The organism is Aliiroseovarius subalbicans (genome assembly GCF_022678625.1).
Lineage (GTDB): Bacteria > Pseudomonadota > Alphaproteobacteria > Rhodobacterales > Rhodobacteraceae > Aliiroseovarius_A > Aliiroseovarius_A subalbicans.
In genome coordinates, this window is sequence record NZ_JALBYQ010000001.1 from 167,511 (window position 1) to 280,217 (window position 112,707).

Annotated in this window: 111 protein-coding genes (2 of these 111 running past the window's edge); 72 read left to right on the forward strand and 39 right to left on the reverse strand. The window is 62.6% G+C overall.

The genetic code is table 11. The features are described from left to right. Positions 1-495, forward strand: partial view of a Do family serine endopeptidase gene (locus MN188_RS00835; RefSeq protein WP_242104897.1) — the 3' portion only. The gene continues 966 nt to the left of window position 1, outside the view; the window shows 495 of its 1,461 coding nt (coding positions 967-1,461); the start codon falls outside the window, past its left edge; it ends in the stop codon at positions 493-495. 84 nt (positions 496-579) lie between these two features. Here MN188_RS00835 and MN188_RS00840 read toward each other — a convergent pair whose 3' ends face one another. Beyond that, entirely contained in the window at positions 580-780 is a 201-nt protein-coding gene (locus tag MN188_RS00840; protein WP_242104898.1) for a DUF1127 domain-containing protein, read from the reverse strand. Between the two features lie 305 nt (positions 781-1,085). Between MN188_RS00840 and ruvC the strand changes: the two genes are divergently transcribed. From ruvC to ybgC, 6 genes are all read left to right on the forward strand, one after another. Beyond that, positions 1,086-1,592: a crossover junction endodeoxyribonuclease RuvC gene (ruvC, locus tag MN188_RS00845; RefSeq protein WP_242104899.1), complete on the forward strand. Its 507-nt coding sequence runs from the start codon at positions 1,086-1,088 to the stop codon at positions 1,590-1,592. Then, positions 1,589-2,257, forward strand: a complete 669-nt coding sequence (gene ruvA / locus MN188_RS00850; RefSeq protein ID WP_242104900.1) for a Holliday junction branch migration protein RuvA — start codon at positions 1,589-1,591, stop codon at positions 2,255-2,257. Before ruvC ends, ruvA begins: the two co-directional genes overlap by 4 nt. 4 nt (positions 2,258-2,261) lie before the next feature. Beyond that, the gene (gene ruvB, locus MN188_RS00855; protein ID WP_242104901.1) at positions 2,262-3,302 is read left to right on the forward strand and encodes a Holliday junction branch migration DNA helicase RuvB; all 1,041 of its coding nucleotides are present in this window, start codon (positions 2,262-2,264) and stop codon (positions 3,300-3,302) included. Between the two features lie 81 nt (positions 3,303-3,383). Continuing rightward, positions 3,384-4,010, forward strand: coding sequence for a hypothetical protein (locus MN188_RS00860; protein ID WP_242104902.1), 627 nt, complete (start codon positions 3,384-3,386; stop codon positions 4,008-4,010). Next, a complete protein-coding gene (gene thpR / locus MN188_RS00865) occupies positions 4,010-4,546 on the forward strand; it encodes an RNA 2',3'-cyclic phosphodiesterase (protein ID WP_242104903.1) in 537 nt (178 codons plus the stop codon). The genes MN188_RS00860 and thpR overlap by 1 nt, the downstream gene beginning before the upstream one ends. 25 nt (positions 4,547-4,571) lie before the next feature. Beyond that, positions 4,572-4,955 (forward strand): tol-pal system-associated acyl-CoA thioesterase, encoded by a 384-nt coding sequence (gene ybgC / locus MN188_RS00870; protein ID WP_242104904.1) that lies wholly within the window; start codon positions 4,572-4,574, stop codon positions 4,953-4,955. A 25-nt stretch (positions 4,956-4,980) separates the two neighbouring features. Here the strand turns inward: ybgC and MN188_RS00875 are convergent, their stop codons facing one another. Then, complete coding sequence (locus MN188_RS00875) at positions 4,981-5,148, reverse strand: hypothetical protein (RefSeq protein ID WP_242104905.1); 168 nt, start codon at positions 5,146-5,148, stop codon at positions 4,981-4,983. Between MN188_RS00875 and tolQ the strand changes: the two genes are divergently transcribed. The 12 genes from tolQ to folD all read left to right on the forward strand — a co-directional run bounded on the left by tolQ (position 5,147) and on the right by folD (position 18,066). After that, positions 5,147-5,842, forward strand: a complete 696-nt coding sequence (gene tolQ / locus MN188_RS00880; protein WP_242104906.1) for a protein TolQ — start codon at positions 5,147-5,149, stop codon at positions 5,840-5,842. The two genes, MN188_RS00875 and tolQ, sit on opposite strands and share 2 nt — an antisense overlap. Before the next feature lies 1 nt (position 5,843). Beyond that, positions 5,844-6,332 (forward strand): protein TolR, encoded by a 489-nt coding sequence (gene tolR, locus MN188_RS00885; protein ID WP_242104907.1) that lies wholly within the window; start codon positions 5,844-5,846, stop codon positions 6,330-6,332. A 6-nt stretch (positions 6,333-6,338) separates the two neighbouring features. Continuing rightward, positions 6,339-7,328: a hypothetical protein gene (locus MN188_RS00890; protein ID WP_242104908.1), complete on the forward strand. Its 990-nt coding sequence runs from the start codon at positions 6,339-6,341 to the stop codon at positions 7,326-7,328. 106 nt (positions 7,329-7,434) lie between these two features. After that, positions 7,435-8,760: a Tol-Pal system beta propeller repeat protein TolB gene (gene tolB / locus MN188_RS00895; protein ID WP_242104909.1), complete on the forward strand. Its 1,326-nt coding sequence runs from the start codon at positions 7,435-7,437 to the stop codon at positions 8,758-8,760. Between the two features lie 71 nt (positions 8,761-8,831). Further along, the gene (pal, locus tag MN188_RS00900) at positions 8,832-9,347 is read left to right on the forward strand and encodes a peptidoglycan-associated lipoprotein Pal (RefSeq protein WP_242104910.1); all 516 of its coding nucleotides are present in this window, start codon (positions 8,832-8,834) and stop codon (positions 9,345-9,347) included. 13 nt (positions 9,348-9,360) lie between these two features. Further along, on the forward strand, positions 9,361-10,182 hold the full coding sequence (gene ybgF, locus MN188_RS00905; protein ID WP_242104911.1) for a tol-pal system protein YbgF: 822 nt from the start codon (positions 9,361-9,363) through the stop codon (positions 10,180-10,182). Beyond that, on the forward strand, positions 10,182-11,432 hold the full coding sequence (tilS, locus tag MN188_RS00910) for a tRNA lysidine(34) synthetase TilS (RefSeq protein WP_242104912.1): 1,251 nt from the start codon (positions 10,182-10,184) through the stop codon (positions 11,430-11,432). The genes ybgF and tilS overlap by 1 nt, the downstream gene beginning before the upstream one ends. 78 nt (positions 11,433-11,510) lie before the next feature. After that, positions 11,511-13,430: an ATP-dependent zinc metalloprotease FtsH gene (ftsH, locus tag MN188_RS00915; RefSeq protein ID WP_242104913.1), complete on the forward strand. Its 1,920-nt coding sequence runs from the start codon at positions 11,511-11,513 to the stop codon at positions 13,428-13,430. A gap of 123 nt (positions 13,431-13,553) precedes the next feature. Next, positions 13,554-14,132: an MOSC domain-containing protein gene (locus MN188_RS00920; protein WP_242104914.1), complete on the forward strand. Its 579-nt coding sequence runs from the start codon at positions 13,554-13,556 to the stop codon at positions 14,130-14,132. After that, complete coding sequence (locus MN188_RS00925; RefSeq protein ID WP_242104915.1) at positions 14,132-15,280, forward strand: DNA alkylation repair protein; 1,149 nt, start codon at positions 14,132-14,134, stop codon at positions 15,278-15,280. Before MN188_RS00920 ends, MN188_RS00925 begins: the two co-directional genes overlap by 1 nt. A gap of 118 nt (positions 15,281-15,398) precedes the next feature. After that, positions 15,399-17,075, forward strand: a complete 1,677-nt coding sequence (locus MN188_RS00930) for a formate--tetrahydrofolate ligase (RefSeq protein ID WP_242104916.1) — start codon at positions 15,399-15,401, stop codon at positions 17,073-17,075. Between the two features lie 88 nt (positions 17,076-17,163). Further along, positions 17,164-18,066 (forward strand): bifunctional methylenetetrahydrofolate dehydrogenase/methenyltetrahydrofolate cyclohydrolase FolD, encoded by a 903-nt coding sequence (folD, locus tag MN188_RS00935; RefSeq protein ID WP_242104917.1) that lies wholly within the window; start codon positions 17,164-17,166, stop codon positions 18,064-18,066. Positions 18,067-18,094: 28 nt separating this feature from the next. Here folD and MN188_RS00940 read toward each other — a convergent pair whose 3' ends face one another. Both MN188_RS00940 and MN188_RS00945 read right to left on the reverse strand, forming a co-directional pair. Continuing rightward, a complete protein-coding gene (locus tag MN188_RS00940) occupies positions 18,095-18,886 on the reverse strand; it encodes a crotonase/enoyl-CoA hydratase family protein (protein WP_242104918.1) in 792 nt (263 codons plus the stop codon). Positions 18,887-18,954: 68 nt separating this feature from the next. Continuing rightward, positions 18,955-19,380, reverse strand: coding sequence for a PaaI family thioesterase (locus tag MN188_RS00945; RefSeq protein ID WP_242104919.1), 426 nt, complete (start codon positions 19,378-19,380; stop codon positions 18,955-18,957). Positions 19,381-19,494: 114 nt separating this feature from the next. Here MN188_RS00945 and MN188_RS00950 point away from each other — a divergent pair, with 114 nt between their 5' ends. Beyond that, complete coding sequence (locus tag MN188_RS00950) at positions 19,495-20,265, forward strand: LytTR family DNA-binding domain-containing protein (RefSeq protein WP_242104920.1); 771 nt, start codon at positions 19,495-19,497, stop codon at positions 20,263-20,265. Here the strand turns inward: MN188_RS00950 and pdeM are convergent. The 3 genes from pdeM to MN188_RS00965 all read right to left on the reverse strand — a co-directional run bounded on the left by pdeM (position 20,262) and on the right by MN188_RS00965 (position 24,736). Continuing rightward, entirely contained in the window at positions 20,262-20,927 is a 666-nt protein-coding gene (pdeM, locus tag MN188_RS00955) for a ligase-associated DNA damage response endonuclease PdeM (protein WP_242104921.1), read from the reverse strand. The two genes, MN188_RS00950 and pdeM, sit on opposite strands and share 4 nt — an antisense overlap. A 61-nt stretch (positions 20,928-20,988) precedes the next feature. Then, positions 20,989-23,391: a ligase-associated DNA damage response DEXH box helicase gene (locus MN188_RS00960; protein WP_242104922.1), complete on the reverse strand. Its 2,403-nt coding sequence runs from the start codon at positions 23,389-23,391 to the stop codon at positions 20,989-20,991. A gap of 31 nt (positions 23,392-23,422) precedes the next feature. Then, complete coding sequence (locus tag MN188_RS00965) at positions 23,423-24,736, reverse strand: ATPase (protein ID WP_242104923.1); 1,314 nt, start codon at positions 24,734-24,736, stop codon at positions 23,423-23,425. 142 nt (positions 24,737-24,878) lie between these two features. Between MN188_RS00965 and MN188_RS00970 the strand changes: the two genes are divergently transcribed. After that, positions 24,879-26,492, forward strand: a complete 1,614-nt coding sequence (locus MN188_RS00970) for a hypothetical protein (protein ID WP_242104924.1) — start codon at positions 24,879-24,881, stop codon at positions 26,490-26,492. 37 nt (positions 26,493-26,529) lie between these two features. On the opposite strand, the gene MN188_RS00975 is transcribed toward MN188_RS00970, so the two are convergent. The 12 genes from MN188_RS00975 to MN188_RS01030 all read right to left on the reverse strand — a co-directional run bounded on the left by MN188_RS00975 (position 26,530) and on the right by MN188_RS01030 (position 37,390). After that, positions 26,530-27,030, reverse strand: a complete 501-nt coding sequence (locus MN188_RS00975; protein ID WP_242104925.1) for a prepilin peptidase — start codon at positions 27,028-27,030, stop codon at positions 26,530-26,532. A 7-nt stretch (positions 27,031-27,037) separates the two neighbouring features. After that, complete coding sequence (locus MN188_RS00980; RefSeq protein WP_242104926.1) at positions 27,038-27,898, reverse strand: tetratricopeptide repeat protein; 861 nt, start codon at positions 27,896-27,898, stop codon at positions 27,038-27,040. 28 nt (positions 27,899-27,926) lie between these two features. Beyond that, positions 27,927-28,511, reverse strand: a complete 585-nt coding sequence (locus MN188_RS00985) for a tetratricopeptide repeat protein (RefSeq protein WP_242104927.1) — start codon at positions 28,509-28,511, stop codon at positions 27,927-27,929. A 103-nt stretch (positions 28,512-28,614) separates the two neighbouring features. Next, positions 28,615-29,592 carry a type II secretion system F family protein gene (locus tag MN188_RS00990; protein WP_242104928.1) on the reverse strand — a complete coding sequence of 326 codons (978 nt, stop codon included), beginning with the start codon at positions 29,590-29,592 and terminating at the stop codon, positions 28,615-28,617. A 10-nt stretch (positions 29,593-29,602) separates the two neighbouring features. After that, positions 29,603-30,571, reverse strand: a complete 969-nt coding sequence (locus MN188_RS00995) for a type II secretion system F family protein (protein ID WP_242104929.1) — start codon at positions 30,569-30,571, stop codon at positions 29,603-29,605. A gap of 5 nt (positions 30,572-30,576) precedes the next feature. Next, complete coding sequence (locus MN188_RS01000) at positions 30,577-32,034, reverse strand: TadA family conjugal transfer-associated ATPase (protein WP_242104930.1); 1,458 nt, start codon at positions 32,032-32,034, stop codon at positions 30,577-30,579. Positions 32,035-32,048: 14 nt separating this feature from the next. Continuing rightward, a complete protein-coding gene (locus MN188_RS01005) occupies positions 32,049-33,299 on the reverse strand; it encodes a CpaE/TadZ family protein (RefSeq protein ID WP_242104931.1) in 1,251 nt (416 codons plus the stop codon). 286 nt (positions 33,300-33,585) lie between these two features. Continuing rightward, the gene (locus tag MN188_RS01010) at positions 33,586-34,251 is read right to left on the reverse strand and encodes an OmpA family protein (protein WP_242104932.1); all 666 of its coding nucleotides are present in this window, start codon (positions 34,249-34,251) and stop codon (positions 33,586-33,588) included. 15 nt (positions 34,252-34,266) lie between these two features. Continuing rightward, positions 34,267-35,679 carry a type II and III secretion system protein family protein gene (locus MN188_RS01015; protein WP_242104933.1) on the reverse strand — a complete coding sequence of 471 codons (1,413 nt, stop codon included), beginning with the start codon at positions 35,677-35,679 and terminating at the stop codon, positions 34,267-34,269. Between the two features lie 200 nt (positions 35,680-35,879). Then, positions 35,880-36,728: a Flp pilus assembly protein CpaB gene (cpaB, locus tag MN188_RS01020; RefSeq protein WP_242104934.1), complete on the reverse strand. Its 849-nt coding sequence runs from the start codon at positions 36,726-36,728 to the stop codon at positions 35,880-35,882. Between the two features lie 232 nt (positions 36,729-36,960). Continuing rightward, positions 36,961-37,143, reverse strand: coding sequence for a Flp family type IVb pilin (locus tag MN188_RS01025; RefSeq protein ID WP_242104935.1), 183 nt, complete (start codon positions 37,141-37,143; stop codon positions 36,961-36,963). Positions 37,144-37,207: 64 nt separating this feature from the next. After that, entirely contained in the window at positions 37,208-37,390 is a 183-nt protein-coding gene (locus tag MN188_RS01030) for a Flp family type IVb pilin (protein ID WP_242104935.1), read from the reverse strand. Positions 37,391-37,743: 353 nt separating this feature from the next. On the opposite strand from MN188_RS01030, the gene MN188_RS01035 reads away from it, so the two are divergent. Further along, positions 37,744-38,571, forward strand: a complete 828-nt coding sequence (locus tag MN188_RS01035) for a lytic transglycosylase domain-containing protein (RefSeq protein WP_242104936.1) — start codon at positions 37,744-37,746, stop codon at positions 38,569-38,571. Beyond that, positions 38,564-39,997, forward strand: a complete 1,434-nt coding sequence (locus tag MN188_RS01040) for a UbiA family prenyltransferase (protein ID WP_242104937.1) — start codon at positions 38,564-38,566, stop codon at positions 39,995-39,997. Before MN188_RS01035 ends, MN188_RS01040 begins: the two co-directional genes overlap by 8 nt. A gap of 17 nt (positions 39,998-40,014) precedes the next feature. Here MN188_RS01040 and MN188_RS01045 read toward each other — a convergent pair whose 3' ends face one another. From MN188_RS01045 to MN188_RS01055, 3 genes are all read right to left on the reverse strand, one after another. Then, entirely contained in the window at positions 40,015-40,749 is a 735-nt protein-coding gene (locus MN188_RS01045; protein ID WP_242104938.1) for an SDR family oxidoreductase, read from the reverse strand. Then, the gene (locus MN188_RS01050) at positions 40,746-42,059 is read right to left on the reverse strand and encodes an FAD-binding oxidoreductase (protein WP_242104939.1); all 1,314 of its coding nucleotides are present in this window, start codon (positions 42,057-42,059) and stop codon (positions 40,746-40,748) included. Before MN188_RS01050 ends, MN188_RS01045 begins: the two co-directional genes overlap by 4 nt. Positions 42,060-42,177: 118 nt before the next feature. After that, positions 42,178-42,807: a hypothetical protein gene (locus MN188_RS01055; protein ID WP_242104940.1), complete on the reverse strand. Its 630-nt coding sequence runs from the start codon at positions 42,805-42,807 to the stop codon at positions 42,178-42,180. A 79-nt stretch (positions 42,808-42,886) separates the two neighbouring features. On the opposite strand from MN188_RS01055, the gene MN188_RS01060 reads away from it, so the two are divergent. After that, the gene (locus MN188_RS01060) at positions 42,887-43,216 is read left to right on the forward strand and encodes an ArsR/SmtB family transcription factor (protein WP_242104941.1); all 330 of its coding nucleotides are present in this window, start codon (positions 42,887-42,889) and stop codon (positions 43,214-43,216) included. A 68-nt stretch (positions 43,217-43,284) separates the two neighbouring features. Here MN188_RS01060 and MN188_RS01065 read toward each other — a convergent pair whose 3' ends face one another. From MN188_RS01065 to topA, 4 genes are all read right to left on the reverse strand, one after another. Then, positions 43,285-43,911 (reverse strand): CoA transferase subunit B, encoded by a 627-nt coding sequence (locus MN188_RS01065; RefSeq protein ID WP_242104942.1) that lies wholly within the window; start codon positions 43,909-43,911, stop codon positions 43,285-43,287. Position 43,912: 1 nt separating this feature from the next. Continuing rightward, positions 43,913-44,167 (reverse strand): hypothetical protein, encoded by a 255-nt coding sequence (locus MN188_RS01070; RefSeq protein WP_242104943.1) that lies wholly within the window; start codon positions 44,165-44,167, stop codon positions 43,913-43,915. Continuing rightward, on the reverse strand, positions 44,164-44,859 hold the full coding sequence (locus MN188_RS01075) for a CoA transferase subunit A (protein ID WP_242104944.1): 696 nt from the start codon (positions 44,857-44,859) through the stop codon (positions 44,164-44,166). The genes MN188_RS01070 and MN188_RS01075 overlap by 4 nt, the downstream gene beginning before the upstream one ends. Positions 44,860-44,976: 117 nt before the next feature. Then, positions 44,977-47,550 carry a type I DNA topoisomerase gene (gene topA / locus MN188_RS01080; protein ID WP_242104945.1) on the reverse strand — a complete coding sequence of 858 codons (2,574 nt, stop codon included), beginning with the start codon at positions 47,548-47,550 and terminating at the stop codon, positions 44,977-44,979. Positions 47,551-47,718: 168 nt separating this feature from the next. Between topA and MN188_RS01085 the strand changes: the two genes are divergently transcribed. Both MN188_RS01085 and MN188_RS01090 read left to right on the forward strand, forming a co-directional pair. Further along, the gene (locus tag MN188_RS01085; RefSeq protein ID WP_242104946.1) at positions 47,719-50,079 is read left to right on the forward strand and encodes an ATP-dependent helicase; all 2,361 of its coding nucleotides are present in this window, start codon (positions 47,719-47,721) and stop codon (positions 50,077-50,079) included. Between the two features lie 94 nt (positions 50,080-50,173). Further along, positions 50,174-51,205, forward strand: a complete 1,032-nt coding sequence (locus MN188_RS01090; protein ID WP_242104947.1) for a Hint domain-containing protein — start codon at positions 50,174-50,176, stop codon at positions 51,203-51,205. A 389-nt stretch (positions 51,206-51,594) separates the two neighbouring features. Here the strand turns inward: MN188_RS01090 and MN188_RS01095 are convergent, their stop codons facing one another. Continuing rightward, complete coding sequence (locus MN188_RS01095) at positions 51,595-51,810, reverse strand: DUF1127 domain-containing protein (RefSeq protein ID WP_242104948.1); 216 nt, start codon at positions 51,808-51,810, stop codon at positions 51,595-51,597. Positions 51,811-52,071: 261 nt separating this feature from the next. Between MN188_RS01095 and MN188_RS01100 the strand changes: the two genes are divergently transcribed. From MN188_RS01100 to MN188_RS01145, 10 genes are all read left to right on the forward strand, one after another. Further along, positions 52,072-53,145, forward strand: a complete 1,074-nt coding sequence (locus tag MN188_RS01100; protein WP_242104949.1) for an Mrp/NBP35 family ATP-binding protein — start codon at positions 52,072-52,074, stop codon at positions 53,143-53,145. Positions 53,146-53,769: 624 nt separating this feature from the next. Continuing rightward, positions 53,770-54,270, forward strand: coding sequence for a division/cell wall cluster transcriptional repressor MraZ (gene mraZ / locus MN188_RS01105; RefSeq protein ID WP_242104950.1), 501 nt, complete (start codon positions 53,770-53,772; stop codon positions 54,268-54,270). Between the two features lies 1 nt (position 54,271). Then, positions 54,272-55,264 carry a 16S rRNA (cytosine(1402)-N(4))-methyltransferase RsmH gene (gene rsmH, locus MN188_RS01110; RefSeq protein ID WP_242104951.1) on the forward strand — a complete coding sequence of 331 codons (993 nt, stop codon included), beginning with the start codon at positions 54,272-54,274 and terminating at the stop codon, positions 55,262-55,264. A gap of 4 nt (positions 55,265-55,268) precedes the next feature. Next, positions 55,269-55,610, forward strand: a complete 342-nt coding sequence (gene ftsL / locus MN188_RS01115; RefSeq protein ID WP_242104952.1) for a cell division protein FtsL — start codon at positions 55,269-55,271, stop codon at positions 55,608-55,610. After that, on the forward strand, positions 55,607-57,388 hold the full coding sequence (locus MN188_RS01120) for a peptidoglycan D,D-transpeptidase FtsI family protein (RefSeq protein WP_242104953.1): 1,782 nt from the start codon (positions 55,607-55,609) through the stop codon (positions 57,386-57,388). The genes ftsL and MN188_RS01120 overlap by 4 nt, the downstream gene beginning before the upstream one ends. 14 nt (positions 57,389-57,402) lie before the next feature. Continuing rightward, positions 57,403-58,890, forward strand: a complete 1,488-nt coding sequence (locus MN188_RS01125; RefSeq protein WP_242104954.1) for a UDP-N-acetylmuramoyl-L-alanyl-D-glutamate--2,6-diaminopimelate ligase — start codon at positions 57,403-57,405, stop codon at positions 58,888-58,890. Next, positions 58,887-60,323, forward strand: coding sequence for a UDP-N-acetylmuramoyl-tripeptide--D-alanyl-D-alanine ligase (locus tag MN188_RS01130; RefSeq protein WP_242104955.1), 1,437 nt, complete (start codon positions 58,887-58,889; stop codon positions 60,321-60,323). Before MN188_RS01125 ends, MN188_RS01130 begins: the two co-directional genes overlap by 4 nt. Next, positions 60,324-61,409: a phospho-N-acetylmuramoyl-pentapeptide-transferase gene (gene mraY, locus MN188_RS01135; protein ID WP_242104956.1), complete on the forward strand. Its 1,086-nt coding sequence runs from the start codon at positions 60,324-60,326 to the stop codon at positions 61,407-61,409. Positions 61,410-61,430: 21 nt separating this feature from the next. After that, on the forward strand, positions 61,431-62,828 hold the full coding sequence (gene murD / locus MN188_RS01140; RefSeq protein WP_242104957.1) for a UDP-N-acetylmuramoyl-L-alanine--D-glutamate ligase: 1,398 nt from the start codon (positions 61,431-61,433) through the stop codon (positions 62,826-62,828). A gap of 90 nt (positions 62,829-62,918) precedes the next feature. Next, a complete protein-coding gene (locus MN188_RS01145; protein WP_242104958.1) occupies positions 62,919-64,199 on the forward strand; it encodes a DUF3422 family protein in 1,281 nt (426 codons plus the stop codon). A gap of 3 nt (positions 64,200-64,202) precedes the next feature. On the opposite strand, the gene MN188_RS01150 is transcribed toward MN188_RS01145, so the two are convergent. The 5 genes from MN188_RS01150 to MN188_RS01170 form a co-directional block, all read right to left on the reverse strand. After that, a complete protein-coding gene (locus MN188_RS01150; RefSeq protein ID WP_242104959.1) occupies positions 64,203-65,117 on the reverse strand; it encodes an ABC transporter permease in 915 nt (304 codons plus the stop codon). Further along, entirely contained in the window at positions 65,110-66,138 is a 1,029-nt protein-coding gene (locus tag MN188_RS01155) for an ABC transporter permease (RefSeq protein ID WP_242104960.1), read from the reverse strand. Before MN188_RS01155 ends, MN188_RS01150 begins: the two co-directional genes overlap by 8 nt. An 87-nt stretch (positions 66,139-66,225) precedes the next feature. Beyond that, a complete protein-coding gene (locus tag MN188_RS01160; protein ID WP_242104961.1) occupies positions 66,226-67,929 on the reverse strand; it encodes a peptide ABC transporter substrate-binding protein in 1,704 nt (567 codons plus the stop codon). Beyond that, positions 67,926-68,972, reverse strand: a complete 1,047-nt coding sequence (locus MN188_RS01165; RefSeq protein WP_242104962.1) for an ABC transporter ATP-binding protein — start codon at positions 68,970-68,972, stop codon at positions 67,926-67,928. The genes MN188_RS01160 and MN188_RS01165 overlap by 4 nt, the downstream gene beginning before the upstream one ends. After that, positions 68,965-69,969: an ABC transporter ATP-binding protein gene (locus MN188_RS01170; RefSeq protein WP_242104963.1), complete on the reverse strand. Its 1,005-nt coding sequence runs from the start codon at positions 69,967-69,969 to the stop codon at positions 68,965-68,967. Before MN188_RS01170 ends, MN188_RS01165 begins: the two co-directional genes overlap by 8 nt. Before the next feature lie 199 nt (positions 69,970-70,168). Here MN188_RS01170 and argE point away from each other — a divergent pair, with 199 nt between their 5' ends. The 3 genes from argE to MN188_RS01185 are packed head-to-tail and all read left to right on the forward strand — an operon-like array spanning position 70,169 to position 73,862. After that, the gene (gene argE, locus MN188_RS01175) at positions 70,169-71,332 is read left to right on the forward strand and encodes an acetylornithine deacetylase (protein ID WP_242104964.1); all 1,164 of its coding nucleotides are present in this window, start codon (positions 70,169-70,171) and stop codon (positions 71,330-71,332) included. Continuing rightward, positions 71,329-72,675: an NAD(P)/FAD-dependent oxidoreductase gene (locus tag MN188_RS01180; protein WP_242104965.1), complete on the forward strand. Its 1,347-nt coding sequence runs from the start codon at positions 71,329-71,331 to the stop codon at positions 72,673-72,675. The genes argE and MN188_RS01180 overlap by 4 nt, the downstream gene beginning before the upstream one ends. Positions 72,676-72,695: 20 nt before the next feature. Continuing rightward, entirely contained in the window at positions 72,696-73,862 is a 1,167-nt protein-coding gene (locus MN188_RS01185) for a M20 aminoacylase family protein (RefSeq protein ID WP_242104966.1), read from the forward strand. A gap of 165 nt (positions 73,863-74,027) precedes the next feature. Here MN188_RS01185 and moaA read toward each other — a convergent pair whose 3' ends face one another. After that, positions 74,028-75,035: a GTP 3',8-cyclase MoaA gene (moaA, locus tag MN188_RS01190; RefSeq protein ID WP_242104967.1), complete on the reverse strand. Its 1,008-nt coding sequence runs from the start codon at positions 75,033-75,035 to the stop codon at positions 74,028-74,030. Positions 75,036-75,108: 73 nt separating this feature from the next. Between moaA and MN188_RS01195 the strand changes: the two genes are divergently transcribed. After that, positions 75,109-75,591 (forward strand): D-galactarate dehydratase, encoded by a 483-nt coding sequence (locus MN188_RS01195; RefSeq protein ID WP_242104968.1) that lies wholly within the window; start codon positions 75,109-75,111, stop codon positions 75,589-75,591. Here MN188_RS01195 and MN188_RS01200 read toward each other — a convergent pair. The 4 genes from MN188_RS01200 to glmU are packed head-to-tail and all read right to left on the reverse strand — an operon-like array spanning position 75,581 to position 79,995. Next, on the reverse strand, positions 75,581-76,282 hold the full coding sequence (locus tag MN188_RS01200; protein ID WP_242104969.1) for a DNA alkylation repair protein: 702 nt from the start codon (positions 76,280-76,282) through the stop codon (positions 75,581-75,583). The two genes, MN188_RS01195 and MN188_RS01200, sit on opposite strands and share 11 nt — an antisense overlap. Next, a complete protein-coding gene (locus MN188_RS01205; protein ID WP_242104970.1) occupies positions 76,279-76,827 on the reverse strand; it encodes a pyridoxamine 5'-phosphate oxidase family protein in 549 nt (182 codons plus the stop codon). Before MN188_RS01205 ends, MN188_RS01200 begins: the two co-directional genes overlap by 4 nt. Further along, positions 76,827-78,647 carry a glutamine--fructose-6-phosphate transaminase (isomerizing) gene (glmS, locus tag MN188_RS01210; RefSeq protein WP_242104971.1) on the reverse strand — a complete coding sequence of 607 codons (1,821 nt, stop codon included), beginning with the start codon at positions 78,645-78,647 and terminating at the stop codon, positions 76,827-76,829. The genes MN188_RS01205 and glmS overlap by 1 nt, the downstream gene beginning before the upstream one ends. Position 78,648: 1 nt before the next feature. Continuing rightward, positions 78,649-79,995 carry a bifunctional UDP-N-acetylglucosamine diphosphorylase/glucosamine-1-phosphate N-acetyltransferase GlmU gene (gene glmU, locus MN188_RS01215; RefSeq protein ID WP_242104972.1) on the reverse strand — a complete coding sequence of 449 codons (1,347 nt, stop codon included), beginning with the start codon at positions 79,993-79,995 and terminating at the stop codon, positions 78,649-78,651. Between the two features lie 124 nt (positions 79,996-80,119). Between glmU and MN188_RS01220 the strand changes: the two genes are divergently transcribed. Further along, positions 80,120-80,782 (forward strand): HAD-IA family hydrolase, encoded by a 663-nt coding sequence (locus MN188_RS01220; protein WP_242104973.1) that lies wholly within the window; start codon positions 80,120-80,122, stop codon positions 80,780-80,782. Here the strand turns inward: MN188_RS01220 and MN188_RS01225 are convergent. Continuing rightward, positions 80,764-82,074 carry an MmgE/PrpD family protein gene (locus tag MN188_RS01225; protein WP_242104974.1) on the reverse strand — a complete coding sequence of 437 codons (1,311 nt, stop codon included), beginning with the start codon at positions 82,072-82,074 and terminating at the stop codon, positions 80,764-80,766. The two genes, MN188_RS01220 and MN188_RS01225, sit on opposite strands and share 19 nt — an antisense overlap. A 116-nt stretch (positions 82,075-82,190) precedes the next feature. On the opposite strand from MN188_RS01225, the gene MN188_RS01230 reads away from it, so the two are divergent. After that, positions 82,191-83,387, forward strand: coding sequence for a DegT/DnrJ/EryC1/StrS family aminotransferase (locus MN188_RS01230; protein WP_242104975.1), 1,197 nt, complete (start codon positions 82,191-82,193; stop codon positions 83,385-83,387). A gap of 3 nt (positions 83,388-83,390) precedes the next feature. Here MN188_RS01230 and MN188_RS01235 read toward each other — a convergent pair whose 3' ends face one another. Then, positions 83,391-83,930 (reverse strand): flavodoxin domain-containing protein, encoded by a 540-nt coding sequence (locus tag MN188_RS01235; protein ID WP_242104976.1) that lies wholly within the window; start codon positions 83,928-83,930, stop codon positions 83,391-83,393. A gap of 168 nt (positions 83,931-84,098) precedes the next feature. Here MN188_RS01235 and MN188_RS01240 point away from each other — a divergent pair, with 168 nt between their 5' ends. The 30 genes from MN188_RS01240 to MN188_RS01385 all read left to right on the forward strand — a co-directional run. Next, positions 84,099-85,262 (forward strand): isovaleryl-CoA dehydrogenase, encoded by a 1,164-nt coding sequence (locus tag MN188_RS01240; protein ID WP_242104977.1) that lies wholly within the window; start codon positions 84,099-84,101, stop codon positions 85,260-85,262. Beyond that, on the forward strand, positions 85,259-86,863 hold the full coding sequence (locus MN188_RS01245; RefSeq protein ID WP_242104978.1) for a carboxyl transferase domain-containing protein: 1,605 nt from the start codon (positions 85,259-85,261) through the stop codon (positions 86,861-86,863). Before MN188_RS01240 ends, MN188_RS01245 begins: the two co-directional genes overlap by 4 nt. Then, positions 86,863-87,300, forward strand: coding sequence for a thermonuclease family protein (locus MN188_RS01250; RefSeq protein ID WP_242104979.1), 438 nt, complete (start codon positions 86,863-86,865; stop codon positions 87,298-87,300). Before MN188_RS01245 ends, MN188_RS01250 begins: the two co-directional genes overlap by 1 nt. After that, on the forward strand, positions 87,297-87,860 hold the full coding sequence (locus tag MN188_RS01255; RefSeq protein ID WP_242104980.1) for a class I SAM-dependent methyltransferase: 564 nt from the start codon (positions 87,297-87,299) through the stop codon (positions 87,858-87,860). Before MN188_RS01250 ends, MN188_RS01255 begins: the two co-directional genes overlap by 4 nt. Continuing rightward, the gene (locus MN188_RS01260; RefSeq protein ID WP_242104981.1) at positions 87,861-89,801 is read left to right on the forward strand and encodes an acetyl-CoA carboxylase biotin carboxylase subunit; all 1,941 of its coding nucleotides are present in this window, start codon (positions 87,861-87,863) and stop codon (positions 89,799-89,801) included. Continuing rightward, positions 89,798-90,457: a glutathione S-transferase family protein gene (locus MN188_RS01265; RefSeq protein ID WP_242104982.1), complete on the forward strand. Its 660-nt coding sequence runs from the start codon at positions 89,798-89,800 to the stop codon at positions 90,455-90,457. Before MN188_RS01260 ends, MN188_RS01265 begins: the two co-directional genes overlap by 4 nt. Further along, on the forward strand, positions 90,450-91,307 hold the full coding sequence (locus MN188_RS01270) for a hydroxymethylglutaryl-CoA lyase (protein ID WP_242104983.1): 858 nt from the start codon (positions 90,450-90,452) through the stop codon (positions 91,305-91,307). The genes MN188_RS01265 and MN188_RS01270 overlap by 8 nt, the downstream gene beginning before the upstream one ends. A gap of 1 nt (position 91,308) precedes the next feature. After that, a complete protein-coding gene (locus MN188_RS01275; protein ID WP_242104984.1) occupies positions 91,309-92,091 on the forward strand; it encodes a crotonase/enoyl-CoA hydratase family protein in 783 nt (260 codons plus the stop codon). 288 nt (positions 92,092-92,379) lie between these two features. Further along, positions 92,380-92,745 (forward strand): NADH-quinone oxidoreductase subunit A, encoded by a 366-nt coding sequence (locus tag MN188_RS01280; protein ID WP_242104985.1) that lies wholly within the window; start codon positions 92,380-92,382, stop codon positions 92,743-92,745. Continuing rightward, entirely contained in the window at positions 92,745-93,269 is a 525-nt protein-coding gene (locus MN188_RS01285; RefSeq protein ID WP_242104986.1) for a NuoB/complex I 20 kDa subunit family protein, read from the forward strand. Before MN188_RS01280 ends, MN188_RS01285 begins: the two co-directional genes overlap by 1 nt. 4 nt (positions 93,270-93,273) lie before the next feature. Next, positions 93,274-93,882 carry an NADH-quinone oxidoreductase subunit C gene (locus MN188_RS01290; protein WP_242104987.1) on the forward strand — a complete coding sequence of 203 codons (609 nt, stop codon included), beginning with the start codon at positions 93,274-93,276 and terminating at the stop codon, positions 93,880-93,882. Continuing rightward, on the forward strand, positions 93,882-95,096 hold the full coding sequence (locus MN188_RS01295) for an NADH-quinone oxidoreductase subunit D (RefSeq protein WP_242107316.1): 1,215 nt from the start codon (positions 93,882-93,884) through the stop codon (positions 95,094-95,096). The genes MN188_RS01290 and MN188_RS01295 overlap by 1 nt, the downstream gene beginning before the upstream one ends. Beyond that, the gene (gene nuoE / locus MN188_RS01300) at positions 95,096-96,184 is read left to right on the forward strand and encodes an NADH-quinone oxidoreductase subunit NuoE (RefSeq protein WP_242104988.1); all 1,089 of its coding nucleotides are present in this window, start codon (positions 95,096-95,098) and stop codon (positions 96,182-96,184) included. The genes MN188_RS01295 and nuoE overlap by 1 nt, the downstream gene beginning before the upstream one ends. 117 nt (positions 96,185-96,301) lie before the next feature. Beyond that, positions 96,302-97,006 (forward strand): NADH:quinone oxidoreductase, encoded by a 705-nt coding sequence (locus tag MN188_RS01305; protein ID WP_242104989.1) that lies wholly within the window; start codon positions 96,302-96,304, stop codon positions 97,004-97,006. Between the two features lie 3 nt (positions 97,007-97,009). Further along, positions 97,010-97,243 carry a DUF5337 domain-containing protein gene (locus MN188_RS01310; RefSeq protein WP_242104990.1) on the forward strand — a complete coding sequence of 78 codons (234 nt, stop codon included), beginning with the start codon at positions 97,010-97,012 and terminating at the stop codon, positions 97,241-97,243. A 5-nt stretch (positions 97,244-97,248) separates the two neighbouring features. Further along, entirely contained in the window at positions 97,249-98,544 is a 1,296-nt protein-coding gene (gene nuoF, locus MN188_RS01315; RefSeq protein ID WP_242104991.1) for an NADH-quinone oxidoreductase subunit NuoF, read from the forward strand. A gap of 135 nt (positions 98,545-98,679) precedes the next feature. Then, positions 98,680-99,096 (forward strand): DUF5333 domain-containing protein, encoded by a 417-nt coding sequence (locus MN188_RS01320; protein ID WP_242104992.1) that lies wholly within the window; start codon positions 98,680-98,682, stop codon positions 99,094-99,096. A gap of 57 nt (positions 99,097-99,153) precedes the next feature. Beyond that, entirely contained in the window at positions 99,154-101,172 is a 2,019-nt protein-coding gene (gene nuoG / locus MN188_RS01325; RefSeq protein WP_242104993.1) for an NADH-quinone oxidoreductase subunit NuoG, read from the forward strand. Position 101,173: 1 nt separating this feature from the next. Next, on the forward strand, positions 101,174-101,581 hold the full coding sequence (locus MN188_RS01330; protein WP_242104994.1) for a hypothetical protein: 408 nt from the start codon (positions 101,174-101,176) through the stop codon (positions 101,579-101,581). A gap of 14 nt (positions 101,582-101,595) precedes the next feature. Further along, entirely contained in the window at positions 101,596-102,633 is a 1,038-nt protein-coding gene (nuoH, locus tag MN188_RS01335) for an NADH-quinone oxidoreductase subunit NuoH (protein ID WP_242104995.1), read from the forward strand. Positions 102,634-102,636: 3 nt separating this feature from the next. Further along, on the forward strand, positions 102,637-103,128 hold the full coding sequence (gene nuoI / locus MN188_RS01340; protein ID WP_242104996.1) for an NADH-quinone oxidoreductase subunit NuoI: 492 nt from the start codon (positions 102,637-102,639) through the stop codon (positions 103,126-103,128). Then, a complete protein-coding gene (locus MN188_RS01345; RefSeq protein ID WP_242104997.1) occupies positions 103,125-103,535 on the forward strand; it encodes a carboxymuconolactone decarboxylase family protein in 411 nt (136 codons plus the stop codon). The genes nuoI and MN188_RS01345 overlap by 4 nt, the downstream gene beginning before the upstream one ends. After that, positions 103,532-104,146, forward strand: a complete 615-nt coding sequence (locus MN188_RS01350) for an NADH-quinone oxidoreductase subunit J (RefSeq protein ID WP_242104998.1) — start codon at positions 103,532-103,534, stop codon at positions 104,144-104,146. The genes MN188_RS01345 and MN188_RS01350 overlap by 4 nt, the downstream gene beginning before the upstream one ends. A 57-nt stretch (positions 104,147-104,203) precedes the next feature. Further along, the gene (nuoK, locus tag MN188_RS01355; RefSeq protein WP_242104999.1) at positions 104,204-104,509 is read left to right on the forward strand and encodes an NADH-quinone oxidoreductase subunit NuoK; all 306 of its coding nucleotides are present in this window, start codon (positions 104,204-104,206) and stop codon (positions 104,507-104,509) included. Between the two features lie 5 nt (positions 104,510-104,514). Further along, a complete protein-coding gene (nuoL, locus tag MN188_RS01360) occupies positions 104,515-106,656 on the forward strand; it encodes an NADH-quinone oxidoreductase subunit L (RefSeq protein WP_242105000.1) in 2,142 nt (713 codons plus the stop codon). Then, the gene (locus MN188_RS01365) at positions 106,656-108,191 is read left to right on the forward strand and encodes an NADH-quinone oxidoreductase subunit M (protein ID WP_242105001.1); all 1,536 of its coding nucleotides are present in this window, start codon (positions 106,656-106,658) and stop codon (positions 108,189-108,191) included. Before nuoL ends, MN188_RS01365 begins: the two co-directional genes overlap by 1 nt. A gap of 13 nt (positions 108,192-108,204) precedes the next feature. Beyond that, positions 108,205-109,638, forward strand: coding sequence for an NADH-quinone oxidoreductase subunit NuoN (gene nuoN / locus MN188_RS01370; protein WP_242105002.1), 1,434 nt, complete (start codon positions 108,205-108,207; stop codon positions 109,636-109,638). Between the two features lie 25 nt (positions 109,639-109,663). After that, complete coding sequence (locus tag MN188_RS01375) at positions 109,664-110,380, forward strand: biotin--[acetyl-CoA-carboxylase] ligase (protein WP_242105003.1); 717 nt, start codon at positions 109,664-109,666, stop codon at positions 110,378-110,380. An 11-nt stretch (positions 110,381-110,391) separates the two neighbouring features. Beyond that, complete coding sequence (locus MN188_RS01380; RefSeq protein WP_242105004.1) at positions 110,392-111,171, forward strand: type III pantothenate kinase; 780 nt, start codon at positions 110,392-110,394, stop codon at positions 111,169-111,171. Beyond that, positions 111,168-112,707, forward strand: partial view of a ribonuclease J gene (locus MN188_RS01385; RefSeq protein ID WP_242105005.1) — the 5' portion only. It continues 125 nt past the right edge of the window; the window shows 1,540 of its 1,665 coding nt (coding positions 1-1,540); it begins with the start codon at positions 111,168-111,170; the stop codon falls past the right edge of the window. Before MN188_RS01380 ends, MN188_RS01385 begins: the two co-directional genes overlap by 4 nt.

A 112,707-nucleotide genomic window follows, 5' to 3' on the forward strand; every position in this document is an offset into this window, starting at 1 on the left:
TCCTTTGACGGTGTCGACGTGATCGACACCCGCGATCTGGTGCGTCAGGTCGGGAATGCACCGGTTGGCAAGGCCGTGCGCCTGGTCGTGCTGCGCGACGGGCAGACTCAGACCCTCAAGGTCACCTTGGGCCGCCGCGAAGACGCCGTGGCAGCCACGGGTGGTGACGTGCCGCAGGAACAACCTGAGGCGCCGATGCAAAAGACGCTTCTGGGCATGGACCTTGTCGAACTGGACGATGCCTTGCGCAGTGAACTTGGGCTGCCCCCCGGCACCGAAGGTCTGGTCGTGCGCGAACTGGCCGAGGACACCGAGGCGTTCGAGAAGGGCCTGCGCGCCGGCGACGTGATCACCGAGGCGGGGCAGGAGGCCGTGACCTCGATCGCCGATCTGGAACGTCGCATTCAAGCCGCCCGTGACGGGGGCCGCAAGTCGATCCTGCTTCTGGTGCGCCGCGCCGGAGAGCCGCGCTTCGTCGCGCTGACTTTGCAGTAAGGCAAAAGAAAACCCCGCCGGATTGGCGGGGTTTTTGAAGAACCAAGGGGTCGCCTGTGACAGGCGGCCCTTTTTTCTTGCAGCTTACATCATCGCCTCGATGTCGGCGCGGGTCAGGCCGATGTCGTCCAGCTCACGGTCGGTCAGCTTCGACAGCGCGTTGCGGGTCACGCGGGCGTCGTTCCAGGCAGCCAGGGTGCCGAACAGGGTGTGGGCGATGTTGGACAGGCGTTCCCCGAAGGAAATGCCGTGAGCCAGGGGGCGGGTCGTTTCAAAAACAGCCATTGCAGTATCCTTCACTTGGTGGCCTGAGCATCATTGCTTCGGGGCATTTAGAACCCAAAAATTGCATGCACAAGCGCCGCAATTGCATGTCACATATGCAGTTTTTGCATTGGTCGTTTTTGCGCCATCACCTTGTCGGAATTGAGATATTTCGCGCGGGGAAAATGTCGTTTTCGACCCGACCCGACCTGAAAACGACACAAATGAACCAGGGGGGCACTTGTGTTGCATTTGTCTTAAGTTCTGGCGGATGTTCGCGTTTCGTGCTAACTGTGCTGCAAAAGCAACAAGAGCAGGGCTGTTTCATGCGCGTATTGGGCATTGATCCGGGGTTGAGGAACCTTGGCTGGGGGGTGATCGACACTGATGGTGCGCGGATTTCCCATGTTGCCAACGGGGTCTGCCATTCGCTGGGCAGTGATCTGTCGCTGCGGCTCTTGTCCCTTTACGACCAATTGTCCGAGATCGTGACCCGCTTTGCCCCTGATACGGCGGCGGTGGAAAAGACCTTCGTGAACAAGGACGGCGCTGGCACGCTGAAGCTGGGCCAGGCGCGGGGCATCGCGCTATTGGTGCCGGCAAAGGCGGGGCTGGAGGTCGGCGAATACGCCCCCAACTCGGTCAAGAAAACCGTGGTGGGCGTGGGCCACGCGGATAAGCGCCAGGTCGAACATATGGTGCGGCTGCAATTGCCAGGGGTCGATCTGGCCGGGCCGGATGCCTCGGACGCACTGGCGATCGCGTTGTGCCACGCGCATCACACGCGGTCCTCCGGGCGGCTTGAGGATGCTCTCAGGAGGGCCAGCGCATGATCGGGCGGATCGCGGGACGGATTGACTATCGCGCCGAAGATCACGTGCTGATCGACGTGCGCGGCGTGGGCTACCTTGTCTATGTCTCGGACCGCACGATGGCCGCGCTGCCGGGGCAGGGCGAGGCGGTGGCGCTGTACACCGACCTGTTGGTGCAGGAAACCAACCTGCAATTGTTCGGCTTCCTGTCGCTGGTGGAAAAGGAATGGCACCGGCTGTTGATGAGCGTGCAAGGGATCGGCGCAAAGGCGTCGATGGCCATTCTGGGCACGCTGGGCGCCGATGGCGTCAGCCGCGCAATCGCACTGGGCGACATCAACGCGATCAAGGCGGCCCGGGGCATCGGCCCCAAGACCGCACAGCGCGTGGTGATCGAACTGAAAGACAAGGCGCATGGGGTGATGGCGATGGCCGGCACCGGCGCGGGGGTTGCAACCCCGACCTTGGACGACGACGCGGTGATCGAACCACCCACGGCAACGTCCACCGCCGCCCCCGCCCCGAACATGGCCGCCCAAAGCGAGGCGCTGTCGGCCCTGTCCAACCTGGGATACGGCCCCGGCGAGGCCGCACCGGCGGTCGCCCAAGCCCTGAGCGACGCCCCCGACGCCGACACCGCCACCCTGATCCGCACCGCTTTGAAGCTTCTGGCGCCGAAGGGGTGAGCCGATGACCGAACCCGATCCCACCCTGCGCCCCGAACCGCGCCCCGAGGATGCCGACCGTGCCTTGCGGCCGCAGCTATTGTCCGATTTCATCGGCCAGGCCGAGGCGCGGGCGAACCTGCGGGTGTTCATCGAAAGCGCCAAGCAGCGGGGCGAGGCGATGGACCATGCGCTGTTTCACGGCCCCCCCGGGTTGGGTAAGACGACGCTGGCGCAGATCATGGCGCGCGAGTTGGGGGTGAACTTTCGCATGACCTCTGGCCCGGTGTTGGCAAAGGCGGGCGACCTGGCCGCGATCCTGACCAACCTGGAACGCAATGACGTGCTGTTCATCGACGAAATCCATCGGTTGAACCCGGTGGTCGAAGAAGTGCTGTATCCGGCGCTTGAGGATTTCGAGCTGGACCTGGTGATCGGCGAAGGCCCGGCGGCCCGCACCGTGCGGATCGAGCTTCAGCCCTTCACGCTGGTGGGCGCCACGACCCGTCTGGGCCTGTTGACCACGCCGCTGCGCGACCGCTTCGGCATTCCCACCCGCTTGCAATTCTATTCGGTCGAGGAGCTGCACCAGATCGTCACCAAGAACGCGATCAAACTGGGGGCCCCCGCCGACGACGAAGGCGCGCGCGAGATTGCGAAACGCGCCCGTGGCACGCCGCGCATTGCGGGGCGGCTTTTGCGCCGGGTGCTGGATTTCGCCGTGGTCGAGGGCGACGGCAAGATCACCCGCGAGCTGGCAGACAATGCGCTGACCCGCCTTGGGGTGGATCACCTGGGGCTGGACGGGGCCGACCGGCGCTATATGCAGTTGATGGCGGACCATTATGGCGGCGGGCCGGTGGGTATCGAAACCCTGGCCGCGGCCCTGTCGGAAAGCCGCGATGCGCTGGAAGAGGTGATCGAACCGTACCTGTTGCAACAGGGCTTGATCCAACGCACGCCGCGTGGGCGGATGCTGGGGCAGAAGGCCTGGCGCCACCTGGGGCTTGAGGCCCCGCGCCCGCCTGAGAAAGGCGCGGGGCAGTCGGAGTTGTTCGACGGCTGACGCCACGCCCGGTTGCAGGCGGCGCGCAGAGGTTTTATGCCTCCGGCGGGGATATTTAGGGCAAGAAAAAACGAGGCCGCCATGACACCTGACGAGATTGAAGCCCATTTCACCCGCGCCGATGGCAGCTATGCTTTTGCGCGCTGGGGCCGGCCGGTGTCGCCGGTGGTGTTCGGGGTTGATGAGGCGACGCTACAGGTCGTGAAGGGCGCGATCGAGGCGGTGGTGGGTCTGGCAGGGCACCAGATGGCCGAAACGGACCCCGAGTTGGGGTCAAACCTGATGGTGTTCTTTTTCCGCGAGTGGGACGAGCTGCTAGCGGTGCCCAAGCTGGGCGAGATGATCCTGGGGCTTGACCCGCTGGTGGCGCGCTTGACCGCGGCGGATGCGAGCCAGTATCGCGCGTTCCGGTTCGACGATACCGGCGCGATCCAGGCCTGTTTCACCTTTGTGCGCATGACACCCGAAATGGCCGAGCAACCCGCCGAGACCCTGGCGCTGACCCAGGCGGTGCAGGCGGTGCTGCTGTGGTCCGACGTGGCCTTTGCCACGCAAAGCCCGCTGGCGGTTCTGCCGGACACCGGCGCCACGATCCTGCGCCCAGACGTGGCGGACCTTATCCGGGCGGCTTATGACAAGCTGATGCCAGTCGCGGCGAATGATCCCAGCCACGCGCTGCGCCTGTTCGCGCGCCTTCAGGCGGGGTGATGCGCGCCTTTCTGGCTTGTCCCTTGCCAGAGGCGCTTTTGGCGCCAGTTACGCATTTACAGGGCAATCTTCCGGTTGGGCGCGTGGTTGCCGAAGAGAACCTGCACCTGACCCTGTGCTTTCTGGGCGAGGCGGAGGAAGTCGACCTGATTGCCCTGCATGAGCAGCTGCAAGAGTTGCACGCGCCGCCCGTGACGCTGACCCTGTCCGGTCTTGCGGTCTATGGCGGCAAACATCCCACGGTTCTGGCCATCGAAGGGCAGGGGCCGGAGGCATTGCAGCGAAAGCTGGTTGGTCTGTGCCACAGTGCCGGGATAGCGCTGGAGCGGCGACGCTTTCGCCCCCACGTCACCCTGGCGCGGTTTGCGCGCAACATGGGCGCAGGCGACCGCGCGCGGCTGGACGTGTTCATCGGGGCCCATGCCGCGATCCGGCTTGAACCGACCCGTCTGGACAACATCGCGCTGTACCGGTCCGATTTGCACCCGGATGGCGCGCGATATGAGGTCTTGGCGGAATACGCCTTGCGCGGATAGGCTGCGGACAAACCACGAGGGCCAAATGCACACATTCCCCATCCGCGTCTATTACGAAGACACCGACATGGCGGGCATCGTCTATTACGCCAATTACCTGCGCTATATCGAGCGGGCGCGGTCCGATTGGGTGCGCGAGATTGGCGTGGACCAGAACGCGATGCGGGACGCGGGGCTGGTGTTCGCGGTGCGCCGGGTCGAGGCGGATTACCTGGCGCCCGCACGGTTTGACGACGTGCTGACGGTTGAGACCACGACGCTTCAGGTCACCGGCGCAAGGTTGGTGCTGGACCAGGTGGTGAAGCGCGGCGAAGAGCGGCTGTTTGAGGCACAGGTGACGATCGTCTGCCTGGGCGAAGGCGGCCAGCCCACGCGTCTGCCGGGTGGTTTGCGTCGGTCGGTGCATTGACGCTGCGACCAGGTGACCAGTCAGCTTACGTCGTTCGCAGCATCTCGAATGGCAATGTTTCGCCCATCAAGGCGCCGAAACCGGGGGCGATCACGCCGATGACGCGCTTTTGTTGGCTTTCCCCGTGAAGATGCGCTAGATTCTGCTTCAATAAGGCGGCCCAAAAGAGGCGGCGGTATAGAGGCAGAGACATGGAAACGGAAACGCTTGCAGCGGCGGCGGAGATCGATTTCTCCTTCCTGGCGCTTTTTCTTCGTGCAACCCTGATGGTGAAACTGGTGATGATCCTTCTGATCGTCGCCTCGTTCTGGTCCTGGGCCATCATCGTCACCAAGCTTATCGCCTTCCGCAAGGCGCGCGGCGAGGCCGAGGTGTTCGACCGCGCCTTCTGGTCCGGGGACCCGCTGGATGAGCTGTTTGACCAGATCGGCCCGGCGCCGGATGGATCGGCCCAGAAAGTGTTTTCCGCCGGCATGCTGGAATGGCGCCGCAGCCACCGGGAAGATGGCGGGCTGATTGCCAACGCGCAGGCGCGGATCGACCGCACGATGGACGTGGCGATCGCCAAGGAAGGCGAGAGCCTGAACAACGGTTTGTCCTTTCTGGCCACGGTCGCCGCCACTGCGCCCTTCGTGGGCCTGTTTGGCACCGTCTGGGGCATCATGAACGCCTTCATCGAGATTGCGCAGCAGCAAAACACCAACCTGGCCGTTGTCGCGCCGGGCATTGCCGAGGCGTTGATGGCGACCGGCCTGGGCCTGTTGGCCGCGATCCCGGCGTTGATCTTTTACAACAAGCTGACCTCGGACAGTGACAACATACTGGCGGGCTATGAGGCCTTTGCTGACGAGTTCGCCACCATCCTCAGCCGCCAGTTGGACAGCTGAGATGGGCGGGGCCGTTCAGCAGGGCGGGGGCGAACGTCGCGGACGCCGTGGCCGCCGCCGGGGCAAGCATCGCCGTGTGATGGGTGAGATCAACATCACACCGTTCGTCGATGTGATGCTGGTGCTTTTGATCATCTTTATGGTGGCCGCGCCGCTGATGACGGTCGGCGTGCCGGTCGAGCTTCCGAAAACCGCCGCGACCTCGCTGCCGGCGGTCGAGGAGGAACCCCTGACCGTGACCATCACCGCCGAAGGGCAGGTGATGGTGATGAAAACCGCCATCCCCCGTGACGATCTGGTGCCAAAACTGCGCGCCATTGCCGCCGAGCGGGAGGACAACAAGGTGTTCCTGCGGGCCGACGGCGCAGTACCGTATGCGCAGGTGGCACAGGTCATGGGCGCGCTGAATGCGGGCGGGTTCAACAACATTGGCCTTGTCACCGACATGGGTGGGCCGCGCCTGGATGGCAGCGGCGGGCAGGGCAACTGACACGCCATGAAGATGGGTCTCTATATCTCGGGTATCGCGCATGGGGCGCTGATCCTGTGGCTTCTGTTCGGAAGCCTGTTCGCCTGGGACCGGGACGATGACCCGATCCGCGTGACCGAGGTGTCGATCCTGTCGGAAGAAGAATTTGCCGCCCTGTCCGCGCCCGAGGCACCCAGCGTGGCCCCGGCAACATCGCCTACACCACCGCGCCGGCCGACGCCGCCGGTCCCAGACCCCGAACCGGAGCCCGAGCCGACGCCGGAACCGCCAGCGCCTACACCAACTCCGCCGCCCGCACCCGAGGCTGCACCCGAGGCCGAACCAACCCCACAGGAGGCGCCGCGCGTGGCACCCGAAGCCGCACCCGCCCCGCCGCCCGAGGCCGAAGTGGCCCCCGAGGTGGTCGAAGCGGTTACGCCCGAGCCTGCCGATGAGGTTGCGCCCGCGTCCGAAGAGGTCACCCCGACCGCGCCTGAGGAAGCCACGACCGAGATTGTGACCGAAGCAGAGCAGCCCTCGTCCGCGCCAAATACCTCCGCCCGGCCGCAACGTCGCCCGAACCGTCCACAACCGACCCAGACGGCGACCGCTGATGCGGTTGAGGATGCGGTCGCCGACGCGGTGGCAGACGCCGTGGCCGCCACAGTGGCACAGCCTGCCGTTCCCACAGGCCCGCCGATGACGCGGGGCGAAAAGGACGCGCTGCGCGTGTCGGTCGGCAATTGCTGGAACGTGGGCTCGCTGTCCACCGACGCGCTGGGCACCACGGTGGTGGTCGGCGTGACGATGAGCGAGGACGCAAAACCTGACGCCGGTTCGATCCGCATGGTGTCGTTCTCGGGCGGCTCCGAGGCCGCTGCGCGCCAGGCCTATGAGACCGCACGCCGCGCGATCATCCGCTGTGGCGCAACCGGCTTCAACCTGCCAGCCGAGAAATACGGCCAGTGGCGCGAGATTGAGATGACCTTCAACCCGGAAAGCATGAGGATCAAATGAGACTTGCTTGCAAACTGGGCCTGCAAACTGGCCGAAACCTGCCGAAATCCCGTTGCCGCGCCACCGGCGCGATTGCATTGTTTTCCCATGTGGATAAGAGGATCGCATGAGACTTTTGAAATCCCTTACGATTGCCCTGGCCCTGACGGGCCTTGTGACCACCGCCAGCGCCCAGACCGGGCCGCTCAGGATCGAGATCACCGAAGGGGTGATCGAACCGCTTCCGTTCGCCGCGCCTGATTTTCAGGCTGAGGACAGCGCGGCCAGCGAATTTGCCACCAACATTGCCCGCGTGGTTGCCTCCGATCTGGCCGGCACCGGGCTGTTTCGCGAAATCCCGGCCTCGGCTTTCATTTCGAACGTGACGAATTTTGCCAGCCCGATCCAATACGCGGATTGGAAGGCGATCAACGCCCAGGCGCTGATCACCGGCGCGGTGTCCACTGGTGCGAACGGCAAGCTGAACGTAAAGTTCCGCGTGTTTGACGTGTTTTCCGGTGCGCCGTTGGGCGAGGGGCTTCAGTTCGGCGGTTCGACCGCCAGCTGGCGCCGCATGGCGCACAAGGTGGCGGATGTCGTCTATTCCCGGATCACCGGCGAAAGCGGCTATTTCGACAGCCGGGTGGTGTTCGTGTCTGAAAGTGGCCCGAAGAATGCGCGCCGCAAGCGGTTGGCGATCATGGATTACGATGGCGCCAACGTGCAGTATTTGACCGACAGCAACGACCTTGTGTTGGCACCGCGCTTTTCGCCCACCGGCGACCGGGTGCTTTACACAAGTTATGAAAGCGGCTTTCCGCGGATCTATGTGCTTGACGTGGCCAGCGTCGGGCGCCGGGTGCTTGATGATCAGGTCGGCACGATGACCTTCGCGCCGCGCTTTTCACCCAATGGCAACACCGTTGTGTTTTCGCTGGAAAGCGGCGGCAATACAGACCTTTATCGCATGGATATCAACGGCGCGAACCGGCAGCGGCTGACATCGTCCCCGTCGATCGAAACCGCGCCCAGCTTTTCACCTGACAGCAGCCAGATCGTGTTTGAAAGCGACCGCTCGGGCACGCAGCAGCTGTATGTCATGCCCGCAGGGGGCGGTGAGGCCAAGCGCATCAGCTTTGGTCCCGGTCGCTATGGCACCCCCGTGTGGTCGCCGCGCGGCGATCTGGTTGCCTTCACCAAGCAAAACGCAGGTCGGTTCCACATCGGCGTGATGCGCACGGACGGCAGCGAAGAGCGTCTGCTGACCGCGTCCTTCCTGGACGAAGGCCCGACCTGGTCGCCCAATGGCCGCGTGATCATGTTCATGCGCGAAAGCCAGGGCGCAAACGGTGCGCCGGCGCTGTATTCGGTCGACATTACCGGGCGCAACTTGCGTCGGGTGTCCACACCTGGGGCGGCCTCCGACCCGGCGTGGTCACCTTTGCAGAAATAGGCTGCGTTCCCAAACAAGCGCCTGGGTGCTACACTGGGGCCAACGAGCAAAAAAACAGACAGGACAGAGCGATGAAACACCTTACAAAAGCTATTCTTCTGGTCAGTGCGCTGGCCGTGACCGCCTGTACCAACCCGGATCGGTTCGACAATGCGGGCGCGGGGGGCGGCGCGGCTGGTGCCGGCGCGATCGTGCCCGGCTCGGCCTCGGACCCGGCAAGTGCGGCCTATTTCCAGCAAACCGTGGGTGACCGCGTTCTGTTTGCGGTGGATCAATCCTCCCTGTCGGGCGAAGGCATCGACGTGCTGACCAAACAGGCCGCCTGGTTGATGGAAAACCCGCTGTATACGGCTATCATCGAGGGGCACGCGGATGAACAGGGCACACGGGAATACAACCTGGCGCTGGGCGCACGGCGCGCAAGTGCGGTGCAGAATTTCCTGATCGAGCGCGGCGTTGCCCCCAACCGTTTGAAGACGGTCAGCTATGGCAAGGAGCGCCCGCTTGAGGTCTGCTCGGACGAGACATGCTATGCCAAGAACCGCCGCGCCGTGACCGTGCTGGCGGCTGGCGGCGCGACCAGCTGAAGGACGTGATGTGATGCGGACGATTTTTGGGGCCGTTCTGGCCGTCGCTATCGGACTGGCTGTTCCGGGACTGGCGCAGGACCGGGGGCAGACTCTGGCCGACATCCGGCAGGAGCTTTCCGTGCTCTATGTCGAGATCCAGACCCTCAAGACCGAGCTGTCGACCACCGGTGCGGCCGGGGGCGTGGTGGCAGGCGGCAATACGACCGACCGGCTGAACGCGATTGAGGGCGAGCTGTCTCGGCTGATCGGCGCCACAGAGAAGCTGGAGTTCCGCATCAATTCGATCGTCAAGGATGGCACCAACCGGATCGGCGACCTTGAGTTCCGCCTGTGCGAGCTTGAAGAAGGTTGCGACATCTCGGCAGCCGGGCAGGGCGGTACACTGGGCGGTGGCGCGGCCCCGACCGGGCCGGTGGCAGCCCCGTCCACGGACACAAGCGGCCAGATGGCGATGGGCGAACAAGTCGATTTCGATGCGGCGATGGCGGCGCTGGAAAGCGGCGCGTTCGAAGACGCCGCCGCGCGGTTCGCCAGTTTTACCGAGACCTATACTGGTGGACCATTGACCGGTGAGGCGCATTATCGCCGCGGTGAGGCTTTGGAAGGGCTGGGCCGGACGTCCGATGCGGCGCGGTCCTATCTGACCTCGTTCTCCGGCAGCCCGAACGGCGCGCGCGCGCCGGATGCGCTCTACAAGCTCGGCACCTCGCTGGGCACGCTGGGGCAGACCTCCGAGGCCTGCGTGACGCTTGCCGAAGTTGGCGTACGCTTCCCGTCTTCGCCCGTGGTGGCCGAGGCCGAAGCGGCGCGTCAGGGGCTTGCCTGCCAGTGATGCCGACACAGACGCCAGATCAGGCCTTGCGGGATTTCATCGGGGGTGCGCACAGTCGCGCCCCTTTCGCGTCGTTGGGGGTCGCGGTGTCGGGCGGCGGTGACAGCATGGCGCTGTTGCACCTGGTCCGGGACTGGGCCACGGCGCAGGACGTGGCCGTGCACGCGGTCACGGTGGACCACGGCTTGCGCGACGGATCGGGGGATGAGGCGGCGATGGTCGCCGAAACCTGCGCCGCGCTGAACGTGCCCCATGCCACGCTGCGCTGGGGCGGTTGGGACAAGCGCGGCAACCTTCAGGATGCCGCCCGGCAGGCGCGATATGCCCTGATCACCGATTGGGCGCGGGGCCGGGTCGATGCGGTGGCCTTGGGCCACACCCAGGACGATCAGGCCGAGACCTTCCTGATGCGCCTTGCGCGTGGATCGGGCGTGGATGGGCTGTCGGCGATGCGGGCCGATTGGCAAGCGGATGGGTTGCGCTGGCTGCGCCCGCTGTTGACCACCCGACGTGCGGCCTTGCGCGATGTCCTTGAGGGGCGTGGCGTGATCTGGGCCGAGGATCCGTCCAACGATGACACACGGTTTGACCGGGTGAAAGCGCGTCGCGCGCTGGAAGGTCTGGCGGATCTGGGGCTGGATGCGCCGCGTTTGGCACAAACGGCCACCCGCATGACCCATGCGCGGGATGCGCTGGAACGTCACGCGCAGGTGGCTGCAAAAAAAATCTGCACGGTTCTGGCGGGGGATGTGGTCTTTGACCTCGACACCCTGACGGCGCAGCCATTCGAGACACAAACCCGGCTTCTGGCTCATGCGCTGATGTGGGTGACCGCGTCGCCTTACCGCCCACGTCAGGAGGCGCTTTATGAAACGCTGGCGATGGTGGCCGGTGGGGACCGGCGCACGTTGCATGGCTGTTTGATCGAAGGCGACCTGGATCAGATCAGAATTTCTCGAGAATACAACGCAGTACGCGACAAGGTGATTGCGCCGGGCGGGCTGTGGGACAGCCGCTGGACGCTGATTGGCCCTGACCAGGACGTGGATATTCGTGCGCTTGGCGATGCGGTATCGGACTGCCCGGACTGGCGCGACACCGGGTTGACGCGTCGGTCTCTTATGGCCACCCCCGCAGTGTGGCGCGGGGCCAATCTTGTTGCCGCCCCCCTCGCGGGGTTGGAGAACGGCTGGTCGGCGAAAATCGCCCATCCACCCGGTCATTTTTTCACAAGTATTTTATCGCATTGAACATATGGCCGTGATCCCTATTTTAAGGGGGTGGCGCGGGCATCGGCTCGTCGTCAACGATTTTCAAAGGAGATACCCTTGGGCAACGCGAGAAATTTCGCCTTCTGGATCGTGCTTTTTCTGCTGATCCTGGCCTTGTTCAACCTGTTTTCGAACGGCCAGGGCGTGACAACGTCCAGCCAGGTCGGATACTCGGAATTCGTCCAGGCGGTCGAAGGCGGCGATGTCGCCACCGTCGAGCTGGACGGCGAGACCGTGCGCTTTCAGGGCGCAGACGGCAAGATCTATACCACGATCGCGCCGGCAGACGCCGAAATCACCGCGCTGCTGATCGAAAAAGGCGTGGCCATGAGGGCCGAGCCGCAGCAGCAATCGGGCTTCTTCTCGCTCCTGTCGCTTCTGTTGCCGGTCATCATCCTGATCGGGTTCTGGTTCTTCATGATGAACCGGATGCAGGGCGGCGGCAAAGGCGGTGCGATGGGCTTTGGCAAATCCAAGGCCAAGATGCTGACCGAACGCGAAGGTCGCGTGACCTTCGACGATGTGGCCGGCATTGATGAGGCCAAGGAAGAGCTGGAAGAGATCGTCGAGTTCCTGCGCAATCCGCAGAAGTTCAGCCGCCTTGGCGGGCAGATCCCCAAAGGCGCGCTGCTGGTTGGCCCTCCGGGCACCGGTAAGACGCTGCTTGCGCGCGCAATTGCCGGTGAGGCGGGCGTGCCCTTCTTCACCATTTCGGGTTCGGATTTCGTCGAGATGTTCGTGGGCGTGGGCGCAAGCCGCGTGCGCGACATGTTCGAACAGGCGAAAAAGAACGCGCCTTGCATCGTGTTCATTGACGAGATCGATGCGGTGGGCCGGTCGCGTGGCGCAGGCTATGGCGGCGGCAATGACGAACGTGAACAGACGCTGAACCAGCTTCTGGTCGAAATGGACGGGTTCGAGGCCAACGAAGGCGTGATCATCCTGGCCGCGACCAACCGGCGCGACGTGCTGGACCCGGCGCTGCTGCGCCCCGGTCGTTTCGACCGCCAGGTCACTGTGCCCAACCCCGACATCAAGGGCCGCGAAAAGATCCTGGGCGTGCATGCCCGCAAGGTGCCGCTGGGCCCCGACGCCGACATGCGCATCATAGCGCGCGGCACGCCGGGCTTTTCCGGTGCCGATCTGGCCAACCTGGTGAACGAGGCCGCCTTGATGGCCGCCCGCATTGGGCGCCGCTTCGTCACGATGGAGGATTTCGAGAACGCCAAGGACAAGGTCATGATGGGGGCTGAACGGCGCTCCATGGTCCTGACCGATGAGCAGAAGGAAAAGACCGCGTATCATGAGGCTGGCCATGCAGTGGTCGGCCTGGCGTTGCCGCAGTGTGATCCGGTCTACAAGGCCACGATCATCCCGCGCGGTGGCGCGTTGGGCATGGTGGTCAGTCTGCCGGAAATCGACCGGCTGAACTGGCACAAATCCGAATGCGAGGAAAAGCTCGCGATGACGATGGCGGGCAAAGCCGCCGAGATCATCAAGTATGGCGAAGAAAACGTGTCAAACGGCCCGGCGGGCGACATCCAGCAGGCGTCAGGTTTGGCGCGGGCGATGGTGATGCGCTGGGGCATGTCTGACAAGGTCGGCAACATTGACTATGCCGAAGCGGCCGAAGGATACTCGGGCAACACCGCGGGCTTCTCGGTCTCGGCGCATACAAAAGAGTTGATCGAGGATGAGGTGAAGACCTTCATCCAGGACGGTTACGACACCGCGTTCAAGATCCTGACCGACAAGCAGGAAGAATGGGAGCGTCTGGCGCAGGGCCTGTTGGAATACGAAACCCTGACGGGCGACGAGATCAAACGTGTGATGGCCGGCGAACCGCCGCACAAGGGTGACGACGAAGATGACGCGCCGGAAGACAGCGGCACCGCGTCTGTGACCGCGATCCCGAAGACCAAACCACGCGCCAAGCCGTCCGGTGATGGCGGGATGGAGCCAGAACCCACGGCGTAAAGCACACTCAAAGGCCGGGCCACGCGCCCGGCCTTTTTGTTTGTGGTGACATTCTGTGTCAGGAAACGGGTTGCCCGGTCGCGCGGGCTTGGGCAAGGTTCCTCCAGCTGTTCGGAGGATCCCTTGCCTGCACTTTTACCTACAAACCATGTCGGTCGCATCACTTGGCTGGGGTTCAACCCCGACCGAGATGCATCTCTGCGAAACCAGTCCGAGGACGCGCAGGAAGTGACGTTTTCGGGGTTCCCCTGGGAAAGCCGCAGCGGGTTGACGCGCCCGTCCTGCAGCCGGGTGCGCGACCAATACGCCCCCGGCACGCCCATTCGCAACACGCGGCAGTTCAGCATCGTTTCGGGTGAGGAGCTGGCGCAGATTGCCGCCGAAATGGGCGTGGCGGTGGTCGGCCCGGCCTGGATCGGCGCCAGTATCGTGGTCGAGGGCATCGCTGATTTCAGCCATGTTCCACCGTCCTCGAGGCTGCAAACGCCGTCCGGCACAACCTTGACCGTGGACATGGAAAACCGCCCGTGCCACCTGCCGGCGCGGGTAATCGACGAAGACCTGCCGGGCAAGGGGCGGGTCTTCAAGGCCGCCGCCAAGGGGCGGCGCGGTGTCACGGCCTGGGTCGAGCGGGAAGGCACGTTGCGGGTGGGGGATGAACTGCGGCTGCACATTCCCGACCAACCTGCCTGGGCGCCGTAGTGGAGCCGTTCAAGAACGTCTTCAACGCCGAACTTGTTGCCAGCATGGCGCGGCACTTGTCCGGGGCGGGACCCTTTGAGGCGGACCGATTTCAGACGCTTGCAATGGACGGGTTGGAGGCGCTGGAACTGAAGGCCCGCAGCCGTCACATCGCGGATGCGCTGGAGGCCTGTCTGCCAAGTGATTTCGTGGCGGCCTGTGCGCAGATGGTGGCTGCGCTGCACGACAACGAGACCAGCAAAGGCTGGGAGGCCCAGGGGTCAGACCACGGCATTCGCGGTTGGGCAATGTTGCCGATGGGGGAATATGTGGCGCGCCACGGCCAAGACCATTTTGACCTGTCATTGCAGACGTTGGCCGCCTTCACATCCGGGTTTTCCTCGGAATTTGACGTGCGTCCGTTTCTGGACGCGGATCTGCCGCGCGCGATGGGCCATGTGACCCGCTGGGCGCAGGACGAAAACGAACATCTGCGTCGGTTGGCCAGCGAAGGCACGCGGCCACGCCTGCCCTGGGGGATGCAACTGAAGGGGCTGATTGCCGATCCTGCGCCGATCCTGCCGGTGCTGGATGCCTTGCGGGATGATCCGTCGGAGTATGTGCGCCGCTCGGTCGCCAACAACCTCAATGACATTGCCAAGGATCATCCGGATCTTGTGGCGCGGATCGCGGCCGATTGGCTTGTGGATGCGTCGCCTGCGCGGGTGAAGCTGGTGCGCCACGCCTGCCGCACGTTGATCAAGGTGGGCCATCCCGGGGCGCTTGCCGCCTTCGGTTATCACCCGCCCAAGCTGCGCGCCTCGCTTGCCGTCACGCCCGCCACTGCGCGGATGGGCGATGACCTGTGCTTGGATCTGACCCTGGCCGGCACCAACGCGGCCCCGCAGGCGCTGGTTGTCGATTATGTGCTGCATTATGTGCGCGCACGCGGCAAGACCGGGCCGAAAGTGTTCAAATGGACCCAGCTTGAATTGGCCCCCGACGCGCCGCGAACCCTGACCCGGGTGCACAAGCTGCGCGAGGTGACGACACGGCGCCACTACCCCGGCCTGCACCGGATCGAGGCGCAGGTGAACGGTCAGGTCGTGGCCGAGGCCGCCTTCACCCTGTTGCCAGAGACGGGCACCGGTTTCCCATCTGAAACCTGACAGGCCCCGCGCGACGATTTAGGCGTGGGAAATGTCGGATTCCCGCCTGGGAATCCCAAAACCGCCCTGTATACGCGAAAGGGACAGAAGGTCGCACCCAACCAAACAGGGACCAGCCATGAGCTATAAATCCGACATCGAAATCGCCCGCGAAGCCAAGAAACACCCGATCATGGAGATCGGCGACAAGCTTGGTATTCCGTCCGAACATCTGCTGCCCTATGGCCATGACAAGGCCAAGGTCGGGCAGGACTTCATCAATTCGCTGAAGGACCGCGAAGACGGCAAGCTGATCCTGGTGACCGCGATCAACCCGACGCCCGCGGGCGAAGGCAAGACGACCACCACGGTGGGTCTGGGCGATGGCCTGAACCGGATCGGTAAGAACGCGATGATCTGCATTCGCGAGGCCTCATTGGGCCCGAACTTCGGCATGAAGGGTGGCGCCGCGGGCGGGGGTTACGCCCAGGTCGTGCCGATGGAGGAGATGAACCTTCACTTCACCGGCGATTTCCACGCCATCACAAGCGCACACAGCCTGTTGTCGGCGATGATCGACAACCACATCTATTGGGGCAATGAATTGGAGATCGACGAGCGCCGCGTGGCTTGGCGCCGGGTCGTCGACATGAACGACCGTGCGCTGCGCGACGTCGTGGTCAGCCTGGGCGGCGTGTCCAACGGCTTCCCGCGTCAGACGGGCTATGACATCACTGTGGCCTCCGAAGTTATGGCGATCCTGTGCCTGTCCAACGATCTGCAAGACCTGCAAAAGCGCCTTGGTGACATCATCGTCGCCTATACCCGCGCCCGCACGCCGATCTATTGCCGTGACATTGGCGCCGATGGCGCGATGACGGTGCTGCTCAAGGACGCGATGCAGCCCAACCTGGTGCAGACGCTGGAAAACAACCCGGCTTTCGTGCATGGCGGTCCCTTCGCCAACATTGCGCATGGCTGCAACTCGGTCATCGCGACGCAGACCGCGCTGAAGCTGACCGATTATGTGGTGACCGAGGCGGGCTTTGGCGCCGATCTGGGTGCCGAGAAGTTCATGAACATCAAGTGCCGCAAGGCGGGGCTCGCCCCCTCCGTCGTGGTGCTGGTCGCCACGGTGCGCGCGATGAAGATGAACGGCGGGGTCGCCAAGGCCGACCTTGGGCCAGAGAATGTCGAGGCCGTGCAGAACGGCTGTGACAATCTGGGCCGCCACATCGAGAACCTGAAAAGCTTCGGCGTGCCGGTGGTGGTTGCGATCAACCACTTCGTCACCGACACCGATGCCGAAGTGCAGGCGGTGAAGGAATATGTCGACAGCCACGGGGCCGAGGCGATCCTGTCGCGTCATTGGGAGCTGGGCTCGGAAGGGTCCGAAGACCTGGCGCGTCGGGTGGCCGAGATTGCCGATGCGGACGTCGCGGCCTTTGCGCCGATCTATCCCGACGACATGCCGCTGTTTGAAAAAATCGAAACCATCGCCAAGCGCATCTACCGCGCCGACGAGGTTCTGGCCGACAACAAGGTGCGCAATCAACTGCGCGATTGGGAAGAGGCCGGCTATGGCCACCTGCCGGTCTGTATGGCGAAAACGCAGTATTCGTTCTCGACCGACCCGACCCTGCGCGGTGCACCCACCGGCCATTCGGTGCCGGTGCGTGAGGTGCGTCTGTCGGCGGGCGCGGGCTTCATCGTCGTTGTCTGCGGTGAGATCATGACCATGCCGGGCCTGCCGCGCAAACCGGCCGCGTTGTCCATTGGCATCAATGATGATGGCGAGGTCGAAGGCCTGTTCTAAGCGAAAAAGGGGTGTGCACATCCGGTGCGCATCCCCTAAACATCCTGTGCATGCATTTGTGCACACAGACGTCTGAGGAGAGGGTCCCATGAGCGCCAAGATCATCGACGGCAAAGCTTTCGCCGCCACCGTCCGCGAAAAAGTCGCGACCCATGTCACCCGTCTGAAGGATGAAAACGGCATCACCCCCGGCCTGGCCGTGGTTCTGGTGGGTGAAGATCCGGCCAGCCAGGTCTATGTGCGCTCAAAGGGCAAGATGACGGTCGAAGTCGGCATGAACAGCTTTGAACACAAGCTGGACGTGAACACCGCCGAGTCCGATCTGCTGGCGCTGATCGACCAGCTGAACAAGGATCCGGCGGTGCATGGCATCCTGGTGCAGCTTCCGCTTCCTGGTCATCTGAACGAAGACCTGGTGATCAATTCGATTGACCCGGCCAAGGATGTGGACGGGTTCCACATCTCGAACGTGGGGCTTTTGGGCACCGGGCAGAAATCCATGGTGCCTTGCACGCCGCTGGGCTGCCTGATGATGCTGCGCGACCATCACGGGTCGCTGTCCGGTCTGGACGCGGTGGTGATTGGCCGCTCGAACATCGTCGGCAAGCCGATGGCGCAGCTTTTGCTGGGCGACAGCTGCACCGTGACCATCGCGCACAGCCGCACCAAGGACCTGCCGGACGTGGTGCGCCGCGCCGATATCGTCGTGGCCGCCGTGGGGCGCCCCGAAATGGTGCCGGGCGACTGGATCAAGCCGGGTGCCACGGTGATCGACGTGGGCATCAACCGCATCGACGCACCAGAGAAGGGCGAAGGGAAAACCCGCCTTGTGGGCGACGTGGCCTATGACAGTGCCGCCGCCGTTGCGGGTGCGATCACCCCGGTGCCGGGCGGCGTCGGCCCGATGACCATCGCCTGCCTGCTGGCCAACACGGTCACCGCCTGCTGCCGCGCCAATGGCCTGGCCGAGCCCGAGGGGCTGACGGCCTAAGCTATTGCAATAAGTTGAGAAACGCGCGTCAGTCCTTGAAGACTGGCGCGCGTTTTTGCATGCCAGCCATGATTGCTTCCATCTGGTTGGGCTGGCCGACAAGAGCCTCCTGCGCCACGCTTTCGGCGATCAGGGTCTCTTCGATCCCCATCAATTCCGTGTCCGTGATCAGGGCCTTGGCCGCGCGCACCGCGTCGGGGCTTTTCGCCGCGATCTCGTGGGCCAGCGCGGTGGCGCGGGCCAGAGGATCGTCGGCCAGCTCGGTGACAAAGCCGTAGTCACGCGCGGCCTCGGCGTCGAATTGTTCCGCCGTATAGGTCAGCTTGCGGATCACGTCCGCGCGCGCCAGCCGGCGCATCAGGACCATGCCCCCCATGTCCGGCACCAGGCCCCAGCGGCCTTCCATGATGGAGAACCGCGTGCCGGGGGCGGCGATGCGGACGTCAGCGCCCAGCATGATCTGGAACCCGCCCCCGAAGGAAAAGCCGTGCACGGCGGCAATCACCGGTTGCGGCAGTTCGGCCCAAACCATCGCCGTAGCCTGAAACAGGTTCGACCGGTTGTGGGTTCGGGTAGCAAAGCCCACGTCCTTGGCGGCCTTCGCCAAAAGCGGCATCGCAGCCACGTCCAGCCCGGCGCAGAAGGCTTCGCCCGCGCCGGTCAGAACCACCGCGCGAATATCGCGCCGTTTGGCCAGTGCCTCTCCGGCGGCAACGATCCCATCGATCATCGCCAGGTCCAGCGCGTTGCGTTTTTCCGGGCGGGACAGGGTGACAATGGCCACGGGGCCGTCTTCGGTAATGGTGACGCGGTCGCTCATGGGGTTCTCCTTTGATGGTGCCAGTGTGGGCCGGGGGCGGGGAAAACCCAAGTGTGTCGTTGCGGCACTCAGGCGATAGGCACTGGCACCATCGTGCCCAGCAACACGGCGACATGGCTGCGTGTGGCCCCGTCCAACGCCCAGACATTCGCCTCGACCGTCATGATCCGGCGCCCGGGGCGGATCACCCGGCCTTCCGCCACCAGCCCGTCGCCCCGGGCCGGCGCCATCAGGTTGATTTTGATCTCGGCGGTCACGACCTCCTGATCCGGTGCCATCATCGTCAAGGCGGCATAGCCCGCCGCGCTATCGCCGATCGAGAAGGTCAGCCCCGCATGGCCGACGCCATGTTGTTGTAGCGCGCCGGGCGGGATGTCGGACAGGATGCGACAAAACCCGTCATCCAGCGCGTCCAGCCGTGCGGTCAGGGTCTGCATCATCGATTGCCGGGCGAAGCTTTCCCGAACCCGGTCGCGGCCCTCTTGCGTGATCATACTATGTGTCCTTCAGTCAACAAATCTCTATCCCTTTGGTTTAGCAGCCATTTTGGATTGAACCAATTTCCAAATCACTCTACTCTCGGTTCTGGTTCGGGGTGAAGAGGTACCATGTCTCGCTTTTTTCAAGCGTTCAAGGCGGCGTTGCTGCATCCGATGCGGTGGACCTTGTGGGTTGTGCTAAGCACCCTTGTCGGCCTGGCCGGACCGTTCGGAACCTTCGATGTTTTCAGCGCGCCCGAGCGCATCCTGTATTGGGCCATCACGATCGGCGTTGCCATTGTCATTGTCGTGGCCGCGCGCCTGGCACTGCGACAGCTGTTTCCCCAGCTGGCCCAGATATGGATCAGCTTGGCCATTGCGTTAATTCTGGCCGGGCTTCTGACCCCGGTGATTGTCTTCGTTCTTCAAACGGTCGTCGAGCGCCATATGGATGTGAACGAACCACCCTGGATGGTCTACGCCATGGTTGCCGGGGCCGGGTTGTATATCGAAATCCTGCGCATTACGGCCCTGCGCTGGCGCCAGGCGCATACGCCACCGGTTGAGCCGCCGGCCAATCCGTCCCCCCGCCTTGCCCGGCGCCTTCCCGACGGCATGGGCGGTGAGATATTGCATCTGAACGCACGCAATCACCTGGTGGATGTGCACACCAGCACCGGCTTGATGACCCTGCGCCTGCGTTTGAGCGACGCGATCAATGAGATGGAAGGCGTGCCCGGCCTTTGCACACATCGGTCACATTGGGTGGCGCTTTCGGCGGTCGTCTCCTCCGAATGTGAAGGGAACCGCCCGGTGCTGGTGTTGCGAAATGGCAGCCGTGTGCCGGTCAGCCGAAAATATGAGCCGGATGTCGTGGCGCAGGGCCTGCTGACGCGCTAGCGACGCGGCATCGGGATTGCCCGGGGAACGCCCCCAACCAGAACCGCCACCGCCTCAGCCCGCATCAGGCGTGCCAGCGCGGCGTCGTCCGCACGCAGCCCCCCGGTATAAGTGCCATAGGCGGGTAGGATCACCCGGTCGCTGTCATGCAGAAGACAGGGGCGCGACAGCCTGCGGCCTCGCAGGCTCACCCGCGCCTTGGGGTGATAATGCCCTGAAATCTCGCCCGCTGCGCCAGGCCGCGCGATGTGGCGAAACGTCAACGGCGGGGCATGCAGCTCGGCCAGGTGGGTGCCGCCAAACTCGACCGGGCCGGGGTCGTGGTTGCCCTCGATCCAGACCCAACGCCGCCCGGCCATCAGCCGCGACAGCAACAGCGCGTCGGCGTCGTCCAGGTTTTCCGAGGCTTCCAGGTCGTCGAAACTATCACCCAGACAGATCACCGTGGCCGCAGCACAGCGTTCTATATCCAGCGCCAACCGGGCCAGTGTGTCGTGGGTTTCATAAGGTGGCAGCATGGTGCCACCACGCCTTGCGATGCGCTCGGATTTGCCCAGATGCAGGTCGGATACACACAGGGTGCGTGCTTGTCCCCACCACAATGCGCCCGAAGGCAGCATGGTCAATTCCGTGCCGGCAAAGATGAAATCATACCCGTTCATCCTTTGTTCCAAGCGTATTTTACGTAAAAAAGCAAGGGGCAAGACCGGATCCCCCCGGGGGTCAGGCCAATCCGGCCTCGGCCATCAACCGATCCGCCTCGGCCGCCAGCAGCGCCTCGGCCCCCGCGCCGTCGACCGGGACCTTGCCAACCTCAAGGAACAGCGGTGCGGCAAAGGGAGTTACCTGGTCCAGATGCACATGGTCGATCCGCCCGCGCGTACGCGCCAGCATGTCCTCGATCCGGGCAAAGCCGATCAACCCTTGCATCGCTTCATCGCGGGTGATTTGCAGCATCAAATGATCGGGATCATACTTGCGCAGCGTGTCATACAGGATGTCCGAGCTGAACGTGGCCTGACGTCCCGTGGTGCGTTTGCCCGGCAGGTTGCGTTCGATCAGCCCCGCGATGGTGGCGGTGTTCTTGAAGGTGCGCTTCATCAGCGCGTTTTCGGCCAGCCACCCCTCCAACCCGTCGCGCAGACCGGTGGGGTCCAGCATCGCGACGGGGTCGGCGATCGGCTCCAGGCTCCAGATCAGCGTGGCATAATCGGTGGCGACAAAGCCCAGTGGGCCGTGGCCGGCCTCCTCCATCCGTCGCGTGACCAGAAGACCCAGCGTCTGCATCGCGTTCTTGCCGGCAAAGCCATAGATGCAGCTGTGCGCGCGGCCTTCGTGGGGGAAGCTTTCGAGCAGGATGCGCCCGACCCGGGGCAACTGAGACACGGATTTCTGCAAATGAATCCAGTCTCTTGTGTGGTCAGGAAGGGGGGGGAGTGGGTTGCGATGCAAAAGCTCCAGAATGCGGGCGGATAGCTGCGTGGAGGTCGAGAACTTGGTGCCCATGAACACCGCGACTTTGGGTTTGCGGCCCCGGTCAAGGCTCACCTGCACTTCCATCTCGCGCAGGCTCTCGAAGCGCACGATCTTGCCGCCCATCAGGAAAGTGTCGCCTTGGGTCAGGGACGCCGCAAAGCTTTCTTCGACCTCGCCCAGCGGTTTGCGCCCGGCGCCGCGCATGCGGACCTTCAGCGTGTCCGTGTCGATGATCGTGCCCATATTCATGCGGATACGTTGCGCCTGGCGCGGGTCGCGCAACTGCCACAAGCCATCGGTGCGCTGCATCAAGCGTTGCCAGCGGTCATACGCCTTCAGCGCATAGCCCCCAGTGGCAGCGAACGCCAAACAGGCGTCAAAATCCGCGCGGGTCAGGGCGGCATAGGCGCCGGCGCCGGTGACCTGGCTGAACAGCGCGTCCGCGTTGAACGGGCCGGAACAGGCAGTGGCCAGAATGTGTTGGCACAGCACATCGCGCGGCCCCGGCCCGCGTGGATCACCGTCCAGATCATGCGCCAGTGCAGCCTCGATCGCCGCGTGGCATTCGATGATCTCCCAACGGTTCGCGGGCAATAACAACGCCTTTGAGGGCGCGTTGTAGCGGTGATTGGCGCGGCCGATCCGCTGCACCAGGCGTTTCACGTTCTTCGGCGCGCCGACTTGGATGACCAGATCCACGTCGCCCCAGTCAAGTCCCAAATCAAGGCTACCCGTGCAGACAATTGCCTTCAGCCGTCCCTCGACCATCGCCTGTTCAACCCGCGCGCGGGCCTCGCGTGACAGCGATCCGTGGTGAATGCCGATCGGCAGCGCGTCTTCGTTGGCCAGCCACAGGTTGTGAAAGAAGATTTCGGCCTGAGCGCGGGTGTTGTGAAAGATCAGGGTGGTCTTGTGCGCGCGCACCTGGTCCAGCACCTCCGGGATCGCATAGGCGGCCCCACCGCCGGACCAGGGCGGGGGGGTGTCCGTGGTCAACATCGCGATGTCCGGATCCGGGCCGGGGTCGGCGGTCAGGATGGCGCATGGCGACGGATGCGGCGCGAAATACTGCGCCAATGCGGGCGGGTCCTCGACCGTGGCCGACAGGCCCACGCGGGCCAGGCCCGGGCACAGAGCGGTCAGCCGTGTGAGGCACAGCATCAGCTGATCGCCGCGCTTGCTCTCTGCCAAGGCGTGTAATTCGTCCACAACCACGCGTTTCAACCCCGCGAATATGCGTGGCGCGTCCTCATAGGATAGAAGCAAGGCCAAACTTTCGGGCGTGGTCAGCAGGATATGTGGTGGATCGGCACGCTGCGCCTTCTTGCGGGTCTGGGTCGTGTCGCCGGAGCGGTCCTCGACCCGGATATCCAGCCCCATGTCGGCAATCGGCGTCATCAGGTTGCGCTTCATGTCCGCCGCAAGTGCCTTTAGGGGCGAAATGTATAAAGTGTGCAAGCCTACGCCGGGATTCTCCGCCAAATCGACCAGAGAAGGTAGGAATCCTGCAAGTGTTTTCCCGCCGCCGGTCGGCGCAATCAGCATCAAGGCGGGCTCGGACGCCCGCGAAAGCATGCCCAGCTGGTGCGGATGGGGCTGCCATCCGCGCGCGGCGAACCAGTCGTGAAAAAGTGCAGGCAGAATGGTCATGCTGGCAGGATAATCCCGCCAGCAGGTAAAGTCAGTGCACGATTTCCTCTTCCCGCACGAACATGTTGGCCCAGGCGCGATCCAGAAGTGCCGGCGTCATCTGATACGGGATGCCTTCGAATTCGCAGATCGAGATCATCTGGTCGATCAGGAACACCGGCTGATAGTTCGCATAGATGTTGTCGATGGTCGGGTATTTCTTCTTGAGAAGATGAACCAGCGTCGCTTCGTCCAACGGCATCTTTTTCTTGCGCGCGACCATGGCGAAGATTTTCAGGAAATCCTCCTGCGTCGGCCCATCAATCTTGATCTTGTAGAAAATCCGGCGCAGGGCCGCTTTGTCGAAGATCTCGTTCGGGTGGAAGTTGGTCGAGAAGATCACCAGGGTGTCGAACGGCACTTCGAATTTCTCACCCGATTGCAGCGCCAGGATGTCCTTGTTTTCCTCAAGCGGCACAATCCAGCGGTTGATCAGCGCCTGCGGCGGCTCGGCCTGACGGCCAAGGTCGTCGACGATGAAGACGCCGCCGGTGGATTTCAACTGCAGCGGCGCCTGATAGGTGCGCGAGGTCGCATTATAGACAAGGTCCAGCATATCAAGGGACAATTCACCGCCGGTAATCACAGTGGGTCGTTCGCACAGCACATAGCGGCGGTCGTATTTGTTCGAGGTGCGACGCAGGGTGTTCGGGTCGTCGACCTGTTCTTCGGCCGAGGAATGCACGATCGGGTCGAAAACGGTGATGACCTGACCGGAATACTCGATCGCGCGTGGCACATAGATCTTGTCGCCCAGGGCGTCCCGGATGCCGTTCGAAATCGACGATTTGCCGTTGCCCGGCGGGCCATACATCAGGATCGAACGACCCGAACCGACCGCCGGGCCCAAATGGTCCAGAAGCTCATCCGGCAGAATCAGGTGGCCCATCGCGCCGGTCAGCTGGCCGCGGGTCATCTGGATGTTGCGGATCGACTGGCGTTTGACCTGTTCGGCATAGACCTCCATGGGTACCGGCATGGCGCCGTAGTATTCAGACTGAGCCAGCGCATCCAGCGCACGGGCCTTGCCGCCGTCGGACAGGCGGTAGCCCATTTCGTTTGACGTGGTATTGGCGTGCATCGTACCCATCGCCTCAATCAGCGACTGGCTGCGGCACATGTCGATCAACTCTTGCACCACCCGCGAGGGCAGCGCCAATACGCGTTCAAGGTCGGACACCATCTCCACATTCATGCGAAACATCGTCTTGAGAAGGATATCGCGCATCATCACCACGCTCAGCCCGGTGTCGGACATATTGCGGGCGGGCGGCGGTGCCATGACCTGTGTGGGCTGCATGTTCATGAGGATTGCTCTTGTTTTTGCCGGATTTTTTCCGTGATTCTACCGATCAGGGGCCATTTGGACAACAAAAACCCGTGGGATGGTTTTACATCGGCAATTCTGCAACGGTAGTGTTGCGTAAGCATTAATAACGGACCGGGCAATGAGCAGAGCAAACGCAATCCTACTGGCAGGTTTTCTGACAAGTTTTCTGATCGTTCTGGCGGGCGCGACGCTAGCCAAGGGCGGGTTCATGCTGGGCAAGCACGAAGGCGACACGCTGCACCTGTTGGACATCGTGTTCCGCATGGCAGCCGGAGAATTGCCGCATCTGGATTTCGTGACACCGATCGGGCTGTTTGCAACCTTGCCGATTGCCCTTCTGGTTAAGGTGGGACTTGGCGCGGGGCAGGCCATGATTCTGTCACAAGTCATTGTCGCCGCACTGTTTTTACCCGCAATCTGGTGGGTGGCCGCGACCCGGTTTCGCGACGCGGTGGGCTGGATCTTCGGCGCAGTCATCCTGATCCTGATCCTGGCGCTGGTGCATGGCACGACCGAGCGCAGCGTGTCATTCTCGATGCACTACAACCGTTGGGCCTGGGCCGCGGCGTTCCTGGCGATCACCACGGCGATCCTGCCCAGCCTGAGCCCGCGCCACCATGCGGTTGACGGTATTGTCATCGGCTTGGCCGTCGCGGTGATGGCGATGACAAAGGCGACCTATTTCGTGGCCTTCGCACCGCCAATCCTGGTCGCATTGCTGGCGCATCGGGCCGGGCGCAGCCTGCTCTGGGCGATCGGTTCGGGCCTGATCGTGGCAGGATTGGTCACCTTGGCGGCTGGAATCGAGTTTTGGCTGGCCTATCTGGACGACCTGAGAACCGTGGCGGGAAGCGACGTGCGACCCAATCCGGGCGAAACGTTGCAGGTGGTGATCGGCGCACCGGCCTATATGGCGGGCAGTCTGCTGCTGATCCTCTCGGCCATTTTGTTGCGCCAGGCCGGGCGTATGACCGAAGGCATGGTGCTGCTTTTGCTGGCGCCGGGGTTCTTTTATGTCACCTATCAAAACTACGGCAACGACCCGCAATGGCTTGCGCTTCTGGGGGTGCTTTTGTGGACGCTGCGCCCGACGCGTGAGGTGCACAATGCGCTGGGGTGGGATGTGGGCAAGGGCCTGTCCTATACCGCCGTCGCAGTGCTTGCGCTGGCAACACCCAGCTATACCAACCTGGCCTATAGTCCGTTTCGCCACCTGTCGGTCAGCGCGGCGGATTACATGGCGATGCTGCCGGGCACCGGGGTTCACGAAGACTTGCGCGTCGCAACGTCCCGCAACCAGCGTGTGGATGCAAAAATACCGGTGGACGGACCTGACACGCCCTATGCCTGGCTCGACGCAGGTCCGCGCGAGGATGAGGTGACGTTCCAGGGCGAAACCCTGCCGATCTGTGCCTCGGATGCGGGGCTGAGTGTCTGGTTGCGGACCTTCGCGCGCGACATGGACGACAGCGGGTTGGTCGCGGGCAAGGCCGTGTTCACCGCCGATCTGCTGCCCTCGGTCTGGATGTTCAGCGATGCGGTGCCGTTGAAGGGCGGCGCGCCGTGGTATTACGGCGGGCTGAGCGGGTTCGACAATGCCGACCTGGTCTTCGTCCCGCTGTGCCCCTTGGTGCCGAAAGTGCGCAAGCTGATCTTGGAGGAGATCACCAAACGTGGCGCCACGCTGACAGAGGTCCGGCGCACAGATCTTTACATTCTTTACGAGAAATGAAGGGGGTGCACGGCGACGTTGGCGCCGTGCATTAGGGTCAAACGCCGTAGATCGCGCCGATCAGGAGATAGAAGATCATCGCGGCCCCCAGGGCCAGGCCCATGGGAAAATCGCGTCGCTCCCAGCTTTCCCAGCCTTCGGTGCGCGCCCGGATCCAGCTGATGCGCTTGGCCAGACGGTGGGTGACGAAGGCCGCCAGCACCACGGCAGCGAACAGATACAGGAACATGACGATGTCTGGTCGGGCAATGAAGGGCGCCATCGCGGCGCCGAATTTGGCGTCCCCGCCACCCATCAACCCGCCCATGTTCAGGACAAAGCCGACCACCAGCACCACAGCGAAATGGGTCCAGCGCCAGCCATAATCGCCCAAGGGCAGGGCGACCAGGCCGATGACGGCAAAGACGACCAGCATTGCCAGCACCGATTTGTTGGTGATCTTCATCGTGGCCATGTCGCTCCAGGCCACCCAGATCGAGATCGGGGCGGCGAAGGGCAGGAACCACCAGGCCGAAAGGGCCGACTGCGCGGTCAACATGGGGGGATCACCCGTTCTGAACGTTGTCTTCCAGCGCCCGAAGCGCACGCACGGCGGCCTCAAAGTGCTGGGGATGGGTGTCGATCGCCTGTTTCAGCAGCGCCTTGCCGGTCGAAACGTCACCCTGCTTGATCGCCGACAGCGCCAGCGTGTGAAGCAGCTGCGCGCGCTCAATCTGCGTCATCGGGATGATCGGCAGGTCATACTTGCGTTGTGCGCCGCGCGCCAGAACCAGGTTGTTCTTGGCGGTGAACAACGACTTGTCATAGGTGATCGCTTCGGAAAACAGTTTCTCGGCACCGGGGAAATCGCCGCGCGTCAGCTTGGAATAGCCCCAGTTGTTCAAGACACCCGAGGGACGCGTGGTCAGGCCCACGGCGATTTCATAAAAGCTGTCGGCCTTTTTCCATTCCTCGTTCGCATCCGCGACCATCGCTTCCAGACGGTAGCGTTTGTAGGTCTCGACGGTGGGCGGAATGGTATTCAGCACGGTTTCCGCCTTGGCCCAATCGCCTGCGCGGATCAACGCGTCGGCATGGTCCACGCGGTCGTCGTCGGTCACCTCGGCGCTGGCCACGATCTTGGCCCAGACACGGGCAGCCTCGGCCGGTTTCTTGGCGCGCACCAATGACTTGGCCAAACCACGTTGAAGATCAACCCTGTCCGGTTTGTCTTTCAAGGCACGCTGGAAATAGGCGACCGCTTCTTCTGGATCGCCGACCGTCAGCATGATGTCGTTGAGGTTGGTTTCGTCGATGACGTTCACATCGCTCATCGCGCGTTCGACGTCGGCATCGGCGGATTTTTGGCAACCCGACAGGGCCACCGCTCCGCCAAGGCAGAGCGAAACAAGGATGGTGTGGCGCATTTTGCGTCCTCTTACTGCTCGAACCCGCTTATGGTGTCGGCAGGAGGCGGTAGTCGCCGGACCCCCGTCGCACCAGTGCGAAATTATCGTTATCCTCGGCAACATAGCCCGGATTTTCCAATTTGGCGAGCGCGAGGCGCAAATTCTCGCGAATTTCGGCAGATTGGCCACTATCCAGCGCGAAAGCGAGGCGGAAAACGCGCGCCGCTTCGCCAATCTGGCCCTGTTCCATCAGGACCACGCCAAGGTTGTTCCAAGCCGCCGGGAAGGTCTCGTCAACCTCGGTCGCTCGGCGCAGGATCTTTTCCGCCTGACCCAGACGCCCCAGCATCAGATTGGCCGAGCCAAGTGCGGACAGAACATCGACGGTCATGCCGTGATCGCTGGCCGATCTCAGGTAGCTTTTCAGCGCCAGTTCATATTCGCCCGCCGCCATCAGGCGGTGGCCAACGATCAACCCATCAACGCTGTCCTGCCCGCGCTTCACGCCGGTTGGGGCATAGGGATTGTCACCGCGGCCCGACAGGCCAGGTGACGTGCAGGCGGCTAGGGCCGCGACCGCTAGGGCCCAACCCGATTGTCTGCCGATCTGTTTGATGGTCCTGCGCGACATGTCCTGTCCGTTTGTGCGAACGGGGCCCGGGCAAACAGCCCGGACCCCAATCCGTTTGGATCTGGCGCAACCATGCCCTGTCCGGGCCAGCGGCGCAACTCTCCTAGAAGTTGGCCGTTTTCAACGTCTCGGCAATGCCGTAGACTGATGGGCCGATCAGGATGATCAAAAGCGGCGGCACGGTCAGCATCATCGTCGCCAGGGTCATCTTGGTGGGAAGGGTGTTGGCCTTTTCCTCGGCCCGCATCACCCGCTTGTCCCGCATTTCGCCGGCATAGACGCGCAAGGCGTCAGCCACCGAGGTACCGAAGGTCGCGGACTGGATCAGCACGGTGACAAAGCTGGCCACATCCGGAACGCCCGCGCGTTCAGACAGGTCACGCAGCACCTGAATACGGTCCTTACCCGCCTTCATTTCATGCGCCACGATGTCGAATTCATCGGCCAGCGGCGGGAAGCCGGTGCGAATTTCCTTGGCGACACGCACGATGGACTGGTCCATCGACTGCCCGGCTTCGACGCAGACCAGCATCATGTCCAGCGCATCGGGAAAACCGTTGGTGATCTCTTCCTTGCGCCCTTCGACCCGCCGTGTCACCCAGTATTTGGGCAGCATATAGCCAGCCGCGCCTGGGATCAGGATCGACAGGATGGTCTTTTGAGTCGAGACGTCGACATCGGAATTTGCTTTCAACAGAAAGACATAGCCGACACCCAGGACCAACAGCCCAAGCCCCAGCGCGAATTGCGCAAAGTGATAGGTGCGCACGGCGGTCTTGCTAGGATAACCCGCCTGCAACAGCTTCAGGCGGATTGCCGAGTATTCTTCTTCGTCCTGCGGCTCGAGGAAGTCGGCGTATTTTTCAAGCTTGTCGTTGCCTTGTGACATGCGCAGCTTTTGCTTGGGGTCCGCTGCATTGGCGATGTTGGACTTTTTCAGCTTGTCGAGCGGGTCGACCTCTTTTTTCAAAAGGATCGGCAAGGTGCCCAAGATCAGGAACAATCCCAGGATGCCCAGGGCGATCACCGGGCCGAAGGGGCCCAGTTGATCGGTCAGCATGGTGTTGATGGTGTCGAGCATCTCTCTCTCCTCACACCTTGATATTCACGAGCGTCTTCATCACGAAGACGTTGGCGACCAGAAAACCGGCCACGACCAGACAGGCGGGAATGAATGCGGCGGTTTCCTTTACCTCGTCGTAATAATCCGGTTGGATCACGTTGATCATCACCAACGCAAGAAGCGGGAAGACAGACAGGAAGGTGCCGGACCACTTGGCTTCGGCGGTGATCGCCTTCACCCGGCGAAACAGCTTGAAGCGCGAGCGCACGACCTTGGCCAAACCTTCCAAGATCTCGGCCAGGTTGCCGCCCGAAGTCTGCTGGATCGTCACGGCCACAGCCAGGAAGCGCAAGTCCTGCATGTCCATGCGTTCCGCCAGCGCCTTCAGGCTTTCGCCCACGTCACGGCCATAGGCGCTTTCATCCGCGATAACGCCCATTTCAGATCCCAGTGGATCGGCCACCTCGTTCGAAACGATCTGAATGGCCGAGCTGAACGGGTGGCCGACGCGCAGACTGCGCACCATCAGTTCCACCGCGTCAGGCAATTGCTCTTCCAACAGGGCCATGCGTTTCTTGGCCTTGTTGTTGACCCAGACAAACACGCCACCGACGCCCATCAGGACGGCAACAGCGATGCGCACCGGCGTGCCAGCCTCGGTCCCGACGGTCAGACCGAAATAGGCGATCCCGGACAGGGCCACCATGATCATCACCAGTTGGCCGGGCGTAAAGGCGATGTTCGCCTTTTGCGCCTTCAAGGCCAGGATCGAATAGAGCGGGATGCCCTTCGAATTCATGTGCTGGTGCATTTCCTTGCGCAGCTGTTCCAGCACCTCTTCGCGGCCCGCGCCCTTTTCCAACAGGTCCAGGCGGCGGTTTACACGGCTGTTCAGGCTGATCGACTTGCCGAAGACGGTCAGGTAGATGCCTTCGACCAGCACCAGGACGGCGACGAAGATAAGGCCATAGATGAGTGGTTCTGCTGAGATGACCATGTCTGTTACTCCGCGGCGACGGGTTCAAAGAGCGAGGCGGGCAAGTCGTATCCCCACTGGCGGAAGCGTTCGGAATAGTGCGAGCGCACGCCGGTGGCGGTGAAGCGGCCGATGATCTTGCCGTCGGGTTGAAGGCCCAAACGCTCATAACGGAACACTTCCTGCATCGAGATAACTTCGCCCTCCATGCCGGTGATTTCGGTGATTGACACCATGCGGCGCGAGCCGTCCTGCAAACGCGAGGCCTGCACGAACAGGTTCACAGCCGAGGCGATCTGGTTGCGCACGGCCTTCAGCGGCATTTCTATGCCAGCCATCGCGACCATGTTCTCCAGACGCGACACGGCGTCGCGCGCGCTGTTGGCGTGGATCGTTGTCATCGAGCCGTCGTGGCCGGTGTTCATGGCCTGCAGCATGTCGATGACTTCTTCGCCACGCGTTTCACCAACGATGATGCGATCCGGGCGCATCCGCAGGGCGTTTTTCAGACAGTCACGCTGGCTGACCCCGCCCTTGCCTTCGACGTTCGGTGGGCGGCTTTCCATCCGGCCCACGTGGGTCTGTTGCAGCTGAAGTTCAGCCGTGTCCTCGATCGTCAGGATGCGTTCGCTGTCGTCGATGAAGCCCGACAGGGCGTTCAGCGTGGTGGTTTTACCGGAACCGGTACCGCCCGAGACGATGATGTTCAGGCGACAGGCAACCGCGGCCTGAATATAGGCGGCCATTTCCTCGGAAAAGGCACCGAACCCAACCAGTTCGTCGATGCCCAGCTTGTCTTTTTTGAACTTACGAATGGACACCAGCGACCCGTCCACCGCAATCGGCGGCACCATCGCGTTGAAACGAGAGCCGTCGGCAAGGCGGGCGTCAACGTGCGGGTTGCTTTCATCCACCCGACGACCCACCGCCGACACGATCTTGTCGATGATGCGCAACAGGTGGCGTTCGTCCTTGAAGGTGATGTCGGTCAGCTGCAGCTTGCCGTCGCGTTCGACGAAGATCTGCTGCGGTCCGTTGACCAGAATATCGTTGACCGTATCGTCTTTCAAAAGCGGCTCTAGCGGGCCAAGGCCCATCACTTCGTCGAACAGATCCTGGTTCAGTTGCTGGCGTTCTTCGCGGTTCAGCGCGACGCCCATCTTTTCCAGTGTTTCACCGGAAATCGCGATGATCTCGGTGCGCAGTTCTTTCTCAGTGGCGTTTTCCAGCGCCGCCAGGTTCAAATTGTCCAGAAGCTCTTTGTGAATCTCGACCTTGATTTCACCGATGCGCGCCTTGCGCTTGCGTTCCTTGTCGCCGGGGGCAGCCCGGGCCGCGACCACAGCTTGCTGTTTCGGCGCGGGTTTCTTCGGGGTAGGGGCGGCGGTCGTCGCATCGGGCTTTCCCCCCTGGACCGTCTGAAGATTGGGCGCGCCATCCTGATTAGGTTTTCCGGCACCGGGTTTTTTATAACGCGAGAACAATGGCTTGCCCTCCTTTATTGCGCAGCAACGGCTGCGGATTTGTTGACTTCATGAACCGATGCGGCCAGTTTCTGGATTTCCTTGCGCAGCGGGTTCTTGGTCGCGGCGTCTGCCAGCGGAATGCCGTGATCACCGGCTTGCACGACCGGTTTGGCGCCGTCGGGCAGTTGCAGTTCAATCGTGATGTCCAGACTCTCGGCCAGGCGCTTCACCCGGGCCTTGCCGGACAGGTCGGTAAACTTCGGCGCGCGGTTCAACACATAGCGCAGCTTGGACACTGGCAGTTCTTCGGCTTTCAGCGCGCGGATCATCCGCAGCGTGTTCTGCGCCGAGCGCATGTCCAGCTCCATCGTGGTGAAATATACATGGGCCGACGTCAGCACGGTTTCAGTCCATTGCACCACGGTCGAGGGCATGTCGATCACGACATAATCGAAGTTCGCGCGGGCAAAATCGATCACGCGTTGGATGTCTTCCGATGTGACCAGATCCAGCGGGAGCATCTCGTTGGGGGCGGTCAGAACCTGAAGCCGGTCGTTGAAGGTCAGCAGTGCCTGCATGAAGCTGTCTTGATCCATGCTTTCCGTGTCCGACAACATCTCATAGACCGTTTCGCGGCGCGGCAGGTCCAGATAGGTCGAGACCGTGCCGTATTGCAGGTCGAGATCCAAAAGGCAGACGCGGGGCGGGTTGTCTTTTTCGATGTTGGCCAGTTCCCAGGCCAGGTTCACCGCCAGCGTGGTGGCTCCGGTGCCGCCTGCCAAGCCATGAATGGGCAGCACCACGCCTTCGCGGTCGCCAGTTGCCTTCAGCGTTGTTGCCATCTCATCAGGCACCGGTGCCTGGGGTGCGGGTTCGGGGGCGCGCAGACGCTCGATCGCATCATGCAGCGCGCCTTCGGGAAGCGGGTAGGGCACAAATTCCTCAGCGCCCATTTTCAAAAGCTGGTGCAGCGCGATCGGGCTGACCTCTTCGGCGATGACGATCACCTTGATGTTCTGTGCAACGGCGGTCTTGATGACATCGGCCACCTGGGCCAGGTTGGCTTCGTCTTCGTCATCCATCGCGATGGCAACGAATTCCAGCGCTTCGGCGTCGGGCTGTGTAAAAAAGGCCTTGGCGTCGCTCAGGGACAGGTCGCCCCAGGTTTCACCCAGCTCGGCTTCCATGTCCTCGATCAGCAGATCAAAATTCTGCACGTCCCGAGAGATCGTGCAAGCGACGATCGGTGCGGGGTCCGGTTGCAGTGCTACACTGCTACTCATTGCCTCATTCCTTCCAAATACAGGCCCACGCGTCGTTCCGGTCTTGGATGCCGGTCACTTCGGTCAGGCCCCGCGCGACTCGATTTCGCACGGTCTGCTCCCATTACCCCGAAGATTTCGCAGGCAATCTTGGCAAGATTGGGGCTAAAATTTCGTTATTATGCGGTCATTTGAGACGATAAGCGGCTGGGAGGCGGGCTGTTTCCGCATAGAAAACGCTTAGAATGCCACGAAAAAGGCCGGCGATTGCGCGCCGGCCTGAGCATTTTCGTGACAGGGTAGGGGGTTACCAGGTCTCTGTCGTGTTGATGATCTCGGGACCTTTGCCCGATACTTCTGCACGCGATTCGGTCGAGCTTTCGACATACTCACGGAACAGCGCCTGACCGTATTTACCGTTCAAGACCATGGGGTTGTCGGACGCCAGGCCGAACACCTCGGTGACGGTGCGGCGGTTGCGACGCTCACGGCCCTCAGTCACGACCAGGGGCTGGGTTTCGCCCTCGGAAACCACGGCCTCCAACCTGTGCCGATCGGCGCCGTGGCTAACCAGGTAGTTCACCACCGCCCGCGCCCGGCGCATGCCCAGACGCTTGTTGTACGCGTTCGAGCCGACCAGGTCGGTGTGGCCATAGACCCGGAAGCGCACTTCGGGGAACTGGCGGATCCAGGTGGCCTGCGTGCGCAGCACGGCCTGGGCTTCAGCCCCCAGACGGGCTGAATTGAACTCGAAATTCACCGTATCGGTCACTTCGCTGGCGAAACGGTTTTCCATAGCAGTCAGGAAGGTGCGGTCGCCCGAGTGGATCTCGGTGTTGTTCATGGTCGGATTGCCGAACTGGCCTTCGTCCAGGAACTCACCGGCTTCCTGTGTCCAGGACGAGAGCAGGCGGCTGTCACCACAACCCGCAAGCAGGGCCAGGATCGAAGTGGCGGCGAGGAGGCGTTTCATCTGAGATTTCATCGTTCAGTCCTCCATCACATAACCATAGGACCCCGAGAAGTCCTGCTGCGCCACTTCGCCCGCGGCACCTTTGGTCGGACGGTTCTGCGCGGCGGTTTTGCCGAACAGGAACAATTCGCTTTCGGTGGGCGGTTTGATGCGATCGGTGGGCAGAACCAGGGCCTCACCCCGGGTGGGGGTGACCAGGTGGGCCGAGATGATGATGACCAGTTCGCTCTGCTCACGCTCATATTCCGCGCTGCGGAATAGGGCGCCCAGAACCGGGATGTCACCCAGCCAAGGCACCTGACCGGAGAGATCTTGGAAATCATCCTGCAACAGACCGGCGATGGCGAAGCTTTCACCGTCGCGCATTTCCACCGTGGTGGCAGCACGGCGGGTGCGAAAGCCCGACACGGCGATGCCGTTAGAGGAGAAGCTGGTCGTCGCGTCGATGCCCGACACGCTGGCGTCCAGGCGCAGGTTGATCACGTCCGCGTCCACGACGCGGGGGGTGAAGGTCAGCTCGATGCCGAAGGGCTTATAGGTGATCGACACACCGCCGTCATTATCGACGACCGGGATCGGGTATTCGCCACCGGCCAGGAACGTGGCTTCTTGCCCCGAGAGGGCAGTCAGGTTCGGTTCGGCCAGAGTGCGCACAACACCTTTGCTTTCAAGGGCTTCCAGAAGGACTGCCACTTGGAAGGATCCCGCGTTGAAGCCAAGTGCGACACCACCTTCGGTGTCAGGCGTGACGTTGATCGGGTTGCCGATTCCGTTGTCGCCGTCGATCCAGGTGCCGGTTTCGCCGATTACGCCCAGTCCGGTGCCACCTTGAATGGCCAGCGAAGAACTCAGCGCCTTGCGCACGCTGCGGCTCATTTCCGCAAAACGCACTTTCAGCATCACCTGTTGGGTGCCGCCGACGCTCATCAGGTTCGATACACGTTCAGGGGCATACCGCTCGGCCAGGTCCAGTGCGCGATCCAGTTTCGCGATTGAGCTGACAATGCCAGACAGGACAAGCCCGTCATTGGCGGTGCGCACTTCAATCGGTTCGCCCGGAAGGATCTGGCGCAGCCGTTCCTTGAATTCCGCGATGTCGGGGGCAACCTGCACCTCAACATTGGTGATCAACCTTCCATCCGCGCCCAAAAGGGTCAGCGTGGTGCGTCCGGGCGCCTTGCCCAGCACATAGATGGTGCGGTCGGACAATGTGGAAATGTCCGCAATGCCCGGATTTGCAATGGAAAGTTCGGCGAAGGGAACGTCACTTTCAACCACGACGGCCCGGTTCATCGGAACCGCCAGCGCGCTTGATGCTGCTCCTCGCATTACTCTCAGGGTTTCGGCCTGCGCTGTCCCCGCGGGGAGGGTCGCAAAACCAACTGCCAGGCCCAATAGGGCCGCTTTCATGAATCTGTCAATTTTCATGTGATCCTGCCTCTCCGATCACGCCTCAGGTTGGGTCTTTTCGCCCATATTGCGACGTACATTGCGTCAACTTTTGTTTTTTTGCAAGAATCAATGCCTTGGGGCACCGATTTCATGTGGATAAGTCGCAACACCTTGGCCGGGATGGGCCAGATATGGGGGTGCGTTGGCCATCCGATTCAAGATCGGGTGGCCAAAAGTCATTCGCTTGGGCAGGCGATCGGAACTTCGACGATCTCGGCGCCCTTGCGGGTCTTGATCGTGCAGACGCGTGCGGCTTCCTGTTGCTCGATCACTCGTTCCTGGATGCCAAGAAGCTGGTTCTGGTCAATCTCGACGCCGCTGGAGACGGTATCGTCCTCGGCCCCGACAAGCGACAACGACAGGCTTCCGGTCGATTGTGCCTGGGCCAGAGAAGCCACTTGGCGTGCGGTTGCTTCGACCGTCACCGTGCGCGCGATTGTGGGCGCGGCGCGATCTTCGTCCGCGGTCTGGTCGATCGCGATCAGGCGCAGTGACGCCTGGATCAGCTTGGTCACATCCGAACGTCCGTCTTCGCCGCCCCGCCCGGTCCAATAAACGTCGACCTTGTCGCCGGGGCGTAAGAAGCCCGATACCCCCGAGGCCACATCGACCTTGATCGCAAAGGCACGCATTCCCGCGCCCAGGCGTGAACTCACACCGGCATCTTCGCCGGGTGCGGTGACCTTGACCTCAAGAACGGCTTCGTCCTTTTCCATCGTGCGAACGACGGTGCGGAATCTCTTTTCGCCTTCCGGGAACAGCGCGTCCATCGACTGGAAGGCGCCTTCGGGAATGGCATTTTCCGGCCAGCGAACCACACGCACCAATTCGTCCGTCAGCTGTTCGCCATAGCGCAGCTGCTGTGTGACAACAAAGACCTCGACCGTGGGCACCATCTGCGCCCGCGCGGCGCGTTCCACGTCCAACTGTCGCTGGTAGGTGCCGATATAGTCGCGCGCCATGTAGACGGCACCACCCGCGAGGGCCAAGCCCAGCACAAGCACCAATCCGAATACCAACCGCATATTCTGTCCTTTCGATCACATGACCCGGGAAGGTCTCGTCACTCGTCCCTATAGGCCAAACTTCTACGTCAATTAGGGCAAAACCTTGGACAAAGGATGAAGATCACAAGAATTTTTGACAATTTGGCAACAACGCCTAGCCCGCCGGTGGGGAAGATGCAATTGCCCTGACCAGGTAAACACAAAAGGCCGCGCCAAAGTGGCGCGGCCGATTGTCATCGCGGTGACGCGATTAGTAGGTGATGACGTCCATAGCGTCGATCTCGGACGAGATGCGGTCGCCCAGATCGGCGGTCGAGGTGCCGACAGCGCTCATGACAGCGATGCCCAGGCCCACGATGGCAGCGGTCAGAACGACCCAGTCCACGGTCACGGCGCCGGATTCGTCATTGAAGAATTTGTTGAACAGTTTCATAGTTTTATCTCCTGATAGGATAGGTGGGTCTGAGGCGTGTACGCACACCTCAGACCGTCACGGATTAGTAGGTGATGACGTCCATAGCGTCGATCTCGGACGAGATGCGGTCGCCCAGATCGGCGGTCGAGGTGCCGACAGCGCTCATGACAGCGATGCCCAGGCCCACGATGGCAGCGGTCAGAACGACCCAGTCCACGGTCACGGCGCCGGATTCGTCATTGAAGAATTTGTTGAACAGTTTCATTTTGTGTCCCTCCGAAAGGTGTTCAGTTTGTATCAGTCTTCACCGAAGCTTTGTTTCGAACCGCCTGTGAACCGGTTGGTCTCTCTGCTTGGCATGGCGATATATGGCACTGGGATTGGGGCGAGATTTGGGCGCGTTTCGTACGTTTTTGGACTTAACGAATTATTTCGACGTTGTGAAAGCAACATGCTGATAATAAATAATAAAAAAATTATCCAGATTTTAAAATCTTCCAGCAGGTCTGGATTTTCGCACGAGAATCGCGAGGTTTGTTAAGGAAAAACTGGCCCTTTCCAGCGGATTCTGCGAGAGTGCCCGCAATAATAAAACGAGGCAGAGCAGAGGTCCGCAACATGCGGCGGCTTCTTTATACATATATCGCCACGGCGCTGATCGCGCCCGTGCCGGCTTTGGCCGAGGGGCCCAAGCCGTTTGCCGATTTCACCTTTCGCCGGGTCACCGTGCCCAAACCGGGGGCAGGGCCGCGTATTGACGTGCAGATCGATCCGGCCGAACAGGCGGCGGCTCTTGCCGTGCCCGAAAAAGCGCCGGACTCAGACGCCAGCCCCGGTCTACCCAGCCCCAGCGGCTATGAGTGGTTCTGGACCAGCGTGCGGCCCGAGGCCGACAAAGGCGGCCCGGCCAACCTGGCCCGTGCGATGGCGGCACTGGATGGCAAGGACGGGCTGGCCCAACCGCGATTGCAGCATCTTCAGGACATCGCCCAGGCGCATGGGCTGGACATTCTGCGTGCGACCGTGGGCACGGATATCTCACCCGCGCTGGTTATCGCGCTGATTTCGGTCGAAAGCGGCGGGCGCGTCGTGGCCGAAAGCGGGGCAGGGGCGCAGGGGCTGATGCAGCTGATCCCGGCCACCGCCGAACGCTTTGGAGTCAGCGACAGCCTGGACGCCAGCCAGAACATTGTCGGCGGGGTGAAATACCTGGCCTGGTTGATGAAGCATTTCGAACGTGACGCGATCCTGACCCTGGCTGGCTATAATGCCGGCGAAGGGGCTGTGCGTGACCACGGCGGCGTGCCGCCTTATGCGGAAACTCGCGCCTATGTGCCAAAGGTGCTTGCGGCCTGGCGGGTGGCGCGGGGCCTGTGCCTGACGCCGCCGCAATTGATCACCGATGGCTGCGTCTTCGCGGTAAAGGGAACGTCGTCCAATGGCTGAAAAACCACTGGTTCTGGATGTCGACGGCACCTTCCTGCGCACCGACATGTTGCTGGAGTGCTTCTGGGCCGGCTTGGGGCAGGCGCCGCTGGCGACCCTGAGCACGAGCTTTCGCAATCTGCGCCGCCCGGAGGTTCTTAAGGCCGATCTGGCACGGATCGTGCAGGTACGCACGGACCTGATGCCGGTCAATCCAGAAATCGCCGAGCTTGCCGTGGCCGCACGCAGTGCCGGGCGCGAGGTCGTGCTGGCCTCTGCCTCGGACCAGACGCTGGTGACGCAGCTGGCCACCGACCACGGGCTTGAGGGCCGGGTATTTGCCTCGGATGGCGAAACGAACCTGAAAGGCGCGCGCAAGGCGGCCGCGCTGGTCGAAGCCTACGGCGAGGGCGGCTTTGACTATGCCGGCAACGCGTCGGTGGATCGCGCGGTCTGGGATCATGCCGACACTGCGCTTGTGGTGGGCGACGAACGCTCGGCCCGGGTGATGGCGGCGCGCGGCAAACCGGTGCAGAGCTTTGCCGGTGGATGGCGCATGACAGACCTGATCCGCGCCCTGCGCCCGCATCAATGGGTCAAAAACATCCTGCTGTTCGTGCCGACCATCGCGGCACATGACTTCAGCTGGTCCTCGCTGTTTCTGGTGATCCTGGGCATGATGGCCTTCTCAGCCGCGGCCTCGTCGATCTATATCGTGAACGATCTTCTGGACCTTGAGGCCGACCGGTTGCACGTGAAGAAATGCCGTCGCCCCTTCGCAGCAGGCACGGTTCCAATCGGCGTCGGCATGGGGGCGTTTTTTGTCCTGGCGGCGATAGCATTGGGGATCGGGGCCTGGATTGGCCTGCCGTTCTTCCTGGTCACGCTTCTTTATATGGCGGTCTCGCTGGCCTATTCGCTGCGGCTGAAACGCCTGCGCTGGGTGGATATCGCGATGCTGGCTTCGCTTTATACCCTGCGCGTGGTGGCGGGGGCGATGGCGACGGGGGTGCTGGTGACCGGTTTCCTGATGGTGTTCATCTTCCCGGTCTTCATCGCGCTGGGGGCGGTAAAACGGCTGACGGAACTCACGCTGGCAACATCCGACGCGCGGCTGCCGGGCCGGGGATATGCCCGCACCGATCGCGGCGACCTTCTGAATGTCGCAGGGCTCGGCGTTGCCGGTGCGCTGCTGTCTTTCTTTCTGTATAGCTTTACGCAACAGGCTCTGGCGCTCTACCCAACGCAATGGCTTTTGTGGGTGGCAGAGGTGCCGATCGCCTGGTGGCTGATCCGCATGGTGCGGCTGGGCTACACGGGCAAACAAGATTACGACCCGATCATCTTCGCCATGAAAGACAAGCGCGGCATCGGCCTGATGCTGATCGCCCTGTCGATCATGTTCTACGCCGCTGGGCTGTGGCACGAATGGTTCGGGCTGAGCTGACGACGACGCCTGATCCGTTAGATCGACATCTTCTTGAAGATTGCTTCCGGGATGTGGCGGATGATCAGCATGATGTACCGCCAGAAGAACGGCGTATAGATCACGTTGCGGCGCTTCTCGACCGCTTTCAGGATATCGGCGGCCACTTTGTCAGGTGAGGCGACCAGGAACATGCCTTCGATCCCCCAGGTCATTGCGGTATCGACAAAACCGGGCTTGACCGTCACCACATGGCCACCGACCCGGGTCAGGCGGTTTCTGAGACCGCTAAGGTAGGTGGCAAAGCCCGCCTTCGCAGCGCCATAGACATAGTTCCCGATCCGTCCCCGGTCCCCTGCGACCGATCCAACACCGACGATCGTGCCGCATCCGCGATCCTCCATCAGCGGGGCCAGCATTTGCAACAGCTGGGCCGGCCCGGTGAAGCTGTCGGTCACGGTGCCGTCGATCAGGGAAGGATCCGCGTCGATCGCGCTTTGCTCAGGCATTGAACCCACAAAGACCGCGGCGTTGATCTGCCCCTCTTCGCGGCCCGCGCGGGTCACGATGGTGCCAAACCCTGCCGGTTTGCGGGCATCAAACGCGATCGCTTCGGCTTTAGCGCCGCGCGCGACAAGGTCGGCGGCGGTGCGTTTCAGGTCGTCCATGTCGCGGCCAGCCAGAAGCACGGTGGCGCCATCGTCGGCCACGCGGCGGGCAAAAGCGCGCGCCATTGACGACGTGGCGCCCAGGATGATCCAGGTCTGGTTCATGTCGCGCTCCTCAGGTTCAGCCGCCGCACCATGTCGGTTTCCATCGCGTGGTCGGGGTCGGCCTTGTTCACTGCGGTGACCCATTCGGCATGTTCAGGGTACATCGCCTTGATCGCCGGGCCGGTCGCCAGCGCGTCCTTGGCCAGGTAGAGCCGCCCGCCCGCATCGACAGTCATGTCTTCCAGCATCGCGATCAGCTCAGCCGCCTCGGCCCGGGCCGGGAAATCGACCGCCAGCGTAAAGCCTTCCATCGGGAAGGACATGTGCCCGGCACGGCCGGTGCCCATGCGTTTCAGCACGGCCAGCGGTGAGGCCAGGCCCGATCCCGCGATCATCTCGACCATCTCGCGCAGCCTGTCGGCGGCATCCAGCGGCACAACGTTCTGAAACTGGTAAAACCCGCGCTTGCCATACAGCCGGTTCCAGTCGTGGATCTTGTCCAATGGAAAGAAGAAGTCATCAATCGGCTTCACCACGGACCGGCCCGACGCGGGCACCCGGCGGAAATAGGCGGTGTTGAACAGCTTCACCACCGGGCTGGAAAGCGCGAACTTGGGGGCATCCAGCGGCACGGTTTTCGACGGTTTCGGCTTGGGCACCAAGCCTGCGGCCAGTTCGGCCTCCTCCACGATGCCGCGTCCCAGGGCCGCGCCCGTGGCGGTCGCGTCGATCCAGCCGACCGAATAGGTGGCCTGCGATCCATCCAACAGTGCCAGATGCTCGTCCCAGCCGTCGGCCCGCCGTTCGGTGACCATCATCACGTCGCCTACGATCGGTTTCAGCTGGAGCTTTGCGCTGGCGATCACGCCGGTCTGGCCGATCCCACCCATCGTGGCGCGGAAGACAGCTTTGTTGCGGTCGGGCGTCGCGACGGTCTTCTTGTCCCCGTTCAAAAGGGTCACGGACAGCACATGCTGACCGAAGCTGCCGTCATTGTGGTGGTTCTTTCCATGCACGTCCTGGGCGATGCAACCGCCCACGGTGGCAAAGCCGGTGCCGGGCATGACCGATGGCAGCCAACCGCGCGGGGCGAAAACCTTCGCCAGCGCACCGATTGTAATCCCCGCCTCGACCTCGACCACGCCGGTGGTCGCGTCAAAACCGATGATCCGGTCCATCCGCGTCATGTCCAGCGCCGCGCCATCATTGTTCAGGCAGGCATCGCCATAGGAACGGCGATTGCCGAACGCCGGGGCAAGGCGGGCGGCCAGCGTGGCCGTTAGGGTCGAAAGCCGCTCGGGCCGCGCCACGGGGCCGCTTGCCCGCAACACCCGGCCCCAGCCGGTATAGTCAGTCTGTTTCCAGCGCATGGATGTCTTTCCCAGTCATTTGTCGCCCGTCTAGCGACAGATTGGGGCGACAATATGAAACTGTTGCGGGAATGTGAACGGTGGGGCTGGGCGGATGCGCCCTGCGGAATAGGTGGACCTAGCAGCACCCTGTTTTGGGAGCATCTTGCACCGTATCGCCGCCACAACACCCCGTTGCCGCTGCGGGGACAGGGCCGCAACACGTGCTTTCGCTTTCCTGCGCCGGAGCGCTGTCTCCACTAGCCACATCCTGTTGTGCCAACCAGTCCTGGATGTCCTTGGTGCAGGTATCGCCGCGCGGATTGACCTTTTCGCAAAAACAGCTTTGCCCGGGTTTCATCTTGGCCTGAATGGTTTGGAACACATGCGTCGTGCCGGTGCGCGCAAGGTCATCCAGCGCCTGCTGTTTCAAGACCTTAAAACAGTAACACAGCCGCGTGTCGGGCGCGTCGTCCTTCACCGTGACCTTGTGAACCAGATCCTGGGTGCCAAACACCGAAGAGTCCCGGTCGTTGTAATACACCACGTCGCAGCTTGGCGTGTCACAGAAATGGTAGGTAGCATCAGGCAGCAACCGGTCGCGAACCTGGCGGCGCAGCGTGTTTTCCGGGGTAATATGGCCCACGGTCATGCCCAATGTGCGACAGACGGGGCAGGCGATGTCAGACCGGGCCTGTCCGGTACCGCAGTCACATGTGTCTTGCGTGTCTGCCTTGGCGACAGAGTCCGTGGGGCTACAACTGCTCATGGCAGGGTTCCGGTGCTTGCATGGATGCGTTACGTCATGCATACCTTTAATATCTTAACACTTCAAGAGATATTGAGATATGAATGAAGCAGAAGTCCTGACCATGCTGGGTGCCCTGTCGCAGCAGACCCGGTTGCAAATCGTCCGCTTCCTGATGCGGTGCGGCGACACCGGTGCATCGGCGGGCGAGGTCGGACAGGAAGTCGGCGCAACTTCGTCACGGGCGTCGTTCCATTTGAGTGCGCTTGAGAACGCGGGTGTGATTACATCAGAACGGCAATCGCGCCATATCTATTACCGCGCCAATCCGGCGGGCATGGGCGCGCTGGTGTCGTTTCTTTTGAACGATTGTTGCGACAACCACCCGGATGTGCGGGCCTGTTGCGGTGTGGTGTCCAGCTGCTGTTGACGCGTTGGATCAAACGAAAAAGGGCTCCCTGAACGGGAGCCCTTTTGAAACTCAACTGCGTTGTCGCCTCAGACCACGTTCGCCTCGGTCTTGGCGATCACCTCTTCGCGGGTGACGCCCGGCGCCAGTTCCACGATGTGCAGGCCTTTGTGCTCGACTTCGAAGACGCACATGTCGGTGATGATCATGTCGACCACGCCCTTGCCGGTCAGCGGCAGGGTGCATTCCTTCAGCACCTTGGTTTCGCCATGCTTGTTGCAATGGTCCATCACCACGATCACGCGGCCGACGCCCGCGACCAGGTCCATCGCGCCGCCCATGCCTTTGACCAGCTTGCCGGGGATCATCCAGTTTGCCAGGTCGCCTTTTTCGTCGACCTCCATCGCGCCCAGGATCGCCATCGCGATCTTGCCACCCCGGATCATGCCGAATGACAGCGAGCTGTCGAAATAGGCGGTCTGCGGCAGTTCAGTGATTGTCTGCTTGCCAGCGTTGATCAGGTCGGCGTCTTCTTCGCCTTCAATCGGGAACGGACCCATGCCCAGCATGCCGTTTTCCGATTGCAGCGTGACGTTGACGCCCTTGGGAATGTAGTTCGAGACCAGGGTCGGAATGCCGATCCCCAGGTTCACATACATCCCGTCTTCCAGTTCCTGTGCGGCCCGTTCGGCCATTTGATTGCGGTCCCAAGGCATTTCAGACCTCTTTCTTTTCAATGCTATCCGCGACCTTGTCCTCGGAGGAGGCGACGATCTCGGCAGTTTCCAGGTTGGCCATGGCGGCGGCCAGTGTGACGGTCGAGAGCACGTGATCGTCGCCGCCGGCCTCGGGGCCGAACTGGTCGATGATCATGCGGCGGGCCAGGTGCAGGTAGCTTTCGACCCGCGCCTCGATCCGGGCGACGCCATCGACGCCGATCAGATGGACCTTGCTCTCGGACGGGGCTGTCATGCAGCCCGCGTCGTGCGTTGCTCAATGCGCTTTTCGTGCTCGCCCTGCACGATCCGGTGCACATAGATGCCCGGCAGGTGGATCGCGTCGGGGTCCAGCGACCCGGTTGGCACGATCTCTTCCACCTCGACCACGCAGATCTTGCCGCACATGGCGGCGGGCGGGTTGAAGTTGCGGGCGGTCTTGCGGAAGATCAGGTTGCCGGTTTCGTCCGCCTTCCAGGCCTTCACGATCGACAGGTCGGCAAAGATGCCTTCTTCCAGGATGTAATCTTCGCCGTTGAAGTTTTTCACTTCCTTGCCATCGGCGATCACGGTGCCGACGCCGGTTTTGGTGTAAAACCCGGGGATGCCGTGGCCGGCGGCCCGCATGCGCTCGGCCAGGGTGCCTTGCGGATTGAATTCCAGCTCCAGCTCGCCCGACAGATACTGGCGCATGAACTCGGCGTTTTCGCCCACATAGGACGAAATCATCTTTTTCACCTGCTTGGTCTGCAGCAGGATGCCGATGCCGAAATCATCCACGCCCGCGTTGTTCGAGGCAAAGGTCAGGTCCTTCGTGCCCGCATCGCGAATGGCGTTCAGCAAAAGCTCGGGAATGCCGCACAGGCCGAACCCGCCGGATGCGATCAGCATGCCGTCATGCAAAATCCCGTCCAGAGCCTCGGCAGCGGAGCCGTATACCTTGTTCATAAGAAAGTGTCCTCACGTCAGTTTCGCGCCTTTCTCGCGCGCGGACGTTGCAGAGTCAATGAAAGGAAAGGGCTAGGTATTTCTACCTAGCCCCCCGTCAATCTGCTGTGAGACGTCTCAGTCTTTTTTGGCTGCTGGTTTCTTCGCCGGTGCCTTTTTCGCAGCGGGCTTTTTCTTGGCCGGGGCTTTTCTGCGCGTGGGTTTTTTCTTGGCCGCCTTTTCCGCGATCCAGCCCACCGCCATTTCCATCGTCACGTCCTCGGGCTTCACGTCCTTGGGGATGGTGGCATTCACCTTCTCCCATTTGACGTAAGGGCCATAGCGTCCTTCCATCACGTTGACCGGGCCGCCGTCATCGGGGTGTTCACCCAATTCATGCAGCGGCTTGGCCGCCGCCGAGCGTCCCCGCCCGGGGTTGGCGCGCTTTTCGGCCAAGAGTTCGACGGCCCGGTTCATGCCCAGTTCAAAGACGTCGTTGGGGTCTTTCAGGTTGGCATAGGTCGGTTTTGCGTCATCCGGCAACTGGTGCATCACATAAGGCCCGAAGCGGCCGAAATTGGTCGCGATCATGCCGCCGTCCGGGTGTTCGCCGATCTGGCGCGGCAGCGACAAGAGCGTGAGCGCCTTTTCCAGGTCCATATCGTCCTTGTCCCAGCCCTTGGGCAGGGAGGCGCGCGGCGGCTTCTTGTTTTCGGGCGTGGGTTCACCACGCTGCACATAGGGGCCGAAGCGCCCGGACTTCAGGCTGATCTCGTCGCCATTGTCTTCACCCAGCACGCGCTCATCCCCATCCGCGCCTTCACCGGCGATCGGGCGGGTATAGGTGCATTCGGGGTAATTGCCGCAGCCGACAAACCCGCCGGTGCGCGAGGTTTTCAGGTGCAGCTGACCAGTGCCGCATTTTGGGCAGATGCGCGGGTCAGACCCGTCTTCGCGCGGCGGATACAGCTGCGGGGCCAGGGCCGCGTCCAGCTTGTCCAGCACTTCGGAAATGCGCAGGTCGGACGTTTCGGCGATCGCCGCCGAAAAATCGCGCCAGAACCGGTTCAGGACTTCTTTGTAGTCCATGTCGCCCGCTGACACGGTGTCCAGTTCATCCTCGAGGTTCGCGGTGAATTCATAGCCGACATATTTGCGGAAGAAGTTCATCAGGAAGATCGTGACGATGCGCCCCTTGTCCTCGGGGAACAGGCGGTTCTTGTCCTTGCGCACATATTCGCGGTCCTGGATCGTCGTGATCACGCTGGCATAGGTCGAGGGCCGGCCGATGCCCAGCTCTTCCATCCGCTTGACCAGCGTCGCCTCGGTGTAACGGGGCGGGGGCTGGGTGTGGTGCTGTTCGGGCGTCACGCCGGTCTTGTCGGTGACTTCGCCCTGTTCGATCTTCGGCAGACGCTTGTCGTCGTCATCGACAACCTGATCGTCGCGGCCTTCTTCATAGACCTTCAGGAAGCCTTCGAACAAAACGACCTGTCCGGTGGCACGCAGCACGACTTCACCGTCCGCACTGCCGACATCCACCGAGGTGCGCTCAAGCCGCGCGCTTTCCATCTGGCTGGCCAGCGTGCGCTTCCAGATCAGGTCGTAAAGCTTGCGCTGATCGGGCTCCAGACGGGCCAGAGCCGAGGCGTCGACAGTCATATCGGTCGGGCGAATACATTCGTGCGCTTCCTGCGCATTTTTCGCCTTGTTCTTGTAGATGCGCGGGGATTTCGGAACGAAATCAGCCCCATAGCGATCCTTGATCGCGTCGCGCGCCGCTGTGACCGCCTCGGGCGCCATGTCGATCCCGTCGGTCCGCATATAGGTGATATAGCCTGCTTCATACAGGCGCTGGGCGGTCGACATGGTCTGACGCGCGCCGAAACCGAACTTGCGGCTGGCTTCCTGTTGCAGGGTCGAGGTCATGAAGGGCGGCGAGGGGTTGCGGTTGGCGGGCTTCGCCTCAACCGACTGCACCACCAGATCGCGCGACGAAACCGCCTGCACGGCCAGTTCGGCGGCGGTGGCGTTTTCAAGGTCATAGCGGTCCAGCTTTTTGCCGGACAGATGCGTCAACCGGGCTTCGAACGCCTGACCGCGCGGGGTTTTCAGCGCGGCTTTCACCGACCAGTATTCACGCGCGTTGAACGCCTCAATCTCTTGTTCGCGCTCGACGATCAGGCGCAGGCAGACCGATTGTACCCGGCCTGCGGACCGCGCGCCGGGCAGTTTGCGCCACAGCACCGGGGACAGTTTGAAGCCAACGAGATAGTCCAGCGCCCGGCGGGCCAGATAGGCCTCAACCAGCGGCGCGTCCACTTCGCGCGGGTTTTTCATCGCCTCGGTCACGGCAGATTTGGTGATCGCGTTGAACACCACGCGGCTGACCGGCGTGTCCTTCTTGATCACCCGCCGCTTGCGCAGGGCTTCCTCAAGGTGCCAGGAAATCGCCTCGCCCTCACGGTCGGGGTCAGTGGCGAGGATCAGGTTGTTGTCGTCTTTCAGCGCGTCCGCGATCGCTTTCACGTGCTTGCGGCTGTCATATCCGACCTCCCACAACATCTCGAAATCGTTGTCGGTATCGACCGATCCGTCCTTGGGCGGCAGGTCACGCACGTGGCCGTAAGACGCCAGAACGGTGTAATCACTGCCCAGATATTTGTTGATGGTTTTGGCTTTCGCCGGGCTTTCGACAACAACAACGGGCATGAAAATCCTCTCGACTCAACTGTCGGCATTAGGGGCGTTAGATGTGGCGCGTGACGGGGGCTTGTCAATGGCGCTTGAGTTTTTGCCCCGTTTTTCTGTATGTGAGTCTTTGGAACAGAGTGTGAACAAGCCTTTAACTTGGGCCGGGCGATTGATAGGGTGGCTTGCATGAGCAGTTTTGACGAAAACGACGCCTTCGAGGCGGCGGCCAAGCCTTCCCTGTCCGCGCGCGCCATGATGGCGGCGCGGCCCGCGACCTATCTGGAGGGGCTGAACCCCGCGCAGCGCGAGGCGGTCGAGGCGTTGCAAGGCCCGGTCCTGATGCTGGCGGGCGCGGGCACCGGCAAGACCAAGGCGCTGACCAGTCGCATCGCGCATCTGCTCAACACCGGCACCGCGCGCACGAACGAGATCCTGGCGGTGACCTTCACCAACAAGGCCGCGCGCGAGATGAAGAACCGGGTGGCCAAGAACCTGGGCCAGACCGTCGAAGGCATGCCCTGGCTGGGCACGTTCCACGCGATCTGCGTGAAGCTTCTGCGCCGTCACGCCGAACTTGTCGGGCTGAAGTCGAACTTCACCATTCTTGATACGGACGACCAGAAACGGCTGCTGAAACAGTTGATCCTGGCCGCGAACATAGATGAAAAACGCTGGCCCGCGCGGCTGTTGGCCGGTGTGATCGACAATTGGAAAAACCGCGCCTGGACCCCGGACAAGGTGCCGGTGGGCGAGGCGAACGCCTTCAACGGGCGCGGGATCGAGCTTTACGCCCAGTATCAGCAGCGTCTGAAGACCCTGAATGCGACGGATTTCGGCGATCTGCTGCTCCATATGGTCACGATCTTTCAGGACCATCCCGACGTACTGGCGCAGTATCAACGCTGGTTCAAATACATCCTGGTGGACGAATATCAGGACACCAACGTGGCGCAATACATGTGGCTGCGGCTGCTGGCCGCCGAGCACAAGAACATCTGCTGCGTCGGCGACGATGACCAGTCGATCTATGGCTGGCGCGGGGCCGAGGTGGGCAACATCCTGCGCTTTGAGAAGGACTTTCCCGGCGCCAAGGTGATCCGCCTGGAGCAGAACTATCGCTCTACCCCCCATATTCTGGGCGCGGCGGCGGGCGTTATTCGTGGCAACGAAGACCGGCTGGGCAAAGAGCTGTGGACCGAGGCCGAGGGTGGCGAAAAGGTCCGCCTGATCGGCCATTGGGACGGGGACGAGGAAGCACGCTGGGTCGGCGAAGAGATCGAGGCGATGCAGGTCGGCACCCGTGGTATGGCGGGGATGTCGCTGGACGACATGGCCATTCTGGTGCGCGCCAGCCACCAGATGCGGGCGTTTGAGGATCGGTTCCTGACCATCGGCCTGCCTTATCGCGTGATCGGCGGCCCGCGGTTCTACGAACGGTTGGAGATCCGCGATGCGATGGCCTATTTCCGGTTGGCGGTCAGCCAGGACGATGACCTCGCGTTTGAGCGCATCGTCAACACGCCGCGCCGGGGGCTGGGCGACAAGGCGGTGCAGACGATCCAGTTGGCGGCGCGGCAAAACGGCGTGTCGCTGGTCGAAGGCGCGCGGATCTGTGTCGACAACGCGATGATCAAGGGCAAGGGCGGCAAGGGGCTGGGCGATCTGGTCGCCGGGCTGGATCGCTGGCACGCGCAATTGCGCGCCGAGGCTGACACGCATGTCGAGCTTGCCGAGATGATCCTGGAGGAATCGGGCTACACCGACATGTGGCAGACCGACAAGACGCCCGAGGGGCCGGGGCGGTTGGAAAACCTCAAGGAATTGGTCAAAGCGTTGGAAAGTTTTGAGAACCTTCAGGGTTTCCTGGAACACGTCAGCCTGATTATGGACAATGAAAGCGACGAGGCCGAGGAAAAGGTCACTATCATGACGCTGCACGCGGCCAAGGGTCTGGAATACCCCGCCGTGTTCCTGCCGGGGTGGGAGGATGGCCTGTTCCCGTCGCAACGCTCGATGGACGAAAGCGGGCTCAAGGGGCTCGAGGAAGAGCGCCGCCTGGCCTATGTTGGCATCACGCGGGCCGAGGAGATCTGCACGATTTCCTTTGCTGCGAACCGGCGGGTTTATGGCCAGTGGCAGTCGCAATTGCCCAGTCGGTTCATTGACGAATTGCCCGAAGACCACGTCGATGTCCTGACCCCGCCGGGCCTCTATGGCGGCGGCTTCGGCGCGTCTGCGTCCTCGCATCTTGAGGAAAAAGCCGCGCGGGCGGATGCATATAACTCGCCGGGCTGGAAACGCATGGCATCGCGCGGCAACCTGCGCGCACAGCAAAGCCCGAATGAAGCGCGCAACATCGTCATCGACCTGGATGCGGTCAGCGCGTTCACCCAGGGCGACCGGGTGTTCCACAACAAATTCGGATACGGCACGATCATGGGGATCGAGGGCGACAAGCTGGATATCGAATTTGACAAGGCCGGTGCCAAGAAAGTCGTGGCGAAGTTCATCGTTCCGGCGGCCAAGGCCGGCGACGTGCCGTTCTGAGCGATACAATTCCTTAAAGATTTAAAGAAAAGGTCGGGTGAATTTACCCGGCCTTATCCCTTTGAACGCCAAGGTTGCGCACGAAGGGCGCGCCATGACTGTCACGTTCACTGCTCCGGATAATGAATTTGCAGCCGCCACCGGCAGCAATGTCAATGTCACGTCCACCACTTCGCTCTTCGACAATCCGCCGAACGGGTTCAGCGATCTGGTGATCACCTCGAACCCGGGGGACAATGAGCCCTACAAGTTCGACATCGGTGACACCTATGACGTGACCTATGGCGGTCATGGTGGCGGCGGGGTGATCGAGGACGCGGAGGTGGTGCGAACAGATGTGCTTTCTGGTGGCGAAGGCATCGTGGTGCTGGAAGGGATCGATAGCAATTCAGGTGAAATGGTCCAGGTGATCTGGACCCCGGGGTTCGATCTGGAAACCTGGTATTGGGACAATTACAACCCGTCATCCGAGCCTGGGTTCTATGTTGTCGACACCGATGGCGGCTCTACCTATGGCCATGTTTGTTTGGCGGCCGAGACCCGTGTACAAACAGATGGCGGACTGCGCCCGCTCAGGGACCTGTCCGTAGGTGATCTTGTGCACACGCGCGATCACGGGTCACGACCGGTGACATGGCTTGGCGCGCACCAGATGACTGGGGTCGGTGCCGCGGCACCGGTTCTGTTCGCACCGGGGGCGATCGGCAACGCCGCCCCCCTGCGCCTGTCGCAACAGCACCGGGTGATGCTGGCCCATCCCCTGGCCGAATTCTACCACGGTTCAAGCGAGGTTCTGATGCCTGCCAAATCCCTGGTGAATGGCGAGATGATCCGCATCGCCCCCAGTCCCCATGTCACCTGGATGAACCTGACGACGGATGATCACGACATCATCACCGCCGAAGGTGCTGCGGTGGAAACCTTGTGGCTGGGCGAGGTTGCGTTGAACGTGCTGGGAGAAGCCGACGCGATCACCGCGCGATACCCGGAGCTGAACGGGCAGGGCCATGCCCGTCAGCAATCGGCCCGCCCGATGTTGCGCCACCGCGAAGCGCAGGCCCTGATCCGGCTGATTGTCGGCACCCGCCCCACCGATCCGCCGCCGGTCTTGTCCGCACACCTGTGACCTGAACGTAAAACGGCGACGCCCGGGAGGAGGTGGGCGCCGCCGTTCGCTCTGCCGTCCGGGTCCAGGGAGGAGGAGAGGACCCGTGGGCGATGTCAGGTGGCTCAGGGAGGAGGAGAGACACCCGATCTGTTGAGGGCGGCAGCGACCCCCGGGAGGAGGTGGGGATCGCCGGCCCTGTCACGAATGCCCCAGGGAGGAGGAGGGGCATCCGATCTTTTGCGAAATGCGGCGACGCTCGGGAGGAGGTGAGCGCCGCCGCCTATCGCAGATGCCTCAGGGAGGAGGAGAGAGGCATCCGGAAAAAGTGGTCGGCGGGGTCCGGGAGGAGGTGGACCCCGCCGCCAGGATCAGACGGTCCAGGGAGGAGGAAGGACCGACCGAAGTCTTTATTTGCCGAAGGTGGCCATGTGGGCCAGGTGGGCAATCTCGCCGGGGGCAATACCCAGGTCCGCCAGTTCGCGGCCCGACAGGGCACGCAGTTCACGCACCGTCTGGCGGTACATGCGGCGCTGTTCGCGGGCTTCGATCCAGGTGCGGAACACGTCGACCATGCGGTCGGCGATGCCAGCGTCAAAACTGTTCGTCTGTGTTGCGTAAGCCATCTCTACTCTCACTCGTATGTTTGCTTGCACATTCTGCGCTTGGGTTGTGAGCGCTATCGTTCGCGCTGTTGAGAGGAAGATGGAGGCAATGCTGCAAGTGCACAATACCTGAATTGAGAAATGCTGCCATGCAGAAAATGCATACGTAATGTTGACCTATCGTCAAGTTTTACGCCTGTTTTTTGAGCATTAGCCACGCTGCCCTTGTTCTTGCGGCAAAAGGGGGCAAGTAATGTGCAGATTATTGCCACGGAGACGGACATGACACAGACGCGCGACACGATCATGGGGGTTCTGTCCACCATAGCTTTGCCGGATGGCGGCGACCTGGCCTCACGCGACATGGTGCGCGCGATCAACATTGATGCTGGCACGGTCAGCTTCGTGATCGAGGCGGAAAGCCCCGAGATGGCGGGCCAGATCGAACCGCAACGCCGGGCCGCCGAGGCGGCTGTGGCTGCGCTGGACGGGGTTGAGAAGGTCTCGGTCATCCTGACGGCGCATGGTGCGGCGGCGAAAAAGCCCGAACCGCCGCAGTTGAAAGTTGGTGGCCACCCGACGCCGCAGGCGGGGCCGGAAAAGATCCCGGGCGTGGACCGGATCATCGCAGTGGCCTCCGGCAAGGGCGGGGTGGGCAAATCCACCCTGTCGTCGAACCTCGCCGTGGCGCTGGCCAAGCAGGGGCGGCGCGTCGGGCTTCTGGATGCCGACATCCTGGGACCCAGCCAGCCGCGCATGATGGGCACCTCCAAGGGGCCGGCCAGCGCGGACGGCAAGACCATGCTGCCGGTTGAGGCGCATGGGGTAAAGATGATGTCCATCGGCCTGTTGATGGACCCCGACCAGGCGGTGGTTTGGCGGGGGCCGATGCTGATGGGCGCGTTGCAGCAATTCATGTTCAAGGTCGACTGGGGCGAGCTGGACGTTCTGATCATCGACCTGCCGCCGGGCACGGGCGACGTGCAGCTGACGCTGAGCCAGAAAACCACCGTGACCGGCGCGCTGATCGTGTCCACGCCGCAAGACGTGGCGCTGCTGGACGCGCGCAAGGCCATCGACATGTTCCAGAAGGTGCGCGTGCCGGTCCTGGGCCTTATCGAAAACATGTCGATGTATGTCTGCCCGAAATGCGGCAACGAAGATCACATCTTTGGCCATGGCGGCGTGCGGGCCGAGGCCGACAAGCTGGGCCTGCCGTTCCTGGGGGAAATCCCCCTGGCGCTGGACGTGCGGGTCGCAGGCGACGCCGGCACACCGATTGCGCTGGGCGAGGGGCCGGTGGCCGACGCCTATCACAAGCTGGCCGCCGAGATGGTTGAGGGCGGCATCGCCTGACATTAACGCCCACCATCTGGGAAAGCATGGGACACAGGTTGGGAATTCGTGGGATCCACGGGTTCCCTTCGTCGTTTTTGGGGCTGATGTGGTGAGTCTCCTGCAGGTTTTCGCAGAAAAATTGGGCAATTTTCCCCGAAGGTGATGGGTCACGGCAAATTTTTTGGGAAAAAGTGGGACTTTTTTAATGCCGCTAAGATCACTACATTTAGTGTTGTTGTCGGCATATTTCCGCTAGGTTTGGTCCGGATGGGACCTATTCGACCACAAGTTCTTGTGTTGAGCACCTCTCGAAAACAAGATGTTGGGCAAATTTCCTGAAAAAACTGTTGCGTCCCATGATTTCCCGGCGTATCCCTAATTACACGATGAGGACGGGAACACAGAGGGGCAGCAAGACCCCAAATGACACTCCCAAGTCAGGTTTCATACAGGCAACCCGCTTTCATCAAAATTGAGATCCGGCGCGTACGCGAGCAGACATCCCCCCAGGTGGCGCGCGCAGCTGGACACCCGGAAACGGGACGAGGGCGGCGGATTGGGCATGTGGCAGCAGCTCAATCCGTCGTTTCCCGTTTTAAGGGGCGAAAAAGACGAATGGGACAGTAACAAGGGGCCGCAGACGTGGCACGCAGGTTCAGAGGTGAAAGCCACCACAAGGTGGACACGAAGGGCAGGGTTTCGATCCCGGCCCTGTTTCGCCGTGTGCTTGAGGCTGGCGACCCGGACTGGACCGAGGGGCTGACCCCCAACCTTGTCATCGTCTATGGTGATCACCGCCGCAAATACCTTGAATGTTACACGATCGAGGCCATCGACGAGGTCGATGAGCAGATCGCAGCGCTTCCGCGCGGCTCGTTGGAGCGGCGGATGCTGGAGCGCATGTTCAACGGTCAGTCCTTTCCGACGACAGTCGATGAGACCGGGCGCCTGGTGCTGCCCGCCAAGCTGCGCCAGAAGATCGACCTGGACAACGAAGCCTTCTTCATCGCCACCGGCGACACCTTTCAGGTTTGGAAGCCCGAGACTTTTGAGGAGGTCGAGCAGAAGAAATCCGAAGAGTGGCTGGATGAGATGCCCGAGGATTTCGACGTGCTGACCTTGCTTAACGGGCAGGGGGGCTGAGATGGTCGCGGCGGCCGAGGCCGGCGATCGTCCCCACATTCCAGTCTTGTTGCGCCCTTTGCTTGAGGCCGTCGCACCGGTCACCGGCATCTGGGCTGATGGCACCTTTGGCGCGGGCGGCTATACGCGCGGGCTTCTGGATGCGGGCGCCGATGTGGTTGTCGGCATCGACCGCGACCCGATGGTGTTTGACATGGCCGCAAACTGGGCCGCGGATTTCGGCGACCGGCTGCGCATGGTTCAGGGCACGTTTTCCGAACTTGATACGCTGGCGGGCGAACCGCTGGACGGCGTGGTGCTGGACCTTGGCGTAAGCTCGATGCAGCTGGACCTGGCCGAACGTGGCTTTTCCTTCATGAAAGACGGCCCGTTGGATATGCGGATGAGCCAGTCCGGTCCTTCCGCCGCCGACATCGTGAATACGGCGAGCGAGGCTGAGCTGGCCGACATCCTGTTTCAATACGGTGAAGAACGCGCCTCGCGTCGGATCGCGAAGGCGATTGTTGCGGCGCGCGCGAACCAAGCCTTTGAAACCACGCGGCAATTGGTTGAGGTGATCGAAACCTGCCTGCCGCGCTCGAAACCGGGTCAAAGTCACCCGGCGACCCGCAGTTTCCAGGCGATCCGCATCGCGGTGAACGACGAATTTGGCCAGCTGATCGCTGGGCTGGAGGCCGCCGAACGCGCGTTGAAGCCCGGGGGCCGTTTGGCCGTGGTCACGTTTCATTCGATGGAGGACCGCGTGGTGAAGCGCTTCCTTCAGGCAAGATCGTCGGTGGGCGGGGGCGGCAGCCGCCATGCGCCCGAGGCCGCCGAGGCGATCCCTGCGTTTCGCCTGACGCCGAAAAAGGCGATCGGGCCGGATGCGGATGAGCTGGAAATTAACCCGCGCGCGCGCTCGTCGCGCCTGCGCGTTGCCACAAGGACCGAGGCCCCAGCGGGCGCGTCGGACCGCAAGAAACTGGGCCTTCCGGGCCTTGCTGTGAGGGGATAGGGGAATGCGCACGCTGCTCTACGTGACTTCCGCATTGATCGTCATGGGCCTGGCTTACTGGGCCTATAACGAGAATTACAAAACCCAGGCTGCCTTGGGTGAAGCATCTGACCTGCAACGAGAGATCGGGCAGATGCGCGAGGAACTTGCGGTGCTTCGGGCCGAATGGGCCTATCTCAATCGCCCCGATCGCCTGCGCGACCTGGCGGATCTCAATTTCGACCGCCTGGGCCTGATGCCCTTGATGCCGGAACAATTCGGTCGCGTCGATCAGATCGCCTATCCGGGCGACGATGAGATCGTGATCACCGAAGGCGTGGATGTTGTCGGGGAGATCAGCCAATGACCCGCATTCCGCTGCGCCCGCTGGCCCGCATTCTGGAGGCCCGCGCCAAGGGCGAAAATCCCGACGCGATCGAGCGGGAGAACCTGCGCCGACGCCATGACGACATGCGCGACCGCGCCCGGCTGCGCGCCGAGGGGCGGCTTTTGGTGCTGGCCGGCCTGTTTCTGTGCGCCTTTCTGGTCGTCGGCGGGCGCATGGCGATGCTGTCGGCCACCGAAGCCTCGGAACCTCGTGCCCAGGCGCCCGGCGCGTCCATCGCGATGGCGCGTGCCGACATCCTGGACCGCAATGGCCGGGTGCTGGCGACCAACCTGGCGACCCATGCGCTTTATGCCCAACCGCCGCAGATGGTGGACCCGGAAAACGCCGCCCTTGCGCTGGCGCAGATCTTTCCCGACCTGAAAGCCGACGAGCTTCTGGCGGACTTCACCGGATCGCGTAAGTTCTTGTGGATCAAGAAGAAGCTCAGCCCTGAGCAGAAACAGGCGGTGCATGACATCGGCGAACCGGGGCTGCTTTTCGGCCCGCGCGAAATGCGCCTGTATCCCAACGGATCGCTGGCGGCCCACGTGTTGGGTGGCGCCAGTTTCGGTAAGGAAGGCGTGTCGGCAGCCGAGGTGATCGGCGTGGCCGGGATCGAAGCTCAATTCGACGAGTATCTGCGCAATCCGGCCAATGGCGACGCGCCCCTGATGCTGAGCCTGGACCTGACGGTGCAAGCGGCGGTTGAGCGGGTGCTTTATGGCGGCATGAAGATGATGAACGCCAAGGGCGCCGCCGCGGTCTTGATGGATGTGCACACTGGCGAAATCGTCTCGATCGCGTCTTTGCCCGATTTCGACCCGAATGACCGCCCGCGCCCCTTGACCCAAGGCGACCAGTCGGACAGCCCGCTGTTCAACCGCGCGGTTCAGGGGGTGTATGAACTGGGCTCGACCTTCAAGATTTTTGCCGCCGCGCAGGCCGTCGAGCTGGGGCTGGTGAACCCCGCGACAATGGTCAACACCAAGGGGCCGCTGCGCTGGGGTAAGTTCAGAATCCGCGATTTCCACGACTACGGTGCGCAACTGTCGGTCACGGATGTGATCGTGAAAAGCTCCAACATCGGCACCGCCCGCATGGCGATGGACATTGGCGCCGCGCGTCAGCGCGATTTCCTGGCTACCCTGGGATTGTTGGAGGCAACCCCGGTCGAGCTTGTCGAGGCCGCAGGTGCGAAGCCCCTTCTGCCGCAAAACTGGTCAGAATTGTCGACGATGACAATTTCTTACGGTCACGGTCTGTCGTCCTCACCGCTTCATCTGGCCAGCGCCTATGCCTCGCTTCTGAACGGTGGGACGCGGGTGCAACCGACGCTGATCCGCCCGACACATGTCACCGTCGGCCCGCGCATCGTCACGGCCGAGACCTCGGCGATTGCGCGCGACATGCTGCGCCAGGTCGTGGTGCGTGGCACCGCCTCGTTTGGCGAAGTGCCGGGCTATGCGGTGGGCGGCAAGACCGGCACTGCAGACAAGCCCAAGCCGCGCGGGGGCTATTACGATGACAAGGTGATCGCCACCTTTGCCAGCGTGTTCCCGGCCAACAATCCGAAATACGTGCTGGTGGTGACGCTGGATGAACCGGTCGAAACCTCGGGGCCGAAGCCGCGCCGCACCGCCGGCTGGACCGCCGTGCCGGTCGCCGCGGAGATCATTCGCCGGGTCGCGCCCCTGATGGGGTTGAAACCTGAGATTGCACCTCTCAGCCCAACCGGGGTAACACTCACCTCGAACTAGGACGGACGAGGCACATGGCGGGACGTGATCCGAAATCTTTGGCAGACCTGGGGCTCAGCGCCCGGGGGGGGCGTGAGGCGCAGGTCAGCGGCCTGTCAGTGGACAGTCGCGAGGTGAAGCCGGGGCATCTTTTCGCCGCTCTTCCGGGGGCAACACTGCACGGGGCCGAGTTCATTCAATACGCGCTGCGCATGGGGGCAGCGGCGATCCTGACCGATCTGGACGGGGCGGACATCGCCCGCGAAGAGCTGGCGGGCGCCGACGCCGCGCTGGTCGTCACCGAGGACCCGCGCATGGCCTTGGCCTTTGCCGCGGCGCTGTGGTTCGGCGCACAGCCCGAGGTGATGGTCGCGGTGACTGGCACCAACGGCAAGACCTCGGTCGCGAGTTTCACCCGCCAATTGTGGACGCTTCTGGGCTATTCGGCCGCAAACATCGGCACCACCGGGGTTGAGGGCGCGTTCACCGCGCCGATGACGCACACCACACCTGAGCCGATCACGCTGCACCGGGTGCTGGCCGAGATGGCCGGGGCCGGTGTGACCCACGCAGCGATGGAGGCGTCCTCGCACGGCCTGGCGCAGCGTCGGTTGGACGGCGTGCGCCTGAACGCAGCGGCGTTTACGAATTTTACTCAGGACCATCTGGATTACCACGCGACGTTTGATGACTATTTTGCCGCCAAGGCGGGGCTCTTTGACCGGGTGTTGTCAGATGATGCGATGGCGGTGATCAACATCGACGATCCGCGCGGGCCGCAGATGGCGGACATTGCCGAGATGCGCGGTCAGAACCTGATCCGTGTGGGCGCGGCCGAGGGCGCCGACCTGCGCCTGACCGCGCGCCGTTACGGCGCCACGGGGCAAGAGCTGCGGTTCCACTGGCTGGGCAAGCCTTTCCTGGCGCGACTGAACCTGATCGGCGGGTTTCAGGCCGAAAACGTGATGGCGGCGGCGGGGCTGTGTATTGCCTGCGGCGCCGAGCCGGAGCGCGTATTCGAATGCTTTGAGGATCTTGAGACCGTCCGGGGCCGGATGGAGCTGGCCGCAACCCGCGACAATGGCGCGGCGGTGTTCGTGGATTACGCCCACACGCCCGACGCGGTGGAAACCGCGCTGAAGGCGATGCGCCCGCATGTGCTGGGACGGCTTTTGGTCGTTCTGGGCGCGGGCGGAGATCGCGATACAACGAAACGGCCCCTCATGGGCAAGGCAGCGGCGGCAAATGCCGATGTGGTGTTCGTCACGGACGACAACCCGCGTTCAGAAGACCCGGCAGCCATTCGCGCGATGGTGATGCAGGGCTGCCCCGAGGCGCATAATGTGGGCGACCGGGCCGAGGCAATCTTGCGCGGCGTCGATGCGCTGGGACCGGGGGACGCGCTGTTGATCGCGGGCAAGGGGCATGAGACGGGGCAGGTGGTCGGCGACGACGTGTTGCCGTTTGACGACGTTGAACAGGCCAGCGTGGCGGTGGCCGCGTTGGAAGGGCGGTTGGCATGAGCTTGTGGACCGGGGCAGAGGCCGCGACGGCGACCGGCGGCAGGGCGCAGGGCAATTGGGCGGTGGACGGCGTATCGATCGACACGCGCACGATCGCGCCCGGTGATCTTTTCGTGGCGCTCAAAGATGTGCGCGACGGCCATGACTTCGTGGCGCAGGCGTTGGACAAGGGCGCGGGGGCCGCTCTGGTCAGCCGCATTCCCGAAGGTGTGGCGCCGGATGCGCCGTTGTTGATCGTGGACGACGTTTTGGGCGCTTTGGAAGCGCTTGGGGCCGCCGCACGGGCGCGCAGCGACGCGCGAGTGGTGGCGGTCACCGGGTCGGTTGGCAAAACCTCGACCAAGGAAATGCTGCGCGCGGTGTTGCAGCTTCAGGGGCGCACCCATGCCGCCGAGGCGAGTTATAACAACCATTGGGGCGTGCCGCTGACGCTGGCGCGAATGCCCGCGAACACCGAGTTCGCGATCATCGAGATCGGCATGAACCATCCGGGTGAAATTGCCCCGCTGGCACGACTGGCCCGGCCCCATGTGGGCATGGTCACCACGGTCGCGGCGGCCCACCTGGAAGCCTTTGACAACATTGATGGAATTGCCCGCGAAAAGGGCGCGATTTTCGACGGGTTGGAGCCCGGCGGTGTGGCGGTGATCAATGGTGATCTGGACACGACGCCGATCCTGACGAAGGCGGCCGGAGCCGCCCGTCTGATGACCTTTGGCGAGGGGGCGGACAATGCCTTCCACCTGACTCATGTGGCGCTGACGGGCGAGGCGACGATCTGCAAGGCCCAGACCCCGTCGGGCGAGCAATTGTTCCGCATTGCCACGCCCGGTCGCCATTTTGCTGCCAACGCTCTGGGCGTTCTGGCGGTGGTCGCAGCCCTGGGGGGCGACGTGACCTTGGCGGCGCGCGATATTGTGCTGTGGCAGCCCCCGACCGGGCGCGGCACGCAGGAAAAGGTGGTTCTGGATGCGGTCGAGGACGCGAGCGTGACGCTGATTGATGACGCGTTCAACGCCAACCCGACCTCGATGGCGGCCGCACTTGAAGTGCTCACGGCGGTCGATCCGCGTGACGGGGTCGGGCGCAACGTGAAGGGCCGACGCATCGCCATTCTGGGCGACATGCTGGAGCTTGGCGCGGACGAGATCGCGCTGCATTCGGCGCTGGCGGATCTGCCCTGGATGGCGCAGATCGACCTGGTGCATTGTGTCGGGCCGCGCATGAAGGTGCTGTGGGAGGCGCTGCCGGCGGACCGGCAGGGGCAATGGCGCGACGGCGCGGCAGAGATGGCCGCGATGGTGCACAATCTGGTGGATGCGGGCGACGTGGTGCTGGTGAAGGGCTCAAAGGGGTCGAAAGTCAGCCTGGCGGTTGACGCAATCCGCAAATTGAGCCAAGCGCGTGGGCAAAGCAGTGAGGGACAAGTGTAGATGTTATTTTGGCTGACCGAGTTTTCGGATGGCGGGGACGTGTTCAACCTGTTCCGCTATATCACCTTTCGCGCGGGCGGGGCGTTCTTCACCGCGCTGATCTTCGGCTTTATCTTCGGCAAGCCGCTGATCAACCTGCTGCGCAAGCGGCAGTCGAACGGTCAGCCGATCCGCGAAGACGGGCCTGAAAGCCACAAGGAAACCAAGCAGGGCACGCCGACGATGGGCGGGCTTCTGATCCTGTCTGCACTGCTGTTTTCCACGCTTCTGTGGGCGCGGCTGGACAATTCGTACATCTGGATCACGCTGTTCGTGACCTATTCCTTTGGTCTGATCGGTTTTGCCGACGATTATGCCAAGGTGACCAAGAACAACACGGCAGGCGTGTCGGGCCGCGTGCGCATGCTGATCGGCTTGCTGATCGCGGCGATTGCCGGATATTGGGCCTCGGTGGCGCATCCCGATGCGCTGCAATTTCGCCTGGCGATGCCGTTTTTCAAGGATACACTGCTGAACCTGGGCCTGTTCTTCGTGCCGTTCGCGATGATTGTCATCGTGGGGGCGGCGAATGCGGTGAACCTGACCGATGGTCTGGACGGGCTGGCAATCATGCCGGTGATGATCGCGGCGGGCACCCTGGGCGTGATCGCCTATGCGGTGGGCCGGGTCGACTTTACCGAATATCTCGACGTGCATTATGTGCCCGGTACCGGTGAGATTTTCATCTTCACCGCGGCGCTGATCGGCGGCGGGCTTGGCTTTCTGTGGTACAATGCGCCGCCTGCGGCCGTGTTCATGGGTGACACCGGATCGCTGGCACTTGGTGGTGCCCTTGGCGCCATCGCGGTGGCCACCAAGCACGAGATCGTGCTGGCGATCGTTGGCGGGCTGTTCGTGGTCGAGGCGCTGAGCGTCATCATCCAGGTGCTGTATTACAAAAAGACCGGCAAGCGGGTGTTCCTGATGGCGCCCATCCATCACCATTTTGAACATCTTGGCTGGAAAGAACCGCAGATCGTGATCCGCTTCTGGATCATTTCGCTGATCCTGGCGCTGATCGGCCTGGCGACATTGAAGGTGCGGTAAGACCGCACGAGGGAGGCAGCGATGATCCCCGTTCAAGGATATGAAACCCGCAAGGTGGCGGTGCTGGGCCTGGGCCGGTCGGGTCTGGCCACGGCTGCGGCGTTGCGCGCTGGGGGGGCGGACGCCCTGTGCTGGGACGACAGCGCCGAGGCGCGTGCGGCGGCCGAAGCGGCCGGTCACACGATCCACGACCTGACCCGCGGCAATGCCTGGGAAGGGGTCGATGCCCTGATCGTCAGCCCCGGCATTCCACATCTGTATCCCGAACCCAACAAGCTGATCGCGCGGGCGATGGACGCGGGCGTGCCGGTCGACAACGACATCGGGCTGTTCTTTCACTCATTCGCCACCGGGGAATGGGACGAGTTCGAGGTCATGCCACGCATTGTCGCGGTGACCGGATCGAATGGGAAATCGACCACCAGCGCTCTGATCCACCACATCCTGTCCGAGACGGGCAGGGCCACACAGCTGGCCGGCAACATCGGGCGCGGGGTGCTGGATATCGACCCGGCCCATGACGGCGAAGTCGTGGTGCTGGAGCTGTCGAGTTACCAGACCGATCTTGCCCGCGCACTGACGCCGGACGTGGCCGTGTTCACCAACCTGTCCCCCGACCATTTGGACCGCCACGGCGGCATGGGCGGTTATTTCGCAGCCAAGCGGCGCCTGTTTGCCGAAGGCGGCCCGGACCGCGCGGTGATCGGCGTGGACGAGGCTGAGGGCGTGTTTCTGGCCGGACAACTGGCCGAAGGCGCGACCGACGACCGGGTGATCCGGGTCAGCGTCGATCGCAAGCTGACGGGCCCCGGCTGGCAGGTGTTTGCCCGCAAAGGATACCTGTCGGAATACCGCAAGGGGCGGCAGGTTGCGTCGATCGACCTGCGCGGCGTCAAGGGGCTGCCGGGAAGTCACAACCACCAGAACGCCTGCTGCGCCTATGCGGTGTGCCGCACACTGGGCCTGGCCCCGCGCGTGATCGAACAGGCGTTTCACAGTTTCAAGGGCTTGCCGCACCGCTCGCAGATTGTGGGCGAGGCGGGTGGCGTCACCTGGGTGAACGACAGCAAGGCCACCAATGTGGACGCCGCCACTGCCGCGCTGCAGGCCTTCGACCGGATCCGCTGGATCGGGGGGGGCTTGGGCAAGGATGGCGGGATCGAGGATCTGGCCCCACATTTGGGCGCGGTCGTCAAAGCCTATTTGATCGGCCATTCGGCCCGCGATTTCGCGCTGCAGCTGGGTGACGTGCCGCATCAGATCTGCGAAACGATGGCCGCCGCCGTGGCCGCCGCCGCGAAGGATGCAGAAGCCGGCGACACCGTGCTTCTGGCCCCCGCCGCGGCCAGTTTCGACCAGTATCCCAACTTCGAAAAGCGCGGCGAGGACTTCACCCGGCTGGTGCAAAACCTGCTGTAACGCCGTTTTTGCGCGCCGCTTTGTCGCGTTGCGCGGGGTTGAGTTGGGCGCGTTTGCCGCTAGCCTGTGGTCAAAACCAAAGGACGCGCGATGAGCCCGATCACCGACCATTCCCTGCGCTATGCGCTGGCCAATGAGCTGCATGCGCGGCCGTTCCCGTCGCTGTCGGCGCCTTGTTTCGCGGCCTACCTGGCGGTGAAACGGCCCGAGAATGCGGTGGGGCGGGACCGGGGGGCGGACCGGGCGCATCTGCTGGCGCTGCTGGACCGGTTCGGCGCGGCGCATCCGCAGCCCGATGCCACGCATTACTTTGGCCAGATCGGGCGCTATCACCTGAAATGGGAACAGCACACCGAATTCGTCACCTACACGGTGTTCGGTGACGGCAACATGGCGCGCCCATTCGACCCGGTGGCCTTTGATGTCTTCCCCGAGGATTGGCTGGTCGAAGCGCCCGGCGTGCGCATCACCTCGGCGTTGATCCGGGTCGAGGAGATGAGCAGCGACGACGAAATGCGCAGCCGTCTGGCCGACTGGTTCGTGCCCGAAAGCCTGGCCGCGACCAGGGTGCTGGATCGCAACGCCGTCGTGGCCGGGGACTTTCGCATTGATGAAGCGGGCCACCTGCGCTTTGCCGTCTTCACCGACGCCGCCATCAGCGCGCGTCGGGTCGGGCGGATCGTACAGCGGGTGTGCGAGATCGAGACCTACAAGACCATGTCGATGCTGGGGCTGGCGCGGGCGCGCGCGTTGCAGGGCAGGCTGGGTCAGATCGACGTTGAACTCAGCCGGCTGGTCAGCGCGATGGGTCAGCACGACGCGCCGGAAACGGTGCTGGAGGAGCTGCTTTCGCTGTCCGCCGAGCTTGAGGACCTGATGGCGAAAAGCTCGTTCCGGTTCGGGGCGACGGGGGCCTATGAGGCGATCGTGCACCAACGCATCGAGGTCCTGCGCGAGGAACGCTTTGGCGGGCGCCAGACCTTTACCGAGTTCATGATGCGCCGGTTCGATCCGGCCATGCGCACGGTGAAAAGCGCCGAGCGGCAGCTGGCCACCATGGCGGAACGCGCGATGCGGGCCGGTGATCTGCTCAGAACGCGGGTGGACGTTGAGCGCAGCGCGCAGAACCAGGCGCTGTTGGAAAGTATGGATCGGCGTGCGGATTTGCAACTGCGCCTGCAAGAGACGGTCGAGGGGCTGTCGGTGGTGGCGATCAGTTATTACGCGGTCAGCCTGGCGTCTTACCTGTTCTACCCGGTGACCGAATACACCGGGCTGTCGAAAGGCAAGCTGACGGCCGCCCTTGTGATCCCGGTGGTGGGGCTCGTTTGGTTGGGTGTGCGACGCATCAAGCACCACATCGAGAAGTAACGCTCAACGCCCGCGAATGCGCGGATCCAGCGCGTCGCGCAGCCCGTCCCCGATGTAGTTCACAGACAGCACGGTCAGCGAGATCGCCAGACCCGGCCAGATCACGCGCTCGGGGTTGAGCGTCATGAAGTTCGTGGAATCATACAGCAACCGCCCCCAGGTCGGGAAATCGGACGGAAAGCCCAGACCCAGGAAGGACAGCGCGCTTTCGGTGATGATCGCGTTGGCGATGCCCAGCGTGGCCGATACCATGATCGGTGACAGCACGTTGGGCAGGATATGGCGCCCGATCATGCGGCGCGAAGGCGTGCCGATCGACCGCGCGGCCAGCACGAATTCCTGTTCTTTCAAGGCCAGCACGTCGCCGCGCACGATCCGCGCGGTCTGCATCCAGCTGGTGATGCCGATAACAAAGACGATCAGCAGGAAAATCCCGGTCTCGGGCCCGAAGGCAGCGCGCAGCGTGTCGCGAAACAGCATGATGATGACAAGCAGCAGGGGCAGCAGGGGCAGGGCCAGGAACAGGTCGGTAATCCGCATGAGGAACCCGTCCAGCCGTTTGAAATACCCCGCCAGCACGCCCACGAGCGTGCCCAGCACCAGCGCCAGCAACATGGCGGTCACGCCCACCAAAAGCGATACGCGCCCTCCTTGCAGAACGCTGGCAAAGGTATCGCGTCCCAGCTGGTCGGTGCCCATCGGGTGGGCAAAGCTTGGGCCTTGGTTCTTGGACCGGATGTCGATGAAATTCGGGTCCAGATGCCACAGCATCGGTCCGAAGATGACAAGGCAGCAAACGGCAACGAAGAAGATCGCGCCCATGACGGCGCCGCGGTGGGTTTTGAACTGGTCCCAGACATCGGCCCATTGGTTGCGATGCTTTTCGGGCACAGAGGCGGCTGTGGTTGCGTCAGTCATAGCGGATCCTCGGGTCAAGAATGCCATAAAGGATGTCGGCGATCAGGTTGAACAGCACGATGAGCACCGCGAAGATGAAGGTCAGCGTCTGCACCAGCGGGATGTCAGCGCCCTGAATGCCGATGATCAGCAGCTGGCCCAGCCCGTTCACCTTGAACACCTGTTCGGTGATGATGGCCCCGCCAAAGACCTGCGGCACGCCCAGGGCGATCACCGTGACCACCGGGATCAGCGAATTGCGCAGCACATGGACCAGCAGAACCACGCGTTCGCGCATCCCTTTGGCGCGCGCCGTGCGCACGTAATCCTGGTTCAGATTGTCCAGCATCGAGGCGCGCATGAAGCGGCTGATCTGGGCGGCGTTATACAGAGCCAGCACGAAAACCGGCATCGCCATCTGGCGGATCTGGAAGCCGAAACTTGCCAGGTCCGTCACCTTGTGGGTGGTGTCATAGATCGACGGGAACCAGAACCAACTGTCGGTCGGGATCATTACCGAGAAGATCACGATCATCAGAACGCCGGTAAAGAAGGTCGGCACGGAAAAGCCCACCATGCTGACGAAGGTGCCGGCCTGGTCGAACCAGCTGTATTGCCGGTAAGCCGAGATCACGCCGATCGGGATCGCGATCAGGATGCCGACGACATAGGACATGCCCACGACCCACAGGGTCTGCGGCATGCGCTCGACGATGAGGTCGACGACGGGCGAGCGGGTGGCCCAGCTTTGCACCCGCAGCCGGTCCTCGCAGCCCCAGGTGCAGGTGCCGAACATTTGGTCGATGATGTTCAAAGGCTCGTTCACGAAGAACTGCACGCACCATTTGAAGTATCTCACATGGATCGGCTGCCCCAGCCCCAGGCTTTCGCGGATCTTCTCTCGCACTTCGGGCGGGATCGTCATCGGCAGGTTGCCGGTGGGATCATTGGGCGCCAGGTCCAGCAGCAGGAAGATGATGAAACTGATGAACAGAAGCACCGGGATGGTGAACATCAGGCGTCTGATTGTGTAGTTCAGCATGCGGTGTCTCGGTTCAGAAGTCTCGGGGAAAAGGTGGCCGCCCCACCGCAACAAGGTGTGGCAGGGCGGCCGTTTGTCAAAGGCGGATCAGTCCGCGCGGGTCCAGTCGGCCACGTTCCACAGCTCGCTGTCCCAGGAGTTCATCTTGACCCCATTGAGCGTGTTGGAATGTGCCGAGACATCGCCACGGTGCACCAGCGGGATCATCGCGCCGGCCTGCATCAGCATGTCGTTCATGGCTTTCGCCAGTTCCGCACGCTCTTCCAGGGCCGAGGTCTGGCCCATCTTCGCGGCAAGCGCGTCATAGGCCGGATCACAGTAACGCGGCATGTTCGAGCCCAGCCAGTTGTTCGACGGCATCGGGATTTCGTCGCAGACCCAGTTGCCCATATAGGCTTCGGGGTCGGTGCCGGCGAAGTTGTTGGTGTACATCTCGATGTCGGCAAACAGCTTCTGATAGGTGTCCGGCGACGACTGGTCACCGCCGAAGAAGACACCGGCGTCGACGTTCTTCAGCTCGGTTTCAACACCGATCTCGCTCCACCACTGCTTCAGCAGCGCCTGGGTGTCCTGGCGCACGGCGTTGGTCGAGGTCTGATACAGGATCGACAGACGAACGCCGTCTTTGGCGCGGATACCGTCGGCCCCTTTGACCCAGCCCGCGCCCTCAAGCATGGCGTTGGCCCCGGCGATGTCCTGCCCCAGACAGGCGTCGTTTGCCGTGGAGGCATAGATCGCCGGTGCGGGCAGCACGTTGCAGGTCGGTTTGCCAGCGGCGCCATAGCCCACTTCGGACACCAGCGCGCGGTCAATGGCCTTCGACAGCGCGGTGCGCACGATCGGGTCGGTCAGGAACGGGTGGGGCCCGCCTTCCAGCGTCGAGCGTTTGTCGCCAAGGGCGGCATCCGGGTTCGACAGGTTCACCATCAGGCGTTCCACGGACGTGCCGAACGAGCTGACCACGGTGCCTTTGCCAGCACCGGCCATCTGCGTCAGGATCGTCGGGTCGATCTGCAGGTTCCAGGCATAGTCGAATTCGCCGGTTTCCAGCACCGAGCGCGCAGCAGCAGCGGCGTCGCCGCCCCCTTTGAACGTCGCCGTGGCAAAGGCCGGCTTGGCCGGGTCACGGTAATGCGGGTTCGCTTCATACGATATCACGTCGTTGGCTTTGAACTCGGTCACGCGGAACGGGCCAGTGCCGTGCGGGCCAAAGTTGGCCTCGGTGCAGTTCGGGGCATCCGCGCCCAGGCAATTGGCGAATTGTGCCGCCTGGATGATCGGGCTTTCCACGCCCACGAACGGCGCATAGGGGAAGGGTTTGGGGCCGTCGAAGGTGATTTTCACCGTCAGATCGTCCAACGCTTCGACGTTTTTCACTCCAGCGAACTTGGATTCCTGCTGGCAGCCGCCTTCGGGGTGCATGCAGTATTCGCCGGTAAAGACCACGTCGGCGGCGGTAAAGTCGCTGCCGTCCGACCATTTGATGCCCGGCGTCAGTTTCCAGGTGATCGTGGTCAGGTCTTCCGAGATGCCGCCATTGGCAACGGTCGGGATTTCATCGACCAGCCAGGGCAGCATGTTGCCTTGTTCGTCATAGCGCGCCAGCGGTTCGATGACCATCGACGACGCTTCGGTGTCCTTGGTACCGCCGGACAAGAACGGATTCAGGATTGAGGCCGCTTGCCAATAGATAATGTTCAGGTGTCCGTCCGCGCCGCGCTCGGCCTGAGCGGTCACGCCAGACAGGGCCACCGCGGTCGCGGCGCCCAGAAGGGCTGTCTTCAGTTTCATGTGGTCTCTCCTTGTTGGATGCTCTTGTTGTCCTCGGATGCCGCCGTGTCTCCGGCGGTCTGATTGTAATGATGGCAGGCCACGAAGCGGCCCGGCTGAACCTCGCGAAACTCCGGGTCTTCGCGGTGGCAGATGTCCATGACCGCCGGGCAGCGGGTGCAGAAATTGCAGCCCTGGGGCGGGTTTGACGGGCTGGGCACGTCGCCTTGCAAAATCACCCGGTCCTCGGTCGTCATGTCCGGGTCAGGCTCTGGCACGGCAGACAGCAACGCCTTGGTGTAAGGGTGCAGCGGTTCGGCGTAGAGCGCTTCGCGCGGGGAAAGTTCGACAACCTTGCCCAGATACATCACCGCCACACGGTCGGCGATATGGCGCACCATCGACAGGTCGTGGGAAATGAACAGATAGGTCAGGTCGAACTTTTCCTGCAGATCCTCAAGCAGGTTCACCACCTGGGCCTGAATCGATACGTCCAGCGCCGCAATTGGCTCGTCGCAGACGATGAATTTCGGGTTCAGGGCCAGGGCGCGGGCGATGCCGATGCGTTGACGCTGGCCTCCGGAAAACTCGTGCGGGTAGCGGTTTGAAAACGTGCGGTTCAGCCCGACCGCATCCATCAGCTCATGCACCCGATCGCGCCGCTTGTCGCGCGACAGGTCGGTGTGCTCCATCAGCGGTTCGCCGATGATCGCCTCGACCGTCATGCGCGGGTTCAGGCTGGCTTGCGGGTCCTGGAACACCATCTGCATCGTCGGGCGCATCTTGCGCAACCCGCCTTGCGGCGTGTCGCCGATCTCGGCCCCGTCGATCTTCACCGACCCGTCGGTGATGTCGTAAAGGCGCAGAATGGCGCGGCCGCAGGTGGATTTGCCACAGCCGCTTTCGCCTACCAGGCCCAGGGTTTCGCCCGCGAATATGTCGAAACTGACGCCGTCGACCGCCTTCACCTCGCCCACACGCTTGCGCAGAATGCCCGCGTAGATCGGGAAATGCATTTTCAGGTCGCGCACCTCGACCAGTTTGCGGGGCGTGGCATCAAGCATCGCGCGGTTCCCCTTTGGCGAGGTCATAGAAACAGGCGGCGTCGTGGCCATCGCCGACCGGCATCCGCGCCGGGTTTTCCTGTTTGCAACGGTCAAAGGCGACCGGGCAGCGGTGGCGGAACGGGCAGGCGGTGGGGATCGCGCCCAGGATGGGCGGTTGGCCTTCGATCACCTTCAACCGCTCAGCCCGATCGCCGCGCACATGCGGGATCGTTTCCAAAAGCGCGGCGGTATAAGGGTGCTGCGGGTTCTTGAACAATTCGCGCACCGGCGCCTGTTCAACCACTTGCCCGCCGTACATCACCATCACCCGGTCCGCGATGCCCGCGATCACGCCCAGGTCGTGGGTGATCCAGACGATCGCCATGCCCAGCTTGTGGCGCAGCTCTTTCACCAGCTCCAGGATTTGCGCCTGGATCGTCACGTCCAGCGCGGTGGTGGGTTCGTCGGCGATCAGAACCTCGGGGTCGCAGGCCAGCGCGATGGCGATCATCACCCGTTGGCGCATGCCGCCGGAAAACTGGTGCGGGTAATCCTTCAACCGCTGTTTGGCGTCGGGGATGCCGACCAGCTCCAAAAGCTCAACCGCGCGGGCGTTGGCCTGGCGTTTGTTCATACCCATGTGGCGCATCAGCGGTTCGCGCAGCTGGAAGCCCACCGTGAACACCGGATTGAGCGAGGTCATTGGGTCCTGGAACACGAAACCGATCCGCGCGCCACGAATGTCGCGCAGGCTGTCGGCGTCCATTTTCAACAGGTCGCGCCCGTCAAACAGCACTTCGCCCCGGCGCACTTCGGCAGGGGGCGAGGGCAACAGGCCGATCAGCGACATCATTGTCACCGACTTGCCCGAGCCGCTTTCGCCGACGACACCCAGAAGCTCGCCTTTCTTCAGGTCGAAGCTGACGTGGTTCACGGCATGAACCTCGCCGCCGCGTGTCTGGAAAACAGTATTGAGGTCCCGGACGTCCAGGACGGGCTGTGCCCCATCGGGCATATGACTCTCCCAAGTATTTGTTCTTCTTGCTTTTCTTGGTGGCGTCCGTCGTTGCGGTGCCCCCCTGTGTTCGAAATTGTTAGCACGAAATATGTTTGCGGCAACATGTTTCTTGACCGACTGGCAAAAACTCCCCTCGCTTGGGTTGACGCAAACCGGACCGCGCGGCAGGCTTCGCGCCAGCATCGGGGGAGTGAACTTGGCAGAACGTCTGAACGCACGCGAAATACTCGACAAACTGGTTGCCTTTCCGACGATCAGCCGGGTCAGCAACCTGGAGTTGATCGACTGGGTCGAGGATTACCTGGCCTCCCACGGCGTGCGCGCGCATCGCGTTTACAACGACGATGGCACCAAGGCGAACCTTTACGCCAACGTTGGACCCGAGGTCGAAGGCGGCGTGATTCTGTCCGGCCACACCGACGTGGTGCCGATTGACGGCCAGGCTTGGGACAGTGACCCTTTCACGGTGATCGAGAAGAATGGCCGCCTGTATGGCCGCGGCACCTGCGACATGAAAGGCTTCGACGCGCTGGCGTTGGCCGCGGTGCCTTTGGCGCTGGAACGCGGGATCAAACGCCCGCTGCAAATCGCGCTGAGTTATGACGAGGAGGTCGGCTGCGTCGGCGCCCCGCGCATGATCCGCGAAATGGCCGGGGCTTTGCCGAAAGCCGAGGCCGCGATCATTGGTGAGCCCTCGATGATGAAGGCCGTGAATGGCCACAAGGGCGGGATTGGGCTGGAAACACATGTGCGCGGCTTCGAGGTGCATTCATCCCTGATGCACACCGGCGTCAACGCCGTGATGGAGGCCAGCAAGCTGATCGACTGGGCCAACAAGGTGAACGCGGACAACATGGCGCGCGAGGCCGGGCCGATCGCCGCCATGTTCACCCCACCCTGGACCACGGCGCATGTGGGCACGATCACCGGGGGCACGGCGGAAAACATCACCGCGAAAGATTGCCGGTTTATCATGGGGTTTCGCGCCGTACCGGGGGAAAGCCTTAAGGATTGGAAGGCGCGCTATCTGGTCAAGGTGGCCGAGGTCGAAGCACAGATGCAGGCGATCCACCCCGAGGCGCGCATTGACGTCACCGAACGGTTCACCGTGCCGGGGTTGCGCCCTGAAACCGATGGCATGGCCGAAACCCTGGCGCGTCGCCTGACCGGGGACAACGGCGACCACGTGGTCAGCTACGGCACCGAAGCCGGGCAGTTTCAGGACGGCGGGTATTCTGCCGTGATCTGCGGTCCTGGGTCGATCGAACAGGCGCATCAGCCCAACGAATTCATCAGCGTCAAGCAATTCCACGCCGGCTGGGTCTTCATGGAGAGGCTGGTGGACTACCTCACCGAATGACGCCGTTCCCGATCTCCGAGGCGCAGCCGATTTTCCATGACAATGCGCTGCCCGGCGCCTGTGACGTGGTGGTCATCGGCGGCGGCGTGATCGGGGTCTCGACCGCTCTGTTCCTGGCACGCGCCGGGCAAAACGTCGTTTTGCTCGAAAAGGGCCGCATCGCGGGCGAACAATCGTCGCGAAACTGGGGCTGGATCCGGGTGCAGGGCAGGGACCCCGCGGAAATCCCGATCGCGATCGAGGCGCAAGCGCTGTGGCGCGAGCTGGCCGCGCAGGTGGACGCTGACATTGGGCTGACACAGGCTGGCGTGGCCTTTCTGGCCGACAAGGACAGCGAACTTGCGGGGTTCGAGGACTGGCTGGACCATGCCCACCCCCATGATCTGGACACCCGCGTTCTGAGCGCCAGTCAGACTGCGGCGCTTTTGCCTCAGGCCACGACGGGCTGGGCTGGTGCGTTGTGGACCCCGTCCGACATGCGGGCCGAACCGTTTCTGGCGGTTCCCGCTTTGGCGCGGTTGGCGGCGAAACACGGCACGATGATCGTCGAGGGCTGCGCGGTGCGGCTGTTGGACGTCGAAGGCGGGCGGGTGGCCGGGGTTGTCACCGAACGGGGCCGCATTCGCGCGGGCCGTGTGGTGTTGGCCGGCGGCGCCTGGTCGTCGCTTCTGTTACGTCGCCACGGCATTTCGATCCCGCAGCTTTCGGTGCGCGCCACCGTGGCCCGCACCGCCCCAATGGACGAAGTGTTCGCGGGTGGCGCGGTTGACGGCAAGCTGGCGTTTCGCCGTCGCACCGATGGCGGGTACACCCTGGCACCGTCGGGGTTTCACGAACTCTACATCGGCCCGGACGCCCTACGCGCTTTTGCCCGTTTCCTACCGCAGCTGTGGCAGGATCCGCTGGGCACGAAATACCTGCCAAAGGCGCCCGCCAGCTTTCCCGACGGCTGGGGCACGCCGCGCCGCTGGTCGGGCGATGCGCCATCCCCGTTTGAAGCCATGCGTGTGTTGAACCCGGCCCCGAATGCGGCCAAGGTGGCGGGGCTGGCGCGTGATTTCAGCGCGACCTTTCCGGGGCTGGGCGACACACGGATCGCCGCCGCCTGGGCGGGCATGATCGACGTGATGCCCGACGTGGTGCCTGTGGTGGACAGGGCCGACGCGCTGCCCGGCCTGACGGTTTGCACCGGGATGTGCGGCCACGGTTTTGGCATTGGCCCCGCGTTTGGACGGATCACGGCAGACCTTGCGATGGCGCGCGATCCGGGCCACGATCTGACGCGGTTCCGGCTGAACCGATTTTCGGACGGGAGCAAGCTGACGCTTGGCCCGAACCTTTGATGTTTACAGGAGAATAGACCATGCCGATCAAGAACCGATTTGCCGAATTGCTGCCCGAAATCACCGAATGGCGGCGCGATATCCACGCCAATCCTGAACTTTTGTTCGACACCCATCGCACCTCGGCGCTGGTCGCCGACAAGTTGGCCACGTTTGGCTGTGACGAGGTGGTGACCGGCATCGGGCGCACTGGGGTGGTCGCCGTGATCAAGGGCAAGACCGATACCTCGGGCAAGGTGCTGGGCCTGCGCGCCGACATGGACGCGCTGCCAATTCATGAGGCGACGGGGCTGGACTATGCGTCAGAAGTTGAGGGCAAGATGCACGCCTGCGGCCATGACGGTCATACCGCGATGCTGCTGGGGGCCGCGAAATACCTGGCTGAAACGCGTAATTTTGACGGCACCTGCGTTGTCATCTTCCAACCTGCCGAAGAGGGCGGCGGCGGTGGCAAGGAAATGGTCGATGACGGCATGATGGAGCGGTTCGGCATCCAGGAAGTGTTCGGCATGCACAACATGCCCGGCCTGCCGCTGGGCGAATTCGCAATTCGCTCCGGCGCGTTTTTCGCTGCCGCTGATCAGTTTGACATCAATGTCGAGGGCAAGGGCGGCCACGCGGCCAAGCCGCATGAGACGATCGACACAACGCTGGTCGCCGCCCATATCGTCGTGGCGCTGCAATCCATCGCCAGCCGCAACATCGACCCGCTGCACTCGGTCGTGGTGTCGACCTGCACCTTCCGCACGGAAAGTGAGGCGCATAACGTGATCCCGCAGCACGTGCTGTTGCGCGGCACCGTGCGCACCCATGACAGCGGCGTGCGCGACGAGGCCGAGGAGACGCTGAAACGCGTCGCCACCGCCACCGCCGAGGCCTTCGGCGCCACGGCGACGGTGACCTACAACCGCGGCTATCCGGTCATGGTGAACAGCGAAGAGCAAACCGAATTTGCCGCCGACGTGGCGCGCAAAGTGTCAGGCAAAGAGACGCTGGAAGTGTCTCCGATCATGGGGGCCGAGGATTTTTCCTATATGCTCGAAGCACGCCCAGGCGCCTATATCCTGGTCGGCAACGGCGATACGGCGATGGTGCACCACCCGGAATACAATTTCGACGACAACGCGATCCCTGCCGGATGCTCCTGGTGGGCCGAGATCGTGGAAAGCCGCATGCCAGCCGCCTGAGGTCGCGGGATCCGAAGGTGTGCCTTCGGCACGCTTGATGTCTCACCGGGTCCGGGATTGCCCCGGCCCCGGTTCGGGATGGGGGCCCGTCGTCATTGTTGCGCTGGGACCGAGCGAAGCGAGGCCACCGACAGCCGGATTACCCCATAATCCGACCCGTGGGGGTTACCCGCCGGTGTGGTTCATGTGGCGCTGGGTCTGGCCCTGAATGTCCTGACGCGAATAGTCGAAATCATGGCCCTTGGGCTTCAACCCGATCCCCGCTCGGATCGCTGCAACCAGTTCGGCATCGTCGTCCGAGGCCCGCAAAGGCCCGCGCAGGTCTGACATGCCATCATGGCCCAGACAGGTATAAAACTGCCCGGTGCATGACAACCGCACCCGGTTGCAGCTTTCGCAGAAATTATGCGTGAGCGGCGTGATGAGGCCGATGCGCTGCCCGGTTTCCTCAAGCCGCACGTACCGCGCCGGGCCGCCGGTGCTGTCGGGCAGATCGGTCAGGGTATAGCGCGTGGCCAGCATCTTGCGCAGATCGGACAGCGGCCAGTATTGGTCCAGCCGGTTTTCCTCGCCCATGTCGCCCATCGGCATGACCTCGATCCAGGTCAGGTCAATGTCCCGTGCGGCGCACCATTCGGTCAGCGAAAACAGCTCGCTATCATTGAAATTCTTCAGCGCGACCGCGTTGATCTTCAAGCGCAGGCCCGCGTCCTGTGCCGCGTCGATGCCTTTCAGCACCTGTGGCAGGCGGCCCCAGCGGGTGATCTTGGCAAACTTGTCTTCGTCCAGCGTGTCGAGCGAGATGTTCACCCGCCGCACCCCGGCCTTCACCAGATCACCGGCAAAACGGTGCAGCTGCGACCCGTTGGTGGTCAGGGTGAGTTCGTTCAGCGCGCCCGAGTCCAGATGGCGCGACATCGCGTCGAAAAAGGTCATGATCCCCTTGCGCACAAGGGGTTCACCGCCGGTGATGCGCAGCTTTTTTACCCCCAGCCCGATGAAAGCGGTGCACAGCCGGTCCAGCTCCTCCAGCGTCAGCAGATCGCGCTTGGGCAGGAAGGTCATGTTTTCCGACATGCAATAGGTGCAGCGAAAATCGCAGCGGTCGGTGACGGACAGGCGAAGGTAATTGACGACCCGGTTGAACGGGTCGATGAGGGGCGCGTTTTCCATCCGGCAAGACTACGCCCAAGCCTGCGATGCCGCAAGCGTTGAAGCCGGGGCGGGAATGGGTCAGACTGGGGCCATGAAACACGTTTTTGTCATCAGTGCCGCCCTTTTAGCTGGCTGTGCCCAACTTCCGTCCCCAGATGCCGGCGCGCCCGGTGCTGACGCGTCTGAAAGCGCGCTTACACGCCCGGTGAAACGCCCCACCGAGGTGGCCGCGCCACCGGCCAATGCGGTGACGGTCGAACAATTCGACACCACCAGCAACGAAGAGCGCGTTGCCGCGACCGAGGTCACCGCCACGGGCGGCGAGGTCGCGCTGGGCCGCACCGTCGCCACGCTGGGCAATCCGGCCGAGGCCGGGTTCTGGCTGGAAACGCCCCTGGTGGATACGGTCAGCGAAGGCCGTGTGGTCAGCACTGCCACCGGTGAAAGCGTCGCGGTTGAGCTGCGCTCGATCGGCGGGCCGGACGGGGCAGGCAGCCGGATTTCTCTGGCCGCGCTGCGTCTGTTGAACGTGGGCCTTGCGGGGCTTCACGAATTGGACGTGTTCAGGCTGTAGGCTTCTTTTTCGGCGGAAAGATGTATTTCTCGGCCTCTTTGCGGGCAAAGGGCTTCAACCGCTTGCCATGCGCTTTCAGAAAAGCACGGGCGCGGTCCGGGTCGTGTTTCGACAGGTCGCGCACCCACCAGGCAACGGCTTTCTGAATGAACCAATCGGGGTCCTCGACATAGGTCTCGGCCCAGCCCAGAACCCGGTCGCGAACCGCTTCTTCCTCGGGCTTCGGGAAATTCTGCTTTGTCCAGGGCAGGGTGATTACCAGTGCTGCGCGTCGGGTCCACATGTGGTCACTTTTCGTCCAGGCCTCGACCTGATCGATCCGGGTGGGATCGGCGACAAGGCGTTTCTGCCCGGCCATGCAAACGTGGTCGGCAATCGCCCAGCTGTCAAAATCCGACACCCAAGTCTGGATCAGGGCCCAGACCCCGTCATCGGGGCGGATGCGGGCCTGGGTCAGAAGTTTGGCGGCGGCCAGCCGGGCCTCGAAGATGTCGGTCTGCCACAGCGCGTCGGCCAGCGCGACGCGCTCCTCCACCGACATGTCCTGGCGCCAGGCCTTGGTCAGATCGTTGATCGCCGGGTTTGCGACGCCCAGAACCTCGCGGGTCTGCTTGTGATAGGTGCGCTGCCCTTCGGCGCGACCCGGCACGATTTCAGCGCGCAGGGCGGCCAATGCGTCATCAAGCGTCATGTGTCGTCTCCAAGGATGTTCGTGTCAAAGCCGTCGATTGTCTGCGTGTTGCGCGTGGCCCAGTAGTCGGGGATCGCATCGCCCCGGTCGACACTCCAGGCCTTCAGCGTGTCACGCTCGCCCGCAGGCTCCATATAGGGCACGGCAAACCCGCAGGAGGTTTGCACAAGTTCGACCGCCACGTCATAGACCTGCCGCGCGCCCAAAGGGGCGCCGAAATGCCCAACCAGCGCGGCCCAATCCGCGTCGCGCGGATGCACGGCGCGTGCGGTGCCATAGCAGCGCAGAATCAGCGGCTGTTTGCCAAATCCGCACCACATCAGCGTGATGCGATTGGCCTTGATCAGGTGCCCGGCGGTTTCGTTTCCCGACCCGGTATAGTTCAACCAGATGATCCGGTTCGGCCCCAGCACCCGCAGGCTATCCATCCCCTTGGGTGAGATATTGACCCGCCCCTCGGCGGCGGCGGTGCCGGTGAAGAACATTGTCTGTGTTTCGATGAAGACGCGGTGGTTGTCCTCAATCCGGTCGAACTGCTTGGCCATTACTCCACCGTCACGGACTTGGCCAGGTTGCGCGGCTGGTCCACGTCCGTGCCTTTGGCAATCGCAGTGTGGTAGGCCAAAAGCTGCGCGGGCACGGCATAGAGGATCGGCTGGATCAGTTCAGGCGCGTCGGGCATGGTGATGGTCTGCCAGACCCCCTCGGCGGCCTTGTCGGCGGCCTTGACGTCGCTCACCAGGATCACCCGACCGCCACGCGCCATGACCTCCTGCATGTTCGACACGGTCTTGTCGAACAGCCCGTCATGCGGCGCCATGACCACGGTTGGGGTGTCCTTGTCGATCAGCGCGATGGGGCCGTGCTTCAGTTCACCTGATGCATAACCTTCGGCGTGTATATAGCTGATTTCCTTAAGTTTAAGCGCACCTTCCAGAGCCAACGGGAACATCTGCCCGCGACCCAGAAACAGCACATCACGCGCGGATTCCAGCTTGCGCGCAACGCCCTGAACCGCCGTGTCGATGGCCAGCGCATGCGACAACAGACCGGGTAGTGCGCGCAGATCGGCCAGATGCGCGGCCAGACTTGCATCGTCCAGCTGCCCCCGGTCATGGGCCGCTTTCAGCGCCAGGATCGCAAAGGTGGCCAACTGGCAGGTGAACGCCTTGGTTGAGGCCACCGAGACCTCGATGCCCGCGTGGATTTCCACTGCCACATCGCTTTCGCGCGCGATCGAACTTTCGGGCACGTTGATCAGGCTCAGCACCTTGTCGGCCTTGCCCTTGGTGTACCGCAACGCGGCCAGCGTGTCGGCGGTTTCGCCCGACTGGCTGACAAAGACGCCCAGGGTACCGGGTGCAAACGGCGCTTCGCGATAGCGGAACTCGGACGCCACGTCGATGTCGACGGGCAGGCGGGCGTAATGCTCGAACCAGTATTTCGCGGTCAGACCGGCGTAATAGGCGGTGCCACAGGCGACAATGGACAGCCTTTCGACCTTGGCAAAGTCGATCCCGCCCAGATCCATCACGATCTTGTCGCCCCGGACGTAATCGTTCAGCACTTCGCCCACCACTGTGGGCTGCTGGGCGATTTCCTTGGCCATGAAATGCTTGTAACCGGCTTTTTCGATCCGGGCCGCGTCCATCTGCACGGTCTTGACCGCGCGTTCCACCGGGGCACCCGCGGCGTCAAAGATCTGCGCGCCGGCGCGGGTGATCACGGCATAATCGCCTTCTTCGAGGTAGGTGATCCGGTCGGTCATCGGCGCCAGCGCGATCGCGTCCGAGCCGACGAACATTTCACCATCCCCGTGCCCGATCGCCAGCGGGCTGCCCTTGCGGGCGGCAAACATCAGGTCGGTTTCGCCGTCAAACAGGAAACAAAGGGCAAAAGCGCCCTCAAGCCGCTTCAGCGTCGCCTCAACCGCCGTGCGCGGGTCCATGCCCTGACGCAGATGCTGCTGGGTCAGAAGGGCGACGGTTTCGGTGTCGGTTTCGGTGACGAATTTGATGCCCTTGGCCGCAAGCTCCTCGCGCAGCTCACGAAAATTTTCGATGATGCCGTTGTGCACGACCGACACGGGGCCGGCGCGGTGCGGGTGGGCGTTGTCCGTGGTCGGCGCACCGTGGGTGGCCCAGCGGGTGTGGCCGATGCCCGATTTACCCGGCAGGCTGTCATGCACCAACAGGTCGGACAGGTTCGCAAGCTTACCGACCGCGCGACGGCGGTGCAGCTGGCCTGCATCGTTTACCGTGGCGATGCCCGCGCTGTCATAGCCGCGATACTCCAGCCGCCGCAGGCTTTCGACCAGGATAGGGGCGACTTCATGATTGCCCAGAACGCCAACAATCCCACACATCCTACTTGCCCTTCCTGGCCTTGAGCGCCCGCAGCCGGGCAAAAAACTTGATCGCGAGGCCGGGTTTGTTCACCTGTTCGGCCCGCGCCACGGCCATCGCGCCATCGGGCACGTCTTTTGTGATCACAGCCCCCGTCGTGGTCATGGCGTCATCGCCTACGGTGACCGGTGCCACCAGCATCGTGTCGGAGCCAATGAAGGCGCGTGCGCCAATGTGAGTGTGGTGTTTCATCACGCCGTCATAATTGCAGGTAACAGTGCCCGCGCCCAGATTGGCGGCCTCGCCCACACTCGCATCCCCAACATAGGACAGGTGGTTCACCTTTGCGCCTTCGCCGATCTGCGCGTTTTTGATCTCTACGAAATTGCCGATCTTGGCGTTGTTTGCCAGCTCGGCGCCGGGTCGCAGGCGGGCATAGGGGCCGACAATTGCGCCCTTGGACACGTGGCAGCCTTCAAGATGGCTGAAGGCGCGGATGCGCGCGCCGCTTTCAACTGTGACACCGGGGGCAAAGACCACGTTGGGCTCGACCACGGCCTCGCGGCCGATCACCGTGTCGTGGGAAAAGAACACCGTTTCGGGGGCCAAAAGCGTCACGCCATTCTCAAGCGCCGAAGCACGGGCGTTGGATTGAAAAAGAGATTCAGCATCAACGAGTTCCGCGCGATTATTGATGCCCAGCGTTTCGTTTTCGGCGCAACTTACCGCCGTGGCGCTCAACCCGCGTGTATTGGCGACCTCGACGATGTCCGTCAGGTAATACTCGCCGCTCGCATTGTCATTTCCGACCGCGTCAATCAGGTCGAACAAGGTCAAAGCCTTGGCGGCAACAACGCCGCTATTACAAAGACTTATCGCGCGCTCTTCATCTGTCGCGTCCTTGAATTCAACGATCCGGGACAGGCGATCGCCGTCCATTACCAAGCGGCCATAGCGCCCGGCGTTTTCGGTATCGAAGCCCAGCACCACCACATCGGCCTGGTCGCGCGCGGCGGCAAGGCGTTCCAGCGTCTCGGCGGCGGTAAACGGCGTGTCGCCATAAAGCACCACGGCGTCACCGTCGAACCCTTCCAGCGCGGAGCGCGCCTGGGCGACGGCATGGGCCGTGCCCAGTTGCTCTTCCTGCACCACCACGGTCACATCGGCGTCGATGTCACGCGCGGCCGCCTCGACCAGCTCGGCGCCGTGACCGGCGACGATCACCACCCGCTCAGGATCCAGTGCGCGACCATGCGCCCAGGCATGGGCAAACAGCGGCGCCCCGCCCAGCTCATGCATGACCTTCGGCAGGTCGCTTTCCATTCGGGTGCCTTTGCCAGCGGCAAGGATGATCAGGGCTGTGGACATTTTTATCTCTTTAATAACACTTGCCGCCGTTTTAACCCTAACGAGCCAACCCGCAAGGGGCGGGGCATCAATTTCCCTTTCGCACTGTTACACCGGGCGGCGGGGCTTTGCCGAAAGGGCCAACATGCGTAGTGTGATTTTCGATTTGGACGGGACGCTGGCGGACACGTCCGGTGACCTGATCGCCGCGGCCAACGCCTGTTTCCAACGCCTGGGCCACGGCGACCTTCTGGATGCCAGCGCCGACGCCGCCACCGCCTTTCGCGGCGGGCGGGCGATGCTGCGGCTGGGTTTCGCGCGTCTGGGCGTGGGGGGCGAGGCCGAGATCGACCGCGAATTTCCCTTCCTGCTGGAGGCCTATGGCGCGGATATCGACCGTCACACAAGGTTGTATCCCGGCGCTATCGACGCGGTCGAGCGGCTGCGCGGCGCGGGTTATGCGGTGGGCATTTGCACCAACAAGCCCGAAGGGCTGGCGGAAACGCTGATGACCCGGCTGGGGGTGCGCGATCTGTTTGCATCGCTGGTCGGGGCCGACACGCTGCCCACCCGCAAACCTGACCCGGCGCCGTTCTTTGCGGCGGTGGAACGCGCGGGCGGGGATGGGCGACGGTCGCTTCTGGTCGGCGACACCGAAACCGACCGCAACACGTCGCGCGCCGCAGGCGTGCCGTCGATCCTTGTCACGTTCGGGCCGGATGGGCGCGGGGTCGAGGCGTTGCAGCCCGAGGCGTTGTTGGACGACTACGCCGATCTGGACGGGATCGTTCAGGCGTTGATCGGCTGAGTGATCAGCGCGGCCAGCGGTCCAAGGCCGTCGGCAGGCAGGCCGTCGATGGCCGCTTCGATCGCGCTGGCCCGATCCGTGCCCACAAGGGGGGCCGCCAGCCCGTGAAACTTGGCGCGCAAATCGGCCTCGCTGGGGGGGGCGGTCGCGTCCCACTTCGGTTCATGCCAATCCGAGTGCAATTGCGATCCGTCGCGCAGCACCAAGGTCGCCCGGGCCAGACGTGTGGCCGGGAAGGCCGCGTTTGCGGCGTCGTCTTCGGTCATCAGCAAACCGCGTGACAGGCGCAGGACCTCGGGGTGGCGCAAAGCCGAGCCGGTCAGATCGGCCGGGGTTACATCGCCGCGCACCATCGCCACGGCAACCGGGAACGAGGTGGAATACTGCGCTTCGTCCGTGCTGTTCGGTTCGGACGTGGCCAGGCGCACGCTTTCGTGGAAGGTCTCGACCTGGATGTGGTCCACATCGGCGGCAGTGACGCCGTGGCGCTGGCGCAAGGCCAATACGGCCTCAACCGGGGCTTGGGCCCAACGGCAGACTGGGTAGGGCTTGTAGTATTGTTCGTTGGTCAGCCAGCGATTGCCGAGATCGGCCCAGTGATCCGGCGCCTGCTCCAACGTCAGCGCGGGCGCGCCAGTGAAGCCTGCTTGCGCTAGAAGGGCGGCGGACACCCCCGCCATTGCGCCCCAGCCCGACCCGTCTTTCACCATCGTCGGGTGGTCGATGCAGCGCATCATCTGGCTGCGCGGCCCGTGGTATTCGGCGATTCCCATCGCGTGGCGGGTCCGGTCGGGATCCAGCTCCAGGTAACGCGCGCCGATGCCTGCGCAGGCCACCGCCGCCCAGGCGCCCGAGGTGTGGTAGTCCGGCGCGCTGTCGTGCAGCGCCGTCGCCAGCCGGCAAGCAAATTCGTATCCCAGCGTCAGCGCGGTCAGGAAGGCGGCGCCGTCCATGTTGCCGGTTTCAAGCGCAAAGGCGAAAGCGGCGGGGAAGGTGGCGCAGCCCGCGTGGCCCTTGGCCGGGTTGAACCCATCATGCCCGTCCAGCGCGTCGATCGTGGCCGCGCCCGCATGGGCCAGACCGGGAGCTGAAACGGCCCGGCCATCGAACAGCAGCGCGTGGCGACCGGGGGTCTGGGCGCTGGCAAAGTCGCGGGTGATCCGGCTGGCGCGGGTCGAAGCACCCCCCAGCCCGACGCCGATCAGGTCCAGCAGGTTCAGCTTTACCTGTGTCTGCGTCCCGGCGGGAATGTCAGTCCAGGTCAGCCGGTGTAGGGCGTCAAGGGGTGTCATCCCCTGAGCCTGATCCGGTTTCACCGGGCAAAAATGCCAATTTGCGACAGAATCCCGGTTTTTCCCAGCGGGATCCCCGCATTGACCTTCGGCGGGCGCATGCCCAAAGTCGCGCCATGAGCGAACGATTCACAGGGTCATTTACCCAGCAGGAGCCGATCCCAGAGGCAGGCATCGAAGCCGCGTTGCGGGTCATGCAATCGGGCCGGTTGCACCGCTACAACGTGGTCGAGGGCGAGATTGCCGAGACCGCTTTGCTGGAAGAGGAATTCGCCGCCGCGATGGGGGCGACATTCGCGCTGGCGGTGGCCTCGGGCGGCTATGCCATCGCGACCGCCCTGCGCGCGCTGGGAGTGGGGCCGGGCGACCGGGTTCTGACCAACGCCTTCACCCTGGCACCTGTGCCGGGGGCGATTGCGTCGCTGGGCGCGGTGCCTGTCTTTGTTGGCGTGACCGAAAGCCTGGTCATCGACCTGGAGGATCTGGCGGCGAAACTGGACCAGGCGGAGGTGCTGCTGCTGTCGCATATGCGCGGCCATATCTGCGACATGGAGGCGCTGATGGCGCTCTGTAACGCGGCCGGGGTGCGGGTGGTGGAAGACTGCGCCCACACAATGGGTGCGCGGTGGAACGGGGTCTTGTCGGGCCGTCACGGGGTGATGGCGGCCTATTCGACACAGACCTACAAGCACCTGAATTCGGGCGAAGGCGGGCTGTTGATCAGCGATGATCCTGATCTGATGGCAAGGGCGATCATGCTGTCGGGGTCGTATATGTTGTTTGATCGCCACCGCGCCGCACCGCCGCCTGAGGCCTTCGAGACGGTGAAATACCTGACCCCCAACATATCGGGCCGAATGGACAATCTGCGTGCCGCGATCCTGCGCCCGCAACTGGCGCAGCTGGACGCGCAATGCGCGGCCTGGAATGCGCGCTATCGCGTGGTCGAAGAGGGGCTGCGTGACCTGCCTGGGCTTACGGTTATCGAGCGGCCTGCACAGGAAGACTACGTCATGTCCTCGTTCCAATTCCTGCTGCTGGATTGGTCCGATGCGGCGGTGGCCGAGGTGCTGCGCCGCTGTGCCGACCGGGGGGTTGAGCTGAAATGGTTCGGTGGGGTCGAGCCCAGCGGCTTTACCTCGCGCTATGACAGTTGGCGCTATGCCCCCAGCGATCGGATGCCCGCCACCGACCGCGTGCTGCGCGGTGTGTTGGACCTGCGCCTGCCGCTGACCTTCAGCCTGGAGGATTGCGCCCTGATCGCCCGGATCATCCGCGACGAAGTGGGGTCGGTCTTTCAGTCTGGCGTCTAGCCCTTAAAGCGCGGCAAGCCTGTCGGCATAGGCGTCGACCCGGTCCCAGTCGGTGAATTCATAGTCACGCGTCGTGTCGGTGATCAGCCCGCCCTGCGTCGCGATCCGTTTCATGATGAAGCGTTCGACCCAGTTCAGCCGGGAAAACCGCAGGGCACCGGCAAACACCTGGGCCTCGGGGAAAGGCACGGGCAGGTCCGCGTCCAGTCGTGCCTGCGCTTCGGCGATGCGGTCGGTTTTCACCATCGGATCAACCTCGGCCGCCCCCAGCGACACCAAGAAGATGTCATGCGGTAGGCTGTCGATCAGGTCGGCGTGGCGCTTGACGAAGCTCAGCATCTCTTTCTCGATCCTGCCGACGTGAACCGACGCCCCGAACACGAGACGGTCAAACCGCGCGGGCGCAGGGGCGACGGCGGTCTTGTCGCCGGCGTTTTGCAGTGTGGCTTCGTGGCCCGCCGCGCGCAGCCGTTCGGTGACGCGTTGTGCGATCGCCTCGGTCTGCCCTTCCCGGGTGGCAAAAGTCAGAAGAAAGCGTGTCATGGCCCACTCCTTTGGTCCGTATGCAATCGGTGCATTTTAATCCAGCGCCGCGCCCGCATCCATGACCCAGATCAGCCCGTCGCGACGCTGCGTCGCCATTGACGCGAATCGATGCTTTGCCTAGGAAATGAACAAGCGTTCAATAAATCCGCCCTGAGGAGGGACCCCATGTTCAATCACACGATGAATTTCGACCTTGGTGAAGACGTCAACGCCCTGCGTGAGATGGTGCATCGTTTTGCCCAGGATCGCATCAAGCCGATCGCGGCCGAGGTGGACGAAAAGAACGATTTTCCCGCCGAGCTTTGGAAAGAGTTTGGCGATCTGGGCCTGCTGGGCGTCACCACCCCCGAGGAATACGGCGGGGCGGACATGTCGTATCTGGCACACGTGGTCGCGGTCGAAGAAATCGCGCGGGCCTCGGCCTCGATCAGCCTGTCCTATGGTGCGCATTCGAACCTGTGTGTGAACCAGATCAAGCGCAACGCGACCCATGAGCAGAAGATGAAATACCTGCCTGACCTGATTTCGGGCGAGAAGGTCGGCGCCTTGGCGATGAGCGAGGCGGGCGCGGGCTCGGACGTGGTGTCGATGAAGTTGAAGGCGGAAAAGCGCAACGGATACTATGTGTTGAACGGCACCAAGTTCTGGATCACCAACGGCCCGGACGCCGATACGCTGGTCGTCTATGCCAAGACCGACCCGGAGGCCGGCGCCAAGGGCATGACCGCCTTCATCGTTGAAAAGACCATGAAGGGTTTCAGCACAAGCCCGCATTTCGACAAGCTGGGCATGCGCGGATCGAACACCGCCGAGCTGATCTTTGAAGACGTCGAAGTGCCGTTTGAAAACGTGCTGGGCGAAGAGGGGCGCGGCGTGAACGTCCTGATGTCAGGGTTGGATTATGAACGCGTGGTTCTGTCGGGCATCGGCACCGGCATCATGGCCGCTTGCATGGATGAAATCATGCCCTACATCGCGCAGCGCAAGCAGTTCGGCAAACCGATTGGTGACTTCCAACTGATGCAGGCCAAGATCGCCGACATGTATACCAAGATGAACTCGGCCCGCGCCTATATCTATGAAGTCGCGAAGGCGGCTGATCGCGGTGAGGTCACCCGTCAGGACGCCGCGGCCTGTGTGCTCTATGCTTCTGAGGAGGCGATGAACGTCGCCCACCAGGCGGTGCAGGCGATGGGCGGCATGGGCTTCATGAACGAAAGCCCCGTCAGCCGCATCTTCCGCGACGCCAAGCTGATGGAGATCGGCGCAGGCACATCGGAAATCCGCCGGATGCTGATCGGACGTGAATTGATGGGGGCGATGAAGTGAAACTGCAATCCCAAGCCATGCCGGGCTCGGACGCCTGGAAGAATAACCGCGCGGGGCATCTGGATGCCCTGGGCACGATCAGGGACGCAGCCGCCAAGGCCGCCGCTGGTGGGGGCGAACGCTCGCGCGACCGGCACCTCAGCCGTGGCAAGATGCTGCCGCGTGACCGGGTGTCGAACCTGCTGGACCCGGGGTCTCCCTTCCTTGAAGTTGGCGCCACCGCCGCCCACGGCATGTATGACGACGCAGCCCCCTGTGCGGGCGTGATCGCGGGCATTGGCCAGGTGCATGGGCAAGAGGTCATGGTGGTCTGCAACGATGCCACCGTGAAGGGCGGCACCTATTACCCGATGACGGTGAAAAAACACCTGCGCGCGCAGGAGATTGCCGAAGAATGCAACCTGCCTTGCATCTATCTGGTCGACAGCGGCGGTGCGAACCTGCCGCAGCAGGACGAAGTGTTCCCGGATCGCGACCATTTCGGGCGGATTTTCTATAATCAGGCGCGTATGTCCTCCAAGGGCATCCCGCAGATCGCCGTTGTGATGGGGTCCTGCACCGCAGGCGGCGCCTATGTGCCCGCGATGTCGGATGTGACCATCATCGTGAAGGAACAGGGCACCATTTTCCTGGCCGGCCCGCCTTTGGTGAAAGCCGCGACCGGTGAGGTCGTGACCGCCGAGGATCTGGGCGGTGGCGACGTGCACACGCGCCTGTCCGGCGTGGCCGATTACCTCGCCGAGGATGACGCGCATGCGCTGGCGTTGGCACGTCGGGCGGTTGAAAGCCTGAACCGCGAAAAACCCTTCACCGTGAAGTGGCAGGAGCCGGAAGAGCCGGCTTATGACGCCGAGGAACTTCTGGGCGTGGTGCCTGCCGACCTCAAGACGCCCTATGACATCCGTGAGGTGATCATGCGGGTGGTGGATGGCTCACGCTTTGATGAATTCAAGCCGCGCTTTGGTGAAACGATCGTCTGTGGTTTCGCCCATCTGAAGGGCTGCCCGATCGGCATCATCGCCAACAACGGCGTGATCTTCTCGGAAGCCGCGCAGAAGGCTGCGCATTTCGTCGAGCTGTGTTCGCAGCGCAATATCCCCTTGGTTTTCTTGCAAAACATCACCGGCTTCATGGTCGGCCGCAAATACGAAAACGAAGGCATCGCGCGTCATGGCGCCAAGATGGTGACGGCCGTGGCCACCACCAACGTGCCCAAGGTGACGATGGTTGTCGGCGGCTCTTATGGGGCGGGCAACTACGGCATGGCCGGGCGGGCGTATCAGCCGCGCTTCATGTGGTCCTGGCCCAATTCGCGGATTTCCGTGATGGGCGGCGAACAGGCCGCGGGTGTGCTGGCGACCGTGAAACGCGACGCGATCGAACGTCAGGGCGGCGACTGGTCGGCCGAGGAAGAGGCCGCGTTTAAACAGCCCACCATCGACATGTTCGAAGAACAAAGCCACCCGCTTTATGCCTCGGCGCGACTGTGGGACGACGGCGTGATCGACCCGCGCGACACCCGCGAGGTGCTGTTTCTGTCGCTTCTGGCCGCCCTCAACGCGCCGATCGAGCCGACGAAGTTCGGCGTGTTCCGGATGTGATGAACCCGCATCTGGTCATATACTGCGTCCTGACGCTTTTTGTGCTCTATGCGCTGTTCGAAAAGCTTGATCCGCGCTTTGACCTGTCGGATGGCGGGTGTCGGGTCAGCTATGTCTATGACGGTGACACGGTCGAGCTGACCTGTGGCGGCAACACTCAGACTGCGCGCCTTGTCGGGTTTGACACGCCGGAAACGCGCGACGCGAAGTGCGCGGCGGAAAAGGCGCTGGGCGACCAGGCGACGGGGCGGCTTCGTGATCTGGTGAAATCCGGTGTCGTGACGCTGAAGTCGCAGGGCCATGACAAATATGGGCGGGTTTTGACCGAATTGGCCGTGGATGGGCGCGACGTGGCGGAGACGTTGGTGTCCGAAGGCCTGGCTACTTCGTATCGCGGTGGATCGCGCATCAACTGGTGTGAAAGGTTGGCGCAATGACGGGCTGGGACGCGAAAACAGCCGATTGGTATGCCACGAACTTCGGGGATGATCCCAGCGTGTTTGCCGTGGTTCTGGCCGCCGCCATTCAGGACGGAGAAGACGTGCTGGACGTGGGCTGTGGCACCGGGTCAGCGCTGCGTGCGATTGCGGGACGGGCAGGGCGGCTGACCGGCATCGACCCGACCCCACGGATGATCGAGATTGCGCGCGAACACGGCGGCGGCATCACCTTTCAGGTCGCCAGCGCCGAGGCGAGTTTGCAGCCGGACGCAAGCCAGGATGTGGTTCTGATGATCAACGTGCTGCACCATGTGGAAGACGAAGCCGCTGCTTTGAGCGAGGCCGCCCGCGTGCTGCGCCCCGGTGGGCGGATCGTGCTTGGTGGCGAGCGCTTCAGTTTGGAAGATGTGCCTCAGGGTCAGGATTATGCTGCCGCTTTGGCACGGGCCGGGTTTGCCCGGGCCACAACGCAAGACATTCCCGAGGGGTTCGTCACGACAGCCGTGATCCCCTTGGCACAGGAAACGACACCCACAAAGGGTGTGACGGAGGGTTAGATGTTCAAGAAGATCCTGATTGCAAACCGGGGCGAAATCGCCTGCCGCATTATGGAAACCGCGCGCAAGCTGGGCGTGGGCACCGTTGCGGTTTATTCGGACGCGGACGCTGCGGCCAAGCATGTGGCGCTGGCGGATGAGGCCGTGCATATTGGCCCGCCGCAGCCTGCCGAAAGCTATCTGCGCGGCGATGTGATCATCGCCGCTGCGCACGCGACGGGCGCGCAGGCGATCCACCCCGGCTATGGCTTCCTGTCGGAAAACCCAGACTTCGTTGAACAGGTCGAAGCCGCGGGGCTGGTCTTCATCGGCCCCTCGGCGGACGCGATCCGCGCGATGGGGCTGAAAGATGCCGCCAAGGTCCTGATGGAGAAGGCGGGTGTGCCCGTCGTGCCCGGATATCACGGTGAAAACCAGGATCCTGCCTTCCTGGCCGAGCAGGCCGACAAGATCGGCTATCCGGTGCTGATCAAGGCCGTGGCGGGTGGCGGCGGCAAGGGCATGCGCCGGGTCGATGACCCCGCCGATTTCGCCGACGCGCTGGCCAGCGCCCAGGGCGAGGCCGCGACCGCCTTTGGCAACGATGCCTGCCTGATCGAGAAATACATCCTGTCGCCGCGCCACATCGAGATCCAGGTCTTTGGCGACGGCACCCATGCGGTGCACCTGTTCGAACGGGATTGTTCGCTGCAACGCCGCCACCAGAAGGTGATCGAGGAAGCCCCGGCGCCCGGCATGACCGAAGAGGTCCGCAACGCGATGGGCCAGGCCGGCGTGAAGGCCGCCGAGGCGATCGGCTACAAGGGGGCGGGCACGGTGGAATTCATCGTGGACGGCGCAAACGGCCTGCGCCCGGACGGGTTCTGGTTCATGGAAATGAACACGCGCCTGCAGGTGGAACACCCGGTGACCGAGGAAATCACAGGCGTCGATCTGGTCGAATGGCAGCTGCGCGTCGCCTCGGGCGAAGGTCTGCCAAAACAGCAGGGGGATCTGTCGATCAACGGCCATGCGTTCGAAGCGCGGCTCTATGCCGAGGACGTGCCCAAGGGCTTCCTGCCCGCGACCGGCACGCTGACGCATCTGAAGTTCCCCGCGGGTGCGCGGGCCGATACCGGCGTGCGCGCGGGCGACACGATCAGCCCGTTTTATGACCCGATGATCGCCAAGCTCACCGTGCATGCGGCGACCCGCTCGGCGGCGTTGCGCATGATGTCGACCTCACTGGCGCATACCGAAGTGGCGGGCTCCGTTACCAACCTGGCCTTCCTGGGCGCGCTCACGCGGCACGACGGGTTTTCGGTCGGGGACGTGGACACCGGGTTGATTGATCGCGACCTTGAGGCGCTGATTGCCGAGCCGGGGCCGACGCTCGGTGACATCGGCGCGGCCGCGCTGTGTGCGCTGGACCTGCTGAAACCTGCGGGCAACGGCTTTACCCTGTGGGGCGGGTTGAACCATTTCGTCACGCTCACCCATGCGGGCGAAAGCGTGGACGTGGTGGTGACCTCGCACGGGGCGGATCATCACGTGATCCGCGTGGGTGACGATGAGATCGAAGCCACCCGCCTGCGCGGCCAGTGGAAGCTGGGCGAAGATCGCGGCCCCCGCGTGGCCAAATCGGGCAGTGTCGTCACGGTGTTCGCCCAATCCGGGCTGGAATTTCACGTCACCAACCCGCTGGATCGCGACGTGGTCGGGGGGGCGGCCGCCGGTGTGATCGAGGCGCCGATGCCGGGTTTGGTCAAGGCGGTCTTTGCCGAGGCCGGACAGGTGGTGGCGCAAGGCGACCGGCTGGCCATTCTCGAAGCGATGAAGATGGAGCATTCGCTGGAAGCCGCGCGTGACGGCGTGGTGGCCGAGGTGCTCTGTGCCGCAGGTGACCAGGTCGAAGCGGGCGCCCCGCTGGTGCGTCTGGAAGAGCAAGAGGACGCGGAATGATCCGTCTGCACCACGCTCCCCAGGCGCGCTCGTTCCGCACCCTGTGGTTGCTTGAGGAAATGGGCCTGGATTTCGATGTCGAGGTGAAGGATTTCTTCTCGAAAACCATGCGTTCAGCCGAATACCTGGCCTTGTCCCCGGCGGGACGGGTGCCGGCGCTTGAAATCGACGGGCGGGTTTTGTTCGAAAGCGGCGCGATCACCGAGTACCTTGTGGAAACCCGGCCCGAGATCGGTCTGGGCCGCTTGCCTGCGCACGCGGAACGCCCCGAGTTTCTGGAATGGCTGCATTTCGCCGAAACCATCGGCCAGCATCTGGCGGCTCTTACGCAGCAGCACATCGTCCTGCGCGAAGACTGGATGCGCTCCCCCACCGTAATGCGGTTGGAGGCCAAGCGGCTGGAAAAGGTGCTGGAGGTTGTCGAACGCGTGGTGTCCCAGCGCGACTACCTGCTGGAGAGCGGCTTCAGCGCTGTGGACACCAACATCGGCTACTCGGTGATGATTGCGCGCCATTTTGTACCGGTCGGGTTGCTGCCCGGCGTCGATGCTTACTTTGATCGTCTGGCGGCGCGTCCGGCGTTCCAGCGTGCGCTGGCACGCGATGGCGGCGCTGTGATTTACCCCCAGGATTTCTATGAGGCCCCTGATGTCTGAGAGAGTGGAAATATTCGAAGTCGGCCCGCGCGACGGGTTGCAGAATGAAAAACGCCAGATCCCGACGGCGGAAAAAGTGGCGCTGGTCGATCTGCTGTCTGGTGCTGGGTTCAAGCGCATCGAGGTGGCGAGTTTCGTCAGCCCGAAATGGGTGCCGCAAATGGCGGATTCAGCCGAAGTTCTGGCCGGGATCACCCGCGCGCCCGGCGTGTCCTATGCCGCGCTGACCCCGAACCTGCGTGGGTTTGAAGGCGCTTTGGCGGCGAAGGCCGATGAGATTGCCATTTTCGGTTCGGCCAGCGAAGGATTCAGTCAGGCGAACATCAATTGTTCGATAAGTGAAAGTCTAGAGCGGTTTTTACCGGTTGCCGAGGCTGCAAAAGTCGCGAATTTGAAAGTGCGGGGATATATCTCCTGTGTCACGGACTGCCCCTATGATGGCGAAACGGCACCCGAGAAGGTGGCCGAAGTGGCCGAGAAGCTGATCGCGATGGGCTGTTATGAGATCAGCCTGGGCGACACGATCGGGCAGGGCACACCCGACAGCATTGCCCGGATGCTGGACGCGGTTCTGTCGGTCGCGGGACCGGACATGTTCGCGGGTCACTACCACGACACGGCAGGTCGTGCGTTGGCCAATATCGAAGTCTCGCTGGACAAGGGGCTGCGCGTTTTTGATGCGGCGGTGGGCGGGCTGGGCGGATGCCCTTATGCGCCGGGGGCTGCCGGGAACGTGGCAACGGAACTGGTGCATGACGGCGCTACCGCGCTGGGCTATGACACCGGGCTGGACCGGGATGTGATTGAAAAGGCGTCGGAAATGGCGCGGCAGATGCGGGTGGAACGTTAAGATGTACGAGACGATTTCGATTGAGACCGACGCGCGCGGGGTTGCGACACTGACGCTGGACCGCGCCGAAAAACACAACGCCCTGTCGGCGCAGATGATCGATGAGCTGACACAGGCCGCCAAGACGCTGGGCACGGATGATGCGGTGCGCGTTGTGATCCTGACCGGGGCTGGCAAAAGCTTCTGCGCCGGGGGCGATCTGCGCTGGATGCAAGACCAGATGGCGGCGGATGCCGAAACGCGCTTTGTCGAGGCCAAGAAGCTGGCAATGATGCTTAACGCCTTGAATGAATTGCCGAAACCCCTGATCGGGCGGGTCCAGGGACAGGCTTTTGGCGGCGGCGTCGGCATGGCCAGCGTTTGCGACGTCGCGATCGGAGTTGAGACCGCGAAGTTCGGCCTGACCGAAACCCGGCTGGGCCTGATCCCGGCCACCATTGGGCCTTACGTGCTGGCGCGATTGGGCGAGGCGATGGCGCGGCGCGTGTTCATGTCGGCGCGCATTTTCGGTGCCGAAGAGGCGGTCACGCTGGGCCTTTTGGCCAAGGCCGTGCCCGCCGATGCCTTGGACGACGCCATTGAGGCCGAGGTCGTGCCTTACCTGACCTGCGCGCCCGGCGCGGTGGCCGAGGCAAAGCGGTTTACCCGCTGGTTGGGCATGCCGATCACGGAACAGGTGATCGACCAGACCATCGCCGGCCTGGTGGATCGTTGGGAAAGCGCCGAGGCGCAGGACGGGATCGCGGCGTTCTTTGACAAACGCAAGCCGGACTGGGCCAACTGAACCCGAACCATGTGAGTCTTTCCCGGTTTTCAACCCTCGGTGCGCAAATCGCCGGGGGTTTTCGGTTTTTCCTGCAAAAAAACCTTGTCCGTGGCGCAAGGTGAAACAGGGGCGAAAGCGTACAAAAATCATTGTAAACAATGGTATACCGACAGGGGAAGTGGCTTGTTATCGCTAGACATTCCAATGTCTGAATGCGTTGCCGCGTCGGTTGACCCTGCCGCGGTGCGGCGGTAAACCCCGAAGAGCTAACGACATGCGGCACGCACCGCATAAAAGGAGCCACACGTGGAAGACCTGCTTCGGGAATACCTCCCCATCATCATTTTCCTTGGACTGGCCGTGGTACTTGGCCTTGTCTTCATCATTGCCGCCGTCATCCTGGCCGTACGCAACCCGGACCCCGAAAAACTCAGCGCTTATGAATGCGGTTTCAACGCGTTTGACGATGCGCGGATGAAGTTCGATGTCAGGTTCTACCTGGTGTCGATCCTGTTCATCATTTTCGATCTGGAGATCGCTTTCCTGTTTCCCTGGGCCGTGGCCTTCAAGGATGTGGGCATGGTCGGCTTCTGGTCGATGATGGTGTTCCTGGCGGTGCTGACGATTGGCTTTGCCTATGAATGGAAGAAGGGGGCTCTGGAATGGGAGTGATGACCGGAGCCAACACTGCAGGCGGTGATCGCGAAGTCGCGACGCGGCAGTTGAACGATCAGCTGGCCGACAAGGGCTTTTTGCTGACCACCACCGACGACATCATCAACTGGGCACGCACCGGCTCGCTGCACTGGATGACCTTCGGTCTGGCCTGCTGCGCGGTCGAAATGATGCATTCTTCGATGCCGCGCTATGACCTTGAGCGTTATGGCACCGCGCCGCGCGCCTCTCCGCGTCAGTCCGACCTGATGATCGTCGCGGGCACCCTGACCAACAAGATGGCCCCGGCCCTGCGCAAGGTCTATGACCAGATGCCCGAGCCGCGTTACGTAATCTCGATGGGCAGCTGCGCCAATGGTGGTGGGTATTACCATTATTCCTATTCGGTGGTGCGTGGTTGTGACCGCATCGTGCCGGTGGACGTCTATGTTCCCGGCTGCCCGCCCAGTGCCGAGGCGCTGGTTTATGGCATCCTGCAGCTGCAACGCAAAATCCGCCGCACCGGCACGGTCGTGAGGTAAGCACATGTCTGAAGCCCTGAACGAACTTGGCGCGCTGATCGAAGCGAAACGTCCCGATTGCGTATCGTCCTGGGAGGTCGCCTTTGGCGAACTGACCGTGGTCGCCCCGCTGGCCGCGCTGCCCGCCTTCATCGAGTTTCTGAAAACCGACCGGTCCTGCCGGTTCTCGTCGCTGGTGGATATCACAGCGGTTGATTACCCGACGCGTGAGGCACGGTTCGACGTGGTCTATCACTTCCTGTCGATGTACCAGAACCACCGCATTCGGGTGAAGATCGAGGTTCGCGAAGATGACTTGGTGCCGTCGATCACCGAGGTGCACCCGTCGGCCAACTGGTTCGAGCGCGAAGTGTTCGACATGTTCGGCATCCTGTTCTCGGGCCACCCGGACCTGCGCCGGATTCTGACCGACTATGGCTTCCGCGGCCATCCGCTGCGCAAGGATTTCCCGACCACGGGCTATACCGAAGTGCGTTATGACGAGGTCGAAAAGCGCGTGGTTTACGAACCCGTCAGCCTGACCCAGGAATACCGGCAATTCGACTTCATGTCGCCGTGGGAAGGGGCCGAATACATCCTTCCGGGCGACGAGAAAACGCAAGAGGCGAAATGATGGACGGTGATTTCAACGACGCACTGACCGGCGAACAGCAGATTCGCAATTTCAACATTAACTTCGGGCCGCAGCACCCGGCGGCACACGGCGTGCTGCGCATGGTGTTGGAGCTGGACGGCGAGATCGTCGAGCGCGCCGACCCGCATATTGGCCTGCTGCACCGTGGCACCGAAAAGCTGATGGAAAGCCGCACCTATCTGCAGAACCTGCCGTATTTCGACCGTCTGGACTACGTCGCGCCGATGAACCAGGAACACGCCTGGTGCCTGGCGATCGAAAAGCTGACCGGGGTCGCTGTACCGCGCCGTGGCAGCCTGATCCGCGTGCTATATTCCGAGCTTGGCCGGATCATGAACCATGTGTTCAACGTGACCACGCAGGCGATGGACGTTGGCGCGCTGACGCCGCCGCTGTGGGGTCTGGAAGCCCGTGAAAACCTGATGATCTTCTATGAACGGGCCTGCGGTGCACGGATGCACGCGGCTTATTTCCGCCCCGGTGGCGTGCACCAGGACCTGCCGCCCGAGTTGATCGACGACATCGAGACCTGGGCCAAGGATTTCCCGAATGTGCTGGCCGACATCGATGGGCTGCTGACCGAAAACCGCATTTTCAAACAGCGTAATGCCGACATCGGCATCATCACGGAAGATGACATTCTGAACTTTGGCTATTCCGGCATCATGGCCCGTGGTTCGGGTCTGGCCTGGGACCTGCGCCGTGCGCAGCCCTATGAATGCTATGACGAATTTGAATTCCAGGTGCCCGTGGGCAAGAACGGTGATTGCTATGACCGGTATCTGTGCCGGATGGAAGAGATGCGCCAGTCGCTGTCGATCATCCACCAGTGCATCGCCAAGCTGCGCGCGCCCGAAGGGCAGGGGGACGTTCTGGCCCGTGGCAAGCTGACTCCGCCCAAGCGCGCGGACATGAAGACGAACATGGAAAGCCTGATCCACCACTTCAAGCTTTATACCGAAGGGTTCCACGTGCCGGCCGGCGAAGTCTATGCGGCCGTTGAGGCGCCGAAGGGCGAGTTTGGCGTGTATCTGGTGTCGGATGGGTCGAACAAACCTTACCGCGTCAAGATCCGCCCGCCGGGGTATCTGCACCTGCAATCCATGGATCACGTCGCCCGCGGCCACCAGCTGGCCGACGTTGCCGCGCTTGTCGGCACGATGGACATCGTTTTTGGGGAGATCGACCGCTAATGCTCCGCCGTCTGCATTCCGAACAACCTGACAGTTTCGCATTCACCCCGGCCAACCAGGCCTGGGCCGAAGGTCAGATCACCAAATACCCCGAAGGCCGCCAGGCATCGGCGGTCATCCCGCTTTTGTGGCGCGCCCAGGAGCAGGAAGGCTGGCTGACCCGCCCGGCGATCGAAGGCGTTGCCGACATGCTGGGCATGGCCCACATCCGGGCGCTGGAAGTGGCCTCGTTCTACTTCATGTTCCAGCTGCAACCAGTTGGGTCCGTTGCGCATATCCAGATCTGCGGCACCACGTCATGCATGATCTGCGGCGCCGAAAGCCTGATCGAAGTGTGCCGCGAGAAGATCGCCGACACGCCCCACACATTGTCCGCCGATGGTAAGTTCAGCTGGGAAGAGGTCGAGTGCCTGGGCGCCTGCACCAACGCCCCGATGGCGCAGATCGGTAAGGATTATTACGAAGATCTGACCGCCGAAGGCTTTGCCAAGCTTCTGGACGATCTGGCCGCCGGCAAGGTGCCGACACCGGGCCCGCAGAACGGCCGCTATGCCTCCGAGCCGCTGTCTGGCCTGACGTCGCTGACCGACTACGAAAGCGGCAAGACGCAGTATAACGCAAGCGCGCAGCTGGCGACGGATATCGGCGACACGGTGAAGCGGATCGACGGCACCGAAGTGCCGCTTCTGACCCCGTGGTTGGGCAAGACGGGCAAGGCGGTGAAATCCGCTGCGAAGGAACCTGCCGCGAAGAAGGCTAAGGCGCCGAAACCTGCGAAAGCCGTGGCCGACGCGCCGACCGGCGCCGCAAAAAAGCCCCGCACGCTCAAGGGACCGCGCAAGGCCGGGGCCGATGATCTGAAACAGCTCAAGGGCGTTGGTCCGAAGCTTGAACAGACGCTGAACGAGCTGGGCTTTTACCATTTCGACCAGGTCGCCAAATGGACGGCGGACGAGATTTCCTGGGTTGATGACAACCTGAAATTCAAGGGTCGGATCGAACGGGACGGCTGGGTTGACCAGGCCAAGACCTTGGCCGCTGGCGGCGAGACCGCGTTCTCGAAGAAAATGAAGAAAGGCGACGTCTGATACGGACAGCTGAATGATGAGTGTGCATGCGGATCATATCACCAAACGAGCGGCGCAAAGCCGCCATTCCACATGCGTGTGTGCAATCGACCATGACATCAACAGGGAGTGGGACGAATGAGTGAGACGAACCAAGGAATCTTTTCCTGCAAAGGCGTTTGCTGGATCACCGGTGCGTTGCTGGGGCTTGCGGCGTTCCTGCTGCTGAACAAAATGATGATGTGGCTTCTGGCCTTGGTGCTGGGCATCGTCGTTCTGGTGGTTGCCGCGATGACCCTGCGCAACCTGTTCTGTGGCGAAGTCGAAGCGGCGCAAATGTCGATGGCGACAAGCACTGCGGACGCCCCGAAATCCGCCAGCCCTGCAGCGGCAACCGAGACCGCCAAGACACAGATCGCTGCCACGCAAGCGGATGGCGCGGCAGACAAGCCGGCGGCTGAGCCGAAGGCGAAAGCAAAACCGGCCGCGAAGGCCGCCAAGCCAGCGGCGAAATCGGCCAAACCTGCCGCAAAAGCAGCTGCGAAGCCCGCGGCAAAAGCCGCTGCCAAACCCAAGCGCGCGCCGGTTGCCAAGGACGGCAAACCCGAGACGCTGAGCGCGGCACGCAGCGGGGGCGCTGACGATCTGAAGCAGTTGAAGGGCGTCGGCCCTGGGCTGGAGAAGACGTTGAATGAACTGGGGTTCTATCACTTCGACCAGATCGCCGGATGGCGCAAAAAAGAGGTCGAATGGGTGGACAGCCGGCTGAAGTTCAAGGGGCGCATCGAACGCGACGAATGGATCAAGCAGGCAAAAGCGCTGGCCAAGACGGGCAAGGCGTAAGGAATGAGTGAGATGAGCATCGACCCACGGGAAGCACACGCACGACAGGGAAAGGTGGCCGGTCTGGTCATCGCCTTCACAGGCGCGTTGTGGGTGGGTGCGAGCTGGGTCGGGGCGCAGTATGGCTGGTCCAACCGCACGATGGCCTTGTTTGACCTGTTGGCCCTGGCGGGGTTCGCCTGGGCTTTGGTCGCAACATACCGGATCTGGCGTGCGCGCCAGGATGACGAAGGATAAATCGAATGCTGCAAGATCAGGATCGGATCTTCACAAACCTTTACGGCATGCACGACCGCTCTCTTGCGGGCGCCAAGGCGCGCGGCCATTGGGATGGCACAGCGGGCATCATCAAGAAGGGTCGTGACTGGATCATCGACCAGATGAAAGCTTCGGGTCTGCGCGGTCGTGGCGGTGCGGGATTCCCGACCGGTCTGAAATGGTCCTTCATGCCGAAGGAAAGCGACGGGCGTCCGGCCTATCTGGTCATCAATGCGGACGAAAGCGAACCCGGCACCTGCAAGGACCGCGAGATCATGCGCCATGATCCGCATACGCTGATCGAAGGCGCGCTGATTGCGTCCTTCGCGATGAATGCGCATGCCTGCTACATCTACATTCGCGGCGAATACATCCGCGAGCGCGAGGCGCTGCAGGCCGCGATCGACGAATGCTATGACAATGGCATGCTGGGCAAGAACGCGGCGAAATCCGGCTGGGATTTCGACCTGTATCTGCACCACGGCGCCGGCGCCTATATTTGCGGTGAAGAAACCGCGCTTCTGGAAAGCCTTGAGGGCAAGAAGGGCATGCCGCGGATGAAGCCGCCGTTCCCGGCGGGGGCGGGCCTGTATGGCTGCCCGACCACGGTGAACAACGTGGAATCGATTGCCGTTGTGCCCACCATCCTGCGCCGCGGCCCGGAATGGTTCGCGGGCTTTGGCCGTCCGAACAACGCGGGCACGAAAATCTTCGGCATCTCGGGTCACGTGAACGACCCCTGCGTCGTCGAAGAGGCGATGTCGATTTCGTTCGAAGAGCTGATCGACAAGCATTGCGGCGGCATTCGCGGCGGTTGGGACAACCTGAAGGCTGTCATTCCCGGTGGCTCCTCCGTGCCGTGTGTGCGCGGTGAAAACATGCGCGACGCGGTGATGGATTTCGACGCGCTGCGCGATGTGGGCTCGTCGCTTGGCACCGCGGCGGTGATCGTGATGGACAACGACACCGATATCATCAAGGCGATCTGGCGGCTGTCGAAGTTCTACAAGCATGAAAGCTGCGGCCAGTGCACGCCGTGTCGCGAAGGCACCGGCTGGATGATGCGCGTGATGGATCGCCTGGTCAAAGGCGAGGCCGAGATCGAAGAGATCGACATGCTGTTTGACGTGACCAAACAGGTCGAAGGCCACACGATCTGCGCCCTGGGCGACGCGTCGGCCTGGCCCATCCAGGGTCTGATCAAGAACTTCCGCGAGGAGATCGAAGACCGGATCAAAGCGCAGAAATCGGGCCGTATGGGCGCGATGGCGGCGGAGTAAGAGAAGGATCATGAATTCCCGTCTGCATATCCTCAACCCTTTGGAAAACGGCGAGAAATCGCCGTGGGCCGGGGTCGGATATTGCATATCAAGGGGCCGCACCCCCACCTCCTTTTTATCAAAAGGAGATTTCTCATGAGTAAACTGCGTATGACGACTTTGGCCGCCCTTCTCGCTGCAAGTGCAACCACGGCGATGGCGACGGATTATACTGCTCTGCGTGACGACGAACGGGTGCACAACGAATTGCTGGCGGGTTCTGTAGCCTTTCTGCTGGATGAAGGGTGTCCGGCGCTTGATTTTCGCAAGATGAAAGTGCTGGGACGGGGCCTGAGTCTGCAGAGATACGTCAGCTCGGAACTTGGCTACTCGTTCCGCGAGATCAAGGCCTACGTGGATAGCCCAACTGAACAAGATCGGTTCCGCGCGTTGGCGCGTCCGATCGTGCGCAGCATGGGGGCGATCCCGGGCAATGAAGAAAGCTACTGCGCGGTTGGCCGTGCTGAGATTGAAAAAGGCACCCTGGCGGGGTCGATCCTTCGGGAACGCTAAGGGCCAACGACAAGAATGGCGGGGGCACAAGCCCCCGTGGGATGAAAAGGGACCGTGATGAGCGACCTGAAAAAGATCGTCATTGACGAAAAAGAAGTCGAAGTTGATGGGGCGATGACCCTGATCCAGGCCTGCGAGATCGCTGGCGTGGAAATTCCGCGCTTCTGCTATCACGAGCGTCTGTCGATTGCCGGCAACTGCCGCATGTGCCTGGTCGAGGTCGTGGGCGGCCCGCCCAAGCCGGCCGCGTCCTGCGCGATGCAGGTACGCGATCTGCGCCCCGGTCCCGAAGGCCAGCCGCCGGTGGTGAAAACCAATTCGCCGATGGTCAAGAAGGCCCGCGAAGGCGTGATGGAATTCATGCTGATCAACCACCCGCTGGATTGCCCGATCTGTGACCAGGGTGGCGAATGCGACCTGCAGGATCAGGCGATGGCCTATGGCCTGTCCGGGTCGCGTTTCACCGAGATGAAGCGCTCGGTCGATGATCTGGACCTGGGTCCGCTGGTGTCGACCACCATGACGCGCTGCATTTCCTGCACCCGCTGCGTGCGCTTCACCTCGGAAGTGGCGGGCATTCTGCAGATGGGCCAGACCGGGCGCGGCGAAGACGCCGAAATCACCAGCTACCTGAACGCGACGTTGGATTCGAACCTGCAGGGCAACATCATCGACCTGTGCCCGGTGGGCGCGCTGACGTCGAAGCCTTATGCCTTCACCGCCCGTCCGTGGGAGCTGAGCAAGACCGAAACCATTGACGTGATGGACGCGTTGGGCAGCAACATCCGGGTTGATACCAAAGGGCGCGAAGTCAAACGCATCCTGCCGCGCAACCATGACGGCGTGAACGAGGAATGGATTTCTGACAAAACCCGGTTCGTCTGGGACGGTCTGCGCCGCCAGCGTCTGGACACGCCTTATGTGCGCGTCGATGGCAAGTTGAAGCCCGCCAGCTGGGGCGAGGCGCTGAGCGCCGCCGCCACCGCGATGAAGGGCAAGAAAGTTGCCGGGATTGTCGGTGACCTGGTTTCGACCGAGGCCGCGTTCAGCCTGAAGCAGCTGATCGACGGGCTGGGCGGCACGATCGAATGCCGCACCGACGACGCGAAGCTGCCCGAGGGCAATCGCTCTGGTTACGTCGGCACCGCCACCATCGAAGACATCGACAACGCGCAGATGATCCAGCTGATCGGAACCAACCCGCGCGAGGAAGCACCGGTGCTGAACGCGCGGATCCGCAAGGCCTGGACCAAGGGCTGCACCGTGGGCTTGGTCGGCGAAGCCGTTGATCTGACGTATGAATATGTGCATGTCGGCACCGACCGTGCCGCGCTGGTCGACCTGGCTGCGAAGGACATCGGCGACGCCAAGGACATGAACACGGTGGTGATCATCGGCATGGGCGCGCTGCGCGAAGCAGATGGTGCCGCGGTTCTGAGCCAGGCGATGAAGCTGGCGGAGACCACGAATTCCAAATTCATGGTGCTGCACACCGCCGCCGCCCGCGTGGGCGCGATGGATGTGGGTGCCGTGACCGAGGGCGGCATCACCGCCGCGATGGACGGGGCCGAGGTGATCTATAACCTGGGCGCGGACGAGGTCGAAATCGGCAAAGGCGCTTTTGTGATCTACCAGGGCAGCCATGGCGACCGGGGCGCTCACCGCGCCGACGTGATCCTGCCGGGCGCGGCCTATACCGAGGAAAGCGGGCTGTTCGTGAACACCGAAGGCCGTCCGCAGTTGGCGTTGCGCGCCGCCTTCCCGCCGGGTGAGGCCAAGGAAAATTGGGCCATCCTGCGCGCGCTGTCCGCCGAGCTGGACGCGGTCCAGCCTTGGGACAGCCAGGCGGGTCTGCGCCGCGCTATGATCGAAGCTGTGCCGCATCTGGGCCGGGTCGATCAGGTCACCGAGAACGACTGGAAGCGTGAACCGCTGAAGAAGCCTGCAAAGGCAACCTTCGTGAACGCGATCAACGATTTCTACCTCACCAACCCGATTGCACGGGCGTCCGAGGTCATGGCCGAATTGTCGGCGATGGCCAAGGCCCGCGCTGAAACCAAGGTGGCGGCAGAATAAGATGCGTTTCGCCCCGACATATGCGCTGACCCTGGCCGCCGCTGGCGGGCTGGGGGCCTGTGCGCCGTCGGGCGGGCAGGGGGTCGATGACGCCCCCTTTGCCCCTGCCTATCAGGGCATCGAAACGCGGCTTCTGGATGGCGACCTGGTGTCGTTCCAGGTGAAAATGACAGGCGCGCGCGACAACAACGATGTCGCCGCCTATGGCGAATGTGCGGCGGCGCAATATGCGCTGATCCGCGGATACGGATTTGCGCGCCACGTGCGCACGAATGTGGACAAGAACGGTAGCGTTTGGGGCGGGGATGCTGTTTACACCATCTCGGCGTCGTTGCCGCGCGGTTTGAAGACGATTGACGCAGAAGTCACCGTCGAGAACTGCAAAGAAAACGGGATACCGACGGTCTGAGGGCATGACGAGACATGGTTGAATTCTTCACAACGACGAACCTGGGCATCTTCCTGCTCATTCTGGGTCAAAGCCTTTTGGTCGTGGTGCCGCTTTTGGTGGCGCTGGCGTTCCTTCTGTGGGGGGATCGTAAGATCTGGGCGGCCGTGCAGCTGCGCAAAGGCCCCAACGTGGTCGGCGCGTTCGGCCTGATGCAGTCCTTCGCGGACTTCGTGAAATACATCATGAAGGAAATCGTGATCCCGGCCGGTGCGGACCGCTTCGTGTTCCTGCTGGCCCCGATGCTGTCCTTCGTGCTGGCCCTGACCGCCTGGGCGGTGGTGCCGTTCAACGACGGTTGGGTTCTGGCCGACATCAACGTGGCGATCCTGTTCGTCTTCGCGGTCTCCTCGCTTGAGGTGTACGGCGTGATCATGGGCGGCTGGGCGTCGAACTCGAAATACCCGTTCCTGGGCTCGCTACGGTCCGCCGCACAGATGATCTCCTATGAGGTGTCGATCGGCCTGATCATCATCGGTGTGATCATCTCGACGGGCTCGATGAATTTCGGGGATATCGTGATGGCACAGGACGGCGCGGGCTTCCTGTCGTGGTATTGGCTGCCGCATTTCCCGATGGTGTTCCTGTTCCTGATCTCGGCGCTGGCCGAGACCAACCGCCCGCCGTTTGACCTTCCGGAAGCGGAAAGCGAGCTGGTTGCGGGCTATCAGGTGGAGTATTCCTCGACCCCGTTCCTTCTGTTCATGATCGGCGAATACGTGGCCATCGTGCTGATGTGCACGCTGATCTCGATCCTGTTCTTCGGTGGCTGGTTGTCGCCGGTGGAGTTCCTGCCCGACGGCATCTTCTGGCTGTGCCTGAAGATCGTGTTCTTCTTCTTCGTCTTCTCGATGGTGAAAGCTATCACGCCGCGCTACCGCTATGACCAGCTGATGCGCATCGGTTGGAAAGTGTTCCTGCCGCTGTCGCTGGCCTGGGTCGTTCTGGTCGCATTCTTCGCCCAATACGGGGCATTCTGGGGCGCCTATGCCCGCTGGACCGTGGGGGGCTGATCAATGGCATTCGATTACGCACGCGCAACGAAATACTTCCTGCTGGCGGACTTCGCAGTTGGTTTCAAACTGGGGCTGAAATATTTCTTCAAGCCCAAGGCGACACTGAACTATCCGCATGAAAAGGGTCCGCTGTCTGCCCGTTTCCGTGGCGAACACGCGCTGCGCCGATACCCGAACGGGGAAGAGCGCTGCATCGCCTGCAAATTGTGCGAAGCGATCTGTCCGGCACAGGCGATTACCATCGACGCGGAGCCGCGTGAAGACGGGTCGCGCCGCACCACGCGCTATGACCTGGACATGACCAAGTGCATCTATTGCGGGTTCTGTCAGGAAGCTTGCCCGGTCGACGCCATCGTCGAGGGGCCGAATTTCGAATACGCCACCGAAACCCGTGAAGAGCTGTTTTACGATAAGGATAAGCTGCTGGCCAACGGCGAACGCTGGGAAGCCGAGATTGCGCGCAACCTTGAACTGGAAGCCCCGTACCGATGAGCGATTTCTCCAAGTTGTATGCAGACATGATGGCGCAGGGGCAGGAAATGCTCCGCCAGTTCAATCCTGCCCTGGAGACGTTCAAACCCCAGGGCTTTGACAAGCTGATGCCGACCATGCCGAAAGACATGATGGACATGATGTTTGGCAACGCGTTCAACAAGGACGGGCTGGACGCGAAAACGCGGATGTTGATCACTCTGGCCGGTCTGACCGTGCTGGGCGCGCAGGCTGACGCGCAGATCAAGATGACCGTGCGCCACGCTCTGGAAGCCGGGGCCACGCAAAAAGAGATCGCCGAAGTGATCTATCAAATGTCGATGCTGGGCGGCCTTCCGGCCATGACCCGCGCATTGGAACTGGCGCAAGCCGTTTTCGACGAGAATGATGAGGAGGGCAGCGCATGAGCGTCGCCGATTTCGCCTTTTACGTATTCGCCATCACCACGGTGGCCTCGGGTCTGTTCACGGTGGTGTCCAAGAACCCGGTTCATTCCGTGCTGTGGCTGATCGCGGCCTTTCTGGGGGCCACGGGCCTGTTCGTTCTGCTGGGGGCCGAGTTCCTGGCGATGATCCTGATGATCATCTATGTCGGCGCGGTTGCGATCCTGTTCCTATTCGTCGTCATGATGCTGGACGTGGATTTCGCCGAACTGAAGGCCGAGATGGCGAAATCCATCCCGGTCGCGCTGTTGATCGGGACCGTGTTGTTGATGCAGCTGGGGGCCGTTCTGGGTGTGTGGCAATTCGCGGACGGCGCCGAAGCCGCGCGCGCCGCGATCACCCCGGCGGTGGAAGAGATCCACAACACGGCTGCCTTGGGGCAGATCCTGTACACGGACTACATCCTGTTGTTCCAGATGGCGGGCCTGATCCTGCTGGTCGCGATGATCGGCGCCATCGTTTTGACGATGCGTCACCGCACCAATGTGAAACGCCAGAACGTGATTGCCCAGATGCACCGCGACCCGGCAGCCGCAATGGAATTGAAAGACGTGAAACCGGGGCAGGGGCTCTGAGCTTTCGCACAAGACTTTTCGGACCCGGAATACCGGGCCGTATGAACGAGGGACGATATGGTTGGACTTGAACATTACCTGAGCGTTGCGGCGGCATTGTTCGTCATCGGCGTGTTCGGGCTTTTCCTGAACCGCAAGAACATCATCATTCTGCTGATGTCGATTGAACTGATGCTGCTTTCGGTAAACATCAACCTGGTCGCCTTCAGCTCATACCTGGGCGATCTGGTCGGGCAGGTGTTCACCCTGTTCATCCTGACCGTCGCCGCCGCCGAGGCCGCAATCGGCCTGGCGATCCTGGTCAGCTTCTTCCGCAACCGTGGCACGATCGCGGTTGAAGACGTCAACGTGATGAAAGGCTAAGAGACATGGCAAGCATCATCCTCTTTGCCCCGCTGATCGGCGCGCTGATTGCGGGCTTCGGCCATCGCTTCATCGGTGACAAGGGCGCGCAAACCTTGACCACGGGGCTGCTGTTCCTGGCCGCGCTCCTGTCCTGGGTCGTGTTTCTGGGCCACGATGGCCACACCCAGACCGTTCACATCCTGGATTGGGTTCAATCCGGCACGCTGTCGGTCGACTGGGCCATTCGCCTGGACCGCCTGACCGCGATCATGCTGGTGGTGGTCACCACGGTGTCCAGCCTCGTACATATGTATTCGATGGGCTACATGGCCCATGATCCGCAGTTCGAGGGCGAAAGCTACCGCCCCCGCTTCTTTGCCTATCTGTCGTTCTTCACCTTCACCATGCTGATGCTGGTGACGGCGGACAACCTTTTGCAGATGTTCTTTGGCTGGGAAGGCGTGGGCGTCGCGTCCTATCTGCTGATCGGGTTCTACTACAAGAAACCCACGGCCAACGCCGCCGCGATCAAGGCTTTCGTGGTCAACCGGGTCGGGGACTTCGGCTTCGCGCTTGGCATCTTTGGCCTGTATTACCTGACCGACAGCATCCGCTTCGACGACATCTTTGCCGCCGCGCCCGCGCTGGCCGAGATGGAGCTGCATTTCCTGTGGCGCGACTGGAACGCTGCGAACCTGCTGGCGTTCCTTCTGTTCGTCGGTGCGATGGGCAAGTCGGCGCAGCTGTTCCTGCACACTTGGTTGCCGGACGCGATGGAAGGCCCGACGCCCGTGTCAGCGCTGATCCACGCCGCCACCATGGTTACCGCCGGTGTGTTCCTGGTCTGCCGCATGTCGCCGCTGATGGAATACGCCCCCGAGGCGCAGAGCTTCATCGTGATGCTGGGTGCCGCGACGGCCTTTGTGGCCGCCACGATCGGCCTGGTGCAGAACGACATCAAACGCGTCATCGCCTATTCGACCATGTCCCAGCTGGGCTATATGTTCGTGGCGGCAGGCGTCGGCGTCTATTCGGTCGCCATGTTCCACCTGTTCACCCACGCCTTTTTCAAGGCCATGCTGTTCCTGGGGGCCGGATCGGTCATCCACGGCATGCACCACGAACAGGACATGCGGAACTATGGCGGGTTGCGTCACAAGATGCCCAAGACGTTCTGGGCGATGATGATCGGCACGATGGCCATCACCGGTGTCGGCATTCCGCTGACAACGATCGGTTTCGCGGGCTTCCTGTCGAAAGACGCGATCATCGAAAGCGCCTGGGCCGGCACGCAAGGGGGCTTTGCCTTCTGGGCCTTGGTCATCGCGGCGCTGTTCACCAGCTTCTATTCCTGGCGCCTGATGTTCCTGACCTTCTTTGGTGAGGCACGCGGGGACAAGCACACGCATGAGCACGCGCATGAAAGCCCGATGGTCATGCTGATCCCGCTGGGCGTTCTGGCGCTTGGCGCGGTGTTCTCGGGCATGCTCTGGTATGGCGTGTTCTTTGGTGACCACCACAAAGTCAACGCCTGGTTCGGCATCGAAGCGCATGAGATGGCCGATGATGGCCATGGCGCGGCGACCGACGATCACGCGGCCACCGACGACGCCCATGCAGGTACCGAAGGTCACGAGACCGAGGAAGATCACGCCGCGACGATGGCCGATCCTGCTCATGCCGCCGTTGCCGCAGCACATCATGGCGAGGCACCCGCTGGTGCGATCTTCATGCACCCGGACAACCACGTGATCGACGACGCACACCATGCCCCGGCTTGGGTCAAGGTCAGCCCCTTCGTTGCGATGGTGATCGGGTTCCTGACCGCCTATTGGTTCTATATCGTGAACCCGGCGATGCCGCGCAAATGGGCCGAGACCGTTCCGCATGTGCACAAGTTCCTGCTCAACAAATGGTACTTTGACGAGATCTATGACTTCGTCTTCGTGAAACCCGCCTTCGCGATCGGCCGGTTCTTGTGGAAACGCGGGGATGGGAACGTGATCGACGGCTTCCTGAACGGCGTGGCGATGGGCATCGTGCCCTGGTTCACCCGCCTGGCCGGGCGCGCTCAATCGGGCTTCGTCTTCACCTATGCCTTCGCGATGGTCCTGGGGATCGTTGCTCTCATCACACTCATGACCCTCTTTGGGGGCGCGCACTAATGAACAATTTGCTCTCCATCATCACCTTCCTGCCGCTGGTTGCGGCAGTCATTCTCGCGCTGTTTCTGCGGGGCGATGACGCTGCCGCGCAGCGCAATGCCAAATGGCTGGCCCTGGCCGCGACCACCGCGACCTTCCTGTTTTCGATCCTGATCCTTACCGGGTTCGACCCGGCGGACACCGGATACCAGTTCGTTGAAGAAGCGACCTGGATCATGGGCCTGAAATACAAGATGGGCGTCGATGGGATTTCGGTCCTGTTCGTCATGCTGACCACTTTCATGATGCCGCTGACCATCGCGGCGTCGTGGGGCGTGAAGACACGGGTCAAAGAGTACATGATCGCCTTTCTGCTGCTTGAAACGCTCATGCTGGGCGTGTTCATGGCGCTGGATCTGGTCCTGTTCTACCTGTTCTTCGAAGCAGGCCTGATCCCGATGTTCCTGATCATCGGCATCTGGGGCGGCAAGGAACGCATCTATGCGGCGTTCAAGTTCTTCCTCTACACCTTCCTAGGCTCGGTCCTGATGCTGGTTGCCATGATCTATATGGCGATGCAGGTGGGCACCGATTTCGTGGACCTGGCCGGACACAAGTTCGACAGCGAAACGATCTCGATCCTGGGCATCCAGATTGTCGGCGGCGCGCAGACGCTTCTGTTCCTGGCCTTCTTCGCGTCCTTCGCGGTGAAGATGCCGATGTGGCCGGTGCACACCTGGTTGCCGGATGCGCACGTGCAGGCGCCGACTGCGGGTTCCGTGGTGCTGGCCGCGATCCTGTTGAAGATGGGTGGCTATGGCTTCCTGCGCTTCAGCCTGCCGATGTTCCCAGCCGGTGCGGATGTGATGATGAACTTCGTGCTGTGGATCAGCGTCATCGCCATCGTCTACACCTCGCTGGTCGCCCTGGTGCAGGAGGACATGAAGAAGCTGATCGCCTATTCGTCCGTTGCCCACATGGGGTATGTCACCGCCGGTATCTTCTCGCTCAACCAACAAGGTGTGGATGGCGCGATCTTCCAGATGCTGTCGCACGGCTTCATCTCGGGCGCGCTCTTCCTCTGTGTCGGCGTGATCTATGACCGCATGCATACCCGTGAGATCGACGCCTACGGCGGGCTTGCGAACCGGATGCCGGCCTATGCGCTGATCTTCATGTTCTTCACCATGGCCAATGTCGGCCTGCCGGGCACCTCAGGCTTTGTCGGCGAATTCCTGACCTTGGTCGGGATGTTCAAGGCCAACACCTGGGTGGCACTCGTCGCCACCTCGGGCGTCATCTTCTCGGCCGCTTACGCGCTTTACCTGTATCGCCGCGTCGTCTTCGGCGACCTGATCAAGGAAAGCCTGAAGTCGATCACCGACATGTCCCCCCGCGAACGTGCGATCTTTGCGCCGCTGGTGTTCATGACGCTGCTGCTGGGGGTCTATCCCAGCCTGATCACCGACATCATCGGCCCGTCGGTCGAGGCACTTCTGACCAACTACCACGCCGCCGTTCCCGCCGATGCGGGCATGGCGATGGCAACGCATTAAGGGGGCCCGGAACATGAGCTCTGATATCCAAATCGTCTTGCCCGAGATCCTTCTTGCCTGCTTTGCGATGGTGGCGCTGCTGTTCGCGGTCTACACCAGCAAGGACAAGATGACCGGGTTGCTGACTTGGGCCACGGCGGGTGTGATGGCCGCGCTGGCCCTGATGATCGCGGGCGGCGAGGGCAGCAATGTCGCCTTCGGCGGCATGTTCGTCGATGACGCCTATGCGCGCTTTGCCAAGGTCGCGATCCTGCTGGCCGCGGCCGCGGTTCTGGTCGTGGGCCAGGATGCGATGGCGCGCCGTGGGCTGGCCCGGTTCGAATACCCGATCCTGATCGCCCTTTCGACCATCGGCATGATGATGATGGTGTCGGCGGGCGACTTGATGGCGCTTTACATGGGGCTTGAGCTGCAATCGCTCGCGCTCTACGTCGTCGCATCCCTGAACCGCGACAGCGTGAAATCGACCGAAGCCGGGATGAAATACTTCGTTCTGGGCGCTCTGTCCTCGGGCCTTCTGCTTTATGGTGCCTCGCTCACCTACGGCTATGCGGGCACGACGCTGTTCTCGGGCATCATCGAGGCGGCCAATGACGGCCACGTCGGTATGGGCATGCTGATCGGCCTGACCTTCGTGATGTCGGGTCTTGCCTTCAAGGTCTCGGCGGTGCCGTTCCACATGTGGACACCGGACGTCTACGAAGGCGCGCCGACCCCGGTCACCGCCTTCTTTGCCACCGCGCCGAAACTGGCGGCGATGGCGCTGTTTGCTCGCGTCATGTTCGACGCTTTCGGCAACGCGGTGGGCGACTGGCAACAAATCGTGGCGCTGCTGGCGCTGGCCTCGATGTTCCTGGGGGCGATCGCCGCGATCGGGCAGAGCAACATCAAACGCCTGATGGCCTATTCCTCGATCGCGCACATGGGCTTTGCCCTTCTGGGTCTGGCCGCCGGGTCGGAATTCGGCGTGCAGGCGATGATGATCTACATGGCGATCTATCTGACCATGAACGTGGGCACCTTTGCCTTCATCATGTCGATGGAGCGTGACGGCAAACCGGTCACCGACATCGCCGCGCTGAACCAATATGGCAAGGCGGAACCGCTGAAGGCGCTGGCGATGCTTGTGCTTCTGTTCTCGCTGGCTGGTGTGCCGCCGATGGTCGGTTTCTTCGGCAAGTACGCGGTGCTGAACGCGGCGATCCAGTCGGGCATGACCTGGCTGGCCGTGGGCGGCGTGATCGCCTCGGTGATCGGCGCGTTCTACTACCTGCGCGTGGTTTACTACATGTATTTCGGGGACGAGGGCGAAGCGCTTGAAACCCCGATGTCGCCTGCCGCCTGGGCCGCTCTGATGGGATCGGCCGCGATCATGGTGCTGGGCGTGGTGAACCTGTTCGGTGTCGAGGGTGCGGCGGCCGCTGCTGCTGCAGCTCTTGTCAACTGACTGGCCTTCTGGCGTTGGGCGGCGCGTGCTGCCCAGCGTCACATCCACAAACGCAGAAGCGGCGCGGATCGCGCCCGACCTGATGGGGCCGGAATGGATCCTGGCACTGGAACAGACCGCAGGCCGGGGTCGTCGTGGCCGCGCCTGGATCAACCCGCCCGGAAACTTCACCGCCACCCTTGTGATGCGCCCGGCTGAGCCACCGCAGCAGGTCGCCTTGCGCAGTTTCGTGGCCTCGCTCGCGCTGTTTGACGCCTTTGTCGCCGCAACCGGACGCACTGAACCCTTTGCGTTGAAATGGCCCAACGACGTGCTTCTGAACGGCGGCAAGGTCGCGGGCATCCTGCTGGAAAGCGCTGGCGCCGGGCAAGGGGTCAGCCACATCGCCATCGGCATTGGCGTGAACCTTGTCGCCAGCCCGCGCCCTGACCAGGTCGAACCGGGCGCGGTTACGCCGGTGAACCTGATGGATGAAGTCGGTGTGCGGGTCACACCCGAAGACTTCCTCGACCTTCTGGCGCCTGCCTATGCGCGTTGGGAGGCCGCGTTCACCACCTACGGCTTCGCCCCGGTGCGCAAGGCCTGGTTGGCCCGCGCCGCCCGTTTGGGCGAGGTCATCACGGCCCGCACCGCGCTGGCGGACACCGAAGGGCGATTTGACACGGTGGACGACCAGGGCAACCTTGTCCTATTAACCGCGCAAGGCCGCCAGGTGATCCCGGCTGCCGAGATCTTTTTCTGACGGAGGCTGCCATGCTCCTCGCCATCGACTGCGGCAACACCAATACGGTCTTTTCCATCTGGGACGGCGAGAAGTTCCTGTGCACCCTGCGCACCTCGACCCACCATGCGCGCACGGCGGATGCTTATTTCACCTGGTACTCCACGCTGATCAAACACTATGGCATTGATGTCGAGATCACCGACGTGATCATCTCCTCGACCGTGCCGCGGGTTGTCTTCAACCTGCGTGTCTTCGCCGACCGGTTCTTCGGCTGTCGCCCGCTTGTGGTGGGCAAGCCCGATTGTCTGCTGCCCGTCGACGTGCGTGTGGATGAGGGCACGGCAGTGGGGCCGGACCGGCTGGTCAACACCGTCGCCGGGTTCAACCATTACGGCGGTAACCTGATCGTGGTCGATTTCGGCACCGCGACCACGTTTGACGTGGTGGACGCGGACGGGGCTTACATCGGAGGGGTGATCGCACCGGGGGTGAACCTGTCGCTGGAAGCGCTGCACATGGCCGCCGCCGCCCTACCACATGTAGACATTGCCAAACCCCAATCTGTGATCGGCACCAACACGGTGGCCTGTATCCAGTCGGGGGTTTTCTGGGGCTATATCGGTATGATCAAAGAGGTCTGCCAACGCATCAAGGGCGAACACGGTGCGCCCATGAAAATTATCGGAACGGGCGGGCTGGCGCCGTTATTCCAGCAAACCGAAGCGATCTTCGACGAATTCGAGGACGATCTGACCATGCATGGCCTGACGGTCATTCATAAATACAACAAGGATAACAATAACTTATGAGCAGTGACAGACTGATTTACTTGCCCCTCGGCGGCGCCGGGGAAATTGGCATGAACGCCTATGTCTATGGCTGGGGCAAACCGGGCAAGGAACGCCTGATCCTGGTGGACCTGGGCGTGACGTTTCCGGACATGGATACCTCGCCCGGGGTGAACCTGATCATGCCCGACATGACCTGGCTTGAGGACAATGCCGAGCGGCTTGAGGCGATTTTCATCACCCATGCGCACGAAGATCACGTGGGCGCGGTGGGCCGTCTGGCGCATCGTCTGAACGCGCCGATCTATGCCCGGCCCTTCACCGCCTACCACGCCAAGCGCAAGTTGGAGGAGGCCGGGCAGAGCCCGAACGACGTGACCGTGGTGCAGCCGTATCCGGACGTGATCGACGCGGGACCTTTCAAGGTGTCGTTCCTGCCGCTGTCGCATTCGATTCCCGAAAGCTCAGGCCTCGTGATCGACACGCCGGCGGGGCGGCTGGTGCATACTGGCGACTTCAAACTGGACGAAACCCCGGTGCTGGGGGACGCGTTCGACCCCGCTTTGTGGGCCGAGATCGCCAAGCCGCGCATCAAGGCGCTGATCTGCGATTCGACCAATGTGTTCAGCACCAAACCTGGGCGCAGCGAAGCCGAAGTTGGGCCGGAGCTGGTGAAACTTCTGCAAAATCAACCGGGTATGGTGGCCGCGACCACGTTTGCCTCGAACGTCGCACGGGTGAAGCAGCTGGCCGAGGCCGGCGTGGCGGCGGGCCGCTCGGTCTGCCTTCTGGGTCGCTCGATGCGGCGCATGATCCAGGCGGGTGTTGAATCCGGCGTCTTGTCGTCGGGCTTCCCAGCGACGATCCCGCCCGAGGACGCCCGCGATGTTCCGCGCGAAAACCTGATGCTGATCGTGACCGGGTCGCAGGGCGAACGGCGCGCGGCGTCGGCGCAGCTGTCGCGCGGCAAATACCTGGGCCTGTCGATGGCCGAGGGCGACACCTTCCTGTTCAGTTCCAAGACCATTCCGGGCAATGAACGTGGGGTGATCCGCATCATGAACGCCTATTCGGAAATGGGCGTGGATATCGTCGCCGAGGACGACAAATACCACGTATCGGGCCACGCCAACCGGCCCGATATTGAACGGGTCCACAAGATTTTGAACCCAGAGATTGTCATTCCGATGCACGGTGAACACCGACACCTGCGCGAACATGCGCGCCTGGCCACGGCCGGGGGCAGAGCTTCAATGGTCGTGATCAACGGCGCCATGTGTGACCTGACTGGCGTGGCGCCACATGTTGTGGAACATGTCGAGGCCGACCGTATCTATCTGGATGGCGACATCCTGATTGGTGCGCTGGACGGGGTTGTGCGCGACCGGATTCGCCTGGCCCTGAACGGCCATGTGATCGTGAACGTGATCGTCGAGGGCAACGAGCCCTTGGGCGAACCCTGGGTTGAAATCATGGGCCTGCCGGAAACCGGAAAATCCCGGGCCTCTCTTGTCGAGGTGCTGGAGGAAGACCTGGGTCAGTTCCTGATGCGCGCCG

Coding starts and splice junctions, on each gene's coding strand:
- MN188_RS00840 (WP_242104898.1), bottom strand. CDS start 780: ATGGCTGTTTTTGAAACGACCCGCCCCCTGGCTCACGGCATTTCCTTC.
- ruvC (WP_242104899.1), top strand. CDS start 1,086: ATGCGCGTATTGGGCATTGATCCGGGGTTGAGGAACCTTGGCTGGGGG.
- ruvA (WP_242104900.1), top strand. CDS start 1,589: ATGATCGGGCGGATCGCGGGACGGATTGACTATCGCGCCGAAGATCAC.
- ruvB (WP_242104901.1), top strand. CDS start 2,262: ATGACCGAACCCGATCCCACCCTGCGCCCCGAACCGCGCCCCGAGGAT.
- MN188_RS00860 (WP_242104902.1), top strand. CDS start 3,384: ATGACACCTGACGAGATTGAAGCCCATTTCACCCGCGCCGATGGCAGC.
- thpR (WP_242104903.1), top strand. CDS start 4,010: ATGCGCGCCTTTCTGGCTTGTCCCTTGCCAGAGGCGCTTTTGGCGCCA.
- ybgC (WP_242104904.1), top strand. CDS start 4,572: ATGCACACATTCCCCATCCGCGTCTATTACGAAGACACCGACATGGCG.
- tolQ (WP_242104906.1), top strand. CDS start 5,147: ATGGAAACGGAAACGCTTGCAGCGGCGGCGGAGATCGATTTCTCCTTC.
- MN188_RS00875 (WP_242104905.1), bottom strand. CDS start 5,148: ATGTCTCTGCCTCTATACCGCCGCCTCTTTTGGGCCGCCTTATTGAAG.
- tolR (WP_242104907.1), top strand. CDS start 5,844: ATGGGCGGGGCCGTTCAGCAGGGCGGGGGCGAACGTCGCGGACGCCGT.
- MN188_RS00890 (WP_242104908.1), top strand. CDS start 6,339: ATGAAGATGGGTCTCTATATCTCGGGTATCGCGCATGGGGCGCTGATC.
- tolB (WP_242104909.1), top strand. CDS start 7,435: ATGAGACTTTTGAAATCCCTTACGATTGCCCTGGCCCTGACGGGCCTT.
- pal (WP_242104910.1), top strand. CDS start 8,832: ATGAAACACCTTACAAAAGCTATTCTTCTGGTCAGTGCGCTGGCCGTG.
- ybgF (WP_242104911.1), top strand. CDS start 9,361: ATGCGGACGATTTTTGGGGCCGTTCTGGCCGTCGCTATCGGACTGGCT.
- tilS (WP_242104912.1), top strand. CDS start 10,182: ATGCCGACACAGACGCCAGATCAGGCCTTGCGGGATTTCATCGGGGGT.
- MN188_RS00930 (WP_242104916.1), top strand. CDS start 15,399: ATGAGCTATAAATCCGACATCGAAATCGCCCGCGAAGCCAAGAAACAC.
- folD (WP_242104917.1), top strand. CDS start 17,164: ATGAGCGCCAAGATCATCGACGGCAAAGCTTTCGCCGCCACCGTCCGC.
- MN188_RS00940 (WP_242104918.1), bottom strand. CDS start 18,886: ATGAGCGACCGCGTCACCATTACCGAAGACGGCCCCGTGGCCATTGTC.
- MN188_RS00945 (WP_242104919.1), bottom strand. CDS start 19,380: ATGATCACGCAAGAGGGCCGCGACCGGGTTCGGGAAAGCTTCGCCCGG.
- MN188_RS00950 (WP_242104920.1), top strand. CDS start 19,495: ATGTCTCGCTTTTTTCAAGCGTTCAAGGCGGCGTTGCTGCATCCGATG.
- pdeM (WP_242104921.1), bottom strand. CDS start 20,927: ATGAACGGGTATGATTTCATCTTTGCCGGCACGGAATTGACCATGCTG.
- MN188_RS00960 (WP_242104922.1), bottom strand. CDS start 23,391: ATGACCATTCTGCCTGCACTTTTTCACGACTGGTTCGCCGCGCGCGGA.
- MN188_RS00965 (WP_242104923.1), bottom strand. CDS start 24,736: ATGAACATGCAGCCCACACAGGTCATGGCACCGCCGCCCGCCCGCAAT.
- MN188_RS00970 (WP_242104924.1), top strand. CDS start 24,879: ATGAGCAGAGCAAACGCAATCCTACTGGCAGGTTTTCTGACAAGTTTT.
- MN188_RS00975 (WP_242104925.1), bottom strand. CDS start 27,030: ATGTTGACCGCGCAGTCGGCCCTTTCGGCCTGGTGGTTCCTGCCCTTC.
- MN188_RS00980 (WP_242104926.1), bottom strand. CDS start 27,898: ATGCGCCACACCATCCTTGTTTCGCTCTGCCTTGGCGGAGCGGTGGCC.
- MN188_RS00985 (WP_242104927.1), bottom strand. CDS start 28,511: ATGTCGCGCAGGACCATCAAACAGATCGGCAGACAATCGGGTTGGGCC.
- MN188_RS00990 (WP_242104928.1), bottom strand. CDS start 29,592: ATGCTCGACACCATCAACACCATGCTGACCGATCAACTGGGCCCCTTC.
- MN188_RS00995 (WP_242104929.1), bottom strand. CDS start 30,571: ATGGTCATCTCAGCAGAACCACTCATCTATGGCCTTATCTTCGTCGCC.
- MN188_RS01005 (WP_242104931.1), bottom strand. CDS start 33,299: ATGAGTAGCAGTGTAGCACTGCAACCGGACCCCGCACCGATCGTCGCT.
- MN188_RS01010 (WP_242104932.1), bottom strand. CDS start 34,251: ATGAAACGCCTCCTCGCCGCCACTTCGATCCTGGCCCTGCTTGCGGGT.
- MN188_RS01015 (WP_242104933.1), bottom strand. CDS start 35,679: ATGAAAATTGACAGATTCATGAAAGCGGCCCTATTGGGCCTGGCAGTT.
- cpaB (WP_242104934.1), bottom strand. CDS start 36,728: ATGCGGTTGGTATTCGGATTGGTGCTTGTGCTGGGCTTGGCCCTCGCG.
- MN188_RS01025 (WP_242104935.1), bottom strand. CDS start 37,143: ATGAAACTGTTCAACAAATTCTTCAATGACGAATCCGGCGCCGTGACC.
- MN188_RS01030 (WP_242104935.1), bottom strand. CDS start 37,390: ATGAAACTGTTCAACAAATTCTTCAATGACGAATCCGGCGCCGTGACC.
- MN188_RS01035 (WP_242104936.1), top strand. CDS start 37,744: ATGCGGCGGCTTCTTTATACATATATCGCCACGGCGCTGATCGCGCCC.
- MN188_RS01040 (WP_242104937.1), top strand. CDS start 38,564: ATGGCTGAAAAACCACTGGTTCTGGATGTCGACGGCACCTTCCTGCGC.
- MN188_RS01045 (WP_242104938.1), bottom strand. CDS start 40,749: ATGAACCAGACCTGGATCATCCTGGGCGCCACGTCGTCAATGGCGCGC.
- MN188_RS01050 (WP_242104939.1), bottom strand. CDS start 42,059: ATGCGCTGGAAACAGACTGACTATACCGGCTGGGGCCGGGTGTTGCGG.
- MN188_RS01055 (WP_242104940.1), bottom strand. CDS start 42,807: ATGAGCAGTTGTAGCCCCACGGACTCTGTCGCCAAGGCAGACACGCAA.
- MN188_RS01060 (WP_242104941.1), top strand. CDS start 42,887: ATGAATGAAGCAGAAGTCCTGACCATGCTGGGTGCCCTGTCGCAGCAG.
- MN188_RS01065 (WP_242104942.1), bottom strand. CDS start 43,911: ATGCCTTGGGACCGCAATCAAATGGCCGAACGGGCCGCACAGGAACTG.
- MN188_RS01070 (WP_242104943.1), bottom strand. CDS start 44,167: ATGACAGCCCCGTCCGAGAGCAAGGTCCATCTGATCGGCGTCGATGGC.
- MN188_RS01075 (WP_242104944.1), bottom strand. CDS start 44,859: ATGAACAAGGTATACGGCTCCGCTGCCGAGGCTCTGGACGGGATTTTG.
- topA (WP_242104945.1), bottom strand. CDS start 47,550: ATGCCCGTTGTTGTTGTCGAAAGCCCGGCGAAAGCCAAAACCATCAAC.
- MN188_RS01085 (WP_242104946.1), top strand. CDS start 47,719: ATGAGCAGTTTTGACGAAAACGACGCCTTCGAGGCGGCGGCCAAGCCT.
- MN188_RS01090 (WP_242104947.1), top strand. CDS start 50,174: ATGACTGTCACGTTCACTGCTCCGGATAATGAATTTGCAGCCGCCACC.
- MN188_RS01095 (WP_242104948.1), bottom strand. CDS start 51,810: ATGGCTTACGCAACACAGACGAACAGTTTTGACGCTGGCATCGCCGAC.
- MN188_RS01100 (WP_242104949.1), top strand. CDS start 52,072: ATGACACAGACGCGCGACACGATCATGGGGGTTCTGTCCACCATAGCT.
- rsmH (WP_242104951.1), top strand. CDS start 54,272: ATGGTCGCGGCGGCCGAGGCCGGCGATCGTCCCCACATTCCAGTCTTG.
- ftsL (WP_242104952.1), top strand. CDS start 55,269: ATGCGCACGCTGCTCTACGTGACTTCCGCATTGATCGTCATGGGCCTG.
- MN188_RS01120 (WP_242104953.1), top strand. CDS start 55,607: ATGACCCGCATTCCGCTGCGCCCGCTGGCCCGCATTCTGGAGGCCCGC.
- MN188_RS01125 (WP_242104954.1), top strand. CDS start 57,403: ATGGCGGGACGTGATCCGAAATCTTTGGCAGACCTGGGGCTCAGCGCC.
- MN188_RS01130 (WP_242104955.1), top strand. CDS start 58,887: ATGAGCTTGTGGACCGGGGCAGAGGCCGCGACGGCGACCGGCGGCAGG.
- mraY (WP_242104956.1), top strand. CDS start 60,324: ATGTTATTTTGGCTGACCGAGTTTTCGGATGGCGGGGACGTGTTCAAC.
- murD (WP_242104957.1), top strand. CDS start 61,431: ATGATCCCCGTTCAAGGATATGAAACCCGCAAGGTGGCGGTGCTGGGC.
- MN188_RS01145 (WP_242104958.1), top strand. CDS start 62,919: ATGAGCCCGATCACCGACCATTCCCTGCGCTATGCGCTGGCCAATGAG.
- MN188_RS01150 (WP_242104959.1), bottom strand. CDS start 65,117: ATGACTGACGCAACCACAGCCGCCTCTGTGCCCGAAAAGCATCGCAAC.
- MN188_RS01155 (WP_242104960.1), bottom strand. CDS start 66,138: ATGCTGAACTACACAATCAGACGCCTGATGTTCACCATCCCGGTGCTT.
- MN188_RS01160 (WP_242104961.1), bottom strand. CDS start 67,929: ATGAAACTGAAGACAGCCCTTCTGGGCGCCGCGACCGCGGTGGCCCTG.
- MN188_RS01165 (WP_242104962.1), bottom strand. CDS start 68,972: ATGCTTGATGCCACGCCCCGCAAACTGGTCGAGGTGCGCGACCTGAAA.
- MN188_RS01170 (WP_242104963.1), bottom strand. CDS start 69,969: ATGCCCGATGGGGCACAGCCCGTCCTGGACGTCCGGGACCTCAATACT.
- MN188_RS01180 (WP_242104965.1), top strand. CDS start 71,329: ATGACGCCGTTCCCGATCTCCGAGGCGCAGCCGATTTTCCATGACAAT.
- MN188_RS01185 (WP_242104966.1), top strand. CDS start 72,696: ATGCCGATCAAGAACCGATTTGCCGAATTGCTGCCCGAAATCACCGAA.
- moaA (WP_242104967.1), bottom strand. CDS start 75,035: ATGGAAAACGCGCCCCTCATCGACCCGTTCAACCGGGTCGTCAATTAC.
- MN188_RS01195 (WP_242104968.1), top strand. CDS start 75,109: ATGAAACACGTTTTTGTCATCAGTGCCGCCCTTTTAGCTGGCTGTGCC.
- MN188_RS01200 (WP_242104969.1), bottom strand. CDS start 76,282: ATGACGCTTGATGACGCATTGGCCGCCCTGCGCGCTGAAATCGTGCCG.
- MN188_RS01205 (WP_242104970.1), bottom strand. CDS start 76,827: ATGGCCAAGCAGTTCGACCGGATTGAGGACAACCACCGCGTCTTCATC.
- glmS (WP_242104971.1), bottom strand. CDS start 78,647: ATGTGTGGGATTGTTGGCGTTCTGGGCAATCATGAAGTCGCCCCTATC.
- glmU (WP_242104972.1), bottom strand. CDS start 79,995: ATGTCCACAGCCCTGATCATCCTTGCCGCTGGCAAAGGCACCCGAATG.
- MN188_RS01220 (WP_242104973.1), top strand. CDS start 80,120: ATGCGTAGTGTGATTTTCGATTTGGACGGGACGCTGGCGGACACGTCC.
- MN188_RS01225 (WP_242104974.1), bottom strand. CDS start 82,074: ATGACACCCCTTGACGCCCTACACCGGCTGACCTGGACTGACATTCCC.
- MN188_RS01230 (WP_242104975.1), top strand. CDS start 82,191: ATGAGCGAACGATTCACAGGGTCATTTACCCAGCAGGAGCCGATCCCA.
- MN188_RS01235 (WP_242104976.1), bottom strand. CDS start 83,930: ATGACACGCTTTCTTCTGACTTTTGCCACCCGGGAAGGGCAGACCGAG.
- MN188_RS01240 (WP_242104977.1), top strand. CDS start 84,099: ATGTTCAATCACACGATGAATTTCGACCTTGGTGAAGACGTCAACGCC.
- MN188_RS01250 (WP_242104979.1), top strand. CDS start 86,863: ATGAACCCGCATCTGGTCATATACTGCGTCCTGACGCTTTTTGTGCTC.
- MN188_RS01255 (WP_242104980.1), top strand. CDS start 87,297: ATGACGGGCTGGGACGCGAAAACAGCCGATTGGTATGCCACGAACTTC.
- MN188_RS01260 (WP_242104981.1), top strand. CDS start 87,861: ATGTTCAAGAAGATCCTGATTGCAAACCGGGGCGAAATCGCCTGCCGC.
- MN188_RS01265 (WP_242104982.1), top strand. CDS start 89,798: ATGATCCGTCTGCACCACGCTCCCCAGGCGCGCTCGTTCCGCACCCTG.
- MN188_RS01270 (WP_242104983.1), top strand. CDS start 90,450: ATGTCTGAGAGAGTGGAAATATTCGAAGTCGGCCCGCGCGACGGGTTG.
- MN188_RS01275 (WP_242104984.1), top strand. CDS start 91,309: ATGTACGAGACGATTTCGATTGAGACCGACGCGCGCGGGGTTGCGACA.
- MN188_RS01285 (WP_242104986.1), top strand. CDS start 92,745: ATGACCGGAGCCAACACTGCAGGCGGTGATCGCGAAGTCGCGACGCGG.
- MN188_RS01290 (WP_242104987.1), top strand. CDS start 93,274: ATGTCTGAAGCCCTGAACGAACTTGGCGCGCTGATCGAAGCGAAACGT.
- MN188_RS01295 (WP_242107316.1), top strand. CDS start 93,882: ATGGACGGTGATTTCAACGACGCACTGACCGGCGAACAGCAGATTCGC.
- nuoE (WP_242104988.1), top strand. CDS start 95,096: ATGCTCCGCCGTCTGCATTCCGAACAACCTGACAGTTTCGCATTCACC.
- MN188_RS01305 (WP_242104989.1), top strand. CDS start 96,302: ATGAGTGAGACGAACCAAGGAATCTTTTCCTGCAAAGGCGTTTGCTGG.
- MN188_RS01310 (WP_242104990.1), top strand. CDS start 97,010: ATGAGTGAGATGAGCATCGACCCACGGGAAGCACACGCACGACAGGGA.
- nuoF (WP_242104991.1), top strand. CDS start 97,249: ATGCTGCAAGATCAGGATCGGATCTTCACAAACCTTTACGGCATGCAC.
- MN188_RS01320 (WP_242104992.1), top strand. CDS start 98,680: ATGAGTAAACTGCGTATGACGACTTTGGCCGCCCTTCTCGCTGCAAGT.
- nuoG (WP_242104993.1), top strand. CDS start 99,154: ATGAGCGACCTGAAAAAGATCGTCATTGACGAAAAAGAAGTCGAAGTT.
- MN188_RS01330 (WP_242104994.1), top strand. CDS start 101,174: ATGCGTTTCGCCCCGACATATGCGCTGACCCTGGCCGCCGCTGGCGGG.
- nuoH (WP_242104995.1), top strand. CDS start 101,596: ATGGTTGAATTCTTCACAACGACGAACCTGGGCATCTTCCTGCTCATT.
- nuoI (WP_242104996.1), top strand. CDS start 102,637: ATGGCATTCGATTACGCACGCGCAACGAAATACTTCCTGCTGGCGGAC.
- MN188_RS01345 (WP_242104997.1), top strand. CDS start 103,125: ATGAGCGATTTCTCCAAGTTGTATGCAGACATGATGGCGCAGGGGCAG.
- MN188_RS01350 (WP_242104998.1), top strand. CDS start 103,532: ATGAGCGTCGCCGATTTCGCCTTTTACGTATTCGCCATCACCACGGTG.
- nuoK (WP_242104999.1), top strand. CDS start 104,204: ATGGTTGGACTTGAACATTACCTGAGCGTTGCGGCGGCATTGTTCGTC.
- nuoL (WP_242105000.1), top strand. CDS start 104,515: ATGGCAAGCATCATCCTCTTTGCCCCGCTGATCGGCGCGCTGATTGCG.
- MN188_RS01365 (WP_242105001.1), top strand. CDS start 106,656: ATGAACAATTTGCTCTCCATCATCACCTTCCTGCCGCTGGTTGCGGCA.
- nuoN (WP_242105002.1), top strand. CDS start 108,205: ATGAGCTCTGATATCCAAATCGTCTTGCCCGAGATCCTTCTTGCCTGC.
- MN188_RS01380 (WP_242105004.1), top strand. CDS start 110,392: ATGCTCCTCGCCATCGACTGCGGCAACACCAATACGGTCTTTTCCATC.